109 protein-coding genes (2 of these 109 cut by a window edge) are annotated in these 110,738 nt (G+C 68.6%); 54 read left to right on the top strand and 55 right to left on the bottom strand.

Translation table 11 applies throughout. The annotated features are described in order from the left end of the window. The 5 genes in view from ACWJIO_RS01165 to ACWJIO_RS01145 are tightly spaced (at most 7 nt apart) and all read right to left on the bottom strand, a layout consistent with a single transcriptional unit that may run on beyond the window. Positions 1-149, bottom strand: the 5' end (the start) of a protein-coding gene (locus ACWJIO_RS01165) for a polysaccharide pyruvyl transferase family protein (RefSeq protein WP_480310839.1). Its footprint begins 895 nt before the window's first position; 149 of the gene's 1,044 nt are visible here — the first part of the coding sequence; the start codon lies at positions 147-149; its stop codon lies beyond the left edge, outside the window. Beyond that, on the bottom strand, positions 142-579 hold the full coding sequence (gene folB, locus ACWJIO_RS01160; RefSeq protein WP_480310838.1) for a dihydroneopterin aldolase: 438 nt from the start codon (positions 577-579) through the stop codon (positions 142-144). The genes ACWJIO_RS01165 and folB overlap by 8 nt, the downstream gene beginning before the upstream one ends. Further along, positions 576-1,937 carry a glutamate-5-semialdehyde dehydrogenase gene (locus ACWJIO_RS01155; RefSeq protein WP_480310837.1) on the bottom strand — a complete coding sequence of 454 codons (1,362 nt, stop codon included), beginning with the start codon at positions 1,935-1,937 and terminating at the stop codon, positions 576-578. The genes folB and ACWJIO_RS01155 overlap by 4 nt, the downstream gene beginning before the upstream one ends. A 7-nt stretch (positions 1,938-1,944) precedes the next feature. After that, the gene (locus ACWJIO_RS01150; RefSeq protein ID WP_480310836.1) at positions 1,945-2,856 is read right to left on the bottom strand and encodes an ROK family protein; all 912 of its coding nucleotides are present in this window, start codon (positions 2,854-2,856) and stop codon (positions 1,945-1,947) included. 1 nt (position 2,857) lies between these two features. After that, the gene (locus ACWJIO_RS01145) at positions 2,858-6,997 is read right to left on the bottom strand and encodes a translocation/assembly module TamB domain-containing protein (protein ID WP_480310834.1); all 4,140 of its coding nucleotides are present in this window, start codon (positions 6,995-6,997) and stop codon (positions 2,858-2,860) included. 226 nt (positions 6,998-7,223) lie between these two features. Here ACWJIO_RS01145 and ACWJIO_RS01140 point away from each other — a divergent pair, with 226 nt between their 5' ends. The 9 genes from ACWJIO_RS01140 to ACWJIO_RS01100 all read left to right on the top strand — a co-directional run bounded on the left by ACWJIO_RS01140 (position 7,224) and on the right by ACWJIO_RS01100 (position 16,049). Further along, positions 7,224-7,694 (top strand): Ycf51 family protein, encoded by a 471-nt coding sequence (locus ACWJIO_RS01140; protein ID WP_480310833.1) that lies wholly within the window; start codon positions 7,224-7,226, stop codon positions 7,692-7,694. Beyond that, entirely contained in the window at positions 7,684-8,109 is a 426-nt protein-coding gene (locus ACWJIO_RS01135) for a DUF4332 domain-containing protein (RefSeq protein WP_480311493.1), read from the top strand. Before ACWJIO_RS01140 ends, ACWJIO_RS01135 begins: the two co-directional genes overlap by 11 nt. Positions 8,110-8,177: 68 nt before the next feature. Next, positions 8,178-8,519, top strand: a complete 342-nt coding sequence (locus ACWJIO_RS01130) for a hypothetical protein (protein WP_480310831.1) — start codon at positions 8,178-8,180, stop codon at positions 8,517-8,519. Between the two features lie 27 nt (positions 8,520-8,546). Continuing rightward, positions 8,547-10,229, top strand: coding sequence for a CocE/NonD family hydrolase (locus ACWJIO_RS01125; RefSeq protein ID WP_480310829.1), 1,683 nt, complete (start codon positions 8,547-8,549; stop codon positions 10,227-10,229). 14 nt (positions 10,230-10,243) lie between these two features. After that, entirely contained in the window at positions 10,244-11,056 is an 813-nt protein-coding gene (locus ACWJIO_RS01120; protein ID WP_480310827.1) for a DUF3887 domain-containing protein, read from the top strand. A gap of 70 nt (positions 11,057-11,126) precedes the next feature. Further along, positions 11,127-13,439 (top strand): 1,4-alpha-glucan branching protein GlgB, encoded by a 2,313-nt coding sequence (gene glgB, locus ACWJIO_RS01115; RefSeq protein ID WP_480310826.1) that lies wholly within the window; start codon positions 11,127-11,129, stop codon positions 13,437-13,439. Between the two features lie 56 nt (positions 13,440-13,495). Then, positions 13,496-14,554 (top strand): uroporphyrinogen decarboxylase, encoded by a 1,059-nt coding sequence (gene hemE / locus ACWJIO_RS01110; RefSeq protein WP_480310825.1) that lies wholly within the window; start codon positions 13,496-13,498, stop codon positions 14,552-14,554. 8 nt (positions 14,555-14,562) lie between these two features. Further along, positions 14,563-15,600: an NAD-dependent epimerase/dehydratase family protein gene (locus ACWJIO_RS01105; RefSeq protein WP_480310824.1), complete on the top strand. Its 1,038-nt coding sequence runs from the start codon at positions 14,563-14,565 to the stop codon at positions 15,598-15,600. A 107-nt stretch (positions 15,601-15,707) separates the two neighbouring features. After that, on the top strand, positions 15,708-16,049 hold the full coding sequence (locus ACWJIO_RS01100) for a c-type cytochrome (protein ID WP_186696545.1): 342 nt from the start codon (positions 15,708-15,710) through the stop codon (positions 16,047-16,049). A 909-nt stretch (positions 16,050-16,958) separates the two neighbouring features. On the opposite strand, the gene ACWJIO_RS01095 is transcribed toward ACWJIO_RS01100, so the two are convergent. Then, positions 16,959-17,177 carry a hypothetical protein gene (locus ACWJIO_RS01095; protein WP_480311492.1) on the bottom strand — a complete coding sequence of 73 codons (219 nt, stop codon included), beginning with the start codon at positions 17,175-17,177 and terminating at the stop codon, positions 16,959-16,961. Positions 17,178-17,260: 83 nt separating this feature from the next. Here ACWJIO_RS01095 and ACWJIO_RS01090 point away from each other — a divergent pair, with 83 nt between their 5' ends. Beyond that, complete coding sequence (locus tag ACWJIO_RS01090; protein ID WP_480310821.1) at positions 17,261-17,548, top strand: hypothetical protein; 288 nt, start codon at positions 17,261-17,263, stop codon at positions 17,546-17,548. Here ACWJIO_RS01090 and ACWJIO_RS01085 read toward each other — a convergent pair. Beyond that, a complete protein-coding gene (locus ACWJIO_RS01085) occupies positions 17,530-18,165 on the bottom strand; it encodes a hypothetical protein (RefSeq protein ID WP_480310820.1) in 636 nt (211 codons plus the stop codon). The genes ACWJIO_RS01090 and ACWJIO_RS01085 overlap by 19 nt on opposite strands. A gap of 222 nt (positions 18,166-18,387) precedes the next feature. On the opposite strand from ACWJIO_RS01085, the gene ACWJIO_RS01080 reads away from it, so the two are divergent. Together ACWJIO_RS01080 and clpB are read left to right on the top strand one after the other, a co-directional pair. Then, positions 18,388-19,851, top strand: a complete 1,464-nt coding sequence (locus ACWJIO_RS01080; protein ID WP_480310819.1) for a glycosyltransferase family 39 protein — start codon at positions 18,388-18,390, stop codon at positions 19,849-19,851. Between the two features lie 36 nt (positions 19,852-19,887). Continuing rightward, complete coding sequence (clpB, locus tag ACWJIO_RS01075) at positions 19,888-22,551, top strand: ATP-dependent chaperone ClpB (protein WP_480310817.1); 2,664 nt, start codon at positions 19,888-19,890, stop codon at positions 22,549-22,551. A 2-nt stretch (positions 22,552-22,553) separates the two neighbouring features. Here the strand turns inward: clpB and ACWJIO_RS01070 are convergent, their stop codons facing one another. Genes ACWJIO_RS01070 through ACWJIO_RS01060 form a run of 3 tightly spaced genes read right to left on the bottom strand, consistent with a single transcriptional unit; the run spans position 22,554 to position 25,448 of the window. Continuing rightward, complete coding sequence (locus ACWJIO_RS01070) at positions 22,554-23,327, bottom strand: Coq4 family protein (protein WP_480310816.1); 774 nt, start codon at positions 23,325-23,327, stop codon at positions 22,554-22,556. Further along, a complete protein-coding gene (locus ACWJIO_RS01065) occupies positions 23,324-24,244 on the bottom strand; it encodes an NAD-dependent epimerase/dehydratase family protein (protein WP_480310815.1) in 921 nt (306 codons plus the stop codon). The genes ACWJIO_RS01070 and ACWJIO_RS01065 overlap by 4 nt, the downstream gene beginning before the upstream one ends. 16 nt (positions 24,245-24,260) lie before the next feature. Next, positions 24,261-25,448 (bottom strand): FAD/NAD(P)-binding protein, encoded by a 1,188-nt coding sequence (locus tag ACWJIO_RS01060; protein ID WP_480310814.1) that lies wholly within the window; start codon positions 25,446-25,448, stop codon positions 24,261-24,263. A 136-nt stretch (positions 25,449-25,584) separates the two neighbouring features. On the opposite strand from ACWJIO_RS01060, the gene ACWJIO_RS01055 reads away from it, so the two are divergent. From ACWJIO_RS01055 to ACWJIO_RS01025, 7 genes are all read left to right on the top strand, one after another. Continuing rightward, positions 25,585-26,568, top strand: coding sequence for a CobW family GTP-binding protein (locus tag ACWJIO_RS01055; protein WP_480310812.1), 984 nt, complete (start codon positions 25,585-25,587; stop codon positions 26,566-26,568). 6 nt (positions 26,569-26,574) lie between these two features. Further along, the gene (locus ACWJIO_RS01050; protein ID WP_480310811.1) at positions 26,575-27,675 is read left to right on the top strand and encodes a WD40 repeat domain-containing protein; all 1,101 of its coding nucleotides are present in this window, start codon (positions 26,575-26,577) and stop codon (positions 27,673-27,675) included. A gap of 96 nt (positions 27,676-27,771) precedes the next feature. Then, positions 27,772-28,743, top strand: coding sequence for a metal ABC transporter substrate-binding protein (locus ACWJIO_RS01045; RefSeq protein WP_480310809.1), 972 nt, complete (start codon positions 27,772-27,774; stop codon positions 28,741-28,743). Next, positions 28,740-29,549 carry a metal ABC transporter ATP-binding protein gene (locus ACWJIO_RS01040; protein ID WP_480310808.1) on the top strand — a complete coding sequence of 270 codons (810 nt, stop codon included), beginning with the start codon at positions 28,740-28,742 and terminating at the stop codon, positions 29,547-29,549. The genes ACWJIO_RS01045 and ACWJIO_RS01040 overlap by 4 nt, the downstream gene beginning before the upstream one ends. After that, entirely contained in the window at positions 29,542-30,396 is an 855-nt protein-coding gene (locus ACWJIO_RS01035) for a metal ABC transporter permease (protein ID WP_370561478.1), read from the top strand. The genes ACWJIO_RS01040 and ACWJIO_RS01035 overlap by 8 nt, the downstream gene beginning before the upstream one ends. A gap of 109 nt (positions 30,397-30,505) precedes the next feature. Next, a complete protein-coding gene (locus ACWJIO_RS01030; RefSeq protein ID WP_480310807.1) occupies positions 30,506-30,691 on the top strand; it encodes a conjugal transfer protein TrbI in 186 nt (61 codons plus the stop codon). Beyond that, positions 30,681-30,899 carry a hypothetical protein gene (locus ACWJIO_RS01025; protein ID WP_193915829.1) on the top strand — a complete coding sequence of 73 codons (219 nt, stop codon included), beginning with the start codon at positions 30,681-30,683 and terminating at the stop codon, positions 30,897-30,899. Before ACWJIO_RS01030 ends, ACWJIO_RS01025 begins: the two co-directional genes overlap by 11 nt. Before the next feature lie 310 nt (positions 30,900-31,209). Here the strand turns inward: ACWJIO_RS01025 and ACWJIO_RS01020 are convergent, their stop codons facing one another. The 5 genes from ACWJIO_RS01020 to ACWJIO_RS01000 all read right to left on the bottom strand — a co-directional run bounded on the left by ACWJIO_RS01020 (position 31,210) and on the right by ACWJIO_RS01000 (position 33,441). Beyond that, on the bottom strand, positions 31,210-31,674 hold the full coding sequence (locus tag ACWJIO_RS01020) for a type II toxin-antitoxin system VapC family toxin (RefSeq protein ID WP_480310805.1): 465 nt from the start codon (positions 31,672-31,674) through the stop codon (positions 31,210-31,212). Beyond that, a complete protein-coding gene (locus tag ACWJIO_RS01015) occupies positions 31,671-31,925 on the bottom strand; it encodes an antitoxin (protein ID WP_480310804.1) in 255 nt (84 codons plus the stop codon). The genes ACWJIO_RS01020 and ACWJIO_RS01015 overlap by 4 nt, the downstream gene beginning before the upstream one ends. 106 nt (positions 31,926-32,031) lie before the next feature. Further along, entirely contained in the window at positions 32,032-32,370 is a 339-nt protein-coding gene (locus tag ACWJIO_RS01010; RefSeq protein ID WP_480310803.1) for a hypothetical protein, read from the bottom strand. A gap of 176 nt (positions 32,371-32,546) precedes the next feature. Beyond that, positions 32,547-33,098, bottom strand: a complete 552-nt coding sequence (locus ACWJIO_RS01005; RefSeq protein ID WP_480310802.1) for a hypothetical protein — start codon at positions 33,096-33,098, stop codon at positions 32,547-32,549. Further along, a complete protein-coding gene (locus tag ACWJIO_RS01000; RefSeq protein WP_480310800.1) occupies positions 33,091-33,441 on the bottom strand; it encodes a hypothetical protein in 351 nt (116 codons plus the stop codon). Before ACWJIO_RS01000 ends, ACWJIO_RS01005 begins: the two co-directional genes overlap by 8 nt. Before the next feature lie 437 nt (positions 33,442-33,878). On the opposite strand from ACWJIO_RS01000, the gene ACWJIO_RS00995 reads away from it, so the two are divergent. After that, the gene (locus tag ACWJIO_RS00995; protein ID WP_480310799.1) at positions 33,879-34,265 is read left to right on the top strand and encodes an MbcA/ParS/Xre antitoxin family protein; all 387 of its coding nucleotides are present in this window, start codon (positions 33,879-33,881) and stop codon (positions 34,263-34,265) included. Between the two features lie 5 nt (positions 34,266-34,270). Then, the gene (locus ACWJIO_RS00990) at positions 34,271-35,020 is read left to right on the top strand and encodes an RES family NAD+ phosphorylase (RefSeq protein ID WP_480310798.1); all 750 of its coding nucleotides are present in this window, start codon (positions 34,271-34,273) and stop codon (positions 35,018-35,020) included. A 486-nt stretch (positions 35,021-35,506) separates the two neighbouring features. Here the strand turns inward: ACWJIO_RS00990 and ACWJIO_RS00985 are convergent, their stop codons facing one another. Next, positions 35,507-35,782 (bottom strand): hypothetical protein, encoded by a 276-nt coding sequence (locus ACWJIO_RS00985; RefSeq protein WP_480310796.1) that lies wholly within the window; start codon positions 35,780-35,782, stop codon positions 35,507-35,509. Positions 35,783-35,833: 51 nt separating this feature from the next. On the opposite strand from ACWJIO_RS00985, the gene ACWJIO_RS00980 reads away from it, so the two are divergent. Genes ACWJIO_RS00980 through ACWJIO_RS00970 form a run of 3 tightly spaced genes read left to right on the top strand, consistent with a single transcriptional unit; the run spans position 35,834 to position 41,336 of the window. Further along, complete coding sequence (locus ACWJIO_RS00980) at positions 35,834-37,081, top strand: glycosyltransferase (protein WP_480310795.1); 1,248 nt, start codon at positions 35,834-35,836, stop codon at positions 37,079-37,081. Between the two features lie 60 nt (positions 37,082-37,141). Next, positions 37,142-38,014, top strand: coding sequence for a radical SAM/SPASM domain-containing protein (locus tag ACWJIO_RS00975; protein ID WP_480310794.1), 873 nt, complete (start codon positions 37,142-37,144; stop codon positions 38,012-38,014). A gap of 19 nt (positions 38,015-38,033) precedes the next feature. Next, on the top strand, positions 38,034-41,336 hold the full coding sequence (locus ACWJIO_RS00970) for an SDR family oxidoreductase (protein WP_480310792.1): 3,303 nt from the start codon (positions 38,034-38,036) through the stop codon (positions 41,334-41,336). Here the strand turns inward: ACWJIO_RS00970 and ACWJIO_RS00965 are convergent. The 8 genes from ACWJIO_RS00965 to ACWJIO_RS00930 all read right to left on the bottom strand — a co-directional run bounded on the left by ACWJIO_RS00965 (position 41,294) and on the right by ACWJIO_RS00930 (position 52,292). Further along, a complete protein-coding gene (locus ACWJIO_RS00965) occupies positions 41,294-43,060 on the bottom strand; it encodes a thiamine pyrophosphate-binding protein (RefSeq protein WP_480310790.1) in 1,767 nt (588 codons plus the stop codon). The two genes, ACWJIO_RS00970 and ACWJIO_RS00965, sit on opposite strands and share 43 nt — an antisense overlap. 37 nt (positions 43,061-43,097) lie before the next feature. Next, complete coding sequence (locus ACWJIO_RS00960; RefSeq protein WP_480310789.1) at positions 43,098-43,877, bottom strand: SDR family NAD(P)-dependent oxidoreductase; 780 nt, start codon at positions 43,875-43,877, stop codon at positions 43,098-43,100. Next, positions 43,874-46,567 carry a sugar porter family MFS transporter gene (locus ACWJIO_RS00955; protein WP_480310787.1) on the bottom strand — a complete coding sequence of 898 codons (2,694 nt, stop codon included), beginning with the start codon at positions 46,565-46,567 and terminating at the stop codon, positions 43,874-43,876. The genes ACWJIO_RS00960 and ACWJIO_RS00955 overlap by 4 nt, the downstream gene beginning before the upstream one ends. 6 nt (positions 46,568-46,573) lie before the next feature. Further along, entirely contained in the window at positions 46,574-47,815 is a 1,242-nt protein-coding gene (locus tag ACWJIO_RS00950; protein ID WP_480310786.1) for a radical SAM protein, read from the bottom strand. After that, positions 47,812-48,936 carry a zinc-dependent alcohol dehydrogenase gene (locus tag ACWJIO_RS00945; RefSeq protein ID WP_480310784.1) on the bottom strand — a complete coding sequence of 375 codons (1,125 nt, stop codon included), beginning with the start codon at positions 48,934-48,936 and terminating at the stop codon, positions 47,812-47,814. Before ACWJIO_RS00945 ends, ACWJIO_RS00950 begins: the two co-directional genes overlap by 4 nt. Positions 48,937-49,601: 665 nt before the next feature. Next, entirely contained in the window at positions 49,602-50,474 is an 873-nt protein-coding gene (locus ACWJIO_RS00940; RefSeq protein WP_480310782.1) for a DDE-type integrase/transposase/recombinase, read from the bottom strand. Between the two features lie 181 nt (positions 50,475-50,655). Continuing rightward, entirely contained in the window at positions 50,656-51,123 is a 468-nt protein-coding gene (locus ACWJIO_RS00935; RefSeq protein ID WP_480311490.1) for a transposase, read from the bottom strand. A 224-nt stretch (positions 51,124-51,347) separates the two neighbouring features. Next, entirely contained in the window at positions 51,348-52,292 is a 945-nt protein-coding gene (locus ACWJIO_RS00930) for an AraC family transcriptional regulator (RefSeq protein ID WP_480310780.1), read from the bottom strand. Here ACWJIO_RS00930 and ACWJIO_RS00925 point away from each other — a divergent pair. After that, a complete protein-coding gene (locus ACWJIO_RS00925) occupies positions 52,291-53,292 on the top strand; it encodes an NAD(P)H-binding protein (protein WP_480310778.1) in 1,002 nt (333 codons plus the stop codon). The genes ACWJIO_RS00930 and ACWJIO_RS00925 overlap by 2 nt on opposite strands. A 271-nt stretch (positions 53,293-53,563) precedes the next feature. On the opposite strand, the gene ACWJIO_RS00920 is transcribed toward ACWJIO_RS00925, so the two are convergent. From ACWJIO_RS00920 to ACWJIO_RS00910, 3 genes are all read right to left on the bottom strand, one after another. Continuing rightward, positions 53,564-53,857 carry a 4a-hydroxytetrahydrobiopterin dehydratase gene (locus ACWJIO_RS00920; RefSeq protein ID WP_186696570.1) on the bottom strand — a complete coding sequence of 98 codons (294 nt, stop codon included), beginning with the start codon at positions 53,855-53,857 and terminating at the stop codon, positions 53,564-53,566. Positions 53,858-53,894: 37 nt separating this feature from the next. Continuing rightward, positions 53,895-54,251: a hypothetical protein gene (locus ACWJIO_RS00915; RefSeq protein ID WP_193914106.1), complete on the bottom strand. Its 357-nt coding sequence runs from the start codon at positions 54,249-54,251 to the stop codon at positions 53,895-53,897. 90 nt (positions 54,252-54,341) lie between these two features. Continuing rightward, positions 54,342-54,794, bottom strand: coding sequence for a secondary thiamine-phosphate synthase enzyme YjbQ (locus ACWJIO_RS00910; protein WP_480310776.1), 453 nt, complete (start codon positions 54,792-54,794; stop codon positions 54,342-54,344). An 87-nt stretch (positions 54,795-54,881) separates the two neighbouring features. Here ACWJIO_RS00910 and ACWJIO_RS00905 point away from each other — a divergent pair, with 87 nt between their 5' ends. Together ACWJIO_RS00905 and ACWJIO_RS00900 are read left to right on the top strand one after the other, a co-directional pair. After that, complete coding sequence (locus tag ACWJIO_RS00905; RefSeq protein ID WP_480310774.1) at positions 54,882-55,319, top strand: thiol-disulfide oxidoreductase DCC family protein; 438 nt, start codon at positions 54,882-54,884, stop codon at positions 55,317-55,319. Beyond that, positions 55,316-56,896 carry a phytoene desaturase family protein gene (locus ACWJIO_RS00900; RefSeq protein ID WP_480310773.1) on the top strand — a complete coding sequence of 527 codons (1,581 nt, stop codon included), beginning with the start codon at positions 55,316-55,318 and terminating at the stop codon, positions 56,894-56,896. The genes ACWJIO_RS00905 and ACWJIO_RS00900 overlap by 4 nt, the downstream gene beginning before the upstream one ends. Here the strand turns inward: ACWJIO_RS00900 and ACWJIO_RS00895 are convergent. Further along, positions 56,871-57,335 carry a DUF2721 domain-containing protein gene (locus ACWJIO_RS00895; RefSeq protein ID WP_480310772.1) on the bottom strand — a complete coding sequence of 155 codons (465 nt, stop codon included), beginning with the start codon at positions 57,333-57,335 and terminating at the stop codon, positions 56,871-56,873. The genes ACWJIO_RS00900 and ACWJIO_RS00895 overlap by 26 nt on opposite strands. A 44-nt stretch (positions 57,336-57,379) precedes the next feature. Here ACWJIO_RS00895 and ACWJIO_RS00890 point away from each other — a divergent pair, with 44 nt between their 5' ends. The 5 genes from ACWJIO_RS00890 (at position 57,380) to ACWJIO_RS00870 (ending at position 61,214) form a co-directional block, all read left to right on the top strand. Further along, entirely contained in the window at positions 57,380-57,787 is a 408-nt protein-coding gene (locus tag ACWJIO_RS00890) for an OsmC family protein (RefSeq protein ID WP_480310771.1), read from the top strand. Positions 57,788-57,838: 51 nt separating this feature from the next. Next, a complete protein-coding gene (locus ACWJIO_RS00885; RefSeq protein ID WP_480310770.1) occupies positions 57,839-59,377 on the top strand; it encodes a carboxypeptidase M32 in 1,539 nt (512 codons plus the stop codon). A gap of 68 nt (positions 59,378-59,445) precedes the next feature. After that, positions 59,446-60,033 (top strand): inorganic diphosphatase, encoded by a 588-nt coding sequence (locus tag ACWJIO_RS00880; RefSeq protein WP_480310768.1) that lies wholly within the window; start codon positions 59,446-59,448, stop codon positions 60,031-60,033. A 161-nt stretch (positions 60,034-60,194) separates the two neighbouring features. Continuing rightward, on the top strand, positions 60,195-60,854 hold the full coding sequence (locus ACWJIO_RS00875; RefSeq protein WP_480310766.1) for a L,D-transpeptidase: 660 nt from the start codon (positions 60,195-60,197) through the stop codon (positions 60,852-60,854). A 234-nt stretch (positions 60,855-61,088) separates the two neighbouring features. Next, entirely contained in the window at positions 61,089-61,214 is a 126-nt protein-coding gene (locus ACWJIO_RS00870) for a hypothetical protein (protein ID WP_480310764.1), read from the top strand. 14 nt (positions 61,215-61,228) lie between these two features. On the opposite strand, the gene ACWJIO_RS00865 is transcribed toward ACWJIO_RS00870, so the two are convergent. The 4 genes from ACWJIO_RS00865 to rpoD form a co-directional block, all read right to left on the bottom strand. Beyond that, positions 61,229-63,172 carry a chloride channel protein gene (locus tag ACWJIO_RS00865; RefSeq protein WP_480310762.1) on the bottom strand — a complete coding sequence of 648 codons (1,944 nt, stop codon included), beginning with the start codon at positions 63,170-63,172 and terminating at the stop codon, positions 61,229-61,231. 76 nt (positions 63,173-63,248) lie between these two features. Continuing rightward, positions 63,249-64,214 carry a hydroxymethylbilane synthase gene (gene hemC, locus ACWJIO_RS00860; protein WP_480310760.1) on the bottom strand — a complete coding sequence of 322 codons (966 nt, stop codon included), beginning with the start codon at positions 64,212-64,214 and terminating at the stop codon, positions 63,249-63,251. 86 nt (positions 64,215-64,300) lie between these two features. Next, positions 64,301-64,696, bottom strand: coding sequence for a DUF1824 family protein (locus ACWJIO_RS00855; protein WP_480310758.1), 396 nt, complete (start codon positions 64,694-64,696; stop codon positions 64,301-64,303). Between the two features lie 24 nt (positions 64,697-64,720). After that, positions 64,721-66,094, bottom strand: coding sequence for an RNA polymerase sigma factor RpoD (gene rpoD, locus ACWJIO_RS00850; RefSeq protein WP_480310756.1), 1,374 nt, complete (start codon positions 66,092-66,094; stop codon positions 64,721-64,723). Between the two features lie 531 nt (positions 66,095-66,625). Between rpoD and priA the strand changes: the two genes are divergently transcribed. Further along, on the top strand, positions 66,626-68,890 hold the full coding sequence (gene priA, locus ACWJIO_RS00845; RefSeq protein ID WP_480310754.1) for a replication restart helicase PriA: 2,265 nt from the start codon (positions 66,626-66,628) through the stop codon (positions 68,888-68,890). 15 nt (positions 68,891-68,905) lie between these two features. Here priA and ACWJIO_RS00840 read toward each other — a convergent pair whose 3' ends face one another. The 3 genes from ACWJIO_RS00840 to ACWJIO_RS00830 form a co-directional block, all read right to left on the bottom strand. Continuing rightward, on the bottom strand, positions 68,906-70,018 hold the full coding sequence (locus tag ACWJIO_RS00840; protein WP_480310753.1) for a DUF3153 domain-containing protein: 1,113 nt from the start codon (positions 70,016-70,018) through the stop codon (positions 68,906-68,908). Next, positions 70,015-70,917, bottom strand: coding sequence for an acetylglutamate kinase (gene argB, locus ACWJIO_RS00835; RefSeq protein ID WP_480310752.1), 903 nt, complete (start codon positions 70,915-70,917; stop codon positions 70,015-70,017). Before argB ends, ACWJIO_RS00840 begins: the two co-directional genes overlap by 4 nt. 69 nt (positions 70,918-70,986) lie before the next feature. Then, positions 70,987-71,532 carry a DUF2854 domain-containing protein gene (locus tag ACWJIO_RS00830; protein ID WP_480310751.1) on the bottom strand — a complete coding sequence of 182 codons (546 nt, stop codon included), beginning with the start codon at positions 71,530-71,532 and terminating at the stop codon, positions 70,987-70,989. Positions 71,533-71,565: 33 nt separating this feature from the next. Here ACWJIO_RS00830 and ACWJIO_RS00825 point away from each other — a divergent pair, with 33 nt between their 5' ends. Continuing rightward, positions 71,566-71,793 (top strand): hypothetical protein, encoded by a 228-nt coding sequence (locus ACWJIO_RS00825; protein ID WP_480310750.1) that lies wholly within the window; start codon positions 71,566-71,568, stop codon positions 71,791-71,793. A gap of 3 nt (positions 71,794-71,796) precedes the next feature. Here ACWJIO_RS00825 and ACWJIO_RS00820 read toward each other — a convergent pair whose 3' ends face one another. After that, complete coding sequence (locus ACWJIO_RS00820; RefSeq protein WP_480310749.1) at positions 71,797-72,321, bottom strand: single-stranded DNA-binding protein; 525 nt, start codon at positions 72,319-72,321, stop codon at positions 71,797-71,799. A 10-nt stretch (positions 72,322-72,331) separates the two neighbouring features. On the opposite strand from ACWJIO_RS00820, the gene ACWJIO_RS00815 reads away from it, so the two are divergent. Beyond that, positions 72,332-73,306, top strand: a complete 975-nt coding sequence (locus ACWJIO_RS00815; protein ID WP_480310748.1) for a precorrin-6A/cobalt-precorrin-6A reductase — start codon at positions 72,332-72,334, stop codon at positions 73,304-73,306. Here ACWJIO_RS00815 and ACWJIO_RS00810 read toward each other — a convergent pair. The 4 genes from ACWJIO_RS00810 to ACWJIO_RS00795 all read right to left on the bottom strand — a co-directional run bounded on the left by ACWJIO_RS00810 (position 73,303) and on the right by ACWJIO_RS00795 (position 78,012). Beyond that, entirely contained in the window at positions 73,303-74,304 is a 1,002-nt protein-coding gene (locus ACWJIO_RS00810; RefSeq protein WP_480310747.1) for an adenosine kinase, read from the bottom strand. The two genes, ACWJIO_RS00815 and ACWJIO_RS00810, sit on opposite strands and share 4 nt — an antisense overlap. 4 nt (positions 74,305-74,308) lie before the next feature. Continuing rightward, entirely contained in the window at positions 74,309-75,628 is a 1,320-nt protein-coding gene (locus tag ACWJIO_RS00805) for an adenylosuccinate synthase (protein WP_480310745.1), read from the bottom strand. Between the two features lie 78 nt (positions 75,629-75,706). Next, entirely contained in the window at positions 75,707-76,138 is a 432-nt protein-coding gene (gene psb27, locus ACWJIO_RS00800) for a photosystem II protein Psb27 (RefSeq protein WP_480310744.1), read from the bottom strand. Positions 76,139-76,182: 44 nt separating this feature from the next. Continuing rightward, positions 76,183-78,012 (bottom strand): proline--tRNA ligase, encoded by a 1,830-nt coding sequence (locus ACWJIO_RS00795; protein WP_480310743.1) that lies wholly within the window; start codon positions 78,010-78,012, stop codon positions 76,183-76,185. A 317-nt stretch (positions 78,013-78,329) separates the two neighbouring features. Here ACWJIO_RS00795 and ACWJIO_RS00790 point away from each other — a divergent pair, with 317 nt between their 5' ends. Then, a complete protein-coding gene (locus tag ACWJIO_RS00790) occupies positions 78,330-78,743 on the top strand; it encodes a resolvase (protein ID WP_480310742.1) in 414 nt (137 codons plus the stop codon). Positions 78,744-79,190: 447 nt separating this feature from the next. Continuing rightward, positions 79,191-79,724 carry an inorganic diphosphatase gene (locus ACWJIO_RS00785; protein ID WP_480310741.1) on the top strand — a complete coding sequence of 178 codons (534 nt, stop codon included), beginning with the start codon at positions 79,191-79,193 and terminating at the stop codon, positions 79,722-79,724. Here ACWJIO_RS00785 and ACWJIO_RS00780 read toward each other — a convergent pair. Continuing rightward, entirely contained in the window at positions 79,721-80,395 is a 675-nt protein-coding gene (locus tag ACWJIO_RS00780) for a class I SAM-dependent methyltransferase (protein WP_480310740.1), read from the bottom strand. The two genes, ACWJIO_RS00785 and ACWJIO_RS00780, sit on opposite strands and share 4 nt — an antisense overlap. A gap of 83 nt (positions 80,396-80,478) precedes the next feature. Between ACWJIO_RS00780 and ACWJIO_RS00775 the strand changes: the two genes are divergently transcribed. Further along, a complete protein-coding gene (locus ACWJIO_RS00775; protein WP_480310738.1) occupies positions 80,479-80,838 on the top strand; it encodes a 2Fe-2S iron-sulfur cluster-binding protein in 360 nt (119 codons plus the stop codon). Between the two features lie 20 nt (positions 80,839-80,858). Beyond that, positions 80,859-81,224, top strand: a complete 366-nt coding sequence (locus ACWJIO_RS00770; protein ID WP_480310736.1) for a Spx/MgsR family RNA polymerase-binding regulatory protein — start codon at positions 80,859-80,861, stop codon at positions 81,222-81,224. On the opposite strand, the gene ACWJIO_RS00765 is transcribed toward ACWJIO_RS00770, so the two are convergent. Continuing rightward, on the bottom strand, positions 81,169-82,635 hold the full coding sequence (locus ACWJIO_RS00765; RefSeq protein WP_480310735.1) for a hypothetical protein: 1,467 nt from the start codon (positions 82,633-82,635) through the stop codon (positions 81,169-81,171). The genes ACWJIO_RS00770 and ACWJIO_RS00765 overlap by 56 nt on opposite strands. A gap of 102 nt (positions 82,636-82,737) precedes the next feature. On the opposite strand from ACWJIO_RS00765, the gene lepB reads away from it, so the two are divergent. After that, positions 82,738-83,514, top strand: a complete 777-nt coding sequence (gene lepB, locus ACWJIO_RS00760) for a signal peptidase I (protein ID WP_480311489.1) — start codon at positions 82,738-82,740, stop codon at positions 83,512-83,514. Here the strand turns inward: lepB and ACWJIO_RS00755 are convergent. Further along, the gene (locus ACWJIO_RS00755) at positions 83,447-84,763 is read right to left on the bottom strand and encodes an amidohydrolase family protein (protein ID WP_480310733.1); all 1,317 of its coding nucleotides are present in this window, start codon (positions 84,761-84,763) and stop codon (positions 83,447-83,449) included. The two genes, lepB and ACWJIO_RS00755, sit on opposite strands and share 68 nt — an antisense overlap. A gap of 9 nt (positions 84,764-84,772) precedes the next feature. Next, entirely contained in the window at positions 84,773-86,191 is a 1,419-nt protein-coding gene (locus tag ACWJIO_RS00750) for a histidine phosphatase family protein (RefSeq protein ID WP_480310732.1), read from the bottom strand. A 169-nt stretch (positions 86,192-86,360) separates the two neighbouring features. Here ACWJIO_RS00750 and ACWJIO_RS00745 point away from each other — a divergent pair, with 169 nt between their 5' ends. The 5 genes from ACWJIO_RS00745 (at position 86,361) to ACWJIO_RS00725 (ending at position 91,932) form a co-directional block, all read left to right on the top strand. Continuing rightward, positions 86,361-87,767 carry a CPBP family intramembrane glutamic endopeptidase gene (locus tag ACWJIO_RS00745; RefSeq protein WP_480310730.1) on the top strand — a complete coding sequence of 469 codons (1,407 nt, stop codon included), beginning with the start codon at positions 86,361-86,363 and terminating at the stop codon, positions 87,765-87,767. A 56-nt stretch (positions 87,768-87,823) separates the two neighbouring features. Then, positions 87,824-88,333, top strand: coding sequence for a hypothetical protein (locus ACWJIO_RS00740; RefSeq protein WP_480310729.1), 510 nt, complete (start codon positions 87,824-87,826; stop codon positions 88,331-88,333). A gap of 40 nt (positions 88,334-88,373) precedes the next feature. Beyond that, positions 88,374-90,224 (top strand): peptidoglycan D,D-transpeptidase FtsI family protein, encoded by a 1,851-nt coding sequence (locus tag ACWJIO_RS00735; protein ID WP_480310728.1) that lies wholly within the window; start codon positions 88,374-88,376, stop codon positions 90,222-90,224. A 99-nt stretch (positions 90,225-90,323) separates the two neighbouring features. Continuing rightward, entirely contained in the window at positions 90,324-91,496 is a 1,173-nt protein-coding gene (locus tag ACWJIO_RS00730; protein ID WP_480310726.1) for a transaldolase, read from the top strand. Between the two features lie 58 nt (positions 91,497-91,554). Beyond that, positions 91,555-91,932, top strand: a complete 378-nt coding sequence (locus ACWJIO_RS00725) for a Crp/Fnr family transcriptional regulator (RefSeq protein WP_186696601.1) — start codon at positions 91,555-91,557, stop codon at positions 91,930-91,932. A gap of 11 nt (positions 91,933-91,943) precedes the next feature. Here the strand turns inward: ACWJIO_RS00725 and ACWJIO_RS00720 are convergent, their stop codons facing one another. The 3 genes from ACWJIO_RS00720 to pyrH form a co-directional block, all read right to left on the bottom strand. Continuing rightward, the gene (locus ACWJIO_RS00720; protein ID WP_480310723.1) at positions 91,944-93,098 is read right to left on the bottom strand and encodes an NAD(P)/FAD-dependent oxidoreductase; all 1,155 of its coding nucleotides are present in this window, start codon (positions 93,096-93,098) and stop codon (positions 91,944-91,946) included. A gap of 10 nt (positions 93,099-93,108) precedes the next feature. Next, positions 93,109-93,648 carry a ribosome recycling factor gene (frr, locus tag ACWJIO_RS00715; RefSeq protein ID WP_480310721.1) on the bottom strand — a complete coding sequence of 180 codons (540 nt, stop codon included), beginning with the start codon at positions 93,646-93,648 and terminating at the stop codon, positions 93,109-93,111. Between the two features lie 118 nt (positions 93,649-93,766). Next, the gene (pyrH, locus tag ACWJIO_RS00710; protein ID WP_480310719.1) at positions 93,767-94,477 is read right to left on the bottom strand and encodes a UMP kinase; all 711 of its coding nucleotides are present in this window, start codon (positions 94,475-94,477) and stop codon (positions 93,767-93,769) included. Positions 94,478-94,601: 124 nt separating this feature from the next. On the opposite strand from pyrH, the gene ACWJIO_RS00705 reads away from it, so the two are divergent. Next, positions 94,602-94,793, top strand: coding sequence for a hypothetical protein (locus tag ACWJIO_RS00705; RefSeq protein WP_480310717.1), 192 nt, complete (start codon positions 94,602-94,604; stop codon positions 94,791-94,793). Positions 94,794-94,816: 23 nt separating this feature from the next. Here the strand turns inward: ACWJIO_RS00705 and cobO are convergent, their stop codons facing one another. Further along, entirely contained in the window at positions 94,817-95,482 is a 666-nt protein-coding gene (gene cobO, locus ACWJIO_RS00700; RefSeq protein ID WP_193814478.1) for a cob(I)yrinic acid a,c-diamide adenosyltransferase, read from the bottom strand. Between the two features lie 35 nt (positions 95,483-95,517). After that, positions 95,518-96,663, bottom strand: coding sequence for a site-specific integrase (locus ACWJIO_RS00695; protein WP_480311487.1), 1,146 nt, complete (start codon positions 96,661-96,663; stop codon positions 95,518-95,520). A gap of 276 nt (positions 96,664-96,939) precedes the next feature. Here ACWJIO_RS00695 and hemH point away from each other — a divergent pair, with 276 nt between their 5' ends. The 5 genes from hemH to ACWJIO_RS00670 all read left to right on the top strand — a co-directional run bounded on the left by hemH (position 96,940) and on the right by ACWJIO_RS00670 (position 101,217). Then, positions 96,940-98,115 carry a ferrochelatase gene (hemH, locus tag ACWJIO_RS00690; protein WP_480310715.1) on the top strand — a complete coding sequence of 392 codons (1,176 nt, stop codon included), beginning with the start codon at positions 96,940-96,942 and terminating at the stop codon, positions 98,113-98,115. 10 nt (positions 98,116-98,125) lie between these two features. Further along, the gene (locus ACWJIO_RS00685; protein ID WP_480310714.1) at positions 98,126-98,692 is read left to right on the top strand and encodes a M23 family metallopeptidase; all 567 of its coding nucleotides are present in this window, start codon (positions 98,126-98,128) and stop codon (positions 98,690-98,692) included. A gap of 82 nt (positions 98,693-98,774) precedes the next feature. Beyond that, positions 98,775-100,619: a biosynthetic-type acetolactate synthase large subunit gene (gene ilvB, locus ACWJIO_RS00680; protein WP_480311485.1), complete on the top strand. Its 1,845-nt coding sequence runs from the start codon at positions 98,775-98,777 to the stop codon at positions 100,617-100,619. Further along, positions 100,550-100,993, top strand: coding sequence for a hypothetical protein (locus tag ACWJIO_RS00675; RefSeq protein WP_480310713.1), 444 nt, complete (start codon positions 100,550-100,552; stop codon positions 100,991-100,993). Before ilvB ends, ACWJIO_RS00675 begins: the two co-directional genes overlap by 70 nt. Continuing rightward, positions 100,990-101,217 (top strand): GIVxVP protein, encoded by a 228-nt coding sequence (locus tag ACWJIO_RS00670; protein ID WP_480310711.1) that lies wholly within the window; start codon positions 100,990-100,992, stop codon positions 101,215-101,217. Before ACWJIO_RS00675 ends, ACWJIO_RS00670 begins: the two co-directional genes overlap by 4 nt. 14 nt (positions 101,218-101,231) lie before the next feature. Here ACWJIO_RS00670 and ACWJIO_RS00665 read toward each other — a convergent pair whose 3' ends face one another. After that, the gene (locus ACWJIO_RS00665) at positions 101,232-101,657 is read right to left on the bottom strand and encodes a hypothetical protein (protein ID WP_480310710.1); all 426 of its coding nucleotides are present in this window, start codon (positions 101,655-101,657) and stop codon (positions 101,232-101,234) included. Positions 101,658-101,835: 178 nt separating this feature from the next. Here ACWJIO_RS00665 and ppsA point away from each other — a divergent pair, with 178 nt between their 5' ends. After that, entirely contained in the window at positions 101,836-104,310 is a 2,475-nt protein-coding gene (gene ppsA, locus ACWJIO_RS00660; RefSeq protein WP_480310709.1) for a phosphoenolpyruvate synthase, read from the top strand. On the opposite strand, the gene ACWJIO_RS00655 is transcribed toward ppsA, so the two are convergent. The 3 genes from ACWJIO_RS00655 to ACWJIO_RS00645 all read right to left on the bottom strand — a co-directional run bounded on the left by ACWJIO_RS00655 (position 104,295) and on the right by ACWJIO_RS00645 (position 106,236). Further along, positions 104,295-105,239, bottom strand: a complete 945-nt coding sequence (locus ACWJIO_RS00655; protein WP_480310708.1) for a mechanosensitive ion channel family protein — start codon at positions 105,237-105,239, stop codon at positions 104,295-104,297. The genes ppsA and ACWJIO_RS00655 overlap by 16 nt on opposite strands. A 26-nt stretch (positions 105,240-105,265) precedes the next feature. Next, positions 105,266-106,039, bottom strand: coding sequence for an MBL fold metallo-hydrolase (locus ACWJIO_RS00650; RefSeq protein WP_480310706.1), 774 nt, complete (start codon positions 106,037-106,039; stop codon positions 105,266-105,268). A 68-nt stretch (positions 106,040-106,107) separates the two neighbouring features. Then, positions 106,108-106,236 (bottom strand): hypothetical protein, encoded by a 129-nt coding sequence (locus ACWJIO_RS00645; protein WP_480310705.1) that lies wholly within the window; start codon positions 106,234-106,236, stop codon positions 106,108-106,110. Between the two features lie 136 nt (positions 106,237-106,372). Here ACWJIO_RS00645 and ACWJIO_RS00640 point away from each other — a divergent pair, with 136 nt between their 5' ends. After that, positions 106,373-108,052, top strand: a complete 1,680-nt coding sequence (locus tag ACWJIO_RS00640) for an NAD(P)/FAD-dependent oxidoreductase (RefSeq protein WP_480310704.1) — start codon at positions 106,373-106,375, stop codon at positions 108,050-108,052. Between the two features lie 4 nt (positions 108,053-108,056). Here ACWJIO_RS00640 and ACWJIO_RS00635 read toward each other — a convergent pair whose 3' ends face one another. Continuing rightward, positions 108,057-108,419: an AbrB family transcriptional regulator gene (locus ACWJIO_RS00635; RefSeq protein WP_480310702.1), complete on the bottom strand. Its 363-nt coding sequence runs from the start codon at positions 108,417-108,419 to the stop codon at positions 108,057-108,059. 62 nt (positions 108,420-108,481) lie between these two features. Here ACWJIO_RS00635 and ACWJIO_RS00630 point away from each other — a divergent pair, with 62 nt between their 5' ends. Beyond that, entirely contained in the window at positions 108,482-110,167 is a 1,686-nt protein-coding gene (locus tag ACWJIO_RS00630) for an FAD-binding domain-containing protein (RefSeq protein ID WP_480310701.1), read from the top strand. Positions 110,168-110,194: 27 nt separating this feature from the next. Here ACWJIO_RS00630 and pgeF read toward each other — a convergent pair whose 3' ends face one another. Next, positions 110,195-110,738 carry the 3' portion of a peptidoglycan editing factor PgeF gene (pgeF, locus tag ACWJIO_RS00625; protein WP_480310699.1) on the bottom strand. Its footprint extends 278 nt past the window's final position, so the window shows 544 of its 822 coding nt (coding positions 279-822); its start codon lies beyond the right edge, outside the window; it ends in the stop codon at positions 110,195-110,197.

The raw sequence follows: 110,738 nt of genomic DNA, 5'->3' as shown, positions 1-110,738 counted from the left end.
TCCACCGCCAGCAGATCGCCGAGGGTGGCGCCGCGGGGCCAGCTGCCCCACCAGATCAGAGCGATCGGGGCACAGCCCTGGGGTTGCAGCCAAGGCACCCCTTGCATCCAGGCCTGCCGCCGCAGCCAGTGTCCGAGGCGATCAGCCATGGGTGAAACCCCCAGCTGCAATCACAGCCTCAGCAGCAGCGGGCCAGTGGCGCAGGCGGCGCACGGCCACCTGGCCGCCAAAGCCGGGCACCGGCGGCGAGCACTTGCGCAGCTCCAGCTGGATCGGCACAGCGCCATAGAGCTGCTCGGCCCGAACAAGGATGCGCTCACTGAACTGCTCCAGGGTGAGGCAAACCGTGGAGCGGGCCAGTTGCTGCAGGGCGGTGATCAGGAGGCTGTAGTCGAGGCTGGCGGCCAGGTCGTCCTCGCGGGCGGCCCGGCTCAGGTCAGCCGCCAGGGTGAGGTCGAGTTCAAACCACTGGCCCAGCTGCCGCTCCTGCTCCAGCACCCCCACGTGGGCCCACAGCCGCAGACCCCGCACCAGGATCTGATCGCTATGGACGTCTGCTGCCCTCGCCTCTGCGCTCACAGCGGCAGTGGCCTGTGGCTGAATTGCCGCTCACCACTGGCGTAGTCCGCGGCGGTCTGCCCCTGGCCGCGCAGCCGGTAGCGGTAGGTGATCAGACCCTCCAGCCCCACCGGCCCGCGAGGCGGCAGGGTCTGGGTGCTGATGCCCACCTCGGCGCCGAAGCCGTAGCGGAAGCCATCGGCGAAGCGGGTGCTGCAGTTCAGAAACACGCCGGCGCTGTCCACCCCCGCCAGGAAGCGGTCGGCGGCCTGCTCGTCGGCGGTGCAGATGGCCTCGGTGTGGCGGGAGCCGTAGCGGCTGATGTGCTCCAGGGCGCCATCGAGATCCTCCACCACCTTCACCGCCAGGATCAGATCGGAGTACTCGCAGCCCCAGTCGTCCTTGCTGGCCGCCACGGCCACTCCGAGGGCCTGGCTGGCCGCATCGCCGCGCAGCTCCACTCCGGCCGCCGCGAAGGCCGGCAGCGCCAGCGGCAAGAACCGGTCCGCAATCGCCTGGTGCACCAGCAGGGTCTCGATCGCGTTGCAGGCGGCTGGGTAATGGGTTTTGGCATCCAGGGCCACCCGCAGGCTCAGCGCGCAGTCGGCGGCCGCATCCACGTAGAGGTGGCAGACCCCATCCGCGTGGCCCAGCACCGGGATGCGGGTGTTGTCCTGGATGAACCGCACCAGGGCGTTGGAGCCCCGGGGAATGATCAGGTCCACCAGCCCATCGAGTTTGAGCAGGGCCAGGCTCTCCTGGCGGCTGGTGAGCAGGGCCAGGGCCTCAGGCGCCACGGCGCTGCGGGCCAGGCCCTGCTGCAGGGCGTCGAGGATGGCGGCACAGCTGCGGCTCGCCTCGCGGCCGCCCTTGAGGATGGCGCCATTGCCCGAGCGGATCGCCAGCGAGGCGATCTGCATCACCGCATCCGGCCGCGCCTCAAAGATCACGCCCAGCACGCCGAGAGGCACGGTGATCCGCTCCAGCACGAGCCCCTGGTCCAGCTCGGTGTGCAACTGACGCTGGCCCAGGGGGTCCACCAGCGCCGCCACCTGCCGCACCCCTTCGATAGCGGCCTCGAGCTTGGCCCCATCGAGCTTGAGCCGGGCCACGAGGGCCGGCGCCAGGCCATCGGCGGCGGCCGCCTTCAGGTCGGCCGCATTGGCGGCCAGGATGGCGTCACGGCAAGCCTGCAGGGCATCCGCCATGGCCAGCACGGCCTGCTGACGCTCCTGATCGGAGCACTGGGCCAGGTCCATGGCGCTGCGCCGCACCGTGGCCGCCCGCTGCAGCAGCTCGGGGCTGGGGTCGGGAACAGTGGCCGCGGTGGGCGAGGCAGCAGTGGCTGCAGTGGGAGAGCTGGAGGCGATCGTGGTCATGGTTCCATCATCTCAATCCGCCGGGCTGCAGCCGCTCGTAGGCCAGGCGCGCCGCCCCCAGCCGGCCAGCGCCGTTGCCCAGGGCGCAGCGTTCAATGCGCAGATCGTGGCGGCTCACCGCCAGAACCCGCTCCTCCACCTGCTGCCACACCGCCGGCAGGAAATGGTGGCTGGCGCCGCTGAGGCCACCACCGAGCAACACCAGCTCCGGGGTGAGCACATAGAGCAGGGAGCAGAGCCCGATGCCGAGCAGGCGCCCATAGCGGTGCCACACCGCCAGGGCCTCGGCATCGCCGGCGTCGGCCAGGCGGCAGAGCTCCCGCGGATCAAGCGGGCTCAGACGGCCCAGACCGGCGATGCTGCAATAGCTCTCCAGGGATCCCCGGTTGCCGCTGTTGCAGGGCGGGCCATCGGGCTGCAGCCCGATCAGACCGGGCTCGGCCGCCGCGCCGGCGTGCCCGGTGAACAGCCGCCCGCCCAGCAGCACAGCCCCCCCCACCCCCGTGCCGAGGGTGAGCAGCAACACGTCGGCGGCACCGCGGGCGGCGCCATGCCAGAGCTCGCCGATGACGGCGCAGTTGGCGTCGTTGGCCAGGGTCACGGGACGCTGCAGCAGCGGCTCCAGCCAGTCGGCCAGGGGCACATCCCGCCAGCCGGGCAGGTTGATGGCAATGCTGGCGCGGCGGCAGGAGCGGTCGCTGGGCCCCGGATGGCCGATGCCCACCCGGTCGGCCAGGCGTTGCGGATCCAGCGCTTCCACCGCCTCCTGGATCGCCATCGTCACGGCGCCGGGCATGGCCGGCTGGGGGGTGGGGCAGACAGCCTCGGCCAAGAGCTCGCCGTCCTCGCTGAAGCGACCCAGCTTGATGGCACTGCCGCCCAGGTCCACCCCGATCGCCTGCCGTGGGGGTGCTGCCATCTCAGAAGCGCAGGAACACCTGCAGCTGGCCTTGCCACACCCCCTGGGTGTCGACGGATCCCTGCAGGTTGATCAGATCGCTGGCCTTGTAGTTGAGGTTGAGCTGGGGGGCCACGTCACTGCGGTTCGGGGCCGCGAGTACCGAGGCGTTGAAGCGCTCGTTGATGTCGAGGCCGATCTCGGAGCCCAGCACCAGCTGGGGGGGCACCTGCTGGGAGCGACGCTCGGAGCGGCTGCCGAGGGTGGGGTTCACGTAGGCGGGGTAGAGGGCGAAGCTGAGCCGCTGGTCGAAGGCGTCGCTGAGGTTACCGAGCAGGGGAGCCAGCAGCGTCTGCCCCACCACCGTGGCCAGGGCGGCGCCGGCTCCGCCTCCGGTGAGGCCCGCGAGCGAATTACCGCCGATCAGAGCAAGCAGGCGGTCCTGGGGCAGGGGAGGGTTGCTGCGCAGTACCAGGGTGTCGGCGAGGCGATCGGCCGGCCCGCTCACGGACAGGAACACCCGCACCAGATTGAGCTGATCCAGGGTGCCGGCGCCCCCCTGGGTCTCAATCTCCGCCAGCGAAGGGCCGAGGGAGCCGCTGCCCAGGCCACCCACCTGCAGGGTGTCGGACACCCGGGTGCGCAGGGCCACATCCACGAAGGGGATCAGCCCGGCCGAGGGCGTGAACACGGCCACGTTGGGGGCCTCCGGGTCGAGGCTGAAGGTGGTGGTGAACAGCGTCAGGCGGCCCCGCTTGAGCCGCACCACGCCACGGGCCTCGAGGCTGGCGTCAAGCCGTCCGTTGATGCGCAACACCCCCTCAGACGCAAAGCTGGCGAGGTTGGGCACCACCACCGTCAGGTCCGGGCCGAGGCTGAGCCGCAGATCATCGAAACCGATCACGCTGGCGTCGGGCAGCAGGTCGCGCAGGTTGGTGCTGGCCCGGCTCTCCACGCCGGGGCCGAGCAGGTCGAGGGCCGTGCTGAAGTCCCAGTTCTGAAGCGCTTCACCAGACACCGTGGTGTTGCTGTCGCCGGCGTTGGCGGCCGGACCCTCCGGCTGCACGTTGATGGAGCCCCTGGCCATGCTCAGCTCGCCGCCGATGTCCAGGGCCGCCAGGCTGCCCGACACCTGCAGGGATCCCGCCGCCACGGCCTTCACCCGGGGCAGGGCGAAAGGCACGTCCCTCAGCTCCAGCGTGAGCCGGGAGGGCTGGCCGTCCTCCATCGCGGCGGGCTCCAGCAGGCCGAGGCTGCCGCTGCCGTTGATCGTGCCCTGCTCACCCACCCGGGCGCTGAATTCCTGCAGAAAGAGCTGTTCAAAGTCAAAGAGCACGGTGGCCTGGAGACTGTCCACCTTCTGGCCCACCACCGTGAGCGCAGCGTCGCGGAAGCGCAGAAAACCGTTGGCGATCGGCCTGTCGAGGCTGCCGCGCATCAGCAGTTGCAGATCGCCTCCTCCTGCGTTCCACTCCAGCTCCGGACGGCCCAGCTCGGTGAGGAAGCGCAGCCCGTCGTCGCGGCTGGCCAGGCGCAGTTCCAGCCCCTCCTTGGCTGGATTGAGCGGCACCTGGCCCGCCAGCTCGATGTTGCTCTCGGCCCCCGCGGCGCGCAGGGCCAGATCCAAGGTGAGCACGTCCTCTGCCACCGCCACCGCGCCACGCTCGAGCTGCAGGGGCGTCTCGCCGAGAGCTCCGTCCTCCAGGTCGAAGTCCAGGCTCAGTTCGGGGTCGGCGCCACCCAGGGTGTAGCGCCCTTGAGCGGCAATCTGTCCGCGCAGACTCTGGGGCACAGGGGTGAGCAGGGCGACGAGGGCGAGGGGGAGGCCGGAGAGCGAGAGCTGCCCCTGCCCCATCCGAAATGGGCCCTGCAGCGTCACCCGCACGGGCTCACTGGTGAGAGCCAGGTCCTGGTCCTGACCGGGCAGCCAGAGGTGGGCACTGAGGGACAGGTCGGCGCGGGTGTCCGCCAGCCTGGGACCGGTGAGGGTGGCATCGAGATCGAAGCGCCCCGCCAGCTTCTCCAGCCGTTGGGCCACGCTGAGCCCGCTGAGCGGATCGCGACGGGCTCCCTGCAGGGCGGTGCGGGCCAGCTCCAGGGCCGCCAGCTGGCCGTCCAGGCTTCCCCCCAGAGTGTCGACCAGCAGGGTTCCGAGGTCTGCTGCCGAGCCCCCGGCCAGCTGGCCTTCGCCCTGCCACAGCGGCCAGGCTTCCAGGAGCTGGCGCACCAGCGCGTCCCTCAACTCCCGCCCCGTGATCGTGGCCCGGAAGGGGCCCTTCCAGCGGCCGCTCCAGTCGATCGCAACCCCGCCACCGCTGAGGGGCACCACATCCAGGCGCGCCTGGTAGCGGCGCTCGGTGTAGCGGCCGGAAATGTTGGCCTCCTGCGCCCAGACGCCGAGCAGCACGGGCCGATCCAGGCTGGCCCGGCCGCTGAAGGCCAGGGGTTGGAGCTCCAGTTCGCCGCCACCCGTGAGCGCCCCCTTGAGCGGCTGCCGCTGGCTGCGGGGCCCCAGAGTGAGCATCACGCCGTCGAGGGGGAAGGCGTCGGCGGTCCAGCGGTACAGCCGCGGAGACCCCTTCAGGGCCAGGGCCCCACCACTGCGCCGCAGCAGCACTGACTCGGGCACCCAGCGCCGGTCCAGGCTTGCTTCCAGCGTGGCGGGCTGGGAGGTTTCCACGGCACGCATGGCCAGGCGCCCGCCTCCCGCGGCATTGCCGAACCAGTCGCCAGACCAGGTTTCCGACACCCGCAGCGGGCCGGCTCCCGGGCTGGACACGGTGAGGGCGAAGTCTGGGGTCAGCCCTGTGAGTGGACCGCGGATGCTGCCGGAGGCATTGAGCACACCCTCGAGGTCGGTGCCTACGACGGCGCTGAGCTTCGGCAGCGGGAAATCGCTGATCGCCAGGCGCAGATCCAGGGGTCCGGGGCGCAGCGGCTGGCCGGGGCTGAACCGCAGCGGCAGGCTGCCGCTGGCCGTGAGATGGGCACTGCGCAGCCTCTCCAGGCGCAGCTGCTCGCCATTCCAGCGCAGCTGCCCGTCCCAGGAGCCGATCACGGGGTTGCTGGCCTGGCTCAGGGCAGCCTCCACCATGGGCCTGGGCCAGCTGCCGCGCACCTGGAGCTGCCCCCGCAGCGCCTCGCCCAGCAGCCCCTGCGGCAGGCCCCGGGCCTGGGGCAGCTCGCTGGGCAGCAACTGCCAGGAACCATCGAGCTGCAGGCGTTGCCCCATCTGGCCCCGCACCCTCAACCACGAGTTGCGGCGGCGCACCTCCAGGGTGTCGATGGCGAGCTGCTGGCGCTGCCAGCGGGCCTTGAGCCCCACCCGGCCGTCAACATCACCCCAGCGCCAGCTGGTGGAAGGCAACGAGAACAGCTGGCCGTTGCAGCGCAGCCGGGGCTCCTTGAGGCTCAGGGGCGGGTTGGAGCCCGGGGCCTGCCACTGCACCCGTTGCAGCTGCAGCTCCCCCTGGCAGTGGGGTCCGCCATCCCGCCAGGAGAACGTGAGGCGCCCGCTGCCATCACCTTGGAGCGAGCCCGGCAGCCCCAGGAACTGGGCAGGCAGCTGCAGGGGAAACCCCTGGCTCAGCAGATCGGCCTTGGCGCTCTGGTTGCCCCAGTTGCCCTCCCCCACCAGCCGCAGGCTGCCGTCTCGGCTGGCCCCATGACCGGAGGGCCGCACCAGGGCCCGCAGCTTGATCGTCTCAAGGTGCAGCTTCAGGTCGGCACTGCCCTCCACCTCCAGGCTCACGCCAGCGGGGGCGACGCTCACCAGGGCGGGCTGCTCCAGCCGCAGCCGCAGATCCAGCCGCGGCGGTTCGGCCTCGGGATCCCCAGGGGGCAACACCCAGTAGCGACCCTGGGCATTGCGGCGCAGATTCACCTCGAGACCGAGGAGCCCGAGCTGGAGCACGGGGCGGCGAAGCCGCAGGCTCGCCAGGGGGTCCAGGCTCAGCGACAGTTGACGCGCCTCCATGGTGGAGGGGTCGTCAGGGCCGGGCAGCAGCCGGCTGCGGCCCACCATCAGTCCCGACCAGCCCAGGCCCCGGTAGGGCCCGAGCTGGAGGGGGTGACCCAGGGCCCTGCCGAGGGTCGACTCCAGCCTGGGTTGAACGCGCCGGTAGAGCCCTGCCAGCAGCACGTCGGTGGAGCCGATGACCACCCCGGTGGCCGCCACTGTGGCCAGGGCAGCCAGCGCCAGGGGCGTGGGCCGCCCTGACCCCAGGGGCCGCCTGGCAGACGGGTCATCGACCCCCTGATTGGCCCTGTCTGCGCCCTCTGAATGGCCATCCCCAGGGCTCTGTTCTGGCACCACCGTCATTCCCCCGGGGATGCCATTGCGCTGTGCCGGCGCAATATAACGGCGTTGCCCAGCCCCCCCCAGCCCCATGCCCAGCGACCCGATCCTGTTCAGCGCGGGGGAGTGGCTCGGCGCCGCGAGTGGGGTTCTGGCCCTGCTGACCGTGGCCGGCTTCCTGCGGCGCTGGGGCATCCGCTTCAGGCTGGTGGGCATCACCAGCTTCACCGCCTTGCTGGCGCTCTCCTGCCTGGCCTTTGCGATCAGCTACCGCCCCCGGGTGAACGTGGAGGGGGCCATGGCCGTGCCGGTGGTTTACGACAACGGTGGTGATCTGGTGATCGCCACCGCCGCCGCAGACTTCCCCCTGGAGGCGGCGCTGCCCAGCGTGGAGCAGGTGGCCCTGAACCTGCGTACCAGCGGCCGCAGCACCCCCACGGGCCTGGTGCATGTGCGGCTGCGACGGGTCGAGGCGATCGGCCCCGGGCTGAATGCCCCCGTGGTGCTGGCGGAAGCCACCCGCAACCTCAACACCGGCGAGGTGGAGATCGATCCTGGCTGACCTCGATGCCGGCCCTCAGGGTGAACCCAGCTGGAGCCTGCCTTCCCACTTCGCCCGGGAGGAGCGCCAGCTGACGGCCGCCGGCATCGGCAACTGGAGCGGGTTGGCCCGCCTCGACGACACCACCTTGAGGCGGCTGGGCCGGGCCGGTGGAGCCAGTGAGGCCCGCCTGATCCGTCTGCGCGGCCAGGCGCGGCTGGTGATCGACGTGGGCCTGGAGCCCGCTGAAGCCGCGCTGCTGCTGCACGCTGGTGTGCCCGACTGTCGCGCCCTGGCCGAGGCCGATCCCCAGCAGCTGCTGGTGCAGATGGGCCGCCTGCAACGCAGCCTCACCGGCATGGCCGCACCGATGCTGAGCCTGACCAGATTGCGGCAATGGATCCAGCGGGCCCGCGATCGCCGCACCAGAAACTGACCCCAGGCAGGGGAGCTCTCCCCCTCCCCACCCTTCAAATGGTGAGGAGCCGAGGAATCTCCATGTCCGTGGCCCCGCCCGTTTTGGACCAGCCTTACGCCATCAGCCGTCAGCCTGGACGTCGCCGTGCAGCCCCGGCCGCGGCCCTGCTGGTGGCTGCCCTGGCCCTGGGGCCGCTGTTGCTGAGCCAACCCGCCCGCAGCCAGTCGCAGTTGCTCGAGAGCGTCAAGCGCAATCCCGCCAAGGCCAAACAGCTCTGCGCCCAGCTGCGCCAGATGAATGCCGATGGCGTGTCCTACACCAGCCGCAAGGCCACCCGGGTGATCGCCACGCAGGAAAACCTCAGCCCCGGCGATGCCGAGGTGCTCACCACCTACGTGGTGGGCCTCCATTGCCCCGACGTGCGCTGAGTGATCCCCCAGGCTGAGGCCTCAGGTTTGCCCTTCTCCCGGGAAAGCTGGCTCACCTGCCGTGATGGCGTGCGGCTGGTGAGCCGGATCTGGGAGCCTGCGGGGGAGGGGCCCTGGCCCGTGCTGCTGATGCGCCAGCCCTATGGCCGCGCCATCGCCTCCACGGTCACCTACGCCCATCCAAGCTGGTATGCCCGCCACGGCTTCCTGGTGGTGGTGCAGGACGTGCGGGGCCGGGGCGATTCCGAGGGCGCGTTCAACGGGTTCGCCCAGGAAGCCCGCGATGGCAGCGACAGCCTGGTCTGGGCCAGGCAGCTGCCCGGCAGCAATGGCCGTCTCGGCTCCTATGGCTTCTCCTACCAGGGGTTGGCACAGCTGCTGCTGGAAGCCGATGGCCCCCTGCCGGACTGCCTGGCCCCCGCCATGGCGGGGCTGGATGAGCGCCTGCACTGGGCTAGCAGTGGCGGCGCTCACTGGTGGGCCCTGGGCCTCAGCTGGGGCCTGCAGCTGGCGGCGGAGGGCTTGCGACGCCGGGGCGACAACCAGGGCTGGCTGGAGATCCGCCATGCACTCGACACCGCCCAGTTCCTGAGCACGGGGCCAGAGCTGCTGCGGCGCCACGACCCGGACGGCATGGTCCTGCGCTGGTTGCAGAGCGATCCCAGTGAACCGGCCGCCTGGAGCTGCCACAGCCCGCCCGAGGCCCTGTGGCGGCAGCCCATGCTGCTGATCGGCGGCTGGCATGACCCCCACCTGTCTGGGCTGCTGGATCTCTGGCAGCAGGCCCGCCGTCGGGGCGGCCATCCGCTGTTGCGCCTCGGCGCCTGGAGTCATTTGCGCTGGGAGGGAGGCCTTGACAGGCTGCAGCTCCGCTTTTTCCGCCACCACCTCCAGGACGTTGCCATGGATGCCGCAGTGGATGGAGCAACGGATGCGGCAGTGGACGCCGCCCTGGAGCTGACCCAGGCGGTGGCCATCCAGGACAGCCGCGGTGGCCCCTGGCTGTCCGGCCTGCCTGCTGGGCCGGGCGCAGCACCAGAGCCCCCTGTCCCGCTGAGCTGGGAGCTCGGCAGTGGCGGCCTGGCCAGCATCGACCCGCAGGAGGGCTGGCTTGCGGCCAGCGGCCCCGGCGGAGAGAGCAATGGGCCTGGCAGGCCGCGACACCCCGTGAGCTGGGTGCACGACCCCTGGCGACCGGTGCCCGGCCGCGGGGGACACCTGGGCCTGGATGCCGGTCTCTGTGAGCGCGGCGATCTGGATCTCCGCACCGACGTGGCCTGTTTCAGTACCGCTCCCCTGGAGACCGCGTGTCTGATCGCCGGCCAGCCGCGGCTGGAGCTCCAGATCGCCACCGACCAGAACGGCTTCGACCTCTGCGCCGCCCTATCGGTGCTCGAGCGCAGCGGGGCCGTGCGGCAGGTCTGCACCGGAGTACTGCGTCAGCGGGGGCCCCAGTGCCGCCAGAGCCGCCGCCTGACGCTGGACCTGCAGGCCCTCTGGGCCCGACTGCAGCCGGGGGAGCGGCTGCGCCTTTCCCTGGCTGGAGCGGCCTGGCCCCAGGTGTCCGTGAACCCAGGAACGGGGTCCCAGCCCTGGGGCGGTGCGGACAGCAGCCACCGCGTCATCACCTACTGGCTGGCCACGGCGAAGTCCAGGCTGACCATCGCGCCCTTCGCCTGGCCAGAAGCTGGGGCAAACTGTGGCGACTGATCCCAGCGCTGCTGATGCGGTTTTCCCTGCCGTCGGGCTCCCCGCGCACCTTGCGGCTCCTGCCCGCCAGGGCCCTCGCCCTCGCCGCGGGCCTGCTGCTGCTCGCCGGCACGCCCCCCCTCCTGCCCGGGCCGGCCCTGGCTGATGGTGCCACGGTCGCTGCTGAAGCGGGCAACGGGCTGACGGTGGAGGAGGCCCGCGCGGCGGCGAACCGCATCCTGAAGGCGGTGCAGAGCCGCGATCCCAACCTCCGCTATGCCCAGTTCTCCGACGAGCTCAAGGCAATCAGCAGCCCTCAGATGGTGGCGGAAACGATGCGTACCCAGCCTGAGCTGCTGAGCTGGACCCTGCTCAGTGTGCGGGGCGGTCTGGACTCCACCACCGTTGAGGTGAGCCTCAGCACCAGCGACGGGGTGCAGGACCTGTTCATCGTGCTCAACCCCGAGGGCGAGCTCACCGGCTACCACTTCGACCTCACCGATGCCAAGGCCAGCCGGGTGGCAGCCGACTTTGTGCGCTCCCTCAGCCGCGGGCACTTCATCAGCGCCCGCAGCTTCCTCTCCCTTCCCCTGCAGGAGGAGCTCACCACGGCCACGCTCCAATCGCGCTGGCTGCAACTGCAGCGGAGCACCGGCAACTTCGTGCGGGTGGTGCGGGTGATCGAGGCCAGCCAATCGGACGACAGCCAGCTGGTGCTGGTGAACACGGAGTTCAACCGCCTCACCGACAACCTCTTCGTGATCCTCAACAGCAACAACGAGATCACCGGAGTGGATTTTCCCCAGGATCCCAACCCTCCGCAGAAAGCCCCGGCCCCAGCCCGCTGAAGCCAGCCAGGCTGGAGGTCCTTGAGGGCGGATCGGCCGCCTAAGGTCAGGTCCCCCAAGCAGTGTCTCAATGGCGGTCCCCACTGTGGAGTGGATGGTGGACGATGGCCGCCGCCTGGCGGAGTGCCGCCATGACCATCCCTTTGCCGTGCTTGGGCATCAGCCCCTGGGAGGCGGCAGGTGGGTGGTGCGGGCCTGGCTGCCGGAAGCGGAGCAGGTGAGCCTGCTGAGCGGCGAGCTCAGCCTGCCGATGACCGCACCCCACCACCCCTGGGTGTTTGAAGCGGAACTGTCCCACGACCCCGGCCCGGCCTATCGGCTGCGGGTTCAACGGGGGGGCCTCACCCATGAGGCCCACGACCCCTGGGCCTTCCGCGACGAGTGGATGGGCGAACTCGATCGCCATCTTTTTGCCGAGGGCAACCACCACCACATCTGGCACCGCATGGGGGCCCATCGGCTGGAGCGAGACGGTGTCGCCGGCGTGATGTTCTGCCTGTGGGCGCCCAATGCCCGCAGCGTGGCGGTGCTGGGCCCCTTCAACAACTGGGATGGTCGCCACCATCCGATGCAGTCGCGGCTGGGCGGCTGCTGGGAACTGTTCATCCCGGGTCTGGACGCCGGCGCCATCTACAAGTACGAGGTGCGCTCCCAGGCGGGCCACTGCTACCAGAAGGCCGACCCCTACGGCTTCCGCCACGAGGTGCGGCCCGCCAATGCCTCGATCGTGGAGCCGCTGGGTCACTTCGCCTGGAGCGACGACGGCTGGATGGGCCAGCGGGACAGCCGCAATCCGCTGGATCAGCCGATTTCGGTGTACGAGATGCACCTCGGCAGCTGGATGCACGGCAGCGCCGAGCAGCCCTTTCTGGAAGAAAACGGCCGGGCCAGAACGCCGATCCAGGCCGCAGATCTCAAACCGGGAGCACGGCTTCTCACCTATCCCGAACTGGCCGACAGGCTGATTCCCTACGTGAAGGCCCGGGGCTTCACCCACATCGAGCTGATGCCGATCTCCGAGCATCCCTTCGATGGCTCATGGGGCTACCAGGTGACGGGCTGGTACGCCCCCACCAGCCGCTACGGCACACCGGATGAATTCCGCGCCTTCGTCAACCGCTGCCATGCCGAGGGGCTGGGCGTGATTCTCGACTGGGTGCCCGGCCACTTCCCCAAGGATGCCCATGGGCTGGCGTTCTTTGATGGGGCCCACCTCTACGAGCATGCCGATCCGCGCATCGGTGAGCACAAGGAATGGGGCACCCTGATCTTCAACTACAGCCGCAATGAGGTGCGCAACTTCCTGGTTGCCAATCTGATCTATTGGTTTGAGGAGTTCCACATCGATGGCATTCGCGTTGATGCGGTGGCCTCGATGCTCTACCGCGACTACCTGCGCCCCGATGGCGAGTGGCTGGCCAACGACCAGGGGGGCCGCGAGAACACTGAAGCGGTGCTGTTCCTGCAGCAGGCCAATCATGTGCTGTTCCAGCACTTCCCGGGAGCCCTGTCCATCGCCGAGGAGTCGACAACCTGGCCGATGGTGACCCAGCCCACCGACATCGGCGGCCTCGGCTTCAACCTGAAGTGGAACATGGGCTGGATGCACGACATGCTTGATTATTTCGAGCTGGATCCATTGCATCGCCAGTTCCACCAGAACAACGTCACATTCTCGATCTGGTATGCCTACACCGAGAACTTCATGCTGGCCCTCAGCCATGACGAGGTAGTGCACGGCAAGAGCCATCTGCTGCACAAGATGCCGGGCGACGACTGGCAGAAGTTCGCCAACGTGCGCGCCCTGCTCGCCTTCATGTGGACCCACCCCGGTAAAAAGACCATCTTCATGGGCATGGAGTTTGGCCAGCGCTCCGAGTGGAATGTGTGGGGTGACCTGCAGTGGGACCTGCTCAACCACGCCCCCCATCAGGGCATCCAGCACCTCGTGGACGACCTCAACGTCTTCTACCGCTCCGAGCGGGCGCTCTGGGGCGACGACTTCAACGAGTACGGCTTCCAGTGGATTGATTGCAGTGACAACCGCCACTCCGTGATCAGTTTCATGCGACGCGAGAGTGCCACGGGTCACTGGCTGGTGGTGGTGGCCAACTTCACACCCCAGAGCCACTCCCACTACCGCATCGGTGTGCCTGTGGAGGGCTACTACAACGAGGTGTTCAACACCGACGCCGAGCGCTACGGCGGCAGCAACCTCGGCAACCTCGGCGGCCGCTGCACCGAGGACTGGGCCCTGCACGGCTACGAGCACTCCCTGGATCTGTGCCTGCCCCCCCTGGCCGTGCTGGTGTTCCAGCGGGATGAGAAGCGCAGCCAGAGGGTCTGTGACGAAGCGGCCGCTGAAGCCCTGCCAGCCGCCTGAAGCCCAGACCTGCTCAGGTAGGTTCCCCTTCAGATCCCCATTTCAACTCTCTGCCGATGGCCCCGAACGCTCCCCTGCTGCTTCGCGCCGCCCGAGGTGAGCAGGTGGAGCGGCCGCCGGTGTGGATGATGCGCCAGGCGGGGCGTTACATGAAGGTCTACCGCGACCTGCGCGACCGCCATCCGGGCTTCCGCGAGCGCTCGGAGAATCCCGATCTCTCCTACGAGATCTCGATGCAGCCCTACCGGGCTTTCCAGCCCGACGGGGTGATCCTCTTCTCCGACATCCTCACGCCCCTGCCGGGGATCGGCATCGACTTCGACATCATCGAGAGCAAGGGGCCCGTCATCGAGCCCGCCATCCGCAGCCAGGCCCAGGTGGATGCCCTGCGGCCCCTCAATCCGGCCGAGGCTTTGCCGTTCGTGGGCGAGGTGCTGGGCCGGCTGCGGGCTGACGTGGGCAACGCCGCCGCCGTGCTCGGCTTCGTGGGGGCTCCCTGGACCCTGGCCGCCTATGCGGTGGAGGGCAAGAGCTCGAAGACCTACTCGGTGATCAAGGCGATGGCCTTCCAGGAGCCGGCGCTGCTGCACCAGCTGCTGGGCCACCTGGCCGATGCGATCGCCACCTACGTGCGCTACCAGATCGATTCGGGGGCCCAGGTGGTGCAGCTGTTCGATTCCTGGGCCGGTCAGCTGAGCCCGATCGACTACGACCTGTTCGCCGCCCCGTACCAGAAGCGGGTGATCGATCAGGTGAAGGCCACCCACCCCGACACCCCCCTGATCCTCTACATCTCCGGCAGCGCCGGTGTGCTCGAGCGCATGGCCAGCACCGGGGTGGACTTCATCTCCCTCGACTGGACCGTGGACATGGCCGACGGCTGCGCCCGGCTGCCCGAGCACCTCGGCGTGCAGGGCAATGTGGATCCGGGCCTGCTGTTCGGCACGCCGGAGGCGATCCGCGCGCGCATCCTCGACACGGTGCGCAAGGCCCGCGGCCGCCGCCACATCCTCAACCTCGGCCACGGCATCCTGCCGGGCACCCCGGAAGACAACGCTCGCGTGTTCTTTGAAACCGGCAAGGCCGTGAGCGAGCTGCTCGGAGCGGCCGTTTGAGCCCAGGGGTGCAGCGGCCCCAACGCATCCTGATCACCGGCGCCAGCGGCTGCGTTGGCCAGTACATCGCCGATCTGCTCTACCGCCAGACCGACGCCGAGCTGCTGCTGCTGCTGCGTGATCCGGCCAAACTCACGGCGGTGCCCCAGGACGATCCCCGCGTGACCCTGGTGGTGAGCGACCTGCGCGAGCTGGGCAAACCGGGCCAGGAGGCCGCCGCCGCCGCCATCGGCTCGGCGAGCCGGATCATCCACACAGCCACGGCCTGGGGAGATCCCGAGCGGGCCCAGCGGGTCAACGTGGAAGCCGTCAAGGTTCTCCTCAGCCTCACCGATCCGGAGCGGCTGGAGCAGCTGATCTATTTCTCCACTGCCTCGGTGCTGGATCGCCGCCTGCACCTGCTGCCCGAGGCGAGCCGCTACGGCACCGAGTACATCCAGACCAAGGCCCTCTGCCTGCAGCAGCTGGAGCACCACCCCCTGGCAGCGCGCATCGTGGCGGTGTTTCCCACCCTGGTGTTCGGCGGCCGGCTCGATGGCGGCGGCCCCTTCCCCACCAGCTACCTCACCGCGGGCCTGGGGGAGGCGGCCCGCTGGCTGTGGCTGGCCCGCTGGCTGCGGGCTGACGCCTCCTTCCACTTCATCCATGCGGCCGACATCGCCCGGGTGTGCGTGCACCTGGCCACCCAGCCCCACCAGGCCAACCCGGAACCGGCCCAGGGGCCGCTGCGCCGGCTGGTGCTTGGCCAACCCGCCGTGACCGTGAATGAGACCGTGCGGCAGCTGGGCCGCTGGCGGGGCACCTGGATCCCGCCCTTCGGCCTCGACCTGCGCGGCTGGCTGGTGGAGGGCCTGATCAAACTGCTGCGGATCGAGATGACGGCCTGGGACCGCTTTTCGATACGGCAGCGCCATTTCGTGCACCAGCCGATCAGCCCGCCGGAGCGCTTCGGCGAGAAGAGCCACGCGCCCACCCTGGAGGCGGTCTTCGCCGATGCGGGGCTGCCGCAGCGGGGCCCGCTGCCGCCGCCGTCCGGCCGGGAGTAGGGGGATGCGCTGCCATGTCGCAAATGTTTCGAAGCTCGGCGTCGCCAAGCACAGCCGCCCCTGCGGCGCTTAAGTTTTCGGGTAGTCCATGCCTGATGCGCCCCTCCATGCGCCGTCTCTTTTCCCTGATTGCTCTCTGCCTCGCCCTGGTGTTGGGCGCTGCCCCCAGCTATGCCGCTGATGTCGCCCACGGCGGCCAGCTCTTCTCCGCCAACTGCGCCGCCTGCCACATGGGCGGCGGCAATGTGGTGAACGCGGAGCGCACCCTCAAGCAGGACGCCCTTGAGGCCTACCTGGCTGATTACAGCAGCGACCACGAAGCCGCCATCGCCTACCAGGTGACCAACGGCAAGAACGCCATGCCTGCCTTCGGCGGCAAGCTCAGCGAAGGCGACATCGCCGACGTGGCCGCCTACGTGGAAGACATGGCCGGCAAGGGCTGGGCCTGACCGCTCGCCTCCAAAGCCCTTCGTTCAACAGCCTGTGCCTAGACGCAACCGCAGCACAGGCTGATTGGCAATTAGCTGAAGAGCCTTGGCCAAAAGGACATTACCTTGATCGCCATCCTGAAAACCCCCGGCAACTACCGGGGGTTTTCTTTTCGATTAGACAATGCTCCTTGGCTCTAATCTTGTTTTTTTTAGCATCGCAACCCGGTCCTGGACTGTTAAGTCTGTATTCCAACAGCCAAGCGCCCTAACCCCTACAACGCCACAGCACCAGGAAGCCGATGCCTAGGCGATTGGCGCCGCCAGGGTCGATAACGTTGCTGTTTGGATCTCAAAGGCTCCATCTTGCGTGCGTCACTCACTCTGAAAGGCCTCACCCTTCACCAGCCACAAAACTTCTCTGCTTCCCTGATCAAGGACAGCAGCGGCCTTGATCTGCTGCCCGTTAACATCCAGTTATTCCAACAAGCGGCAGATTTCGGCCCAACAGCACTCCACGTGATCCAACCCTTTTGGTAGCGTTCCGGCTCGCGACCCAAATGGCAGCTGGTCCTTGTTCCTTACCAACGATGGCGGAAAATCAACACTTGAAGGAGGTTGGGGGCTAGCAATTTTTCATGATGTTAATCCCGTGATCACCAAACCCACGGGATTGGGCAGCAATAATCTAGTCAGTATGTGTCGCCGCGTCAATTCCTGTGCCGGCGGAGCAGGCACGGAGATCCATACGACAAATCGCAGAGAAACTCAATCATCGGTCCTGAGAAGACCCGATCACATCACAAACTTCGATACCGACAATGACGCCTTTGACCATCCACTGCGTCAATGTCGAAATCACAGGTCACTTCGACTCAACCCTCCCTCACGAAGCAATGGCTTCTGGCAGGGGAGGGCAGCTATGGAAGGTCAGCTGTCAGCCGAGTCCTGCTTGCGGCGCTCAAGCACAGCCAGATACAGATCCTCTGGCACCTCGCGGATGTCGTATTCACTTGGCAGCACCCCGTGCACATGGCGATGCACCGCCATCCAGCAATTGCGCTCAGGGTCGCGCCCCGTGGCGTCAAATTCCCTGGACGCCTCAACCAGCTCAGCGATCAACGCCTCGGTGTAGGGGGGGACGTCCATGCCGAACTCCATCACGGGTGACTGCGCCGCCGCGATCGGGGCGACCAAGCCAGGTCAGAGTAGGGGGGAGTGCTGGAGCCATGATGGCGAACCCCTGCCTGGCCAGGATGAGCGCCCTGGCCATCAGCCTGGGCGTGACGCTGCCTCTGGCCCTGCCCGCGCAGGCCCAGAGAGTGATCACAGGGGGCTGTCCCATGCTCGTGCCCTCCAGCCAACGGGAGCTGCAGCCGAAGCGACTGCCCGCGAACCAGGTGAGAGGTAAGAACGAGCTCGGCTGCCTCTCGCCCCATGACGCGGTCTATGGAGCCGACGGCTGCCCGCTGCGGCTGTGTGGCCCCAACGCGGGTGTGATTCAGCTGCCTGAGCCGTAGGCCACCTGGCAGACGGCATTGAGCAGCTGGGCCTGTTGCACCGAGGCCGGCACCCGGCCGTTGATCAGGCCCTGCTGGCAATTGGCTGACCCGCTGAGCTGACCGCTCCCCTCCAGGTTGTAGTTGAAGCTCACCCCGCCGGTGCCCACACTCTCCACGGAGCCATAGTCAAGCTGGATGCCGGTCTCGGGCACCACGATCACCGTGGACTGCTGATCCGCTGCAGCATTCACCAACGAACCGATCGCGGCCCCCGTGGCCAGGCCCGCCACGCCCCAGGCAGCAGCGCTGGCGCCCCACCAGCCCCAGCCGCCCCAGCCGCCATACCAGCCGTGGTTCCAGGGGCGGCTGTTCCAGTAGCCACCACCTCGCCAGCCATCGTTCCAACCGTGAATGTCACGGCTGTAGAAGTTGTTGTTGATGGTCACCCGGTTGAAGCGATCACCCTCCACGGCAGGCCGGGCGCCGGCGCCATAGAGCGGATGTTCACCCCTGTAGCCGCCGCGCCAGGCCTCCCCACCGCCGCCGGAGAATCGGTAGCCCCCTCTGGCCAGGGCGGGCCCACCCGCCAGCGCGCTCACCACCAGGCAGGACAACGCACAGGCAAGCCCTTTCACGGATGCAATTTCAGGAATAACGTCCATTTTCCATGATGGAGGGGGTTTGTGAAGGCCAGGGACAGGGATGACTGCAGCGGCGTCCCCCTGCAGCGTTTCAAGACGGCCCCGGCCAGATCGTGGCCCTCGGCCATGGCTCTGCCCCTGGCCCTGGTTGGGGGAGGCCTGCTGCGCTTCCACGACCCTGGGAGCCCATGGCTATCGCACGATGAAGTGCTCACGATGGTGCGTTCAGCCGGCTATCAAGCCGGGGAGCTGGACGCGTTGACAGCTCAGGCGGGCCCCCTGACGTTCGGCTCCCTGCAGACCTTCCTGAAGCTCAGCCCACTCCACCCCTGGGCGGACACTCTCAGCGCCCTGGTGGAGCATCCCGAGCACCCTCCCCTCTACTTCCTGATGGCGCGCCTGGTGCGCGAGCGGCTGAATGATTCCATCGCGGCCCTGCGCCAGCTCTCAGGACTCTTGAGCCTGCTCGCCCTGCCGGCCCTCCACTCGCTCGCCAGGCAGGTATCCGGCAAGGCCGGGGTCGCTGCCGTGGCGGTGCTGCTGGCTGCGGTGTCTCCGCTGCAGCTGCTCTACGCCCAGGATGCCCGGCCCTACAGCCTGCTGTTCCTCCTCACCGCCCTGGCCTGCTCCACCTACCTGCGCCTGCGGCGCCGGGGTGGCGCGGCGAACACCTGGCTCTACGGACTCACCATGGTGGGCGGCCTCTACACCAGCCTGATCTTTCTGGTGGTGCTGCTGAGCCATGGCCTTCACAGCTGGCTGGCGCAAGGCCCAGCGGGTCACCGCCGCCGCTGGGCACTCGCCGCAGGGGCCGCTACCGCGGCCTTCCTGCCCTGGCTGGCGGTGATCGCCCGTGGCCTTGACCCCATGCTGCAGCACACGGCCTGGCTCAGGGAAGCCGCCGCCCCCTTGCCGGCCCCCCTGATCCGCACCCTCCACTGGAGCTCTCCCTTCCTGGACCTGGGGGACGGCGCCCCTGCCTGGCTGCCGCTGGTGCTGCTGCCCCTCTTGGCGGCCCTGGCCTGGGCCGGCAGTGCCGAACTGCGCCGTAGCGGCAGGTCGGGAGGAGGGTCGCTGCTGCTGCTGCTGCTGCTCTGCAACAGCCTGGCCGTCGCCCTGCCGGATCTGCTGCTGGGAGGGCGCCACAGCCTGGTGACCCGCTATCTGCTGCCGGCCAGCGTGAGCGTTGTTCTGCTCGTGGCCGCAGGGCTGGAGGCCCGCATCCACAGCCAGGGGTTTCGGCTGATCGGCCTCAGCCTGCTGGGCCTGCTGGTGGTGGGAGGAGCCGCCTCCTGCCACACGATTCTGGCTGCGGAAACCTGGTGGAGCCGCTACAGCTTCGACCAGCCGGCCATCCGGGACCAGCTGCAGGCCCAGCCGGGCCGCGTGCTGCGGGTGGTGCGCTCCAGCAGCAGCGGTGGAGAAGCCGTGGCCCTCAGCCAGAAGGTGACGCCCACCAAGCTGCTGTTCTTTGCCGATGAGCCGCTGCCGCCACACCACCCGGCCGTGTTGTCCTCCCATCACCTGGGTCAGGTGGTGCAGCAGCCGGCGGGGTCAGCTGTGGTTACAGGCAAGGTGACGGCTTTCCCACCAGTGACGGCCGGGCTTCCCACCGGCGGGCGGAGCGCCGTACCGGGGGGTTCGGCTGCCAGGGGTTTCAACCACGACCACCGTGCATAGCGTGATCACAACGCAAGATCACAGGGAGAGTCGTCCATGCATCCCACCGCAGAACTGTTCACCGAAAAGGCCTGGGGCGCCGTGGTGGCCGCCCAGCAGCTGGCCGTGCAGAAGCGCCAGCAGCAGATGGAGAGCGAGCACCTCTTCTCGGCTCTGCTGGCCCAGCAGGGGCTGGCCGGCCGCATCCTCGAAAAAGCCGGCGTGGATGTGGGCAGCCTCAGCCAGAAGGTGGAGGCCCACATCAGCGCCCAGCCCAGCCTCAGCGCCCCGCCCGACAACGTGTACCTGGGCAAGGGGCTCAACGCCGTGCTCGACCAGGCCGAGCAGCTCAAGCAGACCTATGGCGACAGCTACATCGCCATCGAGCACCTGCTGCTGGCCCTGGCGATCGACGACCGCTGCGGCAAGCAACTGCTCGCCCAGGCCGGCACCAGCGCCGACAAACTCAAGGAGGCTGTGCAGGCGGTGCGGGGCAGCCAGAACGTGACCGACCAGAACCCCGAGGGCACCTACGAATCCCTGGAGAAGTACGGCCGCGACCTCACCGCCGCCGCCCGCGAGGGCAAGCTCGATCCGGTGATCGGGCGCGACGAGGAGATCCGCCGCACGATCCAGATCCTCAGCCGCCGCACCAAGAACAACCCGGTGCTGATCGGCGAACCCGGCGTGGGCAAAACCGCGATCGTGGAGGGGCTGGCCCAGCGCATCGTCAACGGCGATGTGCCCCAGGCCCTGCAGAACCGTCAGCTGGTGTCGCTGGACATGGGCGCCCTGATCGCCGGTGCCAAGTACCGCGGCGAGTTCGAGGAGCGGCTCAAGGCCGTGCTCAAGGAGGTCACCTCCTCCGAGGGGCAGATCGTGCTGTTCATCGATGAGATCCACACCGTGGTGGGGGCCGGCGCCACCGGCGGCTCGATGGACGCCAGCAACCTGCTCAAGCCGATGCTGGCCCGCGGCGAGCTGCGCTGCATCGGCGCCACCACCCTCGATGAGCACCGCCAGCACATCGAGAAGGATCCGGCCCTGGAGCGCCGCTTCCAGCAGGTGTTCGTGGATCAGCCCACCGTGGAAGACACGATTTCGATCCTGCGCGGCCTCAAGGAGCGCTACGAGGTGCACCACGGCGTGCGCATCGCCGACAACGCCCTGGTGGCCGCCGCCGTGCTGAGCAGCCGCTACATCGCCGACCGCTTCCTGCCCGACAAGGCCATCGACCTGGTGGATGAATCGGCGGCGCGGCTGAAGATGGAGATCACCTCCAAGCCCGAGGAGATCGACGAACTCGATCGCCGCATCCTGCAGCTGGAGATGGAAAAGCTCTCCCTGGGCCGCGAATCCGACGCCGCCAGCAAGGAGCGGCTGGAGCGGCTGGAGCGGGAACTCGCCGAACTGCGGGAGCAGCAGAGCGGTCTCAATGCCCAGTGGCAGGCCGAGAAAGGGGCCATCGAGGCCCTCGGTGCCCTCAAGGAGGAGATCGAACAGGTGCAGCTGCAGGTGGAGCAGGCCAAGCGCCAGTACGACCTCAACAAAGCGGCCGAGCTCGAGTACGGCACCCTGGCCGACCTGCACCGCAAGCTGGCCAGCAAGGAGGCCGAGCTCAGCGGCGGCAGCGGCCCGGATGGTGCTGAGGGCAGCACCGAAAAAACCCTGTTGCGCGAGGAGGTCACCGAAGAGGACATCGCCGAGGTGATCGCCAAGTGGACAGGGATCCCGGTGAGCAAGCTGGTGCAGAGCGAGATGGAGAAGCTGCTGCACCTGGAGGACGAACTCCACACCCGGGTGATCGGCCAGGCCCAGGCCGTGACCGCCGTGGCCGATGCCATCCAGCGCTCCCGCGCCGGCCTCAGCGACCCGAACCGGCCGATTGCCTCCTTCCTCTTCCTCGGCCCCACCGGCGTGGGCAAAACGGAGCTCTCCAAGGCCCTGGCCGCCCAGCTCTTTGATGCCGACGACGCCATGGTGCGCATCGACATGAGCGAGTACATGGAGAAACACGCCGTGAGCCGCCTGATCGGCGCCCCTCCCGGCTATGTGGGCTACGAGGAGGGCGGCCAGCTCACCGAGGCCGTGCGGCGGCGCCCCTACGCCGTGATCCTGTTCGACGAGGTGGAGAAGGCCCACCCCGACGTGTTCAACGTGATGCTGCAGATCCTCGATGACGGCCGCGTCACCGATGGCCAGGGCCGCACGGTGGACTTCACCAACACGGTGCTGATCCTCACCAGCAACATCGGCAGCGCCTCGATCCTGGATCTGGCCGGTGACCCGGCCCGCCACGGCGAGATGGAGAAGCGGGTGAATGAGGCGTTGCGGGCCCACTTCCGCCCCGAGTTCCTCAACCGCCTCGATGAAACGATCATCTTCCACAGCCTGCGCCAGGAGGAGCTGCGCGAGATCGTGGAACTGCAGGTGCAGCGGCTGGAGCGCCGCCTGGAGGAGCGCAAGCTGGGGCTGCAGCTCAACGCCGACGCGCTCGACTGGCTGGCCGGGGTGGGCTACGACCCCGTCTACGGCGCCAGGCCGCTGAAGCGGGCGATCCAGCGCGAACTGGAAACCCCGATCGCCAAGGGCATCCTGGCGGGCCGTTTCACGCCGGGCCACAGCATCGTGGTGGATGTGACCACCGATGGCACTGAGGCTGCTGAGGGGCGCCTGCGCTTCCAGCAGAGCGAGCCGGCCCAGCTGCCGTTGCTGGTCTGAGCTCAGGCGGCCAGGGCCGCCGCCAGGGCTGGGTTGCTGTGCCAGCTGAAGAGGCCATCACGGGCCGCTTCGATGCCCAGCTCCGTCCGCAGCTCCTCGAGGTTCTGCTCCAGGCGCTCCGGCCAGTTCACGGGAAACAGGGGCTGGGCCTCCAGGCCCAGCTCCAGCCCACGGCTGATCATGCGGAACACGTAGGCCGTGGTACGGGCCTGTTCCCGCGGGTTGTCCAGCTCGTCGATCGGCGTGTCGGTGCGGAACCAGGAGGTGAGCAGGGCAATCAGATCGGTGAAGGCCAGGCCGGGATGGGAGAACTGGGCCACGCTGGCGCTGATCACGCCCAGTTCCCCGTAGTTATCCAGGCTGAAGCCCGTGACGATGTGGTGAATGTCGTGGGTGGCGTACACGCGGTAGTTGATGTAATCGGCGTCGCTCTCCAGGTTGTTGAAGAAGGCCGGCTCGGGGAAGAAGTTGATGTCGTAGCCGAGGGTGGCCATCACCGTGCCATAGGTGTGGCCCAGGCTGCCCTTCGGCATCGCTCTGAGGGCTTCGAGGTTGTAGGGGGAGATAGGGCGGCGCTGCTCCACCCAGGCCCAGCTGGCCGGATCGCGCTGCAAGCGGCTGAGGCAGAGCTGCATCGGCCGCGAGGCGCGCAGACGGTGCGAGAGCATGAACACGTTGTCTGCCGACTGGCCGGCGCCCACCGCCAGGTCGGCCAGATCGAGAAAGTGCTGGATCGACTCGGCGCTGGCGACCCGATCGAGATAGCGGAAGCTCATGCCTGGGCCGTTGGGCCCGCAACGTTACGTGGCTTCGGCACGCCCAGGGCCAGCAGGCCCGTGTTGCGAATGCGCCGGTTCGCGGCCGGGGTCTGTTCGGAGCCGCCGGTCCACTGCACAGGCTCCAGCCCCTGGCTGGAGCACACCCGATCCATCAGCTGACGCAGGGTGACCGGCTGGCCATCCACCACGTTGAGCGTGCCGCTGAAGCCGCTCTCCAGCACCCGGTCGATGGCGGCCACGGCATCGTCGCGATGGATCCAGTTGCTCCAGGTGCTGCCATCCCCGGGCCGGCGGCTGCCCGCCAGCCTGGCCAGGCGCGGGGCCAGCTCCCGGCCTGGACCGTGCAGGGCGCCGAGGCGCAGCAGGGCCACCGCCAGAGCCCCGGCCCTGCCCCCATCCGGGGCTGGCTGGGCGGTCTGCCCCAGCAACGCCTCGGTCTGCAGCAGCACCGCGGCATGGTCATCGCGGGGCTGGGGCGGCGTGGATTCGTCGATCCAGTCGCCCCCCGCATCGCCATAGACGCCGCAGCTGCTCGTGTAGATGATCTGGCGCAGCAGGGGCAGCTGCGGCAGCAGCTCCAGCAGGGAGCGGCAGGTGGGGAGGTAGGTGGAGGCGTAGGCGTCCGCATCCACCTGGCGATCGCCCCCGGGCGCCAGGGTGAGCACAACCACCTCCGCCTCCGCCAGGGCCTCGGCCATCGCGGCGGTGTCACCGCCCCGGAGCAGCCGTGCCTGCAGACCCAGGGCCTGAAGCTCGGCCAGGCGTTCCGGGCGGGTGGTGGTGACCAGCAACTCGTGCTGGCCGCGGGCCTGCCAGACGCCGGCCAGGGCTGTGCCCAACCAGCCGCAGCCAATGATGCTGATGCGCACACCGCTCTGCCGCTGTGGTGACCCTACGAGCGACCCTCGATCCATCAGCCGGAACCTGTGCTCAGGCCTTCACGGCTGCCCGAGCGATGCGTTTTGCCGCTTCCAGCCCCCCGAACAGGTTGCGGGCGGCGGGGCCGAGCTGCAACGCGCTCAGACCTCCCATCAGGTGCACGTTGGTGCCGGGCCAGCGCAAGTCGCTGGTCAGCACAGGGAAGTCGTTGATCAGCTCGATGGGCTTCTGATCCAGCAGCTGGCGCAGCAGCGGATGCTGGCTGACGCCCTGACGGTGGCCCGTCGCCAGCCAGAGGCGATCGGCCCGATGCCGGCAGCCATCAAGGCAGTCAACCTGCCAGCTGCCCGCCTGCCAGCAGGCCGACTGCACCTGGCCGTGCTCGTGAAGCTGCAGGCGGCCCCGGCGGCGCATCTGATCGAGTTGGGCAGCCAACAGGGGCGTGATCGAGCCGCCGTCACGCGCCGCCACCACTTGCCTATGGCGTCGACGCCAACAGGCTTCGGCGTGAAATGCCTTGAGATACTTCGGGCCCAGCCAGCCCGGGTCCGCATCAAACGGCCTGCTCCGGAGCGTCCGCCGGCAGAGCATCGTGACCTGGGCACCTCGCCTGAGCGCGCCGAGGGCAAGGTGGGCGCTGGTGAGCCCAGCACCCACGATCAGGATGTGCTGGCCCAGCAACCCATGGCACGTGGCCAGATCAAGCGTCTGGCTGTGTTGCAGGGCCTCGGCCGGATAGGGCGACGCGATGCGCGTCACCCAGCTGGGCAGCACGGGCTCACCCATTCCCGTGGCCAGCACCAGTCGGCGCGGTTGGATCAGCGCCCCATCGCTGAGGGTCACCTGCAGCGAGGCAGGACGAGCCGGACCCAGCTGGATCTGGGCTACTGACGCCGCCTGCACCCGCTCAGCCAGCTGAAACTCCCGAACGACGCCGTGGCAGAAGTCGGCAAACAGGCCTGTGTGGGGGAGGCCGTAGGGCCCTTCCAGCTCCCGCATGCGCTGCTGATCCTGGGCATAGCGGCGCAGGGCATGGGGATTGGGGTGGGGGTGATGGGGGGAGGGAGACCGCAGCCAGGGAATCTCGTAGGCCTGCATCTGCCGCTGCCAGCGCACCATCCAGGCACCGGTGGGATCCACCACGCGCAGATGGCGGCGCCACTGGGGCCGCTTCTGCAGCAGCTGGCAGCTGAGCGCCAGGGCGTGGGGGCCGGCTCCAGCGATCAGCAGCTCAGCCATCGCCAGCCCCCGGCGAGGGATTGAGGCGGGCAACACGAGCGGTTTCAGAACGAGCCATGCGGGCCGGCCGGAGCTGGTGCTCTTACTAGAATGACAACCATTCTCACACCAGAGGCTTCGGCTTCCTGCCCCTGCCATGGCCTTCTCCAGTGCGGTTCCCGCCTCCCAGCGCCTGCCGGTCACGGTGCTCACCGGCTACCTCGGTGCCGGCAAAACCACCTTGCTGAACCGCATCCTCACCCATGAACACGGCCTGAAGGTGGCCGTGATCGTCAACGAGTTCGGCGAAGTGGGCATCGACAACCAGTTGGTGGTCAACGCCGATGAAGAGATCTTCGAGATGAACAATGGCTGCATCTGCTGCACTGTTCGTGGCGATCTGATCCGCATCATCGGCAACCTGATGAAGCGCCGTGATCGCTTTGATCACCTGGTGATTGAAACCACTGGCCTGGCCGATCCAGCCCCGGTGATTCAGACGTTCTTTGTGGATGAGGACTTACGCGATGAGCTCAGGCTCGATGCGGTGGTCACCCTGGTGGATCTCAAGCACGTGCTCCAGCACTGGGAGGCGGAGGAGGTGCAGGAGCAGCTGGCCTTTGCCGATGTGCTGCTGCTCAACAAGAGCGACCTGGTGGACGAGACCGAGCGTTGCTCGATCGAGCAGCGGATCCGGGCGATCAACCCGGTGGCCAGGCTGCTCACGGCCACCGGCGCCGCTGTGCCCATGGAGCAGATTCTCGGGGTGGAAGCCTTTGAGCTGGAACGGGCTCTCAGCCTTGATCCTGGCTTCCTGGTGGAAGAGCACGAGCACGAACACGACGCCGCCGTGGGTTCGCTGGCGCTGCTGGAGGAGCGGCCCATGGATCTGGACAGGCTGGGGAGCTGGCTGGCGGATCTGGTGGCCGAGCGGGGTCCTGATCTGTTTCGGATGAAGGGAATCATCCAGCTCAAGGGAGAGGGCAGGCGCTATGTGTTCCAGTCGGTGCACATGCTTCTGGACGGCGATTTCGACCGTGCCTGGCACGACGGCGAGCAGCGCTCAACGCAGTTTGTGATCATCGGCCGCAACCTTGATCCGGAAGCCTTGCGCTCTGGCTTCCACGCCTGCGTGGCCTGAGCGGCGATGGCAACACCTGCGGCTCTGGTGTGTGAGCGACTCTGCGGCGAGCTGCAGCAGGCGATCACCTGCCTGAGCTGGTCGAGCGATGGCGCGTTCCTTGCCATCGCGAGCGCCGGTGGTGAACTGGTGCTGCTCGATTTTGGCGCCGGTTGTGAAGAGCAGCTGCGTGGGGATCGCGACAGCAGTCTCGATGCGATCGGCTTCAGTGCCGATGACCAGTTCTTGATGGCAGTGGGCCAGGCGGGAGAGCTGCTGCTCTGGGAGCTGGGCGGCAGCGGCATCCGGCCCATGGCTCTGGAGCCGATGCCACTGGGGGCCGGTTGGCTCGATGCGGCGGCCTGGCAACCCCACGGCCTGGTGCTGGCTGTGGCCGCTGGCCGCCAGGTGCGCCTCTGGGATGGGGCCGTGCGCCAGTGGCGCCCGAATCGCCTGGATCTGCCGGGCACAGTCCAGGCCCTGGCCTGGAGCGCCGATGGCAGACAACTGGCCGCCAGTTGCCAGGGCGAGGTGGCTCTCTGGCAACCCGATGCAGCTCCGGGAGCCCAGCCCCTGCGCGCCCCCACCGGCTCGGTGGGCCTGGTGCTGGCCTACGCGCCGTTCGGTGACCTGCTGGCCAGTGGCCAGATGGATCGCTCGCTGCTGCTCTGGCCTGAGGCGGGCCAAGGTCGGCCCTGGCAATTCAGCGGCTTCCCGGCCAAGGTCAGGGCGCTGGCCTGGAGCGATCAGCCCGGGCGACTGGCGCCTGCCCTGGCGGTGGCTTCTGCCGACACGGTGGTGCTGTGGCAGCAGCGCGATCGAGGTGAACGAGGTTGGACGCCTGAGCCCCTGCTGTGGCATCAACGCAAGGTCCAGGCCCTGGCCTTCGCACCCGGCCGCCCCCTGCTGGCCAGCGCGTCCGTCGATGGCAGCGTGGCTCTCTGGGATAGCCGGGGCCGCCTGCTGCAACCCCTTGAAGGCGAAGGCCAGGGGTTCCAGGCTCTGGCCTGGCGGCCGGATGGGCTGCACCTGGCGGCCGGCGGCGACCAGGGCCGCTGGTGGCTGTGGCCTGTTGCCGGGCCTGGCAGGGAGCGGGAACGCCGCTCGGGCGGAGCCGGTTTCGGCTAGGAGCAGCCCCGGCGCGGCGGTGACACGACCTGGCTGGCGGCACCGAAGAGGCCCCACCATCTCCTGTAGGATGAGAATGGTTCTCAATCCATCCAGATGAGCGTTCTGTTGTCCTGTCTGCGGCGCTCGGGCCTGCTGGGATTGGCCCTCCTGCTTGTGGCCTGTGGAGCCCCACAGCAAACCGCCGATTCCGAGAGCGGCGAGCCGGGGCTGAAGGTGGTCACCACCTTCCTGCCGATCACGCTGTTCACCCGTGCTGTGGCGGGGGATTGCGCCGAAGTCAACGCGCTGATCCCCCCCAGCAGCAGCCCCCACGATTTTCAGGCCAAGCCTGGGGATCTGGCTTCCCTGCGGGAGGCCCAGGTGCTGGTGAAGAACGGTCTGGAAATGGAGAGCTTTCTCGAGAAGCTCGTGGCTTCCGCCGAAAACCCCGACCTGGTCGTGATCGATTCAAGCCAGGGGGTCACCACGATCGCGTCCCAGGAGGAGCACGACCACAACGAGGCTGACCACGAGGAGGAGCATGGACACGGCCACGCCCACGGTGAGCTGAACCCCCACATCTGGCTGGATCCACTGCGGGCCGTGCAGCAGGTGGAGACGATTCGCGACGGCCTCGTGAAGGCCGACCCCGGTTGCGCAGAGGGCTATCGCCGCAACGCAGAGGCCTACACTGAAGAGCTGAAGGGCCTCAACACCGAGATCGCCAGCCAGCTCAAACCCTTCGAGGGGAAAACCTTCGTGGCCTTCCACGATTTCGCCCCCTACTTTGCGGAGCGCTTTGGCCTGAAGGCAGAGTATCTGGTGGACGTGCCCGAGATGAACCCCTCCCCCGCTGACCTGCAACGCGTGAGCGAGATCGTGGAGCAGACCCAGCTGCGGGCACTGCTCTCTGAACCTCAGGAGGGAGACCGCTCCTTCAACGCCCTGGCCAAAGATCTGGGGGTGCGGATCAGCGTGTTCGACCCGATGGAGACCTCCAGCGAGCAAGCTGCCCTTGACCCCGGCACCTACTTCAACGTGATGCGCGGCAACGTGACCAACCTGCGACAGGCCTTCAGCCAATGAGCGCCGCCGTGTCCCCAGTGGTGCTCGAGGTGCGGGGCCTGACCGTCCAGCGCGCTGGGGCTCTGGCTGTGGATGCTGTGGACTTTCAGCTGGCCAGGGAAACGGACACAGCCCTGGTTGGTCCCAATGGAGCAGGCAAGAGCACGTTGGTGGCCGCCCTGCTGGGCTTGCTGCCCAGGCAGGCAGGCACCGTTCGGATCCTCGGCCACGCCCTGGGGCCGGCAGGGGAGCTGCCCCGCTCGATTCGGGCCCAGGTTGCCTATCTGCCGCAGACCCTCGCCCTGCAAGGGCGGTTTCCGCTCAGCGTGTCGGAATTCGTGGGCTTCGGCTGCGATTCCCCCGGCTTGAGCCTGGCCTGGACTGGCGGCCGACGCCGCCGTGAGGCGGTGAGGCGGGCCCTGGAGCGCACCGGATGCAGCGAGCTGGGTGAGCGCCTGCTGAGTGAGCTTTCGGGCGGCGAACTGAAAAGGGTGTTGCTGGCGTTTTGTGTCGTGCGGCCCCGGCAACTGCTGGTGCTCGACGAAGCCCAGGCGGGTCTTGATGGGCTTGCCTGCGAGCAGTTCTATCAGCTGCTGCTGGAGCTGCGCCGCCAGGAAGGCTGGACCGTTCTGCAGGTGTCGCACGATCTCGACATGGTGCGACGCACCTGTGACCAGGTGCTCTGTCTGAACCGTCGACTGCGCTGCAGCGGGGCTCCTGACCATGCCCTGAGTCCGGCTCGGCTGGCTGAGCTCTATGGCCCGAATGTGGTGCCTTATCAGCACAGTCACGCCTGCAATCGGAAGGAGCTGGGCAGGCTTGGCTGATCCCTCGGCACTGCTTGGGGTTATCGCCCAGCCCTTCATGCAGCGGGCCATGCTGGGCGGTCTGCTCACGGGCAGCCTGGGCGGGCTGCTGGGCAGCTTTGCCGTGTTGCGTCAGCTCTCCTTCTTCAGTGATGCCCTGGGGCACTCGGCCCTGCTCGGCATCAGCATCGGCATCCTGCTGGGGGTCAACCCAACCCTGGTGCTGATTCCCTTTGCGGTGATCTTTGCACTGCTGATCAACCAGCTGGTGCAACGCAGCCAGCTGCCGGCTGATGCCCTGCTCAACATCGTTTACTCCACATCCCTGGCCTTCGCCGTGGTGGCTCTCAGCCTGGTGGACACCTACCGGGGCGGAATCCAGCAGCTGCTGTTCGGTGACATCCTCGGGATCGGCTGGTTGGATCTGGCCGTCATCGGCACACTCCTGCTCGGCGCGTTGGTCTATCTCAGCCTGAGTCTGCGGGCCCAGGTGCTGCTCACCCTCAGCAACGACCTGGCCGGGGCGTTCGGGGTTCGCGCCCACTGGCACCGCCTGGCCTTCATCGTCTTGCTGGCGGTGGTGGTGGCCGTGTCCATCAAGGCGGTGGGGGTGCTGCTGATCAGTGCCTTCGTGGTCATTCCTGCCTGTGCCGGCCGGCTGCTGAGCCGCCGTTTCCCGACCTACATGATCGTCTCAGCGATCCTGGGCGGGGGATGTGCGCTGATCGGGCTGCTTCTGTCAGGCCTCGCCAACCTGCCCTCAGGGCCGTGCGTGGTGATCGTTCAGTTCACCGGTTTTGCCCTGGCGCTGCTGTTCAGTCCGATGCGTCGCCGGCCTTCAGCAGCAGCCGAGCCCGCACCGATCTGACTACCTCGCGACTGACTCCCTTGCGCTGCCCTGGTTGTGGCCACTGGCCGATCCAGCGCAGCGCCGCCGGCGCCAGAGTGGGTGCAGATGAGCTGACCAAGCAGAGGCCATGACCACAACCATGGGGAGACCAACCGCGTTGAACTGCGCCTGTCCTGGGTGCAACTGCACGGTGAAAGCGGAGACGCCCTTCCGCAGCGGCGTCTTGCTGTTCTGCAGCGACGCCTGCGCCATGGGGCACCCCAACGGTGAGCCCTGCCACGCCGGCTGTGGCTGCGAATGCCATGCCTGCTGAAGTGGTGATCGGTGGGAAAACGCTGCGATTAGCAAGGCGCAGCGATGTGGCCGTCGCTCAGCGCGTGGCGGCCTATCTGCAACGCCGCATCGCTGAGGACGACTGGCGCCCCTACCGGAGCAGAGAAGACGCGGTGCGGGCCTGGACCCGCCTGGGCGGCATCCGACTCCAGGTGATGGAGGCGCTGAGCCTGCTGAACGAGGCCTGAACCTCTGCTTCACCTCAGGCACCAGCCACACCCGATCAAGCAGGTGATGCTGCAGGAGCAGGCTGCTGGCGGGATGGGGAGGCGAGGGATGCCATCTGGAAGACGGCGGTGAACCCCGCCCCCCACCGGTTGTCCGCGGGCCGATCACTGGCGCTGGGCATCGGTGATGCCGCGGTTGAAGAGGCCCGAAGAGTGAAGGGATCGATCTCCTGGATGAAGCCCTTGCGGCCATCGGCACACTGATCACCACTCAGCAACCCCCGGCCCTCCACAGGAGGCTGCAGCTGGCTCAACCGGTTCAGGTTCCAGCTCAGCAGCGGCTGCCAACTCGCCCAGGAGTCCTGCCAGGTGCTTGCGGTCCTGATGGTTCATGCCCGATCTCCAGCCGACAACAGCTGTCGATGCGGACGAATTCGCGCACGTTGTGGCTCACCAGCGTGGCGCCGAGAGCCAGGGCGTGGCAGGCGATCCAGAGATCGTTACCGCCGATGGGGGTGGCCTGGCGCTTGGGGGCGCTGGCCTGCAGGGCGTAATGGCGGCAGATCTCGGGGCCATCGGGGTAGAGCACCGGCACCTGTCGCGCCAGGGCAACGAGCTGCTGAAGGGTGGTCTCGCGGCGCTGGCTGCCCTCGGCACCGCAGAGCAGTTCGGCCCAGGTGATGAACGACATCGCCAGGCTGTCGTCATCGGTGAGTTGATCGATGCGCTCTGCCACCTGCGGCGGCCGGTTCTTGATCAGGTAGATGAGGATGTTGGTGTCGAGCAGGTAGATCAAAGGCTCTCCCGCTCCTGCACAGGGCTTGGATTGGCCTGCAGCGCTTCCAGGCTGGCCACGAAGCTGGGCTCAAAGCCGGCGAGGGTGTCGAACAGAGCCTGTCCACGCTGGGCCGGGCAGGGATGAATGATCAGATCACCGCTGGCGATGCGGGTGATCTGAACCCGATCGGTGGCGAGGCGGAACTCGGCGGGGATGCGCACGGCCTGGCTGTTGCCGTTCATGAACACCCGGCTGGGAAGCACGTCCATGAGCTGCTAGCGCGTGTGTACGGCAATGTAAGTACAGGCTAGTCGAAAACCCTTGGCCGTCCTGCTTTGCCATCCATCGACGTGATCCGCAGAGTTCCTGCAGCGATCAGGGCTGGGGCGCCAGCAGCTCGGCGAGATAGCTGGAAAGGCGGAACCCAGCCGGATGGGAATAGACGATGTCGGCAATCTTCCAGCTGCCGGCAGGGCCGCATACCAGCTGATAGCGCAGCTGATGCGGCGCCTCCAAGGGGCGGTTGCGCAGGCCTGCCAGCACCTTCGCGCCGAACGTCCCCACCAGTGTGCCGCTGAACAGATCGAAGTCAACGAAACGGCCGCTGGCTTGATCGAGCCGATAGGCGCGCCACAGCTTCTGGTACAGCTCAGCGGTGAAACGGCTTTGCTGGCTCTTGAGCTCGATTGGACCGCGCAGCTCCTGCCCAGCCACATGCCAGCGGTAGAAGCCATCCAGCTGCGCTTTTACGCCAGCAGGGCAAGGGCGAGCGCCACGGCCGCCAACAGCGGCATCAGGTGGGGCAGGGCATGAGGTGGCGCTGGCATTGTTCGGAATCCTGGCATCCTTGGCCAGCGCCGGGACTCACTCGGTCGGCACTTTCGGGATCGTCATGATGTCAAACCTGCCTCTGCACGCAATCTCTCGATCTCTAGAAATACCGGCCTCTCATTTATGGCCCAGAGTGCAGTGTCGTCCCAGTCGATATGGTTGCTCTTGCATACCAAGATGGCCTGATCCCAGCTCTGGGGGTCACTCAAGTGGTGACAGGCTGACAAGCTGTCGATCACACAAAGGGTAGGAGTGATCACCCGTAAAGCACCGTGCTCGGTTTGCAACAAGCCAATGGATCGATGATCCACGGTCTGTTCTCCAAAGCCAAGGGGCCCGGCAGGAAACTCAACCAGCCACTCCGTACGGGGATGTTCGTAGAGCCTCTTGTAAGCACCTTGGGTGAAGCCCAGTGGAGCGATCGCCTTGAGCCGGCTCTTGTGATCCGCTGACGACACAAAATCGAGGTCCTGACTCATGTACTGGTTCTTGCTGTCAATCGATACCGCCCCACCTCCCGACAAAGTGGCGGTGATCCCTGCCGCCTCCAACGCCTCACTGATGATCACCGCAAGCTCTTCAATGCTGGTGGCTTCTGAGATTTCAACCATGGCTGACCAACACTTTGCCCGCCTTACGCGGCCGTTGCCGCTGCCGGAAATACTGCTGTACCTGCTCATCAGGCAGCAGCTTGAGCTCATCTTCAAGAAGCCGCCTGAGATTGCGCACCGTTGGATTCCGATCATTGAAGGCGAAGAGTCGGATGTTGCCCACCAATCGACTCACCAGCACACCCTCTTCTTCCAGGCGCTTCAACTGACGCTGGGTCATGTTCAACCCAAAGCCGAACGTCTTGGCGATGCGCAGGGCATGTCCTTCCCCGTAACACTGCAGAAACAACAGCACCCATGCCGCCGTGCGGTTACCGAAGATCGCTTCAAGCACTGGGTTCATGGCTGGATCAAAAGCACACCGCGTGTGGGTTGCTCTACTCCAATACTGAGTCATGCTACCCCAGATGGGAGTCGCATGACCTTGGTGCAGGCCTCCCAGGCGGCAGTCCGAGCCAAGGCAGTCCAGCCAACGGCTCGGCAGGTTCACCACCCGTCCCCATGGGGTCCGCCGCGCAGGCCTACCCATGGTTCCTGGCAGGGCAAGGGCTGTGCCAGTCGGCCAAGCCGCTGGGCGGCGGCCACCCCTTGCATACCCCGCTGGCGAGGAGGAGATCATTCATGCCGGAGGCCAATCGTGATGCCACCGTTACGCGCCCGGCCGCGCCCTGGAGGAGCCCCTGGTGGACGATCCGCTGCTGTGAGCAGGACACGCCTTTGGCCATTTCACTGCTGATTCCCACTCATACTGGCTATATTTGATGCAAATGCATCAGGTTGATGGCCGTTGTTGATCGCTCGCCCCCGCTCGCCGCATCAACGGCTCCGTTCACGGATGCCCAGCTGCTGATCCAGGCGGTGCTGCGGGCCTCAGATGAGCTGGACCTGAGCCGCTCGGCCCTGGCGCGGGTGCTGGGTCGCGATCGCTCTCTCTTTGCCCGGGGCAAGGGCATCGAGCCGGCCTCCAAGACCGGTGAGCTGGCCCTGTTGGTGGTGCGTCTTTACCGGAGCTTGGCGGTGCTGGTGGGCAATGACCGCGAGCAGATGCGCCACTGGTTTCACACAGTCAACCGCCACACCGGCGGCGTGCCGGCTGAACAGGTGCAGCGAACCGAGGATCTGGTGGAGATCGTGCACTACCTCGATGCCATGCGCGCCCAAATCTGACGGCGATGGATCTGCTCGCCATCGTGCAGGCCGCAGCGGAGGTCTCCTTGGAGGGAACGGTGTTGCGGCTTGTGCAGCAGCAGGGCATCGATTCGCTTGGCCCCCTGGTGGATGACCTGGACCAGCTGGCGCGGCTGGAGGCCCTGGTTGAAAGCAGCAAGCCGCCGATGCCCTCCCTGCCGGCGCCTGCAACCAGCCATCCGCTGCTCACCACCGCGTTCCGCTACCCGCCGCTGCGGCATGGCTCACGCTTCGGGGGTCGAGAGAATCGGGGGATGTTCTATGGCTCCCGCACGCGCATCGGTTCGTTGGTGGAGGGGGCGTACTACGCGCTGCTGTTCTGGGAAGGATTCAGCAACCCTCCCAAGGCACCGATCCGTCGCCGGCAGACCCTGTTCACGGTGTTGCTTCAAACCAGCCGAGGCCTGCAGCTTCAGGTTGTGGCTGACGCCGCCGCTCAGGCCGCCCTACGGGACCCACTGCACTACGGACCCACCCAAAGGCTGGGGACTTGGATGAGGGAGGTGGGACTCGAGGCGTTTGAGTACCTGAGCGCCCGCACCAGTGAGTCGCTTGTCCAGGTGGGGGTGTTCACGCCGGCGGCACTGGTCTCCACGCCTTTTGATCAGGTGGGGATCACCGGCGAGGTCAACGGTGATCACGCATCCTTCCTGAGTCATGACGATGGGACGGTGCATCGCTTCCCCCGGGAGCTGTTCCTGGTGGAGGGGGAACTGCCGCAGGCCGCAGCCTGAGGGCAACCACTGTTTGGGTCTGCTCGGTCAGGTGCTCTCGGTCCTGACGGTTCATGGACGTTTCCCTGCCGACACCAGCTGTTGCCAGGTAGGGGGGAGTCGCGCGGGCTTCCTCATGGTCGCCCCACGGGCAAGGGCTGACGCGAGCGGCTCGTCGACAGGCGCCATCGCCGCCCTTGCCTGCGCGGGGCACCACTCGGGCGCCAGCTACCAGCCGGTGGCGAACTTCAATGCCGCCGATCTCCAGGGCGAGGCCCTCGCCAGCTTGATCGGAGCGCGAAAGGCAGCGGAAGGCGTTGAGGCCAAGCCAGATGTTCGGCGACGATTAGGTAGGCGGCCGCCTACGTAGTTGACACAGGGCACCCATCGCCGCGGAACGCAGCCGGGGGCGGTGTCGTCGGCCGGCCCGGTCGTCATCGATGCTTTGATGTTCTCGCGGCAGCGCTCCTACGAAGCTGATACCAGTGAGGCTTGGCTTCCCGCCCGCTACCAGGCCGGGACCTCCACCATCAAGGGTCGGGTGGCCCACGTCGCCAGGGACGGCGCTACTACCGCATCGACGTCGAAATTCCCCGATCCACCCATGATCTTGCCCTCACGTTCGGCAGGTTCCGATGGCTGACCCAGATCAGCGGCCTGGCCGCGAACGCCCAGGGTGCCTATTTCCAGACATTCAAGTTGTTCGAGGGTTGACGGCTGGCCGATTGCGGCCGTGAGGACGGAATGAGGATCCTGTTCTCCATGCATGGCGAGGCGGGCCACCACCTAGGGACGTTCCGACTGGCCAGGGATTTGGTGGGTCGTGGCCACCGGGTGACCTATCTCGGGCTCCCCCGGGTGAGGAAACTCGTGGAGAACCAGGGCTTCGCGTTCATCGGCTTCGCGGGCCATCTCTTTGACACGCCTGGCGACGCGCAGGGGGCCCCGGCTGGGGCCACCCTCTTCCGCCGCTACATCACCGCCATCGTTGACGGCAGCCTTGACGCCTGTCTGCTCTCCGCCAGGCCGGACCTCGTGCTCTGTGATTCGTTTCTGTGGTATGTGGCGCTCAGGGCGCTTCGGCTGGGCATACCCACCATCCAGATCTCTACCTCGCTCTTTCTCTTCGACAATCCCCTGATCCCCCCGGCGGTGACCTCTCTCAGGCCGGGACGGGGAGCGCTCTCGGCCCTGCGGATCTCCCTGGCCTGGAAGTGGATGCACCTCAGGTATCTGTTCAACAAGCGTCTGGCCTCCCGGCTGTTCGGGGCCTACCGCGCTCCGCTGCGGATGCACCACCTCACCGACACCTTCCTCTGGGTGGCCCGGCAGTCCGGCGTCCGCTGCCGGCGCAACGTCAGCTACCGCCTCGATGAGATCGGTCCACACCTGATCTTGCCTGAGCTGGTGCTTTGTCCGGCCGCCTTCCAACTGCCGGGCCCACGGGCACCGGAACGGCGCCATTGCGGCGATTTCATCGATGTCCAGAGGCAGGAGCCGCCGCTTCAGTTCAATCCCTCCGGCCGAACGATCATCCTCTGCTCGCTGGGCACGAGCGCGGCGGCCTACCGGCAGGCCAAGCGCTTCTTCGCGGCGGTGGCCGCAGCCAGCGCCCTGTCTCCGCAGTGGTTCTTCATTCTCCACATCAGCGATCCAGCCCTCGTTGGCGCCTTCACCTCATCCACCAATCGGCTGGTGGTGTCCTGGATGCCGCAACTGACGCTGCTGCGGCAGGCGGCCGTCATGGTACACCACGGGGGGCTCAATTCGATCATGGAATGTATAGCGATGGAGGTTCCCATGGTGATCCTTCCCTGTGCCAGGGACCAGCCCGGTAATGCCGTCAGGGCGGCCCATCATCGGCTCGCCCTGACGGCGGATGTCCGATCGATCACGGCCGAACGGCTGCGCCGGCTGATCGCGGAAGCCATGGCCGATGCGGGATTGAATCGCGGCCTGCGCCGCATGAAGGATCAGATCGAGCGGGAGCGTGGCCTGGAGCAGGCGGTGTCGTTCATCGAGGGTTTCTCGGCTGGGATGGCGCCTGGCATTCAGGCAAACGGCAACAGCGACGCGCCTTAAATGATTCTGATGGATTGTAATGTCGTGCTAGAATGAATCTGACATCCCAATGCGTCCATCATGGCATCCCATCCGCTGATGCAACAACGGCTGCGGGATGTTCGTGTTCCCACCTACATGATGGAGATCACGACGGTGGTGGGTTGCAAGGTCAACTGCACCTACTGTCCTCAGAAAAGTCTCCTCAGTCAATACAGGAGCCCGAAGCGAAAGCTTGTCTTCGATGATTTCAGGCTGGCGCTCGATAAAATGCCTGACGATGTCATCATTATCTTTGCCGGTTTCTCCGAGCCTTTCCTCAACGAGGACTGCACACGGATGATCCTTCATGCCCACCGAAAGGGTCACCCGCTGTGCGTCTTCACCACGGCCGTCGGTATGACCCTGGAGGACGTCGAGCAGATCAAGGCGATCCCCTTCAGCGCCTTTCCCCACGGTGGCTTCACCATCCATCTTCCTGATGCCAGGCGGCTGGCGAAGATCGATGTCACCCCCGAGTATCTGGAGGTGCTTCAGGCCCTGAAGGCGGCTAACATCCAGAACTTCGCCGTCATGGCGATGGATGCCGTCCACCCCGACGTCGCTCCCATCTTCCCGCCTTCCAGTGTGCCGCTGCCGAGGATGAACTCCCGCTCCGGCAACCTCGTGAATGAAGGCATCAGCGAAGATTTTGCGGGCTCATCCCATGAGGGTCCGGTGATCTGCGGGCGGGACGAGTACATCTACAACAACGTGATGCTTCCTAACGGCGACGTCGTTCTCTGCTGCCAGGACTATCACATGGATCATGTGCTTGGGAACATCTTCGAGCAGTCCTTCGCCGACGTCCTGCCCAAACCCATCCCCGGTTACGACCTCTGCCGAACCTGCGTCTACGCCATCAAGCTGCCCCAGAACTTTCCGGTCTTCTCTTTCGACACGGCACCGGCCTGACCCTGATGCCAGCGTCGTCGTGAGCTATTCCACCGTGGCCCTGCCGCCCTCCCTGGCCTACGGGGCCCTCATCGACACCATCCTGGCGGGCTACGGCGAGTGTCCGGCGCTAGCCGAGCGCGCCTACGCGGTCCAGGCCGACCCCGCCACGGGAGCCACCCGTCGCCGGACCCTGGCCGAGTTCAGCCCCATCACCTACCGAACTCTGCGCGATCGCATCCACGGCCTCGTCAGCGCCTGGCGCACCGATCCCGATGCCGCCATTCGGCGTGGCGAGCGGGTGGCGATCATCGGTTTCGCCAGCATCGACTACGCGGTCATCGACCTGGCCCTGGCCTATGCCGGTGCCGTGCCGATGCCCCTTTCGGGTCACCATTCGGCCGCCGAGTACGACGCCATCCTGGAACGGACCACCCCCGTCGCCCTGGCAGTGTCCCTCGCCCAGCTGCCCGCCATGGTGGATCGGGTCCGGCGCAACGCCTGTATCCGCCAGCTGATTGTCTTCGACGCCGACACCAGGATCACGGCCGAGCGGACCCGCCTTCAGGAGGCCAAGGCGACACTCCGGGCGGCCGGATCGACGGTTCCCCTCCTGTTGCTGCAGGATCTCGTCGCGCGCGGCCAGGGCGATGGGCTCGCCATTCCTCCCCCGGCCGCCGTGGACGAGGAGGACCTGGCCCTCCTGATCCACACTTCAGGGAGCACCGGCCTACCCAAAGGGGCCTGCATTTCCGCCGCTGCCCTGATCAACACCTGGCGCCAGGTCTCCGGTCCGTTCCCGAAGGTGGTGGTGGTGCTTGCTCCCTTCCACCACATGATGGGCAGGGATTCCATGGTCACCGCCCTCAATTCCGGTGGCCTGGCCTGCTTCACCCTGAAGCCAGATCTCTCCACCGTCTTCGAGGACATCCGCCTGGCGCGCCCAACGGGGCTGGTGCTGTTCCCGCGCCTCTGCGAGTGGATCGATCAGCACGTGCGATCGACCCCGTCAGACGACCTGCGTTTCTTCCTGGGCGACCGGCTGGAGTCCATCGTGGTGGCTTCCGCGCCGATTGCCCCCCGCATCAGGGCGCTGCTGGAGGAGACCTTCCAGGTGCCGGTGCACGAGGGCTACAGCAGCACCGAGACCGCCAGTGGCGGCCTGGCGATGAACGGCCGGCTCAACCCCAACGTCCTCGACTACCGGTTGCGGGATGTGCCCGAGTCGGGCTATTCCCTCTCCGACCGCCCTTATCCCAGGGGCGAGCTGTGCGTCAAGACCCGCTTCGGTATCCGGGAGTTCTTCCGGAACCCGGAAGCGACGGCGGCCCTGTTCGATGCCGACGGCTTCTGCTGCACGGGGGATGTGGTCGAGGAGCACGGCCCGGGCGAGATCGCCATCATCGACCGCCGCCGGAACGTCATCAAGCTTTCGCAGGGGGAGTACGTCGCCATCGGCGCCCTGGAGCAGCTGTTCACCGACGGCTGTGCTTCGGTGTCCCAGATCCATGTCCATGGCGAGAGCAGCCGTTCCTACCTGCTGGCGGTCGTGGTGCCGGATCGGGAGGCCCTGGCGCGGCGGCCCCAGCCACCGGCCAGCGCCGCCGAGCTGATCGCCCTGGTGCGTGAGGAGATGGTGCGGCTGGCCGGCGAGCAGGGCCTGCAGAGCTTCGAGATTCCCCGGGATGTCATCCTCGCCGACGAACCCTTCTCCCAGGCCAACGGGCTTCTCTCCTCCCTGGGCAAGCCGCTGCGTCCGGCCATCCGCCGGCGGCATCAGGAGGCCCTGGCCGCGCTCTACGCCGCTCACGACCGTTTCGGTGATGCGGCCCTGGCCTCCCTGCGGCAGCCCGGCGCCGGGCTTGGCCTCGAGGAGCGGCTGAGGCTGCTTCTGCGCAGCACCCTCGGCGTCAACAACCACGGGGGCCTGGAGGGCCGCTGCTTCCGCGACCTGGGCGGCGACTCCCTGGGGGCCGTTCAGCTGTCCTTCCGGATCGAAGCGGAGTTCGGCGTCGCCATCGAGGCCAGCCAGATCCTCGGGCCCGACGGCACGCTCGAGGCGTGGGCGCGGATCCTCCGGGCCGACGGCTCCGCTCCGGCACGGGAGCTGGCCGCCGAAGACCTCGTCGCCGAGGACGTCCGGGTGGAGGCGTTCATCGACAGGGCCACCCTCCGTGCGGCGGCGGAGCTGCCAGTGGCTTCTAGCCCGGTTCGCTCGGTGCTACTTACAGGGGCGAATGGGTTTCTGGGCGGCCGCGTCGCCCTGGCCTGGCTGGAGCGACTCGCCACCACTGGCGGCGGACTGGTCTGTCTCGTGAGGCCTACCCACACCCACTCGGCCCAGGAGCGCCTCGAGGCCCGCTTCGCGCACCTCGAGCCAGCCACGGTGGCGCGCTGGCGCACGCTGGCGGAGCGCCACCTGGAGGTGGTGGCCGGCGACATCAGCGAGCCGCGGCTGGGGCTGGACCCCGAGACCTACGACCGTTTGGCCCACAGCATCGAGGCCATCGGCCACTGCGCGGCCCTGGTCAATCACCGGCTGGAGTACCGCCACCTGCGCCGGCCCAATGTTATCGGCACCGCAGAGATCGTGCGTCTGGCGCTGACGCACCGGCGCAAGTCCATCGACATGGTCTCCACGATCGGCGTCGCCTCCCTACAGGAGCGCATCCGTCTCGATGGCTCCTATGCCAACGGCTATATCGCCAGCAAATGGGCCTGTGAGCAGCTGCTGCGCTCCACCCATGCCCAGACGGGGCTGCCGATCCGCATCCTCCGATCGGGCCTGGTGCTGCCTGATCGTGTCCTGGCCGGGGAACGCAATCCGGACGACATTCTCTCGCGGCTGATCCACAGCCTCCTGCTCACGGGCCTGGCCCCCCCGGGCTTCAGCGGCACCGGCGCGGCTGGGAAGGAGGAAGGATTCCGGGCCAGCGGCCTGCCTGTGGATCAGCTGGCGCAGGCGATCGTGGCCCTGGGGGATTTCGCGCCCGAGGGCTTCCAGCTGCTCACCCTCGGTGGCCCCTCAGGCGGCTGGTTTCCGCTGGAGGCCCTTTTGGAGCGAATCGAGGCGGCAGGCTTCCCCCTTGAGCGGACGGCCAGCTACGGGGAGTGGTTGGCCCGGATCGAGCCGGCCTTGCGCTTGCTGCCCGCGGCCCAGCGCTCGCGCTCGCTGCTCGATGTGCTGGAGGCGTACCGTCCCACCCGGGCCCCGCAGGTGGTGGAGTCTGGGGCCGAGGCGTTTGTGCGCTTCCTCGCCGACCGTGGCGGCGTAGATCTGACGGCCAGCTTTCCAGCGGCCTACCTGGGCAAGGTCTGCTCTGACGCCGTCGCGGCCGCCTGAGGCAGGTCCCGCCGGGACTCCATTTCCGAGAGCGGTCGTCCCGCCATCGCCTTGGGATAGGCGTTGAGCATGGTGTCGATGGCCACCTCCAGCAGGAAGGGGGCCCCAGGCTCTGCCCACATCAGCCGCAGGGCGTCGTCGAGGCCCGCCTCCTCCGAGACGAGAGCGGAGGGGATGCCATAGGCCGCCGCGACGGCGGTGAAGGCGGGGGCGTCATAGCCCCAGAGGGTGGATTGGTAGCGGGCATCGAAGGCGACATCCTGAATCTGCCGCACCATGCCGTGGCACTGGTTGTTGATGACCAACATCTTGATGGGCAGCCGGTTGCGCCGGATCGTCTGCAGTTCCTGGATGTTGATCTGGAAGCCGCCGTCGCCGGCAATCACCACCACCGGCTGCTGCCCTGTCGCCAGGCAGGCCCCGATCGCCGCCGGCAGGGCGAATCCCATCGCTCCCATGCCGCCGGAGGTGAGAAAGCGCTGCGACCCCTGCAGGCGAAGCGATTGGGCCGCCCACATCTGATGCTGACCGACATCCGCCACGAAGGCGACCGCCGCACCCGAGGCCTCACAGAGGCGATGCATGAGCCCGTTGGGGTTGATCCCCTCCACGACACCGACTTCGGCCGTATCCGGCCATCGTGCTCGCTCGGCGTCGATGAAATCCTTCCAGGGCCGGTGGTCGCGGGCGGGCGGCCGCAGCCGCAGCCCATGGCGCAGGAAGCTGTCGAGCTCCAGGGTCAGCGTCCGGCAGCCCTTGATGCGGTTGTTGAGTTCATGCTGGTCGCAGTCGACGTGATACAGCGGGCGGGATCCTCGGAACAAGGCGGTGTCACTTCCGGTCTGGCGGCTGTCCAGACGGCTCCCCAGCACCAGAAGAAAGTCGCATGCACAGAGGGCGATGTTGGCCCAGCGATTGCCGTACAGGCCGATCAGGCCAACCCGCAGAGGATCATCGAAGGGCAGTACATCCACCCCCATCAGGGAGTGGACGACCGGCAGGTCCATGGCCGTAGCGAACGGCCGGAAGCTCTCGGCCGCTCCCGATGTGCGGATGCCGCCCCCCGCGAGTATCAGCGGACGTTTCGCGGCGCTGAGGTCGGCAAGGGCCGCTGTCCAGAACGCCTCAAGGCTGTCACCCTCGTCGGGGTCCGCGGGTGCCGCGGGCTGTCCCAGGTCAATCGACGCCGCCTGGGGAGAATCCGGGATCTCCGCCGTCTGTACCTCCATGGAGATGTCGAGCAGCACCGGGCCCGGCCGGCCAGCGAGGGCGAGGGCGAAGGCCTGCTCGAGCTTGCGGGGAAGATCCGCCGGATCGTCGACGACAAAGGCCGCCTTGGTGATGGGCCTGGCCATGGCGACGATGTCAGTTTCCTGGAAGCCAAGCTGACGCAGGGGCAGGCCTCCCTTCCTCTCCTCCTTGTTGATCTGACCGGTGACAAAGATGGCCGGGGTGGAATCGAAGTAGCAGCTGCCGATCGCCGTGAGCAGATTGGTGGCCCCCGGACCACTGGTGGCCAGGGCGATGCCCGGCAGCCCGGTGAGGCGAGCGTGGGCTTCGGCGGCAAAGCCTGCCCCCTGCTCGTGGTGCATGCTGATGATGTGGATCGCGGTGCGCTGCTGGATCGAATCGAGCAGGTAGGTGATCGTGCCGCCGATCAGTTCAAACACATGGGTGATCCCACGGCTCTCGAGATAGCTCGCGAACAGATCAGAACCTTTCATACGGGTCGTTCTACGTCACAGACGTCGTCAGCGCCGATCATCGGACTCCTCCGGTGGTGTGGATGGTTTCCCCCGTCAGCCAGCGGCTGGCGGCGGAGGCCAGAAACACCACCACCGGAGCGATGTCCTCCGGTGTCGCCACACGTCCCAGGGCGGTCTTGGCCGTCCAGAGACGTTCGAGTTCCGCCGTGGCGAACCCTGCCGCCTGCGTTCCTTCGGTGATCACGAGCCCTGGATTGATGGCATTCACACGGATGTTCTGGGGCGCCAGATCTTCTGAGAGCGTGCGGGTCAGGGCATCAATGGCCCCTTTGGTGGCGCTGTAAACGAGGCTTCCTGAGGCCCCCTTGGTGGCGGCCAGGCTGCTGATGTTGATGATCGAGCCGCCCTCGCTGGGAAAGCGGCTGGCCGCGGCCTGGCAGCAGAGAATCACCCCGAGCACATTGATCCGGAACAGGTGATCGAACACCTCTGGGGTCACCTCCTGCAGATCCGTGGCGTAGTACACACCGGCGTTGTTGACAAGCACATCCAGACGGCCGCCGAAGGCCCGGTCCGCTTCCAGGAACAGCTGCTCGACGTCTTCGGCCTTGCCGACATCGGCCTGCACCGCCACGGCGCGTCCCCCCCGGTCTGCGATGGTTCGAACGACTCGCTCGGCACCGGTGGCGTTGGCGGCGTAGTTGACGACGACCGAGGCCCCCGCCTCGGCGAGCTGCACCGCGATGGCGGCGCCGATGCCTCGCGAGGCGCCGGTGACCAGGGCGATCCGGCGGGCCAGGGGGAGAGTCGTTGCATGCACCGGGCCCACGGTCATCGCAGGCTGGCAGGGCTCTTCTCCGCCAGCCAGTGTTGCTCGATGGCCTCGAGACTCCTGCCCCGGGTTTCCGGCATCACGAAATACCAGAAGGGCAGCGCCAGCGCGGCGATGCCGGCATTGAGGAAAAACACCACCGCCAGTCCCACGGCATTGGCGAGCATGGGGAACACAAAGGACGCCACCATGCCGCAGAGCAACTGAAAGCCGATCACAAAGCCGATGGCCCGATCCCTCACCGCCTGGGGATAGATCTCCGAGACCACCATGCCGCAGACGGGGGCCAGGCTCAGGGAAAAGGAGGAAACAAACAGGATGAAACAGAGCAGCACGAGATATTGAATGGCAGGGGTGCCCTGGGGCAGCACCCCGAAGATCAATCCGAAGCCGATTGAACTGGTGAGGATGCCGAGGATGCCCATCAGGAACTGGGTGCGGCGCCCCAGCCGATCGACGAGCAGGAAGGAGAGGGATGACATGGCCAGGCCGAAGCCACCGATCCCGATCGTGGTCAGCAAGCTGGCGGTGGTGGGATCGCTCACCCCGCAGGCCTGAAAGATCGTCGGGCTGTAGTAGGTGACGATGATGATGCCCGTGCACTCCTGGAAGAACACCAGGGCCAGGCCGATCAGCAGCGGCGGCCGGATGGTCGGCGAGAACAGGGGCTTCGTCCCCGCCCCAGTCGGGGCGTGTTCGGCGCTGGCCTGGATCTGCGCCACCTCCTCCCTGGGGTTGTCGACACAGAGCTTCTGCAGCATTCGCTCCGCCGTGCTGAAGCGGGACTGGGCGATCAGCCAGCGGGGCGATTCCGGCAGGAACAGGGCGCCGATCCCCAGCAGCAGCGCCGGGACGGAACCCAGGTAGAGCATGGCCCGCCAACCCTCCGCAACGGCCATCAGCAGGGTGTTCGTTCCATAGGCGATGAGGGCGCCGATGCCGACCGCCAGATTCTGAATGGCGTTCAGCCGGCCACGGATCGGGGCCGGGGCGATTTCCGTGATGTACAGCGGCACGATGCTGGCGGTCACCCCGGTGGCCAGGCCCGTGACGAGGCGACCGAGCACCAGGATCTGCACCGAACCGGACAGGCCGGAGACGGCCGTGCCGACGATGAGGACGACGGTCGTCGTCAGCAGCATGTAACGCCGGCCGAAGGCCGCCGCCAGGTTCCCGCTGACGAACGAACCCAGGATCGCCCCAACCAGCACCGAACTCACCACCAGCCCGCTGGTGAAGGGGGTGAGGTCGAACGCCGTCCGGATCTGCAGCAGGGCACCGGCAATGACGGTCAGGTTGTAGCCGAAGAAGATGCCGCCGATGGTCACCACGACGGTGGCCAGGGTGGCGGCGATCTCGTTGCGCTCGTTGGCCGTCCCCGATCGGTGCCAGGTGCTGCGGATCTGGGCAAAACGCATCCGCCGGGTCTCCGGGACCAGGACAACGCACAGCGGAATCGCCAGGAGGGTGGTGGCGAGTGAGACCCCGTAGACGACGCTGGTGTCGGCCGGGGAGTCGACCGACAGGGCGGCGACGACCATGACGGCATTGATCACCCAATTGACGGTGATCGGCAGGCTCATCGAGAGACCCCGGACGGGCAGGGGATACATCTCGGCCACGAACAGCCAGGGAAGGGGCCCCAGGCTGATGGCAAAGAAGACCACGTAGCCCAGCAGCAGGAAGGGGCTCGCGGCCGCCAGCGTCGCGGTGAAAATGCTGGCGGTGGATTCAAGAATCAGCCCGGCCAGGCACAGGGCCAGACCCACCAGGCCCGCCAGCAGCAGGGGCCGGCGACCCAGGCGATCCACCAGCAGCACGAACAGCAGGGTGCTGAACAGATTGACCAGTCCGACCACGATCACCAGATCCCAGTCCAGGTCGAGGCCCTGGAACAGCGACCCATCCCCCGCCATTTGCAGCACGAAATTGATGCCGCTCAGTTGCTGGATGGCAAACAGCAGGATGCCGATGCCCAGCAGCCGGCGATTCGCGGGCTCCAGCAGCCCCACCCACACGTTCGGATGGCTGTCCGCCAGGCTCTCCTGGATGGCGGCCACCTCAGGCTCCACGTTGGGGCCGTGGATCACCTTCAGCACCGCCCGGGCGGCGTCCCCATCGCCCTGCTTGATCAGCCAGGCGGGGGAATCCGGCAGGATGATCGCGCCGATGCTGACGAGCACGGCAAGAATGCCGCTGATCGTGTACAGCTGGGAAATGTCCTGGTCGACCACCAGCCTGGTCTCGATGACGAAGGCCAGAACGATCCCCAGGGTGATGCTCAGCTGGTTGAGGGAGACCAGGGCCCCCCTGTGTCTGGCCGGGGAGATTTCGGCGATGTACAGCGGGATGGCCAGGGACGTGACCCCGACGATCAGCCCCAGGAAGAAGCGGGCCACCACCAGTTCCTCGAAGCGTTCGGAGATGGCGCAGGCAAAGCCGAAAAAGGCGTAGCAGGCGGCGCTGACGGTGATCACATCCCGGCGGCTCAGCCCATCCCCGAAGCGGCCCATGAAGACAGTCCCCAGAATGGCGCCAAGGAAGAAGGCGCCGCTGAGCAGCACCTGGGAGCCCAGGGTCAGCGACCAGTCGTTGGCCGCCGTTGCCGCCACCAGCCCGAGGGTCGTGGCGTTGAAACCGAACAGCAGGCCCCCCAGGGAGGCCAGCAGCGCAAATACCCAGACCCTGGGCATCACGGCTCAGGCAACCGGAGCGACGGCAGGGGGGGCGCCGGCGGTGGCGGGCCGGCCGACGCGAGCGGTCTGGGGATTGTGGCGGGTGGTCTCCAGCAGGGCCATGCGGCTGTCGAACAGGGACTGGGGGTCCACCGCCTTGCCCTCGCCGCACACGCAGTTGAGGCTCATCGCCTGCAGATCGCGGTGCTCGCGGAGCAGCCGCAGATTGCCGTACTCCTCCTTCTGGTGGCAGGTCTCGGCGTACTGGCAGGGGGCATAGACCTCCTCCCGCAGGGCCGGAACGAAGCCGGGATCCAGCACCGAGCCCAGGCGGCCTGTGCCCGTGTCGGCATAGCTGGTGCAGGGGAAGACATCGCCCCAGTTGTCGACGATCAGGTAGTCGTGACCGGCGGAGCAGAGACGCCCCTTGCCGCCGTAGAGCCCCACCAGCAGGGCGGCCAGGAAGCGGATCTCCCGGCCGAGCGGTCCGCTGTCGGCCACGGTGCGGAACACCTCCAGGCCGGGTTCACCGGCCGCCAGCAGGGTCTCGATCGGGTCCTGGCTGAGGAAGTGCCGGGCCTTCTTGTCCACATCCACCTGGGCGCTCATCTCCTGCGTGGCGGGCACATCGAAGCCAGGGAACTTCAGATCCGCGGAGGTGGGGATGGCCAGCGCGGCGCAGCGCGCCAGGGCTTCGCGGATGATCGCCACGTTGTCGGTGGCGAGCAGGGTGTTCACCACCACGGCGAACCCCAGCTCGGCGGCCAGGGTCACGTTGGCCAGGAAGTCGTCGAGGGCGATCTCGGTGTGATGGAAGGTGCAGAAGAGTTTGAGCCTGGAGGGATCCAGGACGCCGGCGAGTTCGGGAAGCCGCGTTCGGAACAGCGAGGCGTTGGTCTGCACCTCCACAAAGGCCACATTGGGCTGGGCGGTGAGCCAGATCAGGTCCTCGATGACGTCGACGTTGAGGAAGGGTTCCCCATGCACGTCGTAGCGAACACCGATGCGATAAGGCAGGGAGGCGGCCCACTCGATCGCCTTCCGCGCCATGCCCCGGCCTTCCTCGGTGCCCCACATGTTGCGCTTCGTGCCCCGGCTGTAGTCGATGCCGCTTACCTGGCTCTGCCCGGCCGCCGCCACGCAGTAGCTGCAGCTGAAATTGCACTTCAGCATCCTCACGGAGATGCGGATCTTCAGGAATCGGTCGCCGTCCAGGGGGAAGGGATGGGCCATGCCGGGGATGCGATGGTGGTGGTGGGCGGTCAATCCGCGAGTTTGACGACGATCTTGCAGTCACCGCCGGTGATGTGGTCCGGTCGCTCGAGCACGGATAGCAGCTGCTCCAGCCCCTCGATGGTGGTGCTGACGATGCGATCCAGCGGCAGGACCCCGGAGAGGCAGAGGTCGATCAGCCGCTCGTAGATCCCGCCGAGATGGCCGCGCAGGCCCATGACGCTGATGGCGTTGGTGATCATGTGGTCGACCGCGCCGATCTGCAGCGCCTGTCCGCCCCGGCCCAGCAGGGCCACCCGTCCGCCTGGAGCGATGCGGCGGAACACGGCATCGACGTTGGCCAGAGCCCCGGACGCTTCGATCACCACATCCCAGCCGCCGTCAGGGGTCGGCAGCGCTTCGGCGGATTCCGCCACCTGATCGGCCCAGGCCGTGGCGAAGTCCCGGCGGTAGGGGGAGGGTTCGACGACGCTCACCAGTGAAGCGCCGTGAAGACGTCGCGCCATCATCACGCAGAGCAGGCCGATCGGACCGGCGCCGAACACCAGCAGCCGCTCCCCCGGTGCCATCTGCGTCCTGCGGCAGGCCAGCAGGGCCACGCCGGCCGGCTCCAGACAGGCTGCCATCTGCAGGCCCCGGTCGCTGTCGGCCAGCTGGCCGATGTCGACGGCCGAACGGGCGGGCACATCGGCGATCGCCGCGAACAGTCCATCCATTTCCATGCCCAGCAGCCTGGCGTCGAGGCACTGGTTGAAGGCTCCGGAACGGCAGCAGCGGCAGGCCCCGCAGCTCAGCACCGATTCCGGCGCCACGATGTCGCCCACCCGGAACCGGGAAACCTCGGAGCCGGTGGCGATCACCCGGCCGATCCCTTCATGGCCCAGTACCCGGCCCAGCACCGGAATCGAGGCGGGCGCGGAACTACGGACGAACCCCAGGGGATCCTTTTGCGTCATGTGGAGGTCGGTGCCGCATAGGCCGACCCTCAGCATCTGCAACCGCAGCGAGCCGGGATGAAGGGGACCGAGACTCCTCTGCTCCAGAACGATCTGGGGATCTCTGTAGCGCTGATTGGCCTGGCGAGGTTCGCAGCCGTCGCCGGTTTCGGTGGCATGGAGCACCAGGCTGCAGGTGGACGTGGTGTCGGCCGTCACGATGGCACTTCGGCCTTCTGAATACGCCAATCGTCGTTGCCGATCCGCTCGCTGTCAACAGGGTGAGGTGGATGGCTTTATATTGGACAGATTAGGTCTAGGTCCCTGACATCGTTAACCCCGGGCGGGAAGAACAGGGTATTGGTCTCAACGTAGACCTCATGTGGAGTTTTGCCTCCCAGTGCGCTGTGCGGTCTTACATGGCCGTACCTCCAGAAGAGGCGGGCCAGACTGATCTCCGCTTCCCAGCCATCGCTGCAGGCACGCAGATACACCTCTACTCGACTCCGCCGAGAAGCCTGCGGCTACGTATTTGAGGGTGCGCCACAGCCTCTCCACCAGGATGTTGTCATTGCCGCAGGCTTCTGCGAAGCAGTAGCACCGCCCCACACCAACATCCAAGGGCCGGGCCAGGTTGTTCGGATGATTGGATTGCGTTGGCCGGCGCCTATCAGCAAAGATGTCCGCTCGTGGTACTGATCTGAGCACCTCACCAAGCCTACTCCGGATGGAAGATCATGGGCTTCGAGATTCGGATGTTGATCGTCATCGCGCGTTGATCAGGAGCGCAGGCTTGAGCGGCCGGCCCCCGGGCGTGGGCTGCGGTCGGCCCGCCTCTTGCCGGCGGTCCAACCACAACCCCCTGGGGCCTGGGTTTCTGATCTTCAAGCAGCGACAGTGTCCTGCGGTCTGGGATGGTTAACCCGCACGACTGTTGGCTGAGCCCAATCGCGAGGTGGCCTGGCCCAGCGGCGTGGATGTTGCGCGCGCGCCTGCTCATAGGTCTGCTGACGGACTCTGCAGATCGCGTCAGCTTCTCCATAGTGACGCTGATTGGGCATCACATACTTGATGCCGCTGTGTCGATGCTCAGCGTTGTACCAGTAAACAAAGCCATCGACCCAGGCGCGCACTGAGAGAAGATCCCGGAAACGACGCACTGGATAGCTCTGGTGATATTTCATGGTGCGGAACCATGACTTAACGTAGGCATTGTCATTGCTCACCCGCGGCCGCGAGAATGACAGGGAAATGACGAGCTCGGCCAGCTTGGCGGCCAAGGCATAGGAGCGCATTGGTGCTCCGTTATCGGCGTGCAGGATCGTGGTCGACCCCGATCTGATCCCTTCATCTCGGCAGACACGATCAAAGAAGTGCTTGGCCAGTTCGCCGCATTCACGATCGTACACCTCAACGCCAAGGATGCGCCGGCTCCACACATCCATCACCATATAAAGGTAGTAGAACTGACCCTTCGCAGGCCCGGGCAACAGGGTGATATCCCAGGCCAGCACTTGATGGATGCCCGTTGCCTCCAGCACGGGTGGCTCTCTTGGCTCCCGCGGTGGGCGGCTCCTGCCGCGATGATTTAACAGGCCTTCCTGGAGCATGATGCGGTAAATCGTTGACTCCGATCCCACGTAGGATCCCTCCTCGGCAAGGATCGCCACGATCTGACCAGGCGTGAGATCAGCAAAGCGTGGATCGTTGACAGTGGACAACACCTGTTGGCGCTCCTCACCGCTGAAACGATGCATGACATGCCTGGACACCCCTTGCGTTGATCGCAGCTGGATCCCTGGGTCCGAATCATCAAGCCCCATCGCCTCAGCGTGCGTGTCGCCAGGCCGAAAAGTTCAGCAATGGCCTTGGCCGAAACGCCACGACTGATGCCTTCCTGCAGAAGCGCGACGATTGCACCGCGATCGCCAGACGGAATCAAGGATCCTCGTCCGGTCGAAAAATCTGGTTGAACTTTTTTGAGAGTATCAACAACGTCGCCGCTTCTGTCAATGCTTTTTCTTTCTTCTGCAATTCACGCTCCAGCTGGCGATTCCGCCGGACCAGTTCCTGATTCTTGCGTTGCAGATCCCGCTGATCAGCCATGCCCGGCGCGCTGGGGCCATTGGCATCCTCGGCGGCCTGGCGCCAACGAGCAACCTGCTTGGGGTACAGCCCCCGCTCCCTGCAGAACGTACCGAGCTCGCTTCCGTTCGGTCCTGCGGCCTGGATCACGGCTGCCAGCTTGTCGGCAGCGCTCCACTGCTCCGGCGGCCGGTTCGTGGCAGGCACCTGCTGGCCCTGCTTCTGCCACTGGCTCCGCCAGTTGTAGATGGTCTGCGCCGTGATCCCGGTGTCGCGGGCGATCTCAGCCACGCTCTCACGGTTCGGAGGGCTCATCCGCAGGCGGACGGCTTCCCGCAGAGCGGCGTCATAGGGCGATTGCTTAGTCGTCGGTTGGGCCCCCAGGTGGACGGGTCAAACCGAGCGGACTTCTTTGCTGACACTGGGGGCCGCGTTGAAGTGCGCCTGCGCCAAGGGGCACACCAATGGTGAACCCTGCCACGCCGGCTGCGGCTGCGAATGCCATGGCTGCCGCTGTGGCAGCAGCCAGCGCTCCGCTTTGCAGATCAAGGCGCCGGCCTCGCCCGAGCGCGGTGCTCCTGCGGGCTGATGCCGCGCACCCGCTTGAACGCCGTGCTGAGCGCGAAAGGCGTGCTGTAGCCGAGCGCGTGGGCCACCGTGCCGACGCTCGCCTCCGGATCGCAGAGCATGTCGGCGGCGAGCGCGAGTCGCCAGCTGGTCAGGAACTTCATCGGAGACTCCCCGACGACGTCCTGGAACCGCCGTGAAAGCGCGGCGCGCGAGGCGCCGACCTCCCGCGAGAGCTTCGCGAGCGTCCAGGGACACGCCGGGTCGTCGTGCATCGCCTGCAGCGCACGACTCACGACCGGGTCGCTCTGCGCCCGGTACCAGGTCGGGCTGTCGGCATCGGGTCGCGTGAACCAGGCGCGCAGGATCGCGATCAGCAGGAGGTCGATCAGACGATCCAGCACGGCGGCCTGGCCAGGTCCCTCCTTGGCCATCTCGTCGCACAGCAGGGCGATGAGCGGCGAATTCCACGTGTCGTTCGACAGCGACAGCAGTGGCGGCAGGGCGCGCAGCAGGCGGTCGCTGATGTCGCTGGTCGACTCGTAGGCGCCGACGAGCATCAGCGTCGAACCGTTCGGGTCGTTGCCCCAGGTCCGGGCGCCGTGCATCAGCTCAGCCTCGATCGACTCGCCGTCGCGGTTGCAGCAACGCTGGCCGGGGTGGATCACAATCTCGGGCACCGTCGCCGGATCGTCCGCAACGTTGTAGTGAGCCGGTGCGCGGGTCACGGCGACATCACCGGCGTCAAGGCGCACCGGCTGGCCGTCGTCGGGGACGACCCAAGCGTGTCCGCGCACGATCGCCAGCACCGTGATCGGCGACTCGGCGAGGATCCGCAGCGACCACGGCGGCGTCATCACGGTGCGGAGCGAGAAGGCGCCCCGCGCGCGCGGACCGTCGAGCAGACCTGCGAAAGGATCCATGGCCCGCACGGTATTGGCTGGACGCTCGGATATGGAACTGAGCATCTCGGCGATGGCCCAGGCGGCGCTCCCCGCAGAGGATTCAGAGGCGCCCTCAACAGGCTCGGCAGGCCGGGCTGGGGGTGAGACCCACGACCACCCCATCCACCTCATGCAGAACACGAATGTCAACGGCACGACCCTGGTGATCGGAGCGAGCGGCAAGACCGGCCGTCGCGTCACGGACCGGCTCATCACCCAGGGACGGCGGGTCCGGCCCGTCTCCCGCTCCACGCAGCCGCGCTTCGACTGGCAGGACGACAGCAGCTGGGCCCCAGCCCTCGACGGCGTCGATGCCGCCTACATCACCTACTTTCCCGACCTGGCGCTGCCCGGGGCGGCCGAGACGGTCGATGCGTTTGCACGCCTTGCCGTCGCGCGCGGCGTGCGGCGCCTCGTCCTGCTCTCCGGCCGCGGCGAGGCGGGTGCCCAGCGGGCCGAGCGCTACCTGCAGAACTCCGGCGCCGATTGGACGATCGTCCGCTGCGCCTTCTTCAACCAGAACTTCGACGAGAATTTCGTCGACTCCGTGCGGCACGGGATCGTGGGGATGCCGGCGGGCGATACCGCCGAGCCATTCGTCGACGCCGACGACATCGCCGACGTCGTCGTCGCGGCGCTCACCGATGACCGCCACATCGGCGAGCTCTACGAGCTGACGGGCCCGCGCCTGCTCACCATCGCCGAAGCCGCCCACGAGCTCGGTGTCGCCATCGGCCGCGAGGTGCGCTACATCCCGCTGACCGCCGAGCAGTTCGGCGCCGAGCTGGGCGCGCACGGAATGCCGGAAGCGGACGCCACGCACCTCGCCGAGCTGCTCAGCGAGGTGCTCGACGGCCGCAGTTCCCACCTCGGCGATGGCGTGCAGCGGGCGCTGGGACGCCCGGCCCGCGACTTCGCCGACTACGCGCGGGACACCGCCGCGACGGGCGCGTGGAACCCTGAGGCCGTGGCGGCGTGACAGCGCTGTTCGCGCTGCTGCTGTTCGGCAGCGGTGCCGCCCACCTGGCGTAGCTGAGGATCCCGAGCTGCTTCACCACCAGGATGCGGAGGCCGGAGATCAGCAGGATCTGACTCTTCGTGCCACCGCCCAGGTGTCGCGGGGAGTGCCCTAGGGCCAGTGGGAGTGATCGATGCTGACGCGTTTGCCGCAGAGGTGACACAGATGGCGGCACTGGCCTTCACCACAGCAGAGCACTCCCTTGAAACGGAACACCGTTTCGGGGAGCTGGTTACTGACCCCCCGCCAGCGCATCGATGCGCTGGGCGAGCTGCAGGTCGAGGTTCGAGAGGCCGCCGGTGTCATGGGTGGTGAGATCCACCGTGACCCGGTTCCAGACGTTGCTCCACTCGGGGTGGTGACCCATGGACTCCGCCACCAGGGCCACCTGGGCCATGAAGCCGAAGGCGGCCACGAAGTCTGTGAAGCGGAACTCGCGGTGCAGCTTGCCGTTCACCAGGCTCCAGGCCGGCAGGGTGCTGGCGAGATCGGCAGTCTGCTGGGGGGTGAGGGGAATGGCGGCCACGGCTCAGGCACAGAACTGAGGCCATGTTGGCGCAGGCTCAGGCGCTGGGGCCGAACAGGATCGGACGCCGGGTGGGAACGGCGTCTTCGGCGTCGCTCCAGTCGATGCGGCAGGTGATGCTGCGCTGGCCTTCCTCGCCGGAGCGCCAGAAGTGCATCCGGGTGACGATCGAATCGGCGGGCCTCAGCATCTGGGCACGGTTGCAGGCGTCCACCTCCGAGATCGAAGAGGTGTAGGTCTCGCTGCCCCTCAGCGGTTGGGGGATCGGCTCGGCGACGGCCTCCGGGGCGGTGCTGGGCTCAGCCTCGGCCGGCTGGGCCCTGAGGGGAGCGCCGGCCAGGCCCCAGCAGCACAGCACGGACAGCAGGGAAGAGGAGAGGAGGGAGCGGATCATGGACCGAAGCGGCGGCAGGGCTGGGTGGGCTTGGGGCAACGTAGGTCCAATGGCCGGCAGGACAACGCCAAACCTGGAACCCAGGCACCTTCAGGCCCCGATCAGATGCAGGCTCAGCCGCGGCCGCTGCCCGGCCCGTCGGTGCTCCCAGAGGTACACGGCCTGCCAGGTGCCGAGCAGCAGGCGCCCCTGCTGGAAGGTGAGGCTGAGGCTCGTGGCGGTGAGGGCCGTGCGGATGTGGGAGGGCATGTCGTCGGGCCCCTCGTCGTTGTGGCGGTAGGGCTGCCAACCGCTCTGGCCGGGCAGAGGGGCCACGCCCGCCTCCGGTGCCAGGGCGGCAAAGGCCGCCGTGAGGTCGTGCAGCACCCGGGGATCGGCGTTCTCATTGATGGTGAGCGAGGCACTCGTGTGCTGGCACACCAGGGTGGCGGTGCCCAGCTGCAGACCGCTGGCGGCGATCTCGCGGTTGAGGCTGCCGGTGAGGTCGGTGAAGCCGGCGCCGGCGGTGTCCACCTCAAGCACCTGCAACGACTGGCTCAGCATCGGGACCCGCGGCGCAATCTCCCTAGCATCGCGCCACTGCCATCAACCCCTGCGCTGCCTCTGCTGCCAGGGGAATCCTCAGCCGCCATGACCAGCCCATTGCGCATCCTCTACGACGGTGGCTGTCCGCTCTGCCTGCGGGAGGTGCGGCTGCTGCGGGCCCGCGACCAGCAGCGCCACGGGGATCAGCCCGTGCTCGCCTTCATCGACATCGACGCCGCCGGCTACGACCCCAGCGCCCACGGGGGCATCACCTACCGCGACGCCATGGGCACCATCCATTGCATCAGTGGCGATGGAGAACTGCTCAGCGGGGTGGAGGTGTTCCGCCGCGCCTACGGCCTGGTGGGCCTCGGTTGGATCTATGCCCCCACCCGCTGGCCCCTGGTGCAGCCATTGGTGGAGAGCCTCTACCGGCTCTGGGCCCGCTGGCGGCTGCGGCTCACCGGCCGCCCTGGCCTGGAGGAGCTCTGCCGGAACCGCTGTGCGGTCTCGAGCATTGCGGAGCCGGCAGGCCAGCGATGACCCCTGAGGGCCAGCCCGATCTGATCGTGGTGGGCAGCGGGTTGGGAGGCCTCTGTGCCGCTGCCATCGCCGCCCGCCATGGGCTGGAGGTGATGCTGCTCGAAGCCCACGACCGCCCCGGCGGCGCCGCCCACGGCTTCAGTCGGGGCGGGTTCCAGTTCGAGTCAGGGCCGTCCCTGTGGTCGGGCCTGGGCCGCTGGCCCAGTGCCAATCCCCTGGCCCAGGTGCTGCGGGCCGTGGGGGAAACCGTGCCCGTGGCCACTTATCGCACCTGGGGCCTGCTGCTGCCGGAGGGGAACCTGGAGGTGGGGGTTGGACTCGACCCCTTTGTGGCCATGGTGAGAGAACTGCGCGGGGCCCCGGCGGCCGCCGAGTGGAGCGCCTTCATGGCCTGGCTGCAGCCCTTCTGCCAGGCGGCCCGCCAGCTGCCGTTGCTGGCCCTGCGGCCCGGGCTGGGGCTGGCCAGCACCCTCGGGGCCAGTGGCGGCCTGGGGCTGCTGGGCCAGGCGGGCCGGCTGGCGGCCCTGGGCGGGGCCTTCGGGCCCCTGGCGCGGCGTCACCTGCGCGATCCCTTCCTGCTGCACTGGGTGGATCTGCTCTGCTTCCTGATCTCCGGGCTGCCGATGCAGCACACCAGCGCGGCGGCCATGGCCACCCTGTTCGGGGAGTGGTTCGAGCCCGAGGCCTGTCTCGACTACCCGATCGGCGGCAGCCCTGCAGTGGTGGAGGCGCTGCTGCGGGGGGTGCGGAAGCACGGCGGCCAGCTCCACTGCCGCTGCCCGGTGAGCCAGGTGCTGGTGCAGGACAACCGGGCCGTGGGCGTGGAGCTCCAGAACGGCAGCCGCCTCACCGCCCGTCGCGGCGTGATCGCCAACCTGAGCCCGTGGGACCTGCTGACGCTGCTGCCGCAGGACCGCAGCACGGCGCGCTGGCGCCGCAGGCAGGCCGCCACCCCGGCCTGCGGCAGCTTTCTGCACTGGCATGCCGCCCTGCGCAGCTCGGCGGCGATCGACGCCCTGCCGATCCATCACGTCTGGGTGGGCGACTGGCAGCGGGGCATCGACGCGGAACGCAACATGGCGGTGCTGTCGATGCCGTCGCGCCTCGATCCGGGCCTGGCGCCCCCCGGGCATCAGGTGATCCACGGCTACACGCCGGCCAATGAGCCCTGGGAGCTCTGGCACGATCTGGAGCGGGGCAGTGCCGCCTACCGGCGCCTCAAGACCGAGCGCTGCAGCCTGTTTCACCAGGTGATGGAGCGGCTGCTACCCCAGTGGCAGGGGCAGCTCGAACTGGAACTGCAGGGCACCCCCCTCACCCACCAGCACTTCCTGAACGTGCACCAGGGCAGCTATGGCCCGGCCTGGCCTGCCGATCGGGGGCCGTTCCCCGGTGGCAGCACTCCGATCGACGGTCTGGTGCTCTGCGGCGCCGGCGTCTTTCCCGGCATCGGCGTACCGCCGGTAGCCGTGAGCGGAGCCATGGCCGCCCACCGCTTCGTGTCCGCCCGCGCCCAGCGCCAGCTGCTGGAGGAGCTCGGCCTCAGCGGCGTCAGAACCAGCGCCGCAGCTGGGTAGCCGCCAGCTGCACCTCGCGCAGAAACAGCAGCACCGCCACCATCAGGCAGAGCATGGCGGCCACGAACAGGGGCACCACCACCAGGGCGAGATCGATGGCGGTGACGACGCTCACGAACACGATCGCCACCACCAGCGCCACCAGCAGGATCGTGCCGGTGCAGAGCTCGATCGCCTTGAGCACCAGGGTCATGCGCCGTTTCTGCAGCTGCAGCTCCTGCTTCCACTCCCGCGCCCTCGCGACGGTGGCATCGCGCAGCTGCTCCTGCAATTGACGGGAGCGGTCGATAATGCGCGCCAACCGGTTGGTGAGCACCACCAGCAGCCCGCTGATGCCGGCCAGCAGAAACACCGGCGCCACCGAGAGCTGGATGGCGCGTGCCAGGCTCTCCACCGGGGCCGCCGCCAGGAGCGGATCAGGTGCCAGCAGCAACGGCATCGCAGGGCCACAGTGGGTGCCGTGAAACTACCGGGCCAGCTGCCATGACCAGCATCAGCTGCCACTACAACGGCTCCCTGCGCTGCAGTGCGGTGCATGGCCCCTCCGGCGCCACCCTCACCACAGACGCTCCTGCCGACAACCAAGGGCAGGGCAGCGCCTACTCCCCCACCGACCTGATCGCCACCTCCCTGGCCACCTGTCTGCTGACGATCATGGGCCTGGTGGCCGAACGGCATGGCTGGCGCATGGAGGGGGCCTCGGCCCGGGTGGAGAAGACCATGAGCCAGGAGCTGCCGCGCCGGATCGCCGCCCTGGAGGTGTGGCTGGTGCTGCCGGCCGGCCTGGAGGCCGGCGCGCGGGCCACCCTGCAGCGCGCCGCCGAAGGCTGCCCGGTGAAGGCCACCTTGAAGGGCGCCGTGCCGATCACCCTGCACTGGGATACGGCCTGAGCCGCCTCACCCCGTCCAGCCGCCATGCTGAGCAGCTCCTCCCCCATCCCCATGAGCGCAACGGGCACGGCCCTGGCCCAGCTGCGGGCCTATCTGCACGAAACCCGCCTGCTCGGATCGATCAGCAGCGCCCTCTATTACGACCAGAACACGGTGATGCCCGCGGCCGGCGCGGCCTGGCGCGGCGAACAGCTGGCCCTGCTCGCCACCGAGCTGCACCGGCGCCAGGTGGCGGCGCCCTACGGCGAGCTGCTGCAGGCCGCCGAGGCTGAAGCCGCCGCCACAACCCCCGAGGCCGGCCAGGCCGCCGTGAGCCGCAACCTGGAGCTGCTGCGCCAGGACCTGGAGCGCCAGCGTTGCCTCGACCCCGCCCTGGTGGCCGCCCTGGCGAAGGCCCAATCCCGGGGCTATGCCCTCTGGCAGGAGGCCCGCGCCAAGCAGAACTTCGCCCTCTTCGCCCCGGCCCTGGAGGAGATGATCGGGCTGCGGCGGCATCAGGCAGGCCAGCTGGCCGCCGCCGAAGCAGCCGGGAGCAGCCCCTGGGAGATCCTGGCCCAGCCCTTCGAGCCGGACGTGCGCCAGGCCAGGCTGCAGGAGCTTTTTCTGCCCCTGCGCGAGCAGCTGCCCCGGCTGCTGGAGGCTGTGCGCAGCGCCCCTGGCCCGGCCAGCGAGGCGGTGGACATCCCAGAACCGGTGCAGGACAACCTCTGCGAGGCCCTGCTGCAGAGCTGGGGTTACGACCCCAGTCAGTGCCAGCGCTCGCGCTCGCCCCATCCTTTCTCCTGCACCCTCGGCCCCGCCGACTTCCGCATCACCACCCGGGTGGTGCCCGGCCAGCCCCTCTCCGCCTTCCTGGCCACGGCCCATGAGTGGGGCCACTCGCTCTACGAGCAGGGCCTGCCCCGTGGCGATGACCACTACTTCCCCTGGCCCCTGGGGGAGGCCACCTCCATGGGGGTGCATGAATCGCAATCGCTGTTCTGGGAGTGCCGCATCGCCAGGGGAGAATCCTTCGCCAGCCGCTGGCAACCACGCTTCACGGCGGCCCTGGGCCGCGATCCCTGGGGCGGCAGCCGCGGCTTCTGGCGGGCCCTCAACCCCATGCAGCCGGGGATGATCCGGGTGGAGGCCGATGAGCTGAGCTATGGCCTCCACATTGTGCTGCGCTTCGAACTGGAGCTGGCCCTGCTGGAGGGGGACATGCCGGTGGCGGAGCTGCCATCCGCCTGGAACCGTCGCCACCAGGACCTGCTGGGCCTCACTCCGGCCAACGACGCCGAGGGCTGCCTGCAGGATGTGCACTGGAGCGAGGGACTGTTCGGCTATTTCCCCTCCTATGCCCTTGGCCACCTGATCAGTGCCCAGCTGGCCGAGGCGATGGAGCGCGATCTCGGCGGCCCCGGCGCCATCGAGGATCACGTCGCCCGGGGTGAGGAGGGGGAGCTGCGGCAGTGGCTGGGGCAGAAGGTGTGGCCGCTGGGCCGTCAGCTCAACGGCGAGCAGCTGGTGCAGCGGGTGAGCGGCAGGCCGCTGAGTGCCGGGCCCTTCCTGCGTTATCTGGAGCAGAAACTGGAGCGCCTCAGCGGCTGAGCCCCACCGCTGGACTGGGGTGCCGCGATGCCCTCCGTAGGATGGGCCACGCCGATCCACCTTGTTTCATGGCGAACATCGACCACGCTCCGAGCCGCACGATGCTCAACCTGCTGCACGTGCTGCCGGCCTTTGCCGATGAAGCCGAACTGCGCCTCAACGCCATCGTGGAGCTGAACTCCATGACCATCAACAAATACGAGCTGATCACCGAAACCGGCCATCTCAAACTGGATCGCGTCGGCTATTCCTCCCTGGCCTATCCCTTTGCCTACGGCTGCATTCCCCGCACCTGGGATGAGGATGGTGATCCGCTCGACATCGAAATCGTGGGCGTGACCGAACCGCTGGTGCCGGGTTCCCTGGTGGAAGCACGCATCATCGGGGTGATGAAATTCGATGACGGCGGCGAAGTGGACGACAAGGTGATTGCCGTGCTCGCCGATGACAAGCGCATGGATCACATCACCAGCTTCACCCAACTGGGCGACCACTGGCTGAAGGAAACGCAGTACTACTGGGAGCGCTACAAAGACCTCAAGAAACCCGGCACCTGCAAGGTGAATGGCTTCTTCGAGCCGACCGAGGCCGTGGCGATTGTCAAGGCCTGCGAGGCCCGCTATACCACCAGCATCGATCCGAACCTGGTGAACTGAGGCCAGCGGCCCTACGCCAACGGGCTCACGCAAGCGGCCCAACCCACGCCCGGGTTGACAGACCCCCAGACCGGTGGACACCAACGGCCTTGGGGTGCCCTTTCGACAGCGCTCTCCAGCGCCCCCCTCACCACCCGTTCGGATCCACCCCGCCTGAACCCATGTCCCTGCAGCATCCGCCAAGGCACCTGCCCCTGCATCGCTGCTCCCTGCACCAGGGGCTCGCCCTGGGCACTGGGCTGCTGGTCGCGGCCGGGGTGCTGCTGCCGAGGACGGCCCTGGCCCAGCCCCCAGCTCCACCGGCCCCTGAGGTCGCTGCGGCAGAGGTAGCGCCGGCAGAGGCCGCTCCGATCGAGATGGCACAACCAGCTGAAACAGCTCCAGCCGCCGGGGAGGAGGCAGCTCCGGCGGCCGCCATTCAGCGGCAGATCGTGCTGGAACTGGGCCGGCGCCAGATCAGCCTCAAAGAGAACGGCACCGTGGTGGGCAGCTGGCCGGTGGCCATCGGCGACCCCAGCACCCCGACCCCGGTCGGCAGCTTCACGGTGCAGAACAAGGTGGTCAACCCCCAGTATCAGAGCACCCGCAGCGGCAAGATCAATGCCACCGTGGGGCCGCAGGGTCCGCTGGGTGACCGCTGGATCGGCTTCAAGCAGAGCGGCCTCAACCAGTACGGCATCCATGGCACCCCCACGGCCTGGGCCTGGACCGTGACTTCCCGCGCCGCCGTGTCCAACGGCTGTGTGCGCATGCTCACGCCCCATGTGCGCGAGTTGTTCGAGAAGGTGGAGATCGGCACTCCAGTGATCGTCAAACGCTGAACGGCAAGCCAGGGGATATCAGATCCGGAAGACTTCCTGGAGATCCCTGCAATTCGGTCAGGAAACCCCGGCTTTCGCCTGTAAGTTTCCGATTGCTTTTCCGGTTCGATGGTGCCTGCTTTCCGACCTCACCCCTCCACAGGACGGCAAGCCCCAGGCTCCGAGACGCTCATCTCGAACCGTCCAGCCAGTGATGCGCCCAGGCCCGCCTTCGTGGCCGAGCCCAGCACCACCTTGAAATGGTCCAGTGATGGGGAGCTCTCCGCCCTCGATCTGCACCGCATCATCGACCGGCTCGCCGATGCCGATCCAGTGGCCAGCAGCCTGACGGTGAGCCAGTTCGGCATGGTGAGCCGCTAGTCCCCATGGGGCTTTCAGCTCGCCGTATCCGCCACACCCACCTGGGCCTTCGAGTCCTTGGTCTGCCCTTGGCGCTGGAGGTGGCCCAGGCCGGAGCGGGCCAGAGCCCGGGCCATGCCATCCCGGCTGGCGAGTCCCCGCAGGGCCCCCACGGGTAGACCACCGAGTGGCTGTCCGTGGGGCAACGCTCCTGGGTTCGCCCCTTCAAGGACGAACACAGGCAGCTGCCGGCAGCCTGACGGGGTGAGCTGGTCCTCCAGCTGAGCCAGGTTGGCCGTCTGCGGCAGCCAGAGCAAGGCCCCCTGCAGACACTCCCGCAGCAGCGGCTCGCAGGCAGCCGCCCCTGCGGAGCCCGCCATCAACCTGAGCCGCTGCTGCAGATCCGAGAGGGTGACCAGACCCACCACCCAGCCCGCATCGGCCACCAGCAGACAGTGGCCGTGCACCGCCACCAGTTCAGCCAGGGCCGCCGCCGCGGAAGTCTGGGCAGGCAGCACCAGGGGAGCCTCAGGCTCCAGAGCCTCGAGCACCGGCAGACCGGTGAGCTCGCGGCGACGCTGCTCCTCCACCACATCCGGCCCCAGCAGGCCAGGATCGGCGATCCCCTGCCAGCGCTCCATCAACAGGGCGCTCAGACCGGCGGAGGCCATCAACGGCACCACGATGCGGATGTCGCGGGTGAGCTCGAACAGCAGCAGCAGCGCCGTGAGCGGGGCCCGGGCACTGCCGGCCAGCACGGCAGCCATGCCGACCATGGCGTAGGCGGGGGGCGCGGCGACCGGCAAACCCAGGCCCCCATCTCCCAGCAGCTGGCCATACGCATTGCCCAGTACCGCCCCGAGCATCAGGGCGGGGGCGAAACCTCCCCCGAGAAAGCCTGTGGCGTTGCTGACGGCGGTGGCCAACAGCTTCACGCCAAGCAGGGCCAGCAGGGCCAGCAGCGGAATGCCACCGTCACTGCCGAGCAGGGCCTCAATGGTGTCGTACCCCACGCCAAGCACCTGCGGGAAACCAAGCGCCAGGACGCCCACCGCCAGACCGCCCAGGGCCGTGGGCACGCCGGGCGGCAACCGCCGCAGCCCCTGCTGCAGCCGCTCGCCGCGGCCGAGGGCGAGCAATCTGACCAGCAGCCAGGACATCAGGCTCGCCAGCAGGCCCAGGCCCAGGTAGAGGGGTAGCTCCAGGGGCGAACGCACGTCATAGGCAGGCAGCCGCAGGATCGGAGTGTCCCCGAGCACCAGCTGGGTGACCAGGGTGGAGGCCACGGAGGCCACCAGCACGGCCCGCAGGCTGGGGCGGCCCTGGATGGCGCTGAAGCTGCCCTCAAAGGCAAAGAACACCCCGGCGATCGGCGCCTTGAACCCGGCCGCCAGGCCGGCAGCCACGCCAGCGGCCACCAGGGCCTTGCGGCTCTGGGCGGGCAGGCCAGCGCGCAGGGCAAGCCAGAGCCCGAGGTTGCCGCCACTCTCCACGCTCGGCCCCTCAGGCCCCAGGGAGGCGCCGCTGCCCAGGCTCAGGGAGGCGCCCAACAGGCGCAGGCCAGGCAGCCTTGGAGCTGGGTGCACTGCCCCATCGGCCATGGCCATCAGGCTCGGCAGACCAGGTCCGGGATCGCCGCCGAACCAGCGCAGCAGCCCGACCCCGAAGCCCCCCAGCGTGGGCACCAGCACCACGGGCCAGAGCTGAATCCAGTCCGCCAAAACAGAGGCTGGCGGCGCCACCGGCTCAGGAACAGGCGGCGGCGGCAGGAAGCCCAGCCCGCCCAGCCCGATCTGGAGCAGCGATCCCAGCGGGGTGTCAGGCGGGGCCACCAGCTCCGGGAGCTCGATGGCGGTCTCGGGCGCGGCGGGGCTGGCCAGGTTCAGCAGCAGCTCCACCAGAGAGCCGAACAGGCCATTGTTGATCAGCCCCAGCAGCTCGTGGAACAGCACCACAGCCCCACCCGTAAGGCTGCCCACCAGGGCAGCCCAGGCCAGCAGACTCCATTCAAAGGGGAGGCCGCTGGCCTCAGCTGGGGCCGCGCCTTTGGCAGCGTCAGGCTTCGGGGCGGACGGCGGCAAAGATCTCAGCCAGGATCTCCCCGGCTCCCTGGGCCTTGAGTTTGTGGGCCAGGGCCACTCCGATCGCCTCGGGGTCGTCCTGGGGGCCCTCGGCCTGATCGCGGATCAGCCGCAGGCCATCGAGGCTGGCCACCATGCCGGTGAGCTTGAGGCTGCCGCTGGCCTCGGGGCCGGAGAAGCTGGTATTGACGCCGATCGGCACCTGGCAGCCGCCCTCAAGCTCCCGCAGGAAGGCCCGCTCGGCCAGGCAGCGGCGAGCCGTGGGGGTGTGCTCCAGCACCTTGATCTGATCCAGCACCGCCGTGTCGCCATGGCGGCATTCGATGCCGAGGGCCCCCTGCCCCACGGCATGCAGCGAAATGGACGGATCAATCAGCTCGTGAATGCGCCCGCCCAGCCCCAGCCGGCCCAGGCCGGCGGCGGCCAGGATCAGACAGTCGAAGCCGCCGGCATCGAGCTTTTCCAGGCGGGTGATCACATTGCCGCGCACATCCTTGAAGGTGAGGTGAGGGTAGTGGTGGCGCAGCTGGGCCAGGCGGCGCAGGGAGCTGGTGCCCACCACGGCCCCTTCCGGCAGGGTGGCGAGGCTCTTGTCCTTGTGCTTCTCGTGCACCACCAGCGCATCGGCGGGGTCCTCCCGCTCGGTGATGCAGCCGAGCATCAACCCCTCGGGCAGGTGGGTGGGCAGGTCCTTGAGGCTGTGGACGGCGATGTCGGCCTGGTCCACCAGCATCTGGGCCTCCAGTTCCTTGGTGAACAGACCCTTGTCACCGATCTTGGCGAGGGCCACATCGAGGATCTTGTCTCCCTGGGTGGCCATGGCCTCGATCGTGATCGTGAGCTCGTCATGGGCCCTGGCCAGCTCATCGCGCACCCAGTGGGTCTGCACCATGGCGAGCTGGCTGCGGCGGGAGGCAATGCGCAGGGTGGAGCCGGCCATCGAGAACCTTCGGTTGGCAGTCAGCCTGCCGAGTAACAGCCGTCCACCCTAGGCACCGGCCCGCCGTCCCCCCAGGGGAGAGGCCCTCAGGCGAAACACTCCAGCGGCAGCGGCCCCCAGGTGTCCTGGGCGGTGGGATCGACCAGGCTGTGGCCCGTGATCAGCACCCCCTCGCCCAGACCCTGCTCCAGGCGCAGCTGGAAGCGGCCGTTGTTCTGGTTGGCCTTGAGAAACACCGGGCCCTCCGGGCCCTCCAGGGCCGTAGCACCGGGATCCAGCTCCAGCGTGGGCCAGCCACAGATCTGCTCCAGCCGGCGCAGGGTGGCCACAGCGGCTGCGGCCGTGGGGGCCATCACCCCCACCGTGAACCACTCGCAGAGGGCCATCTTCTGCAGCAGTTCCTCAAGGAGCTCAGCAGTGGCCTGCTCCTCCAGCCGGGGGGCGGTGCGGAGGCCCCGCAGAGAAGCCAGGGTCTCGGCCATGCCGGTGCTGCAGCGGCTGGGAGGTTACTTGATGTACTCCTTGAGCACGCCGTTGCGGTTGGGGTGACGCAGCTTGCGCAGGGCCTTGGCCTCGATCTGACGGATCCGCTCGCGGGTGACATCGAAGATCTGGCCGATCTCCTCGAGGGTCTTCATGCGGCCGTCATCGAGGCCGTAGCGCAGCCGCAGCACATCGCGCTCGCGGGGGCTGAGGGTGGCCAGCACCCCTTCGAGGTCTTCGCGCAGCAGGTTCTTGGCCACATCCTGCTCGGGGTTCTCGATGTCGGCCTCGATGAAGTCGCCCAGGCGGGAATCCTCCTCCTTGCCGATGGGGGTCTCCAGGGAGATCGGCAGCTGGGCGCTCTTGGCGATGAAGCGCAGCTTCTCGATCGTCATCTCCATCGACTCGGCGATCTCCTCCTCAGTGGGCTTGCGGCCGAACTCCTGGGAGAGGGTCTTGGTGGTTTTCTTGATGCGCGAGATCGTCTCGTAGAGATGCACCGGCAGGCGGATGGTGCGGCTCTGATCGGCGATGGCGCGGGTGATGGCCTGGCGGATCCACCAGGTGGCGTAGGTGGAGAACTTGTAGCCCTTCTCGTGGTCGAACTTCTCAGCCGCCCGGATCAGGCCGAGGCTGCCCTCCTGGATGAGGTCCTGAAAGCTCAGGCCCCGGTTCATGTATTTCTTGGCGATCGACACCACCAGGCGCAGGTTCGACTGCACCATCTTTTCCTTGGCGCGGCGGCCGAGCATCAGCCGGCGCCGGAACTTGATCGGCGGCATCTCCACCAGCACGGCCCACTCCTTGTTATCGGGGTGGTGGCCGTGGTCGGCCTCGAACTGGGAAGCCAGCTCCTCGAGGTGCAGCAGGTCGGCAATCTTGCGGGCCAGCTCGATCTCCTCATCGGGCCGCAGCAGACGGATGCGGCCGATCTCCTGCAGATAGACGCGGATCGAGTCCTCGGTGTAGACGCCCTTGGGTCCCACCTTGATGCTGGCGAGGGCCTTGGCGGCCTTGTCGTCCTTGGCGCTGACTGCGTCGCCTTTGGCCAGGGCGGCGTCATCAGACGCCGTGGCCACGGCAGCGGGGCTGGCGGCGGCGGCCTTGGCGGCAGCAGCCTTGGAGGCGGCGGCCTTAGCCGAACTGGCCTTTGAGGAGGTGGCCTTGGCGGAAGCGGACTTCGTGGCCTTGGCCGGGGTGTTCTTGGCGGCGCTGGCCTTGGCAGTGGTCGGCTTGCCCGCCGCGACCTTGGCTGAAGCTGCCGTGGCCTTGCCGGAGCGCGCCTTGGGAGTGGACTTCACCTTTCCCGCAGCGTCCTCGCTGGCCCGGGCGACATCGGCAGCAGGAGAGGCCTGGGGCTTCAGCCGCTTGGTGTCACCCTTCGACGTTGCCACCATCACGACCTCTACGGCTGGTTTTGCTTGGGGGACTGCAGTGCTCATCGAGGGGGCGGAAGACAGGACGGGGAAGGGGAAATCGGTTCTGGGTTACCCCGGGGGACAGGCCCCCTGAGAAGGGAACAGGGCATCTCCAGGGACCGGAGCGTCGGAGGGATCCCGGAAGGATCCCTGGGCGAACGGAGCTGCCGCGCCGGCCAGGCAGGGTGAGGTTCGCCAGGCGAAACAAACCACTGCCGTGAAGCCGATGCAGCCGGTGCCGTTACCGCGCTATGGAGGAGACAGAACGCTTCAAAAAATCAACAGGCAGCCCGCGGGCAGGGGGCGGGCTGCAGCAACAATGGGAACGGGGCCGGGGCCGAGGGCAGGGTTGTCAGGGGTGTTCGCAGACCGTGAGAGCGATGTGGAAGGAGACCTCCCGACTCTCTGTTCGTGTCTTCCCGCTGGACGGAACTCTGCCTGGTTCCGACGGCAGCCTGCAGCTGCCCAACACCACCATCCTATGAATAGCCCCAGCGATGTGCAAGTTCGTTGAGCCAGTGGCTCCAGATCTGGCTGGAGGCGGGCCGCGAGGGGCAGGTGTTCACCTACACCCGGCCGCCGGATCTGGCCGTTGGGCTGGGCGATCTGGTGCGGGTGCAACTGCAGGGGCGGCCCCACAGCGGGCTGGTGGTGGAGCTGCTCGAGGCCTTGCCGGCGGCCCTCCTTGGCAAGACACTCCAGCCCGTCGAGGGCGTGCTGCAGAGCGCCGCCGTGGACGGGCACTGGCGCGCCCTGATCACGGCGGTGGCCCAGCAGTGCCACACCAGCAGCTTCCGCACCCTCAAGAGCGCCCTGCCGCCGGGATGGCTTGGCCAGCGCAGCCGCCGGGCCGGGGCCAACCGCCAGCCGGTGCTGGCCCTGAGAGCCGCCCGCCAGCCCGAACCCCACGAGCGCCTCAGTGGCCGCCAGCAGGACCTGCTGAACCAGCTCAGCGCCGCCGCAGGCCCCCTGCCGCTGCGGCAGCTGTGCCGGCCTGGTGGCTTCAGCCGGGGCGTGGCCCAGGCGCTGGAACAGCGGGGGCTGGTGGAGCGGCTCTCCCTGCCTGCCGAGGCCTTTCCCCCGACCCCACGGGGGGGGCGCGGCGCGGGGGCTGATCCAGAGCACCGGAGCGTCGTGGGGCTCGAAGCGCCCCAGCCACTCAACCCAGCCCAGGGCGAAGCCCTGGAGGCGATTCTGGCGGCCCCGCCTGGGCAGACCCTGCTGCTCTGGGGCGTAACGGGCTCCGGCAAGACCGAGGTGTACCTGCAGGCCGCCGCCGCAGCCCTGGCCCGGGGGCGCAGCGCCCTGGTGCTCACCCCGGAGATCGGCCTGATTCCCCAGCTGCTGACGCGCTGCCGCCGGCGCTTCGGCGCTGCCGTCGTGGAATACCACAGCGGCCTCAGCGACGGCGCCCGGGTGGCCGCCTGGCGGCGCTGCCTGGAAGGGCACCCCCTGCTGGCGGTGGGCACCCGCTCCGCCGTGTTTCTGCCCCTGGCCCGGCTCGACCTGATCGTGCTGGATGAGGAGCACGACAGCTCCTACAAGCAGGAGAGTCCGATGCCCTGCTACCACGCCCGCGACGTGGCCCGGATCAGGGTGCGGCAAAGCGGCGGACGCCTGCTGCTGGGCAGTGCCACGCCCGCCCTGGAAACCTGGCTGGCCTGCCAAGAAGGGGCACCCGAGCCGGTGCAGCTGTTGCGGCTGTCCGAGCGCATCGGCGGCCGCCCCCTGCCGCCGGTGCGGCTGGTGGACATGCGCCATGAGCTGGCCGAGGGACACCGCAGCCTGCTCAGCCGGGCCCTGCTGCAGCGGCTTCAGGGGGTGAAGGCCAGGGGGGAACAGGCCGTGGTGCTCGTGCCCCGCCGGGGCTACCACACCTTCCTGAGCTGCCGCAGCTGCGGCGAGGCTGTGCTCTGCCCCCACTGTGACGTGCCCATGACGGTGCACCGCGGCAGCGGCGGCCGGGAGTGGCTGCGCTGCCACTGGTGCGACCACCGGGCCGACATCAGCCACCGCTGCGGCCACTGCGGCTCCACGGCCTTCAAGCCCTTCGGCGCCGGCACCCAGAGAGTGCTGGAGCAGCTGGCACAGGAGTTGGAGGGCCTGCGGGTGCTGCGCTTCGATCGCGACACCACCCGCGGCCGCGATGGCCACGGCCAGCTGCTGGCCCGCTTCGCCGCCGGGGAGGCCGACGTGCTGGTGGGCACTCAGATGCTGGCCAAGGGGATGGACCTGCCCCGGGTGACCCTGGCGGCCGTGCTGGCAGCCGACAGCCTGCTGCACCGGCCCGATCTGCGCTCCGCAGAGCACTGCCTGCAGCTGCTGCTGCAGCTGGCGGGCCGGGCCGGCAGGGGCGAGCTGCCCGGCGAGGTGCTGGTGCAGACCTACAGCCCCGAACACCCGGTGATCGCCCACCTGGTGGATGGCCGCTACGACCGGTTCCTGGCCAGCGAGCTGGCCCTGCGCCGCAGCGGCGCCCAGGTGCCCTTCAGCCGCGCCTGCCTGCTGCGCTTCAGCGGCCCCAGTGCCAGCGGCACCGCCACGGCGGCGGCGGCGATCGCCGAGCTGCTGCGGCCGGCCCTCGAAGCCAGCGGCTGGTGGCTGATCGGGCCGGCGCCGGCGCCGGTGGCCCGGGTGGCTGGGCGCAGCCGCTGGCAGCTGCTGCTGCACGGCCCCGCCGGCGCCAGCCTGCCCCTGCCGAGTGAAGCGGAACTGCGGCGCGCCCTGCCGGCCGCCGTGGCCCTGGCGATCGACCCCGATCCGCTCAGCCTCTAGCGGCTGGCTGCCGGCCTAGGCCGGCAGCTGGGGCAGACCGAACCCCAGCTGCTGGCGCAGCCGGCCCAGCGCAGACACCAGCCCCAGGGCCAACAGAATCAGCCCCGCCCCGAGCCCCAGGGGACTCCAGCGCCAGCAGGCCAGCTCCAGGTGGTTGTCGGCCCCCAGGCGCAGGGGCCAGCGCACCCCACCACCCCCTGGCAGGGCCCGCGCCGACTCCGGACTGGCCTGACGGATCGCCGCCAGCTGCAGCGGCTCCAGATCGAGGCTGAAGTCAGCGCCAGGCACGGGATCGGCACCGCGCAGATCCACCGCCACCGACAGCCGCTGCTGCACCCCCACCAGCCAGTTGCGCTCCTGCCAGAACAGCTCCGGCGCTGGCAGCTCCACCCCCGCCAGGCGGGCGGCGTCCCCGAGATTGGCCGCGAGCAGCTCCAGGGCCTGGGCGGCCGGCATCGCCGCCCCCAGCAGATGGTCGTGACCCGGTGCACTGGCACCATCAGGCCTGAGGCCCGCCCTGCGCAGCGCCTCGAGCAGACCCCGCTCCCAGGGGGTCGCCACAGCCGTGGAACCCCGCTCCAGCCGCTGGCCCACCTGCAGCCGGCCCGGTCCGTGGAAATGGAGTTCGGCGTGCACGGCACCACAGCCCCCCAGCAGCAGGCTGAGCAACAGCAGAACCAGCACCAGGGCCCCGAAGCCCAGCGGTGCCCGGGTGGGTCCCACCGGCGGTGCCGGCGGCGGCGGCGGACCTTGGGCACGGCGGCTGCGGGCCACCTGCTGCAGGCGGCCGGTGACCGATTCGGCCTCACCCAGCTCCGGCAGGGTGATCGACCAGCGGCGCGGCCGCTCCAGGGCCGGTGCCTCCAGCACCTCCAGCAGGTCCTTGGCCTGGGCGCGCAGGGTGGCATCGGAGCAGCGTTTCACCTGGCGGCAACAGGCGACCGCCCGCAGCGCATTGCCCTGACCCATCCAGGCCGTGGCCATCAGCAGCTGGATCTGGGCCCCCTCCGCCGTGGCGGGCGGAAAGCTCGACACCAGGGGCTCCAGGGCGCGCAGGGCCTGGCCGTAGTCGCCCCGCTCCAGGCAGCGCCGGGCCCCGGCGCAGGGATCCTCGCTCTCCACGCTCACGGCCTGCCATCCAGCAGCTGGGGGCTGCCCACCACCATCGTGCCGATGCCGGCATCGGTGAACACCTCCAGCAGCACCGCATGGGGAATGCGGCCATCGATGATGTGGGCGGCCGCGACCCCCTGGGCCAGGGCCCGGATGCAGCACTCGGTCTTGGGGGTCATGCCCCCCTCCACGACGCCACTGGCGATCAGCTCGCGGGCCCCGGCCAGGGTGAGCTGGCGCACCAGGGTGGAGGGATCGTGGCGGTCGCGCAGGATGCCGGGGGTGTCGGTGAGCAGGATCAGCTTCTCCGCCTGCAGGGCCGCGGCCAGCTCGCCCGCCACCGTGTCGGCATTGATGTTGTGGGCCTGGCCCTCGGGGTCGGCGGCCACGCTGGAGATCACCGGCACATAGCCCGCCTCCAGCAGGGGCAGCAGCACGGCGGGATTCACGGCGGCCACCTCCCCCACCAGGCCGTTGCGGCCCTCTCCGTAGGGACGGGCCGTGACCAGGGAACCGTCACTGCCGCAGAGCCCCACGGCCCGTCCGCCGAGCTTGTTGAGGCCGTTGACGATCTGCTTGTTGACCCGCCCCACCAGCACCATCTCCACCACATCCATGGTTTCGGGGGTGGTGACCCTCAGTCCTCCCTTGAATTCGGGCTCGATCTGCAGACGGGCCAGCCACTCGTTGATCTCCGGGCCGCCGCCATGCACGATCACCGGCCGCACCCCCACCGAGGTGAGCAGGGCCAGATCGCGGTACACCGCGTCCCTCAGGTCGGCGCGGGCCATGGCGGCACCGCCGTACTTGACCACCACGCGGCGGCCCCGGAAGCGCTGGATGTAGGGCAGGGCCTCGCTGAGCACGGACACCCGCAGGGCATCGGTGTGGCTGATGGCGGTGTCGGAGCTCACGGCAACAGGAGGGCTGAAATCTGGAGGGGGAGAAAGGGGGCCGTCATGGGGCCTGGGCAAGGGCCGAGCTCAGGCGGCCGGGGCGAGCAGGAGACGGAGGTTGAAGCGGCGGCCTTCCAGGGGCTCGAGCTCGGCCGTGAGGCCCTCGCCGAAGAAGCGACCCAGGCGCTCCTGCTTGGCCTGCCAGCGCTCGAAGGGCACGCCGCCGGCGTCAAAGCGGAGCCTGAGGCCATAGCGGCCCTGCTCGTCCAGCTCCTCCACGGACAGCAACTGGGGCGGGGCATCCTCATCCCAGAGCTTGAGCACCTCCAGCGAGCTCTCCAGGTGGGCCTTCTGGCCATAGCGCCAGCGCATCACGTCGCCCAGCAGCTTGCGCAGGGGTTCGCTCTCGGGCAACTGACGCAGGGCGCTGTGGACGCCGGCCGGAGTGACGCGCCGCGGCGGTGGCAGCTCCGACGACTTCAGCGCCAGACCGCCCAGCAGGATCGGAATGCCGTAGAAGATCGTGGGCAGGCTGAGGTTCGGGTTGCCGGAGGCATAGCCGATCCAGCCGATCACCGAGAGGGCGGCCCCGGCCAGGGTGACGAGGCTGCCGGGCGAGAAAAGTGCTTGCATGACGCCATCTTCCTGTACGCCGTGGGCCCCGAGATGAGCAGTGATCCCAGCCGCCCCGTGGACGGCGCCGGCGAGCCGGAGTCGGGGACGGCGATCAGCACGGCGGCCCTGATCAGCCAGCTCCAGGCGGACCGGCTGTGGCTGCTGCGCCAGATCGACTCAGGCGCCTGGCCCGAATGGCGCCTTGACCTGGCCGCCCTGGAGCGCGAGCTGGGCGAACTGCTCGACCGCGTGGGCCCGGACCAGGCCAACGCCGGCTGAGGCTCAGAACGGGATGTCGTCGTCTCCCTCCGGCAGGTCCGGCACCAGGGGCGAGGTGTTCCAGGTGGGGGGCTCGACCCGGGCGGGCTGCGCCGCGGCGGGTGGGGTGGACCGGACCGGTGTCGGCGGGGCAGGCACAGGGCGACCTGGGGCGGCGCCGCTGGCCGCATCCATGCGGCCCGCAGCGGCCATCGGCGCCGCGGCTGTGGCGTCAGCCGCCATGGCGGCTCCGAGGGGATGGAGGCGCGCCAGGGTGAACTCCGCTCGCTTCTCTTTGACGCCGTCCTGGCGGGTGACCGTGGTCATGCGCATGCGGCCCTCGATCATCAGCCGCTGACCCACCTGCACCCGGTTCTGCAGGTCCTGGGCCAGGTTGCCCCAGCCCACCACCTTGAGCTGGCCCGGCGGATCGTCGGGGCGCAGACCGTCGAACTGCACCGCCATCTCGGCGACAGGAGTCTGGTTGTCCTGGGTGTAACGGATCTGGGGTGCTTCCAGCACATCCACTTCCAACAGACAGTGATTCACGCCCCAGCCAATGGCACAGCCAGACCATCTTGCCGGATGCCAGAGGGCTTGCCGGATGCCAGAGGGCTTGCCGGATGCCAGAGGGCTTGCCGGATGCCAGAGGGCCATTCTGGGGAGACTGATCGTGCGGCAGGGGAGTTCGATGCCAGGCCCTGGGGCCCCAGTCGCTGCTGCATCCCGCCGCCTCTGGCTGTTCGCCGGAACGGGTGAGGGCCCGCCCTTGGCCGCCGCCCTGCAACGCCAGGACTGGCGCCTGCGGGTCAGCGTCGTGAGCGCGGAGGCCGGCCGGGCCTATGGCGAGCTGCGGGACATCGAGCTGTTCAGCGGAGCCCTGGCCGGCCCCCAGGCTCTGGAACTGGCCCTGCGGCAGGCCCAGCAGCAGGGGGATCCCTTTGCCCTGGTGCTCGATGCCACCCATCCCTTTGCGACCACGATCAAGGCCTCCCTGGCGGCTGGGTGCCGGGCAGCTGGCCTGCCCCTGCTGCGTCTGCAGCGTCCCTGGTGCGATGAGCCGCAGGGCAGCGACCCTGGAGCCAAGGCCTCCTGCCCCACCCTGCTTGCCGGCTTGGCGGCGCTGGAGCCTGTGCCGCTGGCGGGCACCCGGCTGCTGCTGGCCCTGGGCGCGCGCCAGCTGCCTGCCGCAGTGAGGCTCAGCCCCGCGGCCCGCCATCACGCCCGGCTGTTGCCGACGGCCTTCGGGCTGCAGCAGGCCATGGCGGCGGGCCTGCCTGCCGAGCGGGTGGCCTGCCTGCGGCCGACCAGGGACGGGCTGATCGAAGCGGCCCTGGTGCGTCGCTGGGGGATCGAGGTGATCCTGGCGCGCCAGTCCGGTGGGGAACCGGAGCAGCGCTGGCGCCGCATCGCCCACAGCCAGGGCTGCCGTCTGTTGTTGCTGCAGCGCCCGGCAGAGAACCCGGAGCGCTCAGGGCTGAATCAGGCGGCCCTGCTGGAGCTGCTGGCGGCGTGGCCCGGGCCGACCCGCTAGGCGCTGACGCCCAGGTGAGCGGCCGCCAGGGCCTGCAGATCCTGCTGGGGCCTGGGGCCGAGCTGGGTCACCACCTGGCCGGCGCAGAGGGAGCCCAGGCGGCCGCAGCGCTCCACATCCCAGCCCTGGGCCAGGCCGTGCAGGAATCCGGCGGCATAGAGATCGCCGGCGCCGGTGGTGTCCACCAGGGGCCCCAGCCGGAAGGGCTCGATCCGGTGGCTGCGGGGGCCTTCCAGCACCAGGGATCCCGCCGCGCTGCAGGTGAGGGCGGCGATGCGGCAGCGGCCCCTCACCTGCTCCACCGCGGCCTCGAAGCTCTCGCTCCCGTAGAGCGACAGGATTTCCTGCTCGTTGGCGAACAGGATGTCGACATGGCCATCGACGAGTTCCTGAAAGCTGTCACGGTGCCGCTCCACACAGAAGGCATCCGAGAGGCTGAGGGCCACCTGGCCACCGTGGGCGCGGGCCACCTCCGCCGCCGCGATGAAGGCCTGCTTGGCGGCCTCGCTGTCCCAGAGGTAGCCCTCCAGGTAGAGGAGCTTGGCGTCAGCCACCATCGAGAGATCCAGATCGGCGGGATCGAGGCCCACCGACGCGCCCAGGTAGGTGCACATGGTGCGCTGGGCATCGGGGCTCACCAGGATCAGGCAGCGGGCCGTGGAGGGACCCCGGGTGGCCGCGGGCGTGTCGAAGCGGGCCCCTGCGGCGCGGATGTCATGGGCAAAGATGGCCCCCAGCTGGTCATCGCGCACCCGGCCGATGAAACCGGCCCGCCCGCCCAGCTGGGCCACCCCGGCCAGGGTGTTGGCGGCCGAACCGCCGGAGGTTTCCAGGCCAGCCCCCAGCCGGGCGTAGAGCTGTTCAGCCTGCTCGGCATCCACCAGGGCCATGCTGCCCTTGGTAAGGCCCTCGCTGGCGAGGAAGGCGTCGTCGGCGTGCACCAGCACATCGACGATGGCGTTGCCGATGCCGACGACATCGAGGCTCTTGACGGTCATGGGTTCAGGCGCTGAGGAGGGCGCGTTTGGGGCCGTGGATCGGGTCTTCCATCACGATCGTCTGGTCGCGGTCGGCCCCCAGCGAGATGATCGCGATCGGCACCTCCATCAGCTCCGCCAGGAAGCGCAGATAGCTCATCGCCGTGGCGGGGAGCTCATCAAAGTTGCGGCACTCGGCCGTGGAGCTCTGCCAGCCCGGCAGGGTCTCATAGATCGGCTTGCAGCGGGCGAACACCTCGGCGCTGCTGGGGAAGTGTTCGATGCGCTCACCGTCGAGTTCGTAGGCCACGCACACCTGGATGGCGTCGAGTTCATCGAGCACGTCGAGCTTGGTCACCGCCAGGCAGTCGAGTCCGTTCACCTCCACGGCGTAGCGGCCGATCACGCCATCGAACCAGCCGCAGCGCCGGCGGCGCCCGGTGGTGGTGCCGTACTCGCCGCCGCGATCGCAGAGGTGGTCGTTGAGGCTGCCCTCCAGCTCAGTGGGGAACGGGCCCTCGCCGACGCGGGTCGTGTAGGCCTTGGCCACGCCGATCACCCGGTCGATCAGGGTGGGGCCCACGCCGGCGCCGATGCAGGCGCCGCCGCTCACCGGATTGGACGAGGTGACGTAGGGGTAGGTGCCGTGGTCGAGGTCGAGCAGCGTGCCCTGGGCCCCCTCGAACAGGATGTTCTGCCGGGCCCGGGCGGCCTCGTGGATGGTGCGGGTGCAGTCCACCACGTGGGGGGCGAGGCGCTCGCCGTAGCTGAGGTAGTCCTCCACCACGGACTCAAAGTCGAGGGGCTCGATGCCGTAGAGCTTCTCGAGGATTTCGTTCTTCTCAGCCAGGGGACCGGCCAGGCGATCCCGCAGCCGGTCGCCATCGAGCAGGTCGATGACGCGGATGCCATTGCGCTCCGCCTTGTCGGCATAGGTGGGGCCGATGCCGCGGCCGGTGGTGCCGATGCGCCGGTCGCCGCGACGCTTCTCCATGGCCTGATCCAGCAGGCGGTGGTAGGGCATGGTCACGTGGGCCGTGGAGGCGAGCCGCAGGCCGCTCACATCGATGCCGAAGCCCAGCAGCATGTCCAGCTCCTCCAGCATCACCCGCGGGTCCACCACCGTGCCCGAACCGATCAGGCAGATGGTGTCGGGATAGAGGATGCCGGAGGGGATCAGGTGCAGCTTCAGCACCTTGTCGTCAACGACGATCGTGTGGCCGGCGTTCACCCCGCCCTGGTAACGCACCACCACATCGGCCGAGCGGCTCAGCAGATCCGTGATCTTGCCCTTTCCCTCGTCACCCCACTGAGCACCGATGACGACGACGTTGGCCAAGGACACGGCGGCCCGCAGCCGCTTCAGAGCACAACTGCAGAGACTCTCAGATCAAGGTCCCGTTCGTCAAAAGAACCGGCCGGCTCAGGCGCCGCGCACCACGTTCTTCTCGGCCTTCAGCAGCTCCTTGCTGACCCGCTCGCGCAGGGCCTCGGGCAGCGGCCGGTTGGGGTAGTTGGCGTAGTGCCCGGCGAGGGAATTCAGCGCCGTCTGCATCGTGGTGAAGGAGGAGAGCCCATTCACGGCGTTGCGGGGGCGGTAACGGGCCATGTAGTCGTTGATCAGTCCGCGGGCCTCCTGCTCCGCCTCGGCGCGGGAGGGATCGTCGGCTTCGAGGGCGACTGTGGTGATCAGCAGGTCGGCCACAGCCATGGTGTCGTCCACATAGCGGCCGCTGAGCCCATCGGCGCTGCTGCAGCCGGCCAGCATCAGACACAGCCCCAGGCAGCAGGCCAGCAGGGATCGGCCCCAGCTGCCCAGCAGGCGCCGAAGGGAGCTCAGAAGGTCGGCGGCCATGGCGGGGGTGCGGATCGGCCGATCCTACGGACCGCGCCCGGTGTCTACAGCTCGGGCAGCCCGCAGCGTTCGGCGCTCAGGCGCGGCAGCAGGCGATCCAGCAGCCCGTCGGCCGCCAGATCGGTGCGCTGACTGCCGGCCCGCTGCACCAGTTCCACCTGGCCGTCGGCCGCACCCCGGCCCACCACGACCCGCCAGGGAATGCCGATCAGGTCGGCGTCCTTGAACTTCACCCCGGCCCGCTCGCTGCGGTCGTCGAGCAGGGTCTCCACCCCCGCCGCCGTGAGCTCGGCGTAGAGCCGCTCGCCAAGGGCCAGCTGCAGCGGCTCAGCCGTGTTGGCCACCACCACGATCACCTCGAACGGCGCGATCGCCGTGGGCCAGCAGATGCCGCTGGCGTCATGGTGCTGCTCCACCGCCGCCTGGGCCAGGCGCGACACGCCGATGCCGTAGCAGCCCATCCACACAGGCTCCTCACTGCCGGATTCAGTGGTGACGGTGGCCCCCAGGGCCGCGGCATAGCGGCGGCCCAGCTGAAAGATGTGGCCCACCTCAATACCGCGGCTGGCCTCCAGGCACTGGGCCGGATCGTGCAGGCAGCGGTCGCCGGGCTGGGCGGCCCGCAGGTCGAGGGCCTCGGGCCGAGGGCAGAGCGCCCCCCAGGCCGCTCCCACCAGGTGGTGATCCAGCTGGTTGGCACCGCACACAAAGGTGTCCAGCTCTGCGGCCGTGGCATCGGCCAAGCGCAGGAAGGCGGGTGTCCAGCGGCGGGCGTCCTGGAGGCAGGCGTCGGCCAGATCGGGCCCCAGATAGCCGAAGGGGAGCGGCTGCAGCCCCTCCCTGGCCACCGCCTCCTCACTGAGCGGAGCGATCTCCAGCAGGGTGCCGTGGCTGGGGGAACAGCGGGCGGTCACCGCATTGGCCAGCTTCACGCTGTTGAGCTGCTGGTCGCCCCGCAGGCTCACCAGCAGGGGCAGCTCGGCCCCGTCGTCGAAGCGGGCCAGCAGCAGCAGCACCTTGAGGATCTGGCTGGCGTCAACGTCATGGGCCTGGACCAGGGCCTCGATCGTGCTTTGGCCCGGGGTGCTGAGCAGCTCTCCGGCGCCGGCCAGGCGGGGGCCACAGGCCAGGGGGCGGGGCTCGGGGGCCAGCGCGCTGGCCCGTTCCTGGTTGGCGGCGTAACGGCCATCCGGGCTGCTGAGGATCAGGTCCTCGCCGGCCTCGGCGGTGACCATGAACTCCTGGCTGGCGGAGCCTCCGATGGCACCGCTGTCGGCCTCCACGGCCACGGCCCGCAGGCCGCAGCGGCGAAAGATGCGGCTGTAGGCCTGGTCCATGGCGCCATAGGTGAGGCGCAGGCAGGCCTCATCGGCATGGAAGGAATAGCCGTCTTTCATGATGAATTCCCGGCCCCGCATCAGGCCGAAGCGGGGCCTGATTTCATCGCGGAACTTGGTCTGGATCTGGTACAGATGCACCGGCAGCTGGCGGTAGGAGCGCAGCAGATCGGCGGCCAGAACGGTCACCACCTCCTCGTGGGTCGGACCGAGGCCCAGTTCGCGCCCCTGGCGATCCTCCAGGTGGAACATGATCCCCTCGCCGGCGGTGTAGCCGCTCCAGCGGCCGCTGCGCTGCCAGAGCTCGGCCGGCTGCAGCTGCGGCAGGAGGGTTTCCAGCGCCCCGGTGGCCTCCATCTCCTGGCGCACGATCGCCGACACCTTCTGCAGCACCCGCCACAGCAAGGGCAGGTAGGCATAGATGCCGCTGCCCAACCGGCGGATGTAGCCGGCCCGCAGCAGCAGCTTGTGGGAGGGAATCTCGGCCTCGGCGGGGTCGTCCCTGAGCGTCACCAGCATCAGGCGGGAGACGCGCATGGCAGAGGATTCCGAACAGGGCGGAAGCTACCACCGCAGATCCCTGCAGAAGGCCGGGCCACTGGGGGCACAGGCGGCAGTAACGGCTGCCACAGCCAGGGGCCAGGGGCTCTGCTAGTTTCCGTACACAATCCAATTCATCTCATCTGAGACTCATGCGTTCCCCTGCTGGTGACGCCAGGTCCCTGGGGGCTGGCGGGGGACCCGGTCCTGCGCCAACTGCCGCCCCAGCCTCGGCAACCCCATCGACCCAGCCTTTCACTCCCCATCGGGATGGCGTCACCGGGCACCATGGGCGCCTGCAGGATGCACCCAGCGTGCCGTCAGCCGAACAGGCCGATGCCCTGATCAGCATTGATGAGGTTCAGAGGGTCCTGAGTCGATCCAGGGCTTCGGTCTACCGCTACACCAACACAGACCCTCGCAATCTCAATCCCCCCTTCAATCCCCGCCGCCTCAACCCTGAATACCGCAGCGACCAGAAGGACCCCCTCCTGTTCCACCCCCATGAGGTGGCCCGCTTCGCCAGGGACGTGCTGCGGATCAAGGAGGTCACCGTGGAGGTGCTCAATGCCCCTTCCACCGCCACCCAGCAACTGCTCGGCGCCATCCTCGAGGAGCTGCGCGCCATCCGCTCTGAGCTGGCGCACGTGAACCAGCCTGCGCCCGTGGCCGTTGCCCCGAGCGAATTCGCCTCACGCCTCGACAGCCAGTCGCGACCCGCGGCCTGAGGCCAGGGGCGGCTGAAGCTCGCCTGCACCCCGCCCCAGCGAGCCACAGCTCGGCTGTTTGCCCTATGCGGAATCCACCCTCCTTTGCCTCAGGGGTGCCAGAATTGACCAGGTCACTCTTTTTCTGTCAGTCCGGTCTCCCCGGGCCCCATCCAGCCAGCTGAACAGACCGTCGTTTCAGCCGGCGCGATGGGGCCTTGACCGTCCCCATGACTTCCAACACCACCAGCCTCAGGCCCTCTGACTCCGCCCCAGCGTCCACCAGGGCTTCCAGTGACGCGAGCCCCCCAGCGGCGGGCCTGCCTGACTCCAGCGACGACCCCCACAGTCCGGGCGGAGAACCCCTCGCTTTTCTGATGGGAGCGGCCATAGCCCTGCTCACCGCCATCGTCCCCCTGGCCACCGTGGTCGCAGGCCGTCCCAGCCCCCCGGGCCCCTACCTGTTCTATGGATCTCAGCCACCTGCCGGCATCCCCAGCGCCAGGGCTGGTGAACCTGCTGGTGGAAATCCCAGCCGGCAGCCGTAACAAATACGAGTACAACAGCGTCGCCGGTGTGATGGCACTCGATCGAGTGCTGCACTCGTCTGTGCGCTATCCCTTCGACTACGGCTTCATCCCCAACACCCTCGCCGATGACGGGGCCCCTCTGGACGCCATGGTGATCATGGAAGAGCCCACCTTTGCGGGTTGCCTGATCCGCGCCCGGCCGATCGGGATCCTGGACATGGTGGACGAGGGCTGTCACGACGGCAAGTTGCTTTGTGTGCCGGAGGTGGGTTTCCGCCAGCAGCACATCCACTCGATCCGCCAGATCGCCCCGGACACCCTCGAAGAGGTGGCGGAGTTCTTCCGGACCTACAAGAACATGGAGGGGCGGATGACCGTGATCCAGGGTTGGCTCGACCCCGAGGCGGTGCCAGCCCTGCTGGAGCACTGCACCCAGGCAGCACTCCAGAACCAGCCCAGCCCCAGGAGTTAGCTGGCGCGCTGCAGCAGGAAGCCCTCGTAACCCAGGGCCTGGAACACCCTGGCCGGATCGCTGAAGCCGGCGGCATTGACCAGGGCCGTCAGCCGGGCCACGCCGATCGGGTGAAGGCCGTGGGTCAGGGCCGTGAGCTCACCGTCTGCGCCGCCCGCCAGGGTCTCGAGGCCGCTGGCCCGCTGGAACCCCAGCCAGGCCTGCTGCACCTGGGCCTGCAGCGGTGAGCGCTCGGGGGCCATCAGGTCAACGAGCACCAGCTGGCCGCCGGGCTCGAGGCTGCGGGCCAGGGCGGTGAGGAAGGCCAGCTTGGTGCCGTCATCCGGCAGCGACTGCAGCACCAGCGCCGAGAGGGCGCCGGCGAAGCAGCCGCTGCCCTCCAGGTCTTCCACCCGGGCCTGGCGCCAGTCGATACCGTCGCCGCCCAGCCGTTGGCGGGCCGCCGCGAGCATCTCCGCTGAGGGATCGAGGGCGGTGACGCGCCAGTCGGGGCGCTGGGCCCGGGCCTCCACCAGCTCAGCGCCGGTGCCGCAACCCGCCACCAGCACCGAGGCGCCCTTGAGGCCAGCCCGGGCGGAGGCGGCCAGCAGGGCCACAGAGAGACGAGCCAGGCTCGCGTAGCCCGGGATCAGCTGCTGGGCGGTGAGGTCGTCAGCCTGGGGAACAGCCAAGAACGAGCAACAAGTGCATCGATGCTAGGCAGTGGGTACCCAGGGGCCTTAGGTTTGCGGGCGCGTTTCACCCTTGATCGGCCGTGCCCACCATCCGATTCGAACAGGAAGGCCAGCAGGTCGGTTGCATCGAGGGGGCCAACCTCCGCAAGGCGGCCCTCGATGCCGGCATCAACCCCTACAAGGGTTTCAACAATGTCAACAACTGCGGCGGCATCGGCCAGTGCGGCACCTGTGTGATGGAGGTGCTGGAGGGTCTGCAGAACCTCTCGCCCCGCAGCGATGTCGAGGAGGTCTACCTGGCTGACCGCCCCGCCAACTACCGCCTCAGCTGCCGCACCAGCGTCAATGGCGACGTGAAGGTGCGCACCCGTCCCGCCGATGGCGTGGGCAAGGGCACCAACAGCCTGGTGGGTGCCCTCAAGGCCCTGGTGGGCCGCTGAACGATCGGGCAAGCCCGGCCATGAAGCTCTACAGCTATGCCGGCTGCAGCACCTGCCGCCGGGCCCTTGCCTGGCTCAGGCAGCACGACCTGGCGGTCGAGCTGATCGACATCACGCTCACACCACCCGGCCGCCCCCTGCTGGAGCAGGCCTTCGAGCAGCTGGGCCGGGCTCGCCTGTTCAACACCAGCGGCCAGAGTTACCGGGCCCTGGGGGCTGCGGCGGTGAAGGCCATGGACGACAGCCAGGCCATCGAGGCCCTGGCCGCCGATGGCCGGCTGATCAAGCGCCCCCTGCTGGTGAGCGACGACGGCCGCCTGCTGATCGGCTTCAAGCCGGAGGAGTGGCAGACCCTGCTGGAGGGGGAGGGGGCGGCGGCACGGTAAGGGCATCCAGCTCCCGCAGCAGCGACTCGATGCCGGCGCGGCTGATCTGGGTGAGGTAGGACCCCTTCAGCTGCTCCAGCAGGGCACAGAGCAGGCCCTGGGAGCGCTCCAGGGCCGGCCCGCTCTCCAGGGCCAGGGCCAGCTCCTCCCAGAAGCGGTCCACGAAGCGCTGCAGCAGCTCCAGCTGGGCGTCATCGCGGCGTGACAGGCTGCTGCCGGCATTGCGCGAGAGCTCCAGCAGACTCTCCACCATGCCGTTGGCCAGCTGGCGGCTGAGGCCGCTCTCCATCTGCACCAGGGGCTGCAGCTGCCGCAGCGGCGGCGGCACCACCGTGCGATCCAGGCTCTGGCGCAGGCTGTAACTCAGCACACCCTGGAGCTCCGGAGCCAGGCGCGGGGCCACCTGACTGAGCAGCAGGGGCGCCCAGATCCGCACCAGCTCGGCCAGCTCCCGCTCGTCGCGGCTGCTGGCCACGCTCTGGTGGCTGCGCAGGCTGCGGATGCGCTGCGGCCACTGGCGCGAGCGGATCAGGCCCTGGATCCCATCCAGCAGCTGCAGGGCCAGCACCTCGAACAGCTCCACCGCCAGCAGGGCCACCACGCCCCGGCTCACCACGGCCCGCAGGGGCTCCAGGTTCACCAGCCCCGAGGTCTGCAGCCGCTCCCCCACGGGCACGATGCGCAGCCAGCGCCAGAAGGGCAGCAGCAGGGGCAGGTCGGTCCAGCGGCGCAACAGCACCTCGTGCCAGGCCAGGCCGGGCAGCCGCCGCTTGATCCGGATCAGCCGCTGCAGGATGTCCAGCAGGAACACACTCTGGAACAGCAGCAGATCGATGCGCCAGAAGTGGTCCGTGGGCCGGCCGTTCTCGTCGATCGAGCGCCAGTAGTTGGTCTCCACCAGGGGCAGCACCTGGTCGGCCCAGAAGCGCCGCTCGCCAGGCCAGGGGTTGGTGACCAGCCACTCGGGGCTCAGCAACAGCTGGGCGGAATCCTTGGAGGAGTCGCGGTCGGCGCGCTGGCGCAGCCGGTTCTTGATCTTCTCCAGGGTGCCGGCCCGGTCGGAGGCCAGGAAGGGGTTGCTGTCGATCATCTGGGCCATCAGGCCCGCCTGGCGCTGCAGCAGGCTGGCCTTGAGGGCGGGATCGGCGGCGGGCTGGTCCATCACCTCCTCCAGCTCCCTGAACTGCTTCAGGAAGGTGCTGGTTTCCCGATGGGGCTCAATCCCCTTGATCGGATCCACCCAGGGGGTGATGTCGGGAATGAAGGTGAGGGGCACCGCCAGGGGCACCGAGGGAATCGGGTAGAGGTTGCGCTGCAGCCAGAAGGTTCGCAACGGCACATAGGTGATGTCGAAGGCCACCCAGAGCAGGTTCAGCGCGGCCCAGATCGCCACGAACCGATCCCAGGCCATGGCCCCCAGGCCAGCTGGAACAGGGCGGGATCGCTGCCAGCGGGGACGGGCCATCGGCAGGGCTCGGGGGAAGGCGTGCCTAATCTGCCCCGACGGGTCGTCATGCCGTCGCGGAGAGTTCAGGAGTTGAACGAGGAGAACAGGCCGATCGAGGCGGAGGATCCGGCGGAGGACGCCCGCGGCACACCGGCCCAACAGCCGGAAAGCCCCTGGGTGTTCTGGCGCAGCGTGGTGCTCACCCTGGCGGTGGCCCTCGGCATCCGCCAGTTCGTGGTGGAGGCCCGCTACATCCCCTCGGGCTCGATGCTGCCAGGGTTGCAACTGCAGGATCGGCTGTTGGTGGAGAAACTCACCTACCGCCGCCTGGCGCCCCAGCGCGGCGAGATCGTGGTGTTCCGCTCCCCCTACAGCTTCGATCCGGTGCTGGCCGGCGCCAGCGAGCCCAATCCCCTGCGCTGCCTTGTGGTCAACATCCCGTTTCTGGGTTCCCTGCCGGGGGTGAGCGATCCGGCCTGCGACGCCTACATCAAGCGGGTGGTGGCCCTGCCTGGCGAAGAGGTGGCGGTGAACCCGAAGGGCGAGGTGTTCATCGACGGCCAGAAGCTCGAGGAGCCCTACGTGGAGCACTACTGCCCCGTGGATGACCGCGGCATGGGACCCTGTCGCACCCTCAAGGGCCAGGTGCCCCCTGGCCATGTGCTCACCCTGGGGGACAACCGGGCCAACAGCTGGGATGGACGCTTCTGGCCAGGGGGGGCGTTTCTGCCGCGCAGCGAGATCATCGGCCGGGCCTTCTGGCGCTTCTTCCCGTTCAACCAGGCGGGAACACTGCTGCCCCCGGCCCAGCCGGATCCAGCCACCACTGCTCCGGCGCCGTGAGCCCGGTGGCCCGCACGGCCCCTCTAGAAGCCTGGGACGGCCAGGGCTGATTCGCCGCCAGGGAGCCGCCGCCGGGAGCATTGACAGGCTGCGCGGCCTGGGGATCAAACAGCAGCCAGCGGTGACTTCCAGCCACCAGCCGCTCGGCGGGCTGCCGCAGCAGGGCTGAGGGACCCCAGCTCAACGCCTGCCAGAGCTGGGCCGCAGTCCAGCCGCGACCCCTCACCAGCGCGTGCCAGAGAGCCGGGAGCACCAGTCCGTGGTGGCCGCCATGACCGGCCACGCCGGCAGGCCGCTGGTCGAGGGGAAGCATCTGCTCCTCCGCATCGAGGGCCTGGTGGTGCACCGCCACGGCGCTGAGCGTGCCGGCGGCGAGAGCGGCGATCAGGGCCTGCCGGTCGCCGGGGGTGCCGAGGGACGGCTCCAGCCGCCAGCCCTCGGCTGTGGGCGAGAGGCTGCCGCTGTCGGCCACAAGATGCCACCAGGCCACCGTGGCCGGCGGGCGCCGGGGCGCCCGCTCCAGGGCGGCCACGCCGGCTGCGGTGGAGAGGTTCATCAGGTTGAGTGCCTGGCCGCTGGCCGTGGTGGCCAGGGTCAGCAAGGACTGGAGCGGCAGGGTTTCGCTCACCTGGGGGTCGATGGGCCAGCCGGCCCGCAGCGCCTCCACCCCCTCCCGCACGAAACCGCCACTGGTGAGTGCCACCTGTCGTGGCGCCACCAGCAGGGGCTGTTGCGGCGCCTCGGCCAGCAGCAGGCCGCGCTCCAGCAATGCCAGGGGAGGACACTCCGGGCCGCCGGCCAGGCCAATGGCGCCGGCGGCGACCTGGAGCGCGTGCAGGGCCAGATCGGTGTCGGCACCATCAAGGCTGAAGCTGCCCCAGAGGAGCAGTTGCAGCGGGGCCGGCCAGCTGAGGTTGAGGCGCTCGGGACGGTCGCGCCATGGCCTCGCCCAGGGCAGCAGCGCCACCGTGCCGTAGCCGCCCCTGGCCGCCGCCGCGGCCAGGCTGGTGAGGGTCTCGGCCTGTCCACTCCAGGGATCGTTGAGCACCGAGTGGGGATCCACCAGCACCGGCGCCAGCAGACAGCCTCCTGCCGGCAGGGGACTGAGGCCCAGGGCAGCGGCGCGGCGGCTGGCCTCCTCACCCAGGGCTTCGAGGCGGCCGTCGGCGGCCAGCAGGGCATCGCCCAGCTCCAGCTCGGCCCCGGGACCGCGCAGCAACTGGACCTGATGCAGCCAGATCGCCTTCATCGCGCTGCCCTAGAGGGCCCCGGCGGCGGTGCGGTCGAGCACCCCGCCCAGGTGGGGAGTGAGGTTCAGGGCGGCCACCACGGGCAGCTTTCGATCCGCATGGGGGTAGTCGATCACGGTGACGCCGCCGTTGCCCTGTTTGATGGCCCAGATGTCAGCCGGCATCAGCCCCAGCAGGGCGCAGAGGATGGTCTTGTTGACGGCGTCATGGGCCACCACCAGCGCCGTCTCGTCTGCCCCAAGGCTGGCCACGATCCGCTGCCAGGCGGCCAGGGAGCGATCCCACACCTCCTGGAGCGTCTCGCCCTCGGGCATCTGAACCGTCTGGGGCGCCCGCTTCCAGTCGGCCAGGAGCTGGGGCCAGCCGTTCTGGATCTCCTGCTCCAGCTGTCCCTCCCAGAGCCCGTGGCCGATCTCCACCAGATCGCTGCAGGTGGTGAGGGGCACGCCGGGATGAGAGGCCAGGATCGCCTCGGCCGTCTGGCGCGGGCGCGAGAGGCCGCTGCTGTAGGCCCGCTGGATGCTGATCGGCCCTAGAAAGGCGCCGGCAGCCTCCGCCTGGGCCAGGCCAGAGGCATTGAGAGGGATGTCGATCTGACCCTGGAAACGGCCCTGGCGATTCCAGTCGGTTTCGCCGTGGCGCACGAGCAGCAGACGGGGGCCGGATCCCTTCTTGGGCAGGGGCTCTCCCAGGTGGGCGGTTCCGTTGAGCGACTCCAGTTGCACCGCCGGATCCGCTCGGCGACCAGACGTGCCCGCGCTGGGCGTGCCGGGAGATGGGCTGCCCGGGCGGGAGCTGAGGTTGAGCACAGAGATCGAGCCGTTGTCGATGCGCAGACGGCGAAATTCCGTGGCGTCGAGCCGCAGCAGCCCCAGCACCAGGCAGCGCAAGATGGCGTTGTGGGCCACCACCAGGACGCTGGCATCGGCTGGAGCGGTGGCGGCAACCGCGGGCTCGGGCCTTGCTTCGATCGCGGCGCCATGGCGCCGGAGCAGCCCCGCCAGGAAGCGATCAGCCTGTTGCATCAGCTCGGGAAGCGGCTGATAGTGACGACCATCGGCATGCTGGAGCGTCAGCGTGTGGGGTGCCTCGCGCCACAGCCGCTCCCCGTCGGGAAAGAGCTGGCGAAGCTCCTCGCGGGTGGCGCCGCTCCAGGGGGAGAGGTCAATCTCGACCAGGTCATCATCGAGGATCGCTCCCAACCCCTGGCCATGGGCCTGCAGCAGGGTCGAGGCGGTGTCGCTGGCGCGGCGCAACGGCGAGGCGTAGGCCGCGCTGAAGGTGAGGGCTCTGAGGGCCTCTCCGGCGCGGCGAGCCTGTTCGTGACCCTCCGCCGTGAGCGTGGAGAGGTCGTCCCGTCCCTGGATGCGCCGCTCGGCGTTGAAGCTGCTGAGGCCGTGGCGAACCAACACGATCCGAAGGGCCACGGGCGTCCTGGCTGCTGGGGCCATCGTATGGGAGCGCTGTTGGGGCCTCTGGGATGGTGCCGAGGGCAAGGGATCACCCCACGTCTGCTTCGCAGGCTCTGGCCGTGGCAGCGGCCCAGTGAGCGCGAGGACAGAATCGGGCCGTCAACCCCCTCCGCAGGACGCCCGCTTGAACGCCCGTGGCTCGAGAACGCCGGTCTGGAAATCGCTTCTGGCCCTGCTCTGCCTGTTGATCACAGGCCTGCTCTGGCTGAACGGCCTGCTGCTCAGTCTGGAGAAACCCACTGTCACTGGGGCCCTGGACCAGCGGCAGCTGGAGCTGCGAGCCCTCGCCATGCCTGCGGCGCCCCCCTCGCTGCAGCCGCTGCTGATCGGGACGGATCCCCTTGAGGAGCTGCGCCAGTCCCTGCTCGATCAGGACGAGGCCGATCCTGGCCCAGGCCAGGGCGAGCCCCTGCTGCAGCTCGCCCTGCTGCAACAGCGCCAGGACCAGGGGCAGGGCGCCGAAGCCAGCCAGCTGCTGGAGCGCCTGCAGGAGCAGATCCCCAGCGACCAGAGAGCTCTGGTCGCGGCCCTGGAGCGCGGACAGCGGCTGGAGAGGTCCCAGCTGGACACCCTGCAACAGCCCTGGACCTTGCGACCGCTCACCGAGAGGCTGCTCTGCGAGGGGCTGAGTCAAGACCCCCAGGAGTGTGGCAGCGGCAGCGCCGCCCAGCAGGCCCTGTGGCGACTGGTGGGGGTGAGCTGGGCCCCGGGGCTGCTGCTGCTGCTGGGCGTTGGGCTGCTGCTGCGCCAGGCCTGGCAGCAGCTGCGGGGACAGGCCCCAGCGGCCCCACCCCTGCAGGGACCGCCCCTGGATCTGGTGGACGTGACCCTGCTGATCGCCGGCGGTTTTGTGGTGCTGGGTGAACTCACCGTGCCATTGCTGCTGAGCCCAGCCCTGCAGGCCCTGCTGCGCCCCCTCGCGGGCGATCCCTCCCTGCAGCAGGGCCTGCAGGTGCTGCTGCTCTATTTGGGTCTGATGCTGGCGCCCCTCACCATTCTCTGGATCCAGCTGAGGGTCAGGACCAGGGAGCTGGCCCCAGCCGGGGCGACAAGCAGCGGACTGCAGTGGCGCTGGCGACCCCTCGGGTACAGCGCCCTGCAGGCCCTGCAGGTGATGCTGATGCTGCTGCCCCTGGTCGCCCTGGTGGGATGGATCACCGACCGGATCGCCGGGGACCAGGGGGGCAGCAACCCACTGCTGGAGCTGGTGCTCACCACCGGCCAGCCCCTGGCCCTGGCCTGTTTCGCGCTGACAGCGGTGGTGCTGGCGCCCCTGTTTGAGGAAACGCTGTTTCGCGGGGTGCTGCTTCCGGTGCTGGGTCAGCGCGTCGGCCCGGGCCTGGCCGTGCTGCTGAGTGCCCTGATCTTCGCGGCCGCCCACCTCAGCCTCAATGAGCTGGCTCCCCTGATGGTGCTGGGATTGGGGCTGGGCTGGCTGCGGCAGCGCAGCGGCCGGCTCGGCAGCTGCGTGCTGGTGCATGCCCTCTGGAACGGCTTCACCTTCGCCAACCTCCTGTTGCTGGCCGGTTAGAAGCCTTGCTGAGGCCGCGGCGGGGTGGTTCACTTGCGCAGTGTTCCGCTGTTTCCGTGGTCGCCTCGTTCGTTCCCCGGCAGGCCTCCACCCGCCAGCCCCTAGAGGGCCCCACCTCCGTGTTTCCAGCCCCCGGCCCCAGGGCCACGGGAAGCCGTCATGGCGTCGACGGCGCCCCGCTCCAACTGCTCCAGGGCTCTCTGTCGGGCCACAAGGTGGCTCGGCGGGCCCCCTGGCTGGCTGGCCTGCACAGGGTTGCTGATGGCGCCCTGGCTGGGCTGGGGCTGTGCATGCTGGGGCTCAGCGGCCTCACCCTGCACTGGCAGAACCACTGGGGCCACAGCTATCAGGCCCTGGAATCGGCCCAGGTCCTGGAGCACCGGCTGCAGGAGTCGGCTGCCCTGCTGGAGCAGCACCACCTCAGTGCCGTGGGCAAGCCCGGCCGGCTCGTGCCCACCGCCAGCCACCAACTGATCCACCTGCCCATGGCCAAAGGCCAGCCCCACCAGCGCGCCGAGCCCCTGCTCAGCAGCCTCGAGATCCGCCGGATCCCTGCGGGTTACTGAGTCCGCCGACCGCAGATCACCCCGTCGGCACCCCCCAGCCATGGCGCAGCAAGCCCCTCCTCACACCCCCCGTCTGCCCCGCACGGCCAGGCCTGGCCGCCCGGCCCGCTCGGAACGGGTGGTGGCCATGCAGCCGCTGCCGACCCACCGCCTCCTGCTGGTCTATGGCCTGCTGGCCACGGCACTGGTCGGCCTGGGGGCGCGGCTGGCCTGGCTGCAGGTGATCGACACCCAGAACCTTCAAAGCCGGGCTCGGGCGATTCAGACCCAGTCGGTGACGCCGCTCGGCAAGCGCCGCACGATCGTGGATCGCAACGGCCGCCTGGTGGCCCTCGATGAGGAGCGTTTCACGCTCTGGGCCCACCCCCGCTACTTCAACTTTCCCGGCGACGATCCCCAGAAGGTGCGCCGGCCAGACGAGGTGGCCCCGCGGCTGGGAGCAGTCCTGGCTCAGCCCAGCGAAGCGCTGCTCCAGACCATGGCGGGCCGTCGCAGCGGCGTGAAACTCGGCACAGACATCGATCCCGAAACCGCTGACCGCATCCGCCGGCTCAACATCAGCGGCATCGATCTCGAGGCCTACCCCCAGCGGGTGTACCCCCAGGGCAGCCTGTTCGCCAATGTGGTGGGGTTCCTCAACCTGGAACGGGTGCCCCAGGCGGGACTCGAGCAGAGCCGCGACAGCGACCTGCGGCGCCACGAGACCACCCTGCGCATGCGCCGCGGCGCCGACGGCACCCCCCTGCCGGAGGGCATGGTCGCTGGCTCGCTGTACGGCGACGACCTGCGGCTTCAGCTCACCCTGGATGCCCGCCTCCAGCACGTGGCCCAGAAGGCCCTCCACGACCAGGTGAGCAAGTGGAAGGCGAAGCGCGGAGCGGCTCTTGTGATGGACGTGCGCAACGGCGAGATGCTGGCGCTGGCCTCGGTGCCCACCTACGACCCCAACCGGTTCTGGAGCTTCAAGCCTGGCCTGTTCCGCGAGTGGTCCGTGCAGGACCTCTATGAGCCGGGCTCCACCTTCAAGCCGATCAACCTGGCCCTCGCCCTGCAGGAAAAGGCCATCCAGGCGGACGGCAAGGTGTTTGACAACGGCTCCCTGAGCATCGGCGGCTGGCCGATCTTCAACCACAACCGCCAGGGCAACGGCCTGATCGACTTCCCCACGGTGCTGGAGGCCTCCAGCAACGTGGCCATGGTGAAGGCCATGAGCAAGGTGAAGCGAGAGCGCTTCTGGCAGTGGCTGAGCACGATCGGCATCGACGAGCGGCCCGACACCGACCTGCCCGGCGCCGTGGCCGGCGAACTCAAGGACCGCAAGACCTTCGTGAGCCATCCGATCGAACCTGCCGTGGCGGCCTTCGGCCAGGGCTTCTCGCTCACGCCCCTGAAGCTGGCCCAGCTGCACGCCATGCTCGCCAACGGCGGCCGCCTGGTCAGCCCCCACATCACCCGCGGCCTGCGCTCGGGGGACGCCCTGGCCCCTGCCCCCGGCGGCGGCGGGTTGCAGGTGCTCGATCCGGCGGTGACCAAAGTGGTGATGGGCTGGATGGAAACCGTGGTGGCCAACAGCAAGAGCCTGGGCATCCACATTCCCGGCTACCGGATCGGTGGCAAGACGGGCACCGCCCAGAAGGCCGAACATGGCGTGTACATCCCCGGTGCCCTGATCACCAGCTTCGTGGGCCATCTGCCCATCGATGATCCCCGCTACGTGGTGCTGGTGGTGGTGGACGAACCCAAGGGCGGCAACACCTACGGCTCCACCGTGGCGGCCCCGGTGGCCCGCAAGATCATCGACGCCCTGCTGGTGCTGGAGCAACTGCCCCCCTCCGATCCCAAGGCCCTCGGCGCCACCCGGAGCCAGGAGACCAGCCCGAACGCAGGCTGACCAGCCCCCCTGTGTGGCCATTCACGCAAGGAGTGCGGCCCTTGGGAGGCCGCAGCGGTGTTCTGGCTAGCCTGCCCAGGCACCGGCACCCCGCCAGCCATGGCCAATCTGCTCGACCAACTGTCCGCCATGACCGTGGTGGTCGCGGACACCGGCGACATCGAGGCCATCCAGCAATTCACGCCCCGCGACACCACCACCAACCCCTCCCTGATCCTGGCGGCAGCCCAGATCCCGGCCTACCAGGACCTGATCGACCGATCCCTGCGGGAGTCGAGAGCGGTGATGGGAGCCGAGGCCGGCGCCGATGCGGTGGTGCGTGAAGCCCTCGATGAGATCTGCGTCACCTTCGGCAAGGAGATCCTCAAGATCGTGCCGGGCCGGGTGTCCACCGAGGTGGACGCGCGCCTCAGCTACGACACCGAGGCCACGATCGCCAAGGCGCGGCGGCTGATCGAGCTCTACGCCGAAGCCGGCATCGGCAAGGACCGGGTGCTGATCAAGGTGGCCTCCACCTGGGAGGGCATCCGGGCCGCCGAGGCGCTGGAGCAGGAGGGCATCCACTGCAACCTCACCCTGCTGTTCTCCTTTGCCCAGGCCGTGGCCTGCGCCGAGGCCGGCGTCACCCTGATCTCCCCCTTCGTGGGCCGCATCCTCGACTGGTACAAGAAGAGCACCGGCCGCGACAGCTATCCCGGCCCCGAGGATCCGGGCGTGGTGTCGGTGACGGAGATCTTCAACTATTACAAGACCTACGGCTACAAGACCGAGGTGATGGGGGCCAGCTTCCGCAACACCGACGAGATCATCGAACTGGCCGGCTGCGACCTGCTCACCATTTCCCCCGCGCTGCTGGCCCAGCTGCGCAACACCCAGGGCGCCCTGGAGCGCAAGCTCAACGCCTTTGATCCGGCCCCGACCCGGCCCCAGATTCATCTCGACGAGGCTGCCTACCGGGCCATGCTGGCCGAGGACCCCATGGCCACCGAGAAGCTCGATGAGGGGATCGGCGGCTTCATCAAGGCCATCGAAACCCTGGAGGCCCAGCTGGCGCATCGGCTGGGGGAACTTGAGGGAGGCGCCGCCTTCGGCCATGCCGTTCACGAGATCTTCCTGCTCAACGACCTTGACGGCGACGGCTGCATCACCCGTGAGGAGTGGCTCGGCAGTGACGCCGTCTTCGACGCCCTCGACACTGACAAGGACGGCCGGCTGGCCCCCGAGGATGTGCGCGGCGGCCTCGGGGCGGCCCTGGCCCTGGCCGGCCGCTGAGCAGCAGGCCCTTCCCACCCGGGGCAGACTGGTGCCGCTGCCCCATGGAGCCAGCTCATTGAACGCCCTTCGCACCATGCGCGCCCTCGCCAGCACCGGCGAGGTGGTCAGCGTTGAACCCGGTGCCCTGATCTTCGGCTCGGGAGAATCCGGCGACTGCATGTTCGGCCTGCTGGAGGGCCGGGTGGAACTCACCTGGAACGGGGACCAGGGCCATGAACAGATCAATGCCGGCGATGTGTTCGGCGCTGGCGCCCTGGTCACCAGTGAGCACCGCCGCTACGGCAACGCCCGGGCCCTCACCCCCTGCCGGCTGCTGGTGATGAACCGCGAGAAGTTCCTGTTCGCCGTTCAGGAATCGCCGATGTTCGCCATCGAGCTGCTGGGCTCCATCGACAAGCGCCTGCGCCAGCTCAAGGACTGCACCCGCATCTGAGTGCGCCGGCTTCAGCCGTTGCGCAGCAGCAGCCGGCGGATCACCCGCTGGGCAATGTCGCCGTAGCCCATCTCCCCGGAGAGGATCTGGGCGATGCGCCGCGGCGCCGTGGGTCGCTTGATTCCCAGCTGGTAGCCCACCCGGGGCACCCGGTAGAAGACCTGGGCCATGCGACGGCCCCAGGCCATCGACTCACCCCACTCCCGCCGCATGGTGGCGCTGTAGGCCGCCAGTGCCCCGGCCTCACCGCCCAGCCACCGGTCGACCGCGAAGGCGGCCTGGCAGCCGCTGAGCAGGGCCGGCCGCAGCCCCTCGGCCAGGAAGGGATCACACAGGGAGGCGGCATCGCCGGCCAGCACCACCCCATCGCCATGCAGGGCGTGGTGGCCATCCCAGAGCCGCAACTGACCGGCGCTGCGCACGCCGGCACCGGGTGCAAAACCAAGGCTGGGCAGCAGGCGCGTCAGCACGGCCTCAGCCGCCACCGGGTCGCGGCCCACAAAGGTGCCGAGGCCGATGCTGTAGCCCCCCTGGCGCGGGAAGGCCCAGCAGAACCCCTGGCGCACCAGGCCGAAATCAAAGCGGGCTGCCGCCGGGTCGCTCACCTCGCCCTCCAGCTCCACCGACACGGTGGAGGCGAAGCGGGGCCGCCGCGGACCCAGACCCAGGGGACCCGCCAGCCGGGAGCCAGATCCATCCGCCACCACCACGGCCCTGGCCTGCAGGCCCAGCGGCACCCCATCAGGGCCCTGCATCTCTGCGCGCCAGCCCCCCAGCTCGCGCCTGAGCGATCCCACCGTGGTGCTGGGCTGGAAGCGCGCGCCTGCCGCCACAGCCTGGTCGCTGAGGAAGGCATCCAGGCGGGAGCGGCGCACGATCCAGAAGGGTGCCTCCCCCGGCAACTCCGCAAGCACAGGATCCTGGAGGGCCCAGCTGAAGCGCACCCGCTCGATCACGGTGTCGACGGCGGGGCTCAGATCGAAGGGAAACCAGCGCTGGACCGAGGCCGCCATGCCGCCGCCACAGGGTTTGCTGCGCGGGAAGGCAGCGCCGTCGAGGAGCAGCACGTCTCGCCCGAGCCGGGCCAGGTGGAAGGCCGCCGCAGCGCCGGCGGCGCCGGCGCCCACCACGATCACCTCGGGGCTGCCGCCCGCCAGAGCACTCACGGGGGAGCGCTCACACCTTGAGAATCTCGGCTTCCTTCTCAGCCAAGTGCTTCTCCAGCTCCCCGATGAACCGGTCGGTGAGCTTCTGCACCTCGTCCTGCTCGTCGCGGCTCTGGTCCTCGGAGAGCTCGCCCTCCTTCTCCAGCTTCTTGATCCGGTCGATGCCGTCGCGCCGGTTGTTGCGCAGGGCCACCTTGCCCTCCTCGGCGTACTTGGCCGCGATCTTGCACAGCTCCTTGCGCCGATCTTCCGTGAGGGGCGGGATGTTGATGCGGATCAGCCTGCCGTCGTTGTTGCAGGTGAGGCCCAGATCGCTCATGGCGATCGCCTTTTCGATCAGCCCCATGGAGCCCATGTCAAAGGGCTGGATCTGAATCGTCTGGGAGTCTGGGGTGGAGAGATTGGCGAGGGATTTGAGCGGCGTTTCAGCGCCGTAGTACTCCACGCTGATCTTGTCCAGGAGGGAGGGGTTGGCCCTGCCGGTGCGGATGGTGTTGAAGTTGCGCAGGGCGGCATCCACCGACTTGCGCATGCTGGCTTCGAGGTCCATGGCGGGTGCTGCGGGGCAGGGCGAAGAACGGAGGGGCAGGTGCTGCGGGATGGCTGGGGCTGGCGGAATCGCTGATCGGGAGCCGTGGGGAGAGTACTCACGGCCGAGCCAGGGAGCCTCAGGCCGGATGGATCCGCGTACCGATCGGCTCCCCGGCCACGGCTCGGCCGATGTTGCCGGGCCCGAACAGGTCAAACACCACGATCGGGATGGCGTTGTCCTTGCAGAGGGCGATCGCCGCACCATCCATCACCTCCAGCTCGCTGCTGAGCACCTCCAGGAAGGAGAGGCTGTCGAAGCGGCGGGCATCGGGGTACTTGGCCGGGTCCTTGTCGTACACACCATCCACCTTGGTGGCCTTGAACACCACATCGGCACTGATCTCGGCGGCCCGCAGGGCGGCAGTGGTGTCGGTGGTGAAGAAGGGGTTACCGGTGCCGGCCGCAAAGATCACCACCCGACCCTTCTCCATGTGGCGAATCGCACGGCGGCGGATGTAGGGCTCGGCCACCGCCTGCATCGAGATCGCGCTCTGCACCCGGGTGGGCACTCCTGCCCGCTCGAGGCCGTCCTGCAGCGTGATCGCATTCATCACGGTGGCCAGCATGCCCACGTAGTCGGCGGTGGCCCGGTCCATGCCGGCGGCACTGCCCTTGAGGCCACGGAAGATGTTGCCGCCGCCCACCACGATCGCCAGCTGGGTGCCGTCGGCCACACAGGCCGCCACATCGGAGGCAATCGCCTTGACGATCTCCGGATCGATGCCGTAGCCCTGCTCTCCCATCAGCGCCTCACCGCTGAGCTTGAGGAGCACGCGCTGATAACCCATCGACACCACGGATTTGCCGCACCGTAGCAATGGCCCTGCTGCCGGCCCAGCCTCTGCCCCCCCACGCCGGCCAGGCTTGCCAGCCGCCGGGCCCGGCGCTTCACTGCTGCAAAGCAGCGCAGCCATGGCTCTCCCGCCGAAGCCGCCCACGGTGCGGTCCTGTCAGCTGATGGCCCGGCTGACCCTCTCGGCCCTGGGTCGCGCCGCTGAGCAGCCCGGCATCTGGAGTGAACCTGCCGTGCACCGGGCCGTGCTGATCAGCGGCCTCTCGGTGCTGGTGAGCGGCCTGGCCCAGCTGCAGGACGACCTGGGCTGATCTGGCCGCTTCCGCGCCAAGTTTCAGTATTCGATGCCGGCCTGGGCCTTGACGCCCTGCTCCCGGAACGGATGGCGCACCAGGGTCATCTCGGTGACGAGATCGGCCCGCTCCAGCAGCTGCGGCGGGGCGCCGCGCCCCGTGAGGGCGACGTGGGTGAGGGGCGGCCGCAGGGCCAGGCCCTCCAGCAGCTGCTCCACCGCCAGGTAGCCCAGCTTGAGGGCCACGTTCACCTCATCCAGCACCACCAGCTTGCGCTCCGGGTCAGCGAGGTAGGCGCAGGAGCGCTCCCAGGCCTGCTGCACCAGGGCGCGGTCGCGCTCGCGGTCCTGGGTTTCCCAGGTGAAACCCTCACCCAGGGCATGCCAGTGCAGCGCCTCTCCGAACACGGCCAGGGCCCGGGCCTCCCCGGGCTGCCAGCCGCCCTTGATGAACTGCACCACCGCCACCTTCTCGTCGTGGCCCAGGGTGCGCAGCACCAGGCCCAGGGCCGCCGTGGTCTTGCCCTTGCCCTGGCCGGTGAACACCAGCACCAGCCCCTTCTCCAGGGAGCGCTCCCCCACCCGCTGCTGCTGCACCTCCTTGCGGCGGGCCATGCGGCGCTGATAGCCCTCCCGATCAGGCTCTGGGGCGAGGGCGCCGCCGGGGCCGAGGTCCTGGGCGATCTGATCGAGGCTGGAATCCGGCATCGGCGGGGAAAGGGAAACGGGGAGACGGCGCCAGATCACTCTGACCTGCCCCGGGCCAGGGCCGCGTCGACGGCCTGCTGCTGGTCGCGGCGGGTGATCCAGTGGTGGTAAGTGCGGGTGTGGATCGCCACCGAGTGGCCCATCATCCGAGCCGCCACGGTGTCGGGCAGGCCGATGTGGATCGTGCGCACGGCCCAGGCGTGGCGCAGGTCGTAGGGGGTGATCGGCAGCCCGTAACGCCGGAACTGCTCGGCCACCCTCCGGCCCACCTGCTGCAGGGTGGTGCGCCCCAGGTTGGTGGTCACCGGTGGCAGGGCGCCGCCGTTGCCGGCGAGGGCCTCCAGGCCGAAGTGATCCACCCAGTGCGGCTGAAACGGCCACACCTGGTGTTCACCGGTCTTGCTGGTGGGCAGCACCCGGATCACCCGGTCAGCCCCCGGGGCCAGGGCGGAGAGATCGGCGAAGAACGCCTCGTGGTTGCGCAGGCCGTAGGTGGCCAGCAGCCCGTACACCAGCCGCCAGCCTGGGTTGGGGATCCGCTCCAGCCACCCCAGGATCTCGGTGTCGCTGGGCAGCTGGCGAAAGCGGGCCAGGTGCAGCCCATAGCCGCTGGCCTGGGCGGCCCAGTCCGGGGGCAGCACCAGCTGGCACTCGCGGGCCAGGGCGGCCAGGGCCGTGCCGCACTGCTGACGGCTGCGGCTGCCCGGGGCGTAGCTCTCCAGGGTGCGGAGCAACAGGCTCTCGCTGCCCGCTCCAGGCGCCTCTGAGCTCAGCTGCAGCAGCCGCCGCAGGTAGGGGAGGTAGGCGGCACTCCAGGTGGTGCGGCTGCCCGCGGGGTTGAGGCGCCGGCGCGGATCGGCGAAGAAGGCCTGCTGGAAAGCCTGCACCTGGGCCTGCCAGCCGCCGGCATCGGCGGGGGCTGGGCTGGGGCCCGCTGCGGAGGGCTGGGCAACCCCGGCCGAGGGGCGCTTGGCGGGCCGGTCCGCCTGGCGCCGGCTCCAGCGGGCCCAGTCGAACTGGCCCAGCTCCAGCTGGCGCTGCGCCTCCCGCAGCCTCTCGAGGGCCTCCCCCACCCCGGCCGCTGTGGCGGGAAGGGCCAGGCTCAGCCGCTGCACCCGCTCGTGCCCGGCCCCGGTGCGGCAGGGCAGGGGGCCCCGCAGGCTGAGCTTGCCGCCGCGCATCTCCAGCCGCAACCTGAGGCCGGCAACCGCCAGACGCCGGTTGTGCTGGCTGATCAGGGCGGCCGTGGCTTCGCTGGAATCGGCCCCAACCACGGCACCGACGGGGCTGACGGCGGGGCTCACAGCGGGGCTCGCGGGGGGCTCACAGCAGCAGCGGATCGGGGCGCGATGGCTCCGGTGCGAACAGAGCCGACCCTATCGATGGCTGTCGCGCACCGCTAGGTCCCAGCCTGCAGCGTTACGCTCACGGCCATCACGCCGTACGGAACAGAAGGCATGGCCAAGGTTGGCGTGCTGCTGCTGAACCTCGGGGGTCCCGAGCGGATCCAGGACGTGGGGCCGTTCCTGTACAACCTCTTCTCCGACCCGGAGATCATCCGGCTGCCCAATCCAGCCCTGCAGAAGCCGCTGGCCTGGCTGATCAGCAGCCTGCGGGCCAGCAAGTCGCAGGAGGCCTACCGCTCCATCGGCGGCGGCTCGCCCCTGCGTCGCATCACCGAACAGCAGGCGCGGGAGCTGCAGAGCAGCCTGCGGCAGCGGGGCATCGAGGCCACCAGCTACGTGGCGATGCGCTACTGGCACCCCTTCACCGAGTCGGCGGTGGCCGACATCAAGGCCGACGGCGTGGATGAGGTGGTGGTGCTGCCCCTCTACCCCCACTTCTCGATCAGCACCAGCGGCTCCAGCTTCCGGGAGCTCAAACGCCTGCGCCAGGCCGACCCCGGCTTCGAACGGCTGCCGATCCGCTGCATCCGCAGCTACTACGACGACCCCGGCTACATCAGCGCCATGGCTGGCTTGATCGCCAGGGAGATCGAGCAGTGCCCTGACCCGGCCACGGCCCATGTGTTCTTCAGCGCCCATGGCGTGCCGAAGAGCTACGTGGCCGAGGCCGGCGACCCCTACCAGCGGGAGATCGAGGCCTGCGCCGAGCTGGTCATGGCCAAGCTGGAAGCCGATCTCGGCCATGCCAACCCCTCCACCCTGGCCTACCAGAGCCGGGTGGGGCCGGTGGAGTGGCTGCGGCCCTACACCGATGAGGCCCTCGAAGAGCTCGGAGAGCAGGGCGTGAAGGATCTGGTGGTGGTGCCGATCAGCTTCGTGAGCGAGCACATCGAGACCCTCGAAGAAATCGACATCGAATACCGCGAGATCGCCACGGAGGCAGGCATCACCAACTTCCGGCGGGTGCCGGCCCTGGACACCACGCCGGCCTTCATCACCGGCCTCGCCGACCTGGTGCAGCACGCCCTGGAGGGACCGGAAGTGAACCTGGATCAGGCGGCCGCCCTGCCCACCAAGGTGAAGCTCTATCCCCAGGACAAGTGGGCCTGGGGCTGGAACAACAGCTCTGAGGTGTGGAACGGCAGGCTGGCGATGGTGGGGTTCTCGGCCTTCCTGCTGGAACTGCTCAGTGGACGGGGACCGCTCCATGCCCTCGGACTGCTCTGAGCGTGGGGCCATGGCGGCTGCGCCCCTGCTGATGATCTCCCTGGTCCTGGCCCCCCTGCTGGCCTTCCTGCCCGCCGCCCGGGCCGAGAGCTGGCGGCTGGGGGCCTTCCCGGTGGCCAGCTTCGCTGGCTACACCAGCGGCTTCGGCATGCGTGTGCACCCGCTGCGCGGCGACGTTCGGCCCCACTACGGTCTGGACATCGCCGCCCCCCTGGGCTCCCCGGTGCGCAGCTGGTGGGGAGGGGTGGTGCAGGAGGTGATCAACGACGGCGGCTGCGGCGTGGGCCTGGTGATCCGCTCCGGGGCCTATGAGCACATCTACTGCCATCTGGCTGGCCGCGGCTCAGCAGGCCACTACCGCAGCGGCGCCGTGCAGCTCAGGGTGGGGCAGGGCGTGCGCACCGCCCAGGTGATCGGCCACGTGGGGATGAGCGGCAGCACCACCGGCCCCCACCTGCACTGGGGGTTGCGCCACGGCGGGCGCTGGATCGATCCGGCCCAGGTGCTGCGGGCCATGGCCCGGGCCAGACAAGCTCCAAAAACCTCGCCAGCACCTAGGGTTGCTGGTGTCCGATAGTGGCCCCGGTGGTGGGCCTGCTGCAGCCGTGACGCTTACGCCCCTCAGCTCTGCGGCCCAGTCCGCGCCCACCCCGGCCGTCATAGCCCTGAGTGAAGGCCCCCAGCTGAGCCAGCGGGTCACAGGCGGGTATGCCCTGATGGATGCCCTGCACCGCCATGGGGTAGAGCACATCTTCGGCTACCCCGGTGGGGCGATCCTGCCGATTTACGACGAACTGCACCAGGCGGAGAGCCGCGGCTGGCTCAAGCACATCCTGGTGCGCCACGAACAGGGGGGCACCCATGCCGCCGATGGCTACGCCCGGGCCACCGGCAAGGTGGGCGTGTGCTTCGGCACTTCCGGGCCCGGAGCCACCAACCTGGTCACGGGTATCGCCACCGCCCACATGGACTCCGTGCCCATGGTGGTGATCACCGGCCAGGTACCCCGGGCCTCGATCGGCACCGACGCCTTCCAGGAAACTGACATCTTCGGCATCACCCTGCCGATCGTGAAGCACTCCTGGGTCGTGCGCGACCCGCGCGACATCGGTCGCATCGTGGCGGAGGCCTTCTTCATCGCCGCCACCGGCCGTCCCGGTCCGGTGCTGATCGACGTGCCCAAGGACGTGGGTGCCGAACAATTTGACTACGTGCCCGTGGAGCCCGGCACGGCCATCCCGGCAGGCTTCCGCCTGCCCCCCAGGCCGGATCCCGAACGTGTTCAGGAGGCCCTGGGACTGATCCGTCAGGCTCGCCGCCCCCTGCTCTACGTGGGCGGCGGCGCCATCAGCAGCGGCGCCCATGACCAGGTACGCCAGCTGGCCGAGGCCTTCCGGCTTCCCGTCACCACCACCTTGATGGGCAAGGGGGCCTTCGATGAGACCCACCCCCTCGCCGTGGGCATGCTCGGCATGCACGGCACTGCCTACGCCAATTTCGCCGTCACCGAATGCGATCTGCTGATCGCCACCGGCGCCCGCTTCGATGACCGGGTGACCGGCAGGCTGGATGGCTTCGCGCCCCGGGCCCAGGTGATTCACATCGACATCGACGCCGCTGAGGTGGGCAAGACCCGGGTGCCCGATGTGCCTCTGGTGGGCGACGTGCGCCAGGTGCTCGAAGGCCTGCTCCAGGCCGCCGGCGTGGACGGCTCCGGCACGGACCGCTCCCAGGGCCGCACCGAGGCCTGGCTGGAGCGGATCGACAGCTGGAAGCATCACTACCCCCTGGTCACGCCGACTCCGGAGGGTGAGATCGCTCCCCAGGAGGTGATGATCGCCCTGCAGGAGCTGGCCCCCAGTGCCTACTACACCACCGATGTGGGCCAGCATCAGATGTGGGCGGCCCAGTACCTGCACAACGGTCCGCGCCGCTGGGTCAGCAGCGCCGGCCTCGGCACCATGGGTTACGGCATGCCTGCGGCCATGGGCGTGCAGACCGCCTTCCCCGACCAGCAGGTGATCTGTGTGGCCGGCGATGCCTCGATCCTGATGAACATCCAGGAGCTGGGCACCCTGGCCCAGTACAACCTGGCCGTGAAGGTGGTGGTGATCAACAACGGCTGGCAGGGGATGGTGCGCCAGTGGCAGGAGAGCTTCTACGACGAGCGCTATTCAGCCTCCGAGATGACCGGTGGAATGCCGAACTTCGAGGCCCTGGCCGAGTCTTTCGGGGTGCGCGGCGTGTTGATCACGGAGCGCTCCAGCCTGCGGCAGCAGCTCCGGGAAGCCCTGGAGCACCCCGGCCCGGCCTTCATCGACGTGAAGGTGCGCCGCAACGAGAACTGCTACCCGATGGTTCCCCCGGGCGCCAGCAATGCCCAGATGGTGGGCCTGCCCACCCACCCCGAACTCGCCATCGACACCACCAGACAATGCAACAGCTGCGGCATCAGCACGGCCAGCGACCACCGCTTCTGCCCCAGCTGCGGCGCCAAGCTCTGAGCCTGCTGCTGGCACTTCTGGCCGGATGGCTGCTCTGGCCCAGCGCGGCCCAGGCTGCTGAGGTGCTGCAGGTGCGGGGCAACGGCCAGTTGCAGGTGGGTGACGGCAACCGCAGTTACACCGTGGCCCTGGCCTGCATCCGCATTGACCACGAGAGCCAGGCCGGGGTGGCCGACTGGCTGCGGGCCGAACTGCCCCGCCGCAGCCGCGTCAACCTGCGGCCGATCGGCACAGCTGACGGCATGCTGCTGGCCAGGGTCACCCGGCTGGCGCCGGAGGGCTCAGACCCGCTGGACCTGGGTGCCGGCCTGGTGCAGCGAGGCCTGGCCACGGCTGACCCGACCGGTGGCGAGGGCTGCCGGAGCAGCTCATGAGTCTGAATCGCACCGCCAAGGGGGTCGTGCTGGTGCCGACCCTGCTGCTGGGGGGCGCCTTCCTGGCGGCTGCCGTGTGGAGTGACGGGCCAGGGGGCGACAACCGCACCCTGGCCGCCGTGCTGGGCGGCCTGCTGATGGGCGCCGGCCTGCTGGCCCAGCTGCTGCCGGAGCCCGCTGCCGAGAACGGCCGCGACAGTCAGCAAGCAGAAGACCAGGCCTGAGGGGCGCCTGAGGCCTACTTCCTCTGAACAGCGTTTGAGTACTCGGTGATCACCTCATCGACGAACTTCTTGTCGGCGCCGGCGAGTTTGGCGTAACAGCCCTGGCGCACCCGGCCCACCACCTGAATGATCGCGCCATTGGCGATCTGCTCCGGCTGAAGCCTGCCGGCGTTGGCCACCTGGCTGCCATAGCGGCTGGTCACCACATAGGTGATGGCCTTGGCATTGGACAACACGACCTGCTCCACCGGGACCTTGGACTCCACAGCGAGCTCGCAGACATTGACCGCGGCGGCCAGGGCCATGTCGTTCATCAACTCCATCGTGGCCGGCTTTCCGGCCGCGGCCGCCTGGGCGAAAGCCGGGGGGGCCAGGGAGGTGGTTGCAGCCATCGCCACAGCCAGGGAGGTGGTCACAGATGTGGCGGTGGTGGCAAGCATCCGCGCACTGAGGGCGGTGCAAACCTGGGGGAAACGGAACACGAAAACCGTGGGTGGGGCGTGCTGAATCACTCCACTGTGCCACCCGGAATCGGGCTCACCCAGTCTTCAGGCCCATTCACAGTCGGAGCGCAGACTGTCCATCCGGGCCAGATTCAGCTCAGCCGCCCCTCCGCTGATGGCCCCTGCTGACCCCCTGGTGCTGCCGCTGGCGGCGGTGGATCTGAAGGCCCTGCCCCAGGTGGGCGGCAAGAACGCCTCCCTCGGCGAGATGATCCGGGAACTCGGTGGCCAGGGGGTGCGCGTGCCGGGCGGCTTTGCCACCACGGCGGCCGCCTACCGCCACTTCCTCGCCGTCAACGGGCTCGAACCGCAGCTCAAAGACCTGCTGGAGGGCCTCGACAGCAGCGATCTCGGCGCCCTGCAGGCCGCAGGCGCCGCCGCCCGGGCCCTGCTGCTGCGCTCCCCCCTGCCGCCAGACCTGCAGCAGGCGATTGTGGAGGCCTTCCGGGCCCTGGAGCCCGGCGGCGAACCGCCGGCGGTGGCTGTGCGCTCCAGCGCCACGGCCGAAGACCTGCCCCAGGCCTCCTTCGCGGGCCAGCAGGACACCTTCCTCAACGTGCGCGGGGAACAGGCGCTGCTGGCCGCCTGCCGCCGCTGCTACGCCTCCCTGTTCACCGACCGGGCCATCTCCTACCGCCAGATCCACGGCTTCGAGCATCTGGAGGTGGCCCTCTCGATCGGGGTGCAGCGGATGGTGCGCTCCGACCTGGCCGCCTCCGGCGTGATGTTCAGCATCGACACCGAGACGGGGTTCCGGGACGCGGTGCTGCTCACCGCCGCCTACGGCCTGGGGGAAACGGTGGTGCAGGGCGCGGTGAACCCCGATGAATATCTGATCTTCAAGCCCACCCTGGAGCAGGGATTCGACGCGATCGTGCACCGGCGCCTGGGCAGCAAGGCGATCCGGATGGTCTACGCCGACGCCCCCCCGAGCGGTGCCGGCGCCCCCGAGCCCGGCCATGCCAGCACCCTCACCCAGCCGGTGCCGGAGCAGGAGCGCTGCCGCTTCGCCATCAGCGATGCCGAAGCCCTGCAGCTGGCCCGCTGGGCCTGTGCGATCGAGCGCCACTACAGCGCCCAGCGGGGTGCCCCCACCCCCATGGACATCGAGTGGGCCAAGGACGGCGGCAGCGGCGAGCTGTACGTCCTGCAGGCCCGGCCGGAAACGGTGGAATCCCGCCGATCAGCGGCTGTGCTGCGCACCTGGCATCTGGCACCCCACAGCGCCGAGCCACTCGCCCAGGGGAGAGCGATCGGCGCCTCGGTGAGCAGCGGGCGGGCCCGGATCCTCAGCCATCCCGGCGAGATCGCCCGGTTCTCCCCGGGGGAGGTGCTCGTCACCGAGCGCACCGATCCCGACTGGGAGCCGATCCTCAAACGGGCCAGCGCCGTGATCACCGACCAGGGCGGCCGCACCTGCCACGCGGCGATCATTGCCCGCGAGATGGGAATCACGGCCATCGTCGGCACCGGCGACGGCAGCCGCCGCATCCCCGATGGGGAAGAGGTGACCGCCAGCTGCTGCGAGGGCGATCAGGGCCGGGTGTACCGCGGCGCCCTGCCCTTCAGCGTGGAGGAGAGCCCCCTGGACGACCTGCCCTCCACCCGCACCCAGATCCTGATGAACGTGGGCAACCCCGAGGAGGCCTTCAAGCTGGCGGCGATCCCCTGCGACGGGGTGGGGCTGGCCCGGTTGGAGTTCATCATCGCCAACCACATCCGGGTGCATCCGCTGGCCCTGCTGGAGCCGGAACGGGTCAGGGACCCAGGGGAACGGCAGGCGATCGCCCAGCTCACCGCTGGCTATGCCGAGGCCAGTGAGTACTACGTGGATCGGCTGGCCCAGGGCATGGCGCGCCTTGCCGCGGCGTTCTACCCCCGACCGGTGATCCTGCGCTTCTCCGACTTCAAGAGCAACGAGTACGCCCGGCTGCTGGGCGGCGGCGGCTTCGAACCCCGCGAGGACAACCCGATGCTCGGCTGGCGCGGCGCCTCCCGCTACTACGCCCCGGCCTTTCGAGCGGCGTTCGGCCTCGAGTGCCGTGCCCTGTGGCGGGTGCGGCAGGCGATGGGGCTGGTGAACGTGATTCCGATGGTGCCCTTCTGCCGCACCCCCGAGGAGGGGGATCGGGTGTTGGCCGAGATGGCGCAGCACGGACTGGTGCGCGGCCAACACGGCCTGCAGGTGTACGTGATGTGCGAACTGCCCAGCAACGTGATCAGCGCCGAGGCCTTCGCCGAGCGCTTCGATGGCTTCTCGATCGGCTCCAACGACCTCACCCAGCTCACCCTGGGGCTGGATCGCGATTCAGCCCTAGTGGCGGATCTGTTCGACGAACGCGACGCCGCCGTGAAGGCGATGATCCAGCTGGCGATCCGCACGGCCCACCGCTGCGGCCGCAAGATCGGCCTCTGCGGTCAGGCCCCCAGCGACCATCCCGACTTCGCCGCCTTCCTGGTGGAAGAGGGCATCGATTCGATCAGCCTCAACCCCGATGCCGTGCTCAGCAGCCGCATCGCCGTGGCCGCGATCGAAGCCGAGCTGAGCTCGCGAGCAGGGGCCCCTGCGCTGGATCAAGACTCAGGCTGAGGCGGCGGCTCCCAGGGCTGGTTGTTCAGGCGCACCTCCAACGGCGGCAGTGCCACCACCTCCATGGTGGTGGAGGAGAGACTCACCCGTGGAGAAAAGCGCTCGAATTCTTCAAGGATCCGGGTGTAGATCTGATCCTTGATCAGGCGCCGTTTCTTGACATCCACCACGTAGCGGAGGGTGAACTCCATCCAGTTGTCGGTGAGCACCAGGGTCACCTGATGGTCGATGCGGGCATGCTCCAGCAGGTATTTCTGCAGCATCTCGGCCCAGGCCTGGCGCACGGCCTCGGTGAGCACGTCGCTCGCCACTTCCGCCCCGATGGTCTCAAGAATCCGGCGGGCCAGGCGGTGGTCACTGCCGTAGCGCACAGGCAGCCGCAGTTCGTCCCAGAGGAAGGGAAAGTCGCCGGAGTAGTTGAACACCGGCTCCTTGAACACGAAACTGTTGGCGATCCGCACGATGCGGCCGGAATAGAGGTCGGAATCCACCCATTCGCCCAGCTCCATCAAGGTGGTGCGCAGGATGCCCACATCGATCACATCCCCCTTGATTCCCCCCACCTGCACCCGATCGCCGGGCCGATAGAAGCCGCCGAAGGAGATGGCAATCCAGCCCGCCACGCTGCCGATCACCTCCTGGAGGGCAAAGGCGATCCCCGCACCGGCCACACCGATCGCCACGGTGAGGCCGCCCAGGCGGTCCTTGAAGATCACGGTGAGGCCCACCAGGGCAATGAAATAGCCGCTGAGGGCCACCAGCTTGCGGGCGTAGTAGCGGGCGTCGGCATCCCGCAGGTAGCGGGTGAGGGAGGCCTGGCTGGCGCGGATCAGCAGGCTGATCACCACGAGCACCGCCGCGGCCGTGGCGAACTTGACCAACAGCGGATCGCGGCTCCACTCCTGCAGCCAGCGCAGTGGCGGGGCCATGGCCCAGAGAGGCGCCAGCACGGCCATCACTCCGGCAGCGTCAGCCGGTAGGGCTCGCCGGGGATCGGATCAATGAACCGGGGGGGCTGGGGCCGGGCGGCGATGGCACAGGCAGCTTCGGCTGCACTGCCCCGCTGCCAGAGGGCGCGGCTGAGCAGGCCATCGAAACGCACCTCCCCACCCGCCGTGCTCGCCAGCACGGTGGCGGGCCGCAGCCGCTCCAGCAGCTGGGGCAACACCTGCCGGCCGCGCACAAAGGCCCCGGCCAGGGGAAGGCCCAGATCCACCACCGGAGTGATCACCGCATCGAGGGGCTCGGCCGCCAGGGTGGGGTCGAGGTAGCCGTGGGGCTCGAGGTAGAGGCTGCCGGCGGCATGGTCAAGCCGGTAGCCGTTCTCCACCTGGGGCACCGGGGCCCCCGCCGTGGCGAGGATGGTGAGCCCTTGGATGCTGTGGGACTGCCCTGGGGCCAGGGCGGTCACCTGCTGAAAACCCAGCTCCCGGGCGCGGCGGGCCGCCGTGGGGGACGCCACCACGGGCAACTGCGGATCCAGCAGCGCCAGACTGGCGGGATGGCAGTGGTCGGGCAGGCCCTGGGTGAGCAGCAGCAGATCCAGCCGTGCCGGGGCGGGCCAGGGACGGGGCAAATGTCCGTGGAACAACCACGGGCCCGGCGGGAACTCCAGGGTGCCGGTGAGCCAGGGATCCACCAGCACCCTCAGCTGGTCGAACTGCAGCAACCAGCCGTTGGCACCGAAGTAGGTGGCTTCGAGTCCGCAGACCTCGGGGGCGGAAGACATTCAGGAAAGCCGCTGCAGCAACAAGGGTTGGCGAAGCACAGAACCTCCCCTGCACCCCAGGCCAGACCCTAGGGAGAGGGGATGGGCATCGGGACCTGGGCGGGCCTCAACTGCCAAAGCTGCAGGGCATGGGCGCCGCTGCGCAGCACCGCCAGCACCGCCAGGGCAACGCAGAGGGGACAGTGGGCCAGACCCATGGGCAGCAGCGCAGGTCCCTGATGGGCACGGTGTTGCTCCCACGATGGCCAGGAGTTGAGAGTTGGTGGGGGCGACCAGGGACGATTGCAACAGAACCGGGCCGATCTACAACAGGGACACCGTCGAGGAGATCCCTTGCTGCGGCTGAGTGAGCTGAAGCTGCCCCTGGACCATGGGGATGCCGAGCTGCCGGCGGCGATCTGCCGGCGGCTGCGGCTCAGTGCCCCACAGCTGCGCGCCCACCACCTGGTCAAGCGCAGTGTCGATGCCCGCCGCGGCAAGCCGATCCAGCTGGTGTACAGCCTGGATCTGGTGCTCGATCTCAGTGAGCGTGAGCAGGAGCGGCTGCTGCAGCGCTTCCGCGGCGATCCCCACCTGAGGCCCAGCCCGGACAGCACCTATCACCCCGTGCTGCCCGCCGGCAGCGGCAGCAACAGCGCCGCAATCCGGCCCGTGGTGGTGGGCGCCGGACCCTGCGGCTACTTCGCCGCCCTGCTGCTGGCCCAGATGGGGCTGCGCCCCCTGCTGCTGGAGCGGGGGCCGGCCGTGAAGCAGCGCAGCGCCGACACCTTCGGCTTCTGGAAGGGCCAGCTGCCGTTCAACCCGGAGTCGAATGCCCAGTTCGGCGAGGGCGGTGCCGGCACCTTCTCCGACGGCAAGCTCTACAGCCAGGTGAGCGAACCCCTCCCCTACTGCCGCAAGGTGCTGGAGGAACTGGTGGCCGCCGGGGCCAGCCCGGAGATCCTCACGCACCACCACCCCCACATCGGCACCTTCAAGCTGGCCACGGTGGTGCGGGGGCTGCGGCAGCGGATCGAGGCCCTGGGCGGGGAAGTGCGCTTCGGCAGCAGGGTGGAGGGGCTGCTGCTGGCTCCCGGCAGCCGCAGGGTGCAGGGGGTGCGGCTGGCCGATGGCCACACCATCCCCGCCCAGGCGGTGGTGCTGGCGGTGGGTCACAGCGCCCGCGACACCTTCGTGAGGCTGGAGGAGTGTGGCGTGGCGCTGGAGCCCAAGCCCTTCGCCATCGGCCTGAGGATCGAGCATCCCCAGCCCCTGATCGACCGGGCCCGCTGGGGCGAGGCCGCCGGGCACCCCCGCCTCGGCGCCGCCGAGTACAAGCTGGTGCACCACTGCAGGGGTGCGGGCCTCAAGGGCCGTAGCGTCTACAGCTTCTGCATGTGCCCGGGCGGCCTGGTGGTGGGGGCCACTTCGGAGGCCGGTGCGGTGGTGACCAATGGCATGAGCCAGCACTCCCGCAACGAGCGCAATGCCAACAGCGGCCTGGTGGTGCCGGTGACTCTGGAGGATCTGCAGCCCTACGGCCGCTTCGAGCACGACCCGCTGGCGGGGGTGGCCTTCCAGAGGCACTGGGAACAGCTGGCGTTCGCGGCGGGTGGGGGCACCTACCAGGCACCGGTCCAGACCGTTGCCGATTTCCTGGCCGGCATCAGCAGTGAGGGGCCGGGGGAGGGAGCCACCACGGGCGTGGTTCCCTCCTACCAGCCTGGTGTTCACCGGGCCCACCTCAGCAGCTGCCTGCCGCCCTACGTGGTGGAGGCCCTCAGGGAAGCGCTGCCGGCGTTCGAGGGCAGGCTTCCAGGGTTCAGCAGCTCGGGAGCCCTGCTCACCGGCGTGGAAACGCGCACGTCATCACCACTGAGGATTCCACGCGATCGCACAACCTTCGAGAGCCTCAACACCCCGGGGCTCTATCCGGGGGGTGAAGGAGCTGGCTATGCCGGTGGAATCCTCTCCGCCGCCATCGACGGCATCAAGCTGGCTGAGCAAGTGGCCCTGGCCGTGGCTCAGCCGTGAGGAGTCACTCCTCCTCGTCCTCACCACCCAGGGGCACGAGGCGAATCTGCTTGCGGCCCAGCTTGATCTCGAATTCATCACCGGGCTCGAGGCCCAGCAAGGCGGTGTAGGCCTTGCCCACCATCAGATTGCCATTGAATTGCACCTTTGTGGAAAAACTGAGCTTGCGGCCTCCCTTGCCGGTGGAGGGAGCAGCGCCGAAATCGACTCCCTTGGCACTCAGCAGAGCCTCGTAGAACGCCGTGAAATTCAGCCGCTCACTGCCGTCTTTCTTGGTAGACACATAGCCGCAGGCCCGCACGAGATCGGATTTGCCAACATCGCCAAGCTCCTTGACCTTGTTGAGGAGGTCTGATCCGGTCAGCATGAAATCAGAATCGAACTACTCACATTATTACCATTCAACCCAACCGATTGCAAGCTCATATCATGACTCTGCAGGTTGTCTGGTTTCGACGGGATCTTCGGATCAGCGATCATCCAGCCCTGTGTCACATCCCATGCGGTGCAGGCATTCTGCCGCTTTTTATTCTCGATCCGGCCCTGTTGCAGCATCCCGAAACCGGGGCTGCCCGAGTAGCCGTCATGCTGGACAGCCTCGCCAGCCTTGCGAAGGATCTCCAAGCGCGTCAGTCACGCCTAGAAGTGCGCTGGGGCGAACCGGCCGCTACCCTCCTGCAGGTTGTCCGCGACTACCGCGCTGATGGCGTTGTGGCCCATGTGGACAGTGAGCGCATCGTGGGCCGGGTCCGTGATGCCCGCGTCAATCGCGCTCTGGCCGAGGCGGGCATTCCGATCCGCTGGATAGAGCCTCCGGGAGCCGTGGCTGCCCTGCTGCCCTACAGCGAGTTTCGCCGATCTTGGCACGCCGCGATGGCAGAGCCGGCCCTGCCCGCCCCCACCCGGCTGCGCACTCCTCCCCACCCCGACGGACCGCCCTCTCGCCTGCCCGAGCTGGCGGCCCTGGGGCTGGTGGACGACGGCAAACCCCGGCCGCCAGCCGGCACGGCGGCAGCCCTGAAGCGGCTGAAGCTGTTCTGCAGCCAGGGCGTGTCGTCGCGCTACTACTGGCAGCTCAGCTATCCCGCCGCCCGCGCCAGTTCCGGCCTCAGCCCCTACCTCAAGTTCGGGGTGGTGAGCCATCGCCAATGCCTCCATGCCATCGCGCCGCTGCGGCACGGGGACAGCGGCCAGCAGCGCAGCTGGCGGCAGCTGGTGAGCCGCCTGCGCTGGGGCGCCGGCATGGCCCAGCGCTTTCGCTATCTGCCCCAACTGGAACTGGAGCCCCTCTGGCACTGCCACCAGCAGGAGGCCGGGCTCAACGCCCGCCAGGAGGAGCTGTATCTGCGCTGGCAGGAGGGGTGCACCGGCTTCCCGATCGTCGATGCCGCCTCCCGTTGTCTGCTGGCCACCGGCGGCTGGCATGAGCTCAACTTCCGCAGCCGGGCCATTCACGCCAGCTTCCTCACCAATCTCTGCGGCATCGACTGGCGCTACGGCGCCCTGCACTACATGCGCCATCTGCTCGATGGCGACTGTCCCATCGATCATTACCAGTGGGCGATGCAGGCGGGCGTCACCACAGGTGGCGGCGAGAAGCATGGCGGCGACACGGGGGGCCAGGGGGCCTGGACCCGCATCTACCACCCGGGGCAGCTGGCGGTGGACCGCTGCGACCCCCAGGGGGTGTTCGTGCGTCGCTGGCTGCCGGAGCTCGAAGACCTCACCAACGACCAGCTGGGCCAACCGCCTGCCATGGCCGACTACCCACCGCCCATGCTCGACTACGCCAGCGCCCGAGCGGACCGCCTGGCCTGGCTCCAGAAGCGGCGTCAGGGATGGAGACGGGGCGGCTTCAGTGCCATGCCGAGCGATGTCACCCCCTTCGGAGCCAGCCGCATCCCCGGCAGCTGCACTGACTGGTGCCAAGAGCGCCATCCGGCCCTGTTTCCGGAAGGCCTGGAGCCCGGCAGCCTGGAGAGAGAGGAGCAAGCCGCCCTGGAGAGCTGGTTCATGGGCGGCCGCGCGCCCATGGAGCGGCCCCGTGCCACCCGGCGTCAGCGCGACAGCAGCGTGCAGCAGCTGGAGCTGTTCGGCGGCGAGCCCGCGGGCTGAATCAGGCGGCCTGGGGCTGGCTTTGGATCAGCCCTGGGCCACGATGCCGCTCCACTGCACCGCTTTCACCTGGTCACGGCGCCAGGAGTGGAACAGCTCGCTCTCGGTCACGGTGCAGAGGGGGCAGGTGGCGATCTGCTCGGCGGGGATGCCGCAGTGCAGCAGCTGGGATCGGGCAGCGGCCCGGATGTCGAGCCGGTCGTGGCCGGGCTCGGGATCGCCCAGCAGGGCACCACAGGCCTGGAGGGCCTCAAGGGCCTCAGCAGTGGCCGTGGGGGCGGCGGTGGACTCAGACGTGAGGCTGAGGGCCACCCGTTCGCTCACATCGCCCAGCACCTGATACCGCTGGCCCGACACGGCGGGACCCAGGGCCACCAGCAGGTCAGCCGCCCGGCTGCCGGCGGCCTCCAGCTGGGCCACCGCCGCCGGCAGGATCCGCCCGGCCACGCCACGCCAGCCGGCATGGCAGACCGCCACCCTGCCGCTGCGGGGGTCGGCCAGCAGCACGGGGGTGCAGTCGGCACCGCACACCCACAGGCTCTGGGCGCCGGCATCGCTGACCAGCCCATCC

Source organism: Paraciimarium castrense LEGE 11436, assembly GCF_056633055.1.
Note: the sequence above shows the minus strand (reverse complement) of the source record. Positions and strands in the feature narration are given on the sequence as shown.

Bases quoted from the DNA above. Each gene is read 5' to 3' on its own strand.
- ACWJIO_RS01155 (WP_480310837.1), bottom strand. From the start codon at position 1,937: ATGACCACGATCGCCTCCAGCTCTCCCACTGCAGCCACTGCTGCCTCG.
- ACWJIO_RS01150 (WP_480310836.1), bottom strand. From the start codon at position 2,856: ATGGCAGCACCCCCACGGCAGGCGATCGGGGTGGACCTGGGCGGCAGT.
- ACWJIO_RS01140 (WP_480310833.1), top strand. From the start codon at position 7,224: ATGCCCAGCGACCCGATCCTGTTCAGCGCGGGGGAGTGGCTCGGCGCC.
- ACWJIO_RS01120 (WP_480310827.1), top strand. From the start codon at position 10,244: ATGCGGTTTTCCCTGCCGTCGGGCTCCCCGCGCACCTTGCGGCTCCTG.
- glgB (WP_480310826.1), top strand. From the start codon at position 11,127: ATGGCGGTCCCCACTGTGGAGTGGATGGTGGACGATGGCCGCCGCCTG.
- hemE (WP_480310825.1), top strand. From the start codon at position 13,496: ATGGCCCCGAACGCTCCCCTGCTGCTTCGCGCCGCCCGAGGTGAGCAG.
- ACWJIO_RS01100 (WP_186696545.1), top strand. From the start codon at position 15,708: ATGCGCCGTCTCTTTTCCCTGATTGCTCTCTGCCTCGCCCTGGTGTTG.
- ACWJIO_RS01095 (WP_480311492.1), bottom strand. From the start codon at position 17,177: ATGGACGTCCCCCCCTACACCGAGGCGTTGATCGCTGAGCTGGTTGAG.
- ACWJIO_RS01090 (WP_480310821.1), top strand. From the start codon at position 17,261: ATGGCGAACCCCTGCCTGGCCAGGATGAGCGCCCTGGCCATCAGCCTG.
- ACWJIO_RS01080 (WP_480310819.1), top strand. From the start codon at position 18,388: ATGGTGCGTTCAGCCGGCTATCAAGCCGGGGAGCTGGACGCGTTGACA.
- clpB (WP_480310817.1), top strand. From the start codon at position 19,888: ATGCATCCCACCGCAGAACTGTTCACCGAAAAGGCCTGGGGCGCCGTG.
- ACWJIO_RS01070 (WP_480310816.1), bottom strand. From the start codon at position 23,327: ATGAGCTTCCGCTATCTCGATCGGGTCGCCAGCGCCGAGTCGATCCAG.
- ACWJIO_RS01065 (WP_480310815.1), bottom strand. From the start codon at position 24,244: ATGGATCGAGGGTCGCTCGTAGGGTCACCACAGCGGCAGAGCGGTGTG.
- ACWJIO_RS01060 (WP_480310814.1), bottom strand. From the start codon at position 25,448: ATGGCTGAGCTGCTGATCGCTGGAGCCGGCCCCCACGCCCTGGCGCTC.
- ACWJIO_RS01055 (WP_480310812.1), top strand. From the start codon at position 25,585: ATGGCCTTCTCCAGTGCGGTTCCCGCCTCCCAGCGCCTGCCGGTCACG.
- ACWJIO_RS01050 (WP_480310811.1), top strand. From the start codon at position 26,575: ATGGCAACACCTGCGGCTCTGGTGTGTGAGCGACTCTGCGGCGAGCTG.
- ACWJIO_RS01045 (WP_480310809.1), top strand. From the start codon at position 27,772: ATGAGCGTTCTGTTGTCCTGTCTGCGGCGCTCGGGCCTGCTGGGATTG.
- ACWJIO_RS01040 (WP_480310808.1), top strand. From the start codon at position 28,740: ATGAGCGCCGCCGTGTCCCCAGTGGTGCTCGAGGTGCGGGGCCTGACC.
- ACWJIO_RS01030 (WP_480310807.1), top strand. From the start codon at position 30,506: ATGACCACAACCATGGGGAGACCAACCGCGTTGAACTGCGCCTGTCCT.
- ACWJIO_RS01025 (WP_193915829.1), top strand. From the start codon at position 30,681: ATGCCTGCTGAAGTGGTGATCGGTGGGAAAACGCTGCGATTAGCAAGG.
- ACWJIO_RS01015 (WP_480310804.1), bottom strand. From the start codon at position 31,925: ATGGACGTGCTTCCCAGCCGGGTGTTCATGAACGGCAACAGCCAGGCC.
- ACWJIO_RS01005 (WP_480310802.1), bottom strand. From the start codon at position 33,098: ATGGTTGAAATCTCAGAAGCCACCAGCATTGAAGAGCTTGCGGTGATC.
- ACWJIO_RS01000 (WP_480310800.1), bottom strand. From the start codon at position 33,441: ATGAACCCAGTGCTTGAAGCGATCTTCGGTAACCGCACGGCGGCATGG.
- ACWJIO_RS00995 (WP_480310799.1), top strand. From the start codon at position 33,879: ATGGCCGTTGTTGATCGCTCGCCCCCGCTCGCCGCATCAACGGCTCCG.
- ACWJIO_RS00990 (WP_480310798.1), top strand. From the start codon at position 34,271: ATGGATCTGCTCGCCATCGTGCAGGCCGCAGCGGAGGTCTCCTTGGAG.
- ACWJIO_RS00975 (WP_480310794.1), top strand. From the start codon at position 37,142: ATGGCATCCCATCCGCTGATGCAACAACGGCTGCGGGATGTTCGTGTT.
- ACWJIO_RS00965 (WP_480310790.1), bottom strand. From the start codon at position 43,060: ATGAAAGGTTCTGATCTGTTCGCGAGCTATCTCGAGAGCCGTGGGATC.
- ACWJIO_RS00960 (WP_480310789.1), bottom strand. From the start codon at position 43,877: ATGACCGTGGGCCCGGTGCATGCAACGACTCTCCCCCTGGCCCGCCGG.
- ACWJIO_RS00955 (WP_480310787.1), bottom strand. From the start codon at position 46,567: ATGCCCAGGGTCTGGGTATTTGCGCTGCTGGCCTCCCTGGGGGGCCTG.
- ACWJIO_RS00940 (WP_480310782.1), bottom strand. From the start codon at position 50,474: ATGCATCGTTTCAGCGGTGAGGAGCGCCAACAGGTGTTGTCCACTGTC.
- ACWJIO_RS00925 (WP_480310778.1), top strand. From the start codon at position 52,291: ATGGCCCGCACGGTATTGGCTGGACGCTCGGATATGGAACTGAGCATC.
- ACWJIO_RS00930 (WP_480310780.1), bottom strand. From the start codon at position 52,292: ATGGATCCTTTCGCAGGTCTGCTCGACGGTCCGCGCGCGCGGGGCGCC.
- ACWJIO_RS00915 (WP_193914106.1), bottom strand. From the start codon at position 54,251: ATGATCCGCTCCCTCCTCTCCTCTTCCCTGCTGTCCGTGCTGTGCTGC.
- ACWJIO_RS00910 (WP_480310776.1), bottom strand. From the start codon at position 54,794: ATGCTGAGCCAGTCGTTGCAGGTGCTTGAGGTGGACACCGCCGGCGCC.
- ACWJIO_RS00905 (WP_480310774.1), top strand. From the start codon at position 54,882: ATGACCAGCCCATTGCGCATCCTCTACGACGGTGGCTGTCCGCTCTGC.
- ACWJIO_RS00900 (WP_480310773.1), top strand. From the start codon at position 55,316: ATGACCCCTGAGGGCCAGCCCGATCTGATCGTGGTGGGCAGCGGGTTG.
- ACWJIO_RS00895 (WP_480310772.1), bottom strand. From the start codon at position 57,335: ATGCCGTTGCTGCTGGCACCTGATCCGCTCCTGGCGGCGGCCCCGGTG.
- ACWJIO_RS00890 (WP_480310771.1), top strand. From the start codon at position 57,380: ATGACCAGCATCAGCTGCCACTACAACGGCTCCCTGCGCTGCAGTGCG.
- ACWJIO_RS00885 (WP_480310770.1), top strand. From the start codon at position 57,839: ATGAGCGCAACGGGCACGGCCCTGGCCCAGCTGCGGGCCTATCTGCAC.
- ACWJIO_RS00880 (WP_480310768.1), top strand. From the start codon at position 59,446: ATGGCGAACATCGACCACGCTCCGAGCCGCACGATGCTCAACCTGCTG.
- ACWJIO_RS00875 (WP_480310766.1), top strand. From the start codon at position 60,195: ATGTCCCTGCAGCATCCGCCAAGGCACCTGCCCCTGCATCGCTGCTCC.
- hemC (WP_480310760.1), bottom strand. From the start codon at position 64,214: ATGGCCGGCTCCACCCTGCGCATTGCCTCCCGCCGCAGCCAGCTCGCC.
- ACWJIO_RS00855 (WP_480310758.1), bottom strand. From the start codon at position 64,696: ATGGCCGAGACCCTGGCTTCTCTGCGGGGCCTCCGCACCGCCCCCCGG.
- rpoD (WP_480310756.1), bottom strand. From the start codon at position 66,094: ATGGTGGCAACGTCGAAGGGTGACACCAAGCGGCTGAAGCCCCAGGCC.
- ACWJIO_RS00830 (WP_480310751.1), bottom strand. From the start codon at position 71,532: ATGCAAGCACTTTTCTCGCCCGGCAGCCTCGTCACCCTGGCCGGGGCC.
- ACWJIO_RS00825 (WP_480310750.1), top strand. From the start codon at position 71,566: ATGAGCAGTGATCCCAGCCGCCCCGTGGACGGCGCCGGCGAGCCGGAG.
- ACWJIO_RS00815 (WP_480310748.1), top strand. From the start codon at position 72,332: ATGGCACAGCCAGACCATCTTGCCGGATGCCAGAGGGCTTGCCGGATG.
- ACWJIO_RS00810 (WP_480310747.1), bottom strand. From the start codon at position 74,304: ATGACCGTCAAGAGCCTCGATGTCGTCGGCATCGGCAACGCCATCGTC.
- psb27 (WP_480310744.1), bottom strand. From the start codon at position 76,138: ATGGCCGCCGACCTTCTGAGCTCCCTTCGGCGCCTGCTGGGCAGCTGG.
- ACWJIO_RS00795 (WP_480310743.1), bottom strand. From the start codon at position 78,012: ATGCGCGTCTCCCGCCTGATGCTGGTGACGCTCAGGGACGACCCCGCC.
- ACWJIO_RS00785 (WP_480310741.1), top strand. From the start codon at position 79,191: ATGGATCTCAGCCACCTGCCGGCATCCCCAGCGCCAGGGCTGGTGAAC.
- ACWJIO_RS00770 (WP_480310736.1), top strand. From the start codon at position 80,859: ATGAAGCTCTACAGCTATGCCGGCTGCAGCACCTGCCGCCGGGCCCTT.
- ACWJIO_RS00765 (WP_480310735.1), bottom strand. From the start codon at position 82,635: ATGGCCTGGGATCGGTTCGTGGCGATCTGGGCCGCGCTGAACCTGCTC.
- lepB (WP_480311489.1), top strand. From the start codon at position 82,738: ATGCCGTCGCGGAGAGTTCAGGAGTTGAACGAGGAGAACAGGCCGATC.
- ACWJIO_RS00755 (WP_480310733.1), bottom strand. From the start codon at position 84,763: ATGAAGGCGATCTGGCTGCATCAGGTCCAGTTGCTGCGCGGTCCCGGG.
- ACWJIO_RS00735 (WP_480310728.1), top strand. From the start codon at position 88,374: ATGGCGCAGCAAGCCCCTCCTCACACCCCCCGTCTGCCCCGCACGGCC.
- ACWJIO_RS00730 (WP_480310726.1), top strand. From the start codon at position 90,324: ATGGCCAATCTGCTCGACCAACTGTCCGCCATGACCGTGGTGGTCGCG.
- frr (WP_480310721.1), bottom strand. From the start codon at position 93,648: ATGGACCTCGAAGCCAGCATGCGCAAGTCGGTGGATGCCGCCCTGCGC.
- pyrH (WP_480310719.1), bottom strand. From the start codon at position 94,477: ATGGGTTATCAGCGCGTGCTCCTCAAGCTCAGCGGTGAGGCGCTGATG.
- ACWJIO_RS00705 (WP_480310717.1), top strand. From the start codon at position 94,602: ATGGCTCTCCCGCCGAAGCCGCCCACGGTGCGGTCCTGTCAGCTGATG.
- cobO (WP_193814478.1), bottom strand. From the start codon at position 95,482: ATGCCGGATTCCAGCCTCGATCAGATCGCCCAGGACCTCGGCCCCGGC.
- ACWJIO_RS00695 (WP_480311487.1), bottom strand. From the start codon at position 96,663: ATGCGCGGCGGCAAGCTCAGCCTGCGGGGCCCCCTGCCCTGCCGCACC.
- hemH (WP_480310715.1), top strand. From the start codon at position 96,940: ATGGCCAAGGTTGGCGTGCTGCTGCTGAACCTCGGGGGTCCCGAGCGG.
- ACWJIO_RS00685 (WP_480310714.1), top strand. From the start codon at position 98,126: ATGGCGGCTGCGCCCCTGCTGATGATCTCCCTGGTCCTGGCCCCCCTG.
- ACWJIO_RS00675 (WP_480310713.1), top strand. From the start codon at position 100,550: ATGCAACAGCTGCGGCATCAGCACGGCCAGCGACCACCGCTTCTGCCC.
- ACWJIO_RS00670 (WP_480310711.1), top strand. From the start codon at position 100,990: ATGAGTCTGAATCGCACCGCCAAGGGGGTCGTGCTGGTGCCGACCCTG.
- ACWJIO_RS00665 (WP_480310710.1), bottom strand. From the start codon at position 101,657: ATGCTTGCCACCACCGCCACATCTGTGACCACCTCCCTGGCTGTGGCG.
- ppsA (WP_480310709.1), top strand. From the start codon at position 101,836: ATGGCCCCTGCTGACCCCCTGGTGCTGCCGCTGGCGGCGGTGGATCTG.
- ACWJIO_RS00655 (WP_480310708.1), bottom strand. From the start codon at position 105,239: ATGGCCCCGCCACTGCGCTGGCTGCAGGAGTGGAGCCGCGATCCGCTG.
- ACWJIO_RS00650 (WP_480310706.1), bottom strand. From the start codon at position 106,039: ATGTCTTCCGCCCCCGAGGTCTGCGGACTCGAAGCCACCTACTTCGGT.
- ACWJIO_RS00645 (WP_480310705.1), bottom strand. From the start codon at position 106,236: ATGGGTCTGGCCCACTGTCCCCTCTGCGTTGCCCTGGCGGTGCTGGCG.
- ACWJIO_RS00635 (WP_480310702.1), bottom strand. From the start codon at position 108,419: ATGCTGACCGGATCAGACCTCCTCAACAAGGTCAAGGAGCTTGGCGAT.
- ACWJIO_RS00630 (WP_480310701.1), top strand. From the start codon at position 108,482: ATGACTCTGCAGGTTGTCTGGTTTCGACGGGATCTTCGGATCAGCGAT.